This window comes from Collimonas humicola, assembly GCF_018304945.1.
GTDB classification, from domain to species: domain Bacteria; phylum Pseudomonadota; class Gammaproteobacteria; order Burkholderiales; family Burkholderiaceae_D; genus Collimonas; species Collimonas humicola.
Map to the genome: position 1 here is coordinate 288,358 of NZ_JAGQEE010000005.1, position 97,612 is coordinate 385,969.

The following is a 97,612-nucleotide window of genomic DNA, read 5'->3' on the forward strand; positions in this document are numbered from 1 at the left end:
GAAGGGGGGCCATAAGCTTGTCGCGAGAAAGGCCCCATAAAGTTGCGTTGTAAATGAACCGATTGGCGATCTCTGCCATTTTTTGCACCTCTGCTTTCAACTGATCGTTCTCTTCCTGAAGTTTGGCTATTCGTTCCATGGCATCCAGCGTGGTTCGCGGCCGCGTCACTTTGCTGAGCTTGTCCGCTTCAGATCGCAGATGTTTTTTTTTGACCTCGTATGCGTTAACCAATGCTGGCTTTTTGTGTAGTGCCTGCCTGCTAGGCTCGTAACCGAGTATGCTTTGCGCGCCGTTACAAATTGACTCCCACTTAAACGGCTCGCTTTTTGGCCAAGCATGTATCATTTCAACCATTAAACGCACGTCTTTTTCAGTGATTGCTCTAGGCATTCTCAACTCCTCAATTCATCCAGGCACGCCAGTAAATCGGCTCCGTACTCAATAGCCAGTGCTTTTCTGTCCAAGAGCTTGATACCGATCTGTTCCGCCTTTCCGTTTATAAGAGTCTGCTCGTGGTTGAAATCAGTGCCAGTTATCTCGATAGGACTAGCGATCATTGACTAGTACTCTTTTCATTTGGTGTTGGCCACCGCAACAGCAAGTTTTCCGGTTGCGGCGAGGATCTCTTTCGAGGGAAGGGTGGGCCTTTCGGTATCTCCCGCTACCTGTAGCCCAATGCATATCGCCTGCTCCTGAGTGTGGCGGAGGTTATAGATTAGCGCTGATTCTGAACCCTCCGCCCATCCCATCAATATCTCCCGAGATGCCCTCTCTTTTTCCGGCGTCCACTTCGCTTTATCGCACTGCAGTGAGAACCGGTAATTCCAATCGTGCCTGAGCAAATGTGGATGGAGCGTCGCAAAGGCGCAAAACAATTTCCTCAATTCAGTCAGAGCTTGATCAAATGCTGAGATTGATAGGGGGGCGCCTTGACTTCGTTTATTGCGATGGGTCACAAAGATAAAATCTTCCTCATCAAAGCCGACGCGCGGAACATCGGCCCGGTATTCAGCAATGTACTCTGTGAGTTGTCGTTCCAATCCCGCAGTTATTGGCACAATTCGCCCGCGTGTTTTAGGCACCGGCTGATTAACGCGCGTGTCAAAGGAGTCGCCATGATTCCGCTCGATGACCAAGCGTGCTACTTGTCCTCCTGCGGAATCCAACACGTTTTTGAGTTTCAATGAGAGTAATTCGCCGCGCCGCATTCCAGTTTCGTACAGAATTCGGAGCATAACGACTGTGCGCTGTCGCGCGCCGCGATCTGCAGTGCGAAAGAGACCAATAAATGGATCGTTCCATAGCGCGTGCAGCTGTTCCCGCGCGTTTTCGGAGAGGTGCTTTTTCCAGTTTCCTTGATTCTTTGCGGATTTGGAGCCAGCTTTTGACAGAAGCTTTTCTTTCAGCCGTCTATCCTGCGTATCGATCATAGCTCTAACGTCAGGGCGGTTGCCATCTGTAACGAGCTCATCAGCAATCCACTTCAAATACTGGGCCGCATAGCTAATATACGTGTTCCCTTTGGCGGCGCCGATCGTATCTCCTTGCTTTCTGCAGCGTGCGGCGTTGAGGTAACGCGCCAGATCATCAAGTTCGTGCGGTCGTAAAAATTCATGGCGTTGGAATCGAACCTCTAAGCCAATTTTTCCTTCAGCATCCCATTGGCGCTTCCGTTGAGCTTCCCATTCCAACAAACGCTTGATGGCATCCAGGTACACGAGCTGCGTGCTGGGCGTCGTATTTAGTCGTTTGCTTCGTGAAATAAATGCAGTTGGGTAAAATAGCGGGAAGGCTTCCTCGCTCGAAAAAAGCAGGCTGAACCGCTCGCCATTGCTGGATACAAAAGATCTGATTTGGAAGCCCAACAGACGCCCCTTTTTTTCCATTCGTTTACATATTTTGTAACTTGCGAAGAAGCATAAATCGGGCTTACAATTCTTACAAGCATTTTCTACGCAAAAGTATTTGGAATTTGGCCTCTCCCGTGTAACGATTGGGGGCTATGCCCAAAGGTACACAAAAGGAGTTTACGAAGTATGGCTAACAGAATGGTAGTTCTGGATACCGAAACCACCGGCCTCAACCCGCGTACCGGCGACCGCATCATCGAAATCGGCTGCGTCGAATTGCTGAACCGTCGCCTGACCGGCAATAATTTTCATCGTTATATCAATCCCGAGCGCGATTCGGAAGAGGGCGCGCTGGCGGTCCACGGCCTGACCACGGCCTTCCTGAGCGACAAGCCGAAGTTCGCCGAGATTTTCGACGAGCTGCGCGAATACACCCGCGGCGCCCAGGTCATCATCCATAACGCCCCGTTCGACCTGGGTTTCCTCGATGCCGAATACAAGTACCTGGGCAAGGGGCCGTTCTCGGCCGATATTGCCGGCGTCATCGATACGCTGGTGCAAGCCAAGGAAATGTATCCCGGCAAGCGCAACTCGCTGGACGCCCTGTGCGACCGCTACGGCATCTCCAACGCCCATCGTACCTTGCACGGCGCGCTGCTGGATTCGGAGCTGCTGGCCGAGGTATATCTAGCCATGACCCGCGGCCAGAACAGCTTCTGCATCGATGTCGGCGGCGGTCACGGCGATGCCGATGGCGGCGGCGCAGCGCTGGAACTGCTGCCGCTGGCGGAAATCGTGGTGCGCAGCGCCAGCGAGGACGAGCTGGCGGCGCATGAGCTGCTGCTGAACGGCCTGGACAAGGACGCCCGGGGCACCTGCATATGGCGCCAGACGCCAGCGGAGCCGGCGGAAAATGCGCCGCAAAAATAATCTTGTAAAAAATATTCACAAGACACTAGCCACGAATCAAAAATGCCCTTATAATTTCGCTTCTTTAGGCGCGTAGCTCAGCTGGTTAGAGCACTACCTTGACATGGTAGGGGTCGTTGGTTCGAGTCCAATCGTGCCTACCAGTATTCTTGAAGTTGCAGGAATGCTGGGATAGTTCTGGATTAACTCCGGGATTGATCAAAGAAAAATCTGTTGCAAGCAATGCTGAATGGAAGCCCGATACGGCTTCCATTTTTGCTTTCCGGGCGCCGTTTTCTGCGGCGTCAATCTGCTTGGCATAAGCTGTAATGCCAATTTGGCATTTGCATGGCCAAGCCATCGAACAACGCAAGCCGGATTGCGCCGGCCATCTGCGCGGTCTTCTCGCAGCTGCACCGGGTCTGATAAGCACACCAAGCTCGCATTCCTCATTTTTTAAGACATGGTTTCCAATAATGGTCTCGTTGTGACCGCCCATCGTGCCATGGCCTGCCCGTGACCGGGTTTTCAAAGATCTCCGCCACTATGGAAGCGAGCTGGGTAAGCATGGGCAATAGTGACTGGCGCAAATGGCTGAGAGCGGTAGTTGTGCGCCATGTCCATGAAAAAAGGATATCACCGCGCGCTTGTAATTCGTACAGGGTTTATTAGTCTGAACGTGCGTTCATTGAAAGAGGGGTCATCGAAAGATGATTTTATTTTATGGAACTTGGGTGGGTATTGGTTCTGCTGATTCCGTTCTCAATCATCGCAGCCTGGATCGTCGATGAAGTGTATCAAGAGTATGTTCTCCATCATTACTATTGAATACGCGATTGTGATTTCAGATGTTTTCAGAAGTCTGTTCTGGCATGACTGGATGGCCGGAAACGTTGAATTTTCGGCTGCAGTCGCATAAATCGAGGTGCTGCAATCAGCACAAAACGCCTGAGCACGTCTTGTGCCGGATGTCGCTGTCTTGATATGAATTTCCGGCTGGCCACGCAAAATATCACCTGGCATTTCGCTTGCAGGCTTGTACCTTTGCTGTCATTGGCGCTGCATCATTGATGCAGCCGCATGAACGGCAATAGTGAATTTCTATTACCATGGGGGCGGCACGCAAATATATATGGGGAGCAGTCATGGAGATGAAGCGCATCAATGCCGGGAAGCTACGTGCCATTGGATATGAGCCGCGGGAACGTACGCTGCGGGTTGAACTCGACGATGGAAGCGTCATTGATTATTCGGGTGTCGGGAACGAGGTCTGGCGCCGGCTGTCGACCTCGGGGGCGGCATGGAGCTATTACCGCGACAATATAGAAGAGGAATTTTCAAGCCGTCGAGGCGTCGCGCGGACCCAAAAGAAATCTAACCCCCTTGATGAACTGTTCAAAGCCGCCGGCGATGATGCAGGGTCTTAAGCAGCCTCGAGGTCCAGTCTCTGAAATTGTTGAGGGGTTACGCAGTCTCGCAATGCGGGAAGAGGTCGCCAGGCGGTATGCCCGTGTTTCCTTGGCCATGGATTGATTCGCCGTCGCCAAGGCGGATCACCACAGCCAACGAGGAACTCGGCTCCTGTACTGCTCCCACTGACTGCCGTGCATGCGCGACAACCAAGGCTCTTCGCCAAACACCACGCGCAGTTGGAACGCCACGGCTACGACGAGAGCATAGATGAGTAGTCCCAGGGAGCCGAACGTGGCCGCCCAGCCGAGCAATGCCGACGTCACCGCGATATACATGGGGTTGCGCGAGTAACGGTAGGGTCCCGTTTCAACCAAGCAAGCTGGCGGCGCCCAGGGAGCGAGCGTTCCTTTTCCGGAAACATAGAACTCGCATACACACCAAAGCAGAGCCGCAAAGCCAGCTATCAGAGGCACCAGACCCAAAGGGTGTGCAAACATGGTGTGCGCAGTGAACCAGAGCCAAGCCAGCGGGACGAGGATGGCAACCACGCCTGGCAGGGCAAGGAAGGCAATAAGCGCACGGAGGAACATGGGTCCCTGGCAATCTCGATAAAAATGTAATCCGCCGGTCTGCGCGAATGTTGCGAAGCGATCAATCGCATCATAAACTGAAAGTACTCATTCACCCCGGGGGACGCAATGTACAAGCATCTTCTACTACCGATCGATGGCTCTCCATTGTCTGAAATTGCGATTCAAAATACCATGCGGTTCGCCAAAAGCATCAACGCGAAGGTGACCGGTTTTTACGTGAGTCCGCCATACCACGCATTGTCTTTACAGATGGAAATGCTGGCGGAGACAGAAGATGATTTCGCTAAACACAGCCGGGTTCAAGCGGAACGGTTGCTTGGAACCATCGAAGACGCTGCCAGTGTGGCCGGCGTATCTTGCAACACGACTTATGCAATCGGCGCCCATCCTTATGAAGAGATCATCAAGGCTGCCAATGACAACGGATGCGACCTGATCACCATGGCGTCGCATGGCCGAAAAGGAGTGAAAGGCCTGCTCCTCGGCAGCGAAGCGCAGAAAGTTTTAACGCATAGCAAGATACCGGTGCTCGTGTATCGCTAGGGTTTGATGGCGTTGGCGGCGTGAACTGGCTGCGGCATCGGATCTCGCATCCGAGCCGCATTGCCGATCACTTATTTCGTTAAAGTTGGCAGATAGAAACCAGCGAGGCGGCGTATTCCAAAGGCCTTTTGTATTCCGGCAGGCTGTAATGCGTGACGTCGGCCATTTTTGTCAGCCGGCTTTTGAATGCGATGAGATTCGCCGCCGCGTCGGATCTCTGTAAAAAGAAGAAATAGCATGCTTCGCTGATGACGGATTTGATGGATGAATCGACATTTTGTCCGTACAAAGCCAGGACTGCCAATGCTTGAATTTTATGGATGTACTCGTTAATCAATTCTTCTTCGATACGCGCGTCCATAGCGAACTCCCAAAACAAAATTCGTAGAAGAAATGACATGAATTCATCTTAGTAATCGAGATGAAATTTGTCCATGGCCCGGATCGGCTTTAGCCAAATTTATAAATACCGTGCGGCAATGGGCTTCGACTATCCAACGGCTTCGCCCGGCCGCGCGCATGTGTCGATGCGGCGTCGAAATCGGCAATTCAATAGAGTGAATGATGGCCGGATGAGGTGACAATTCTTTGCGGGAATTATTTGAGTGCAGGGTAGTGCTGCGCTTGTCGAAGCAGTTGCGGGGCCTGATTGCGCTGTGATTCCACCTGCGCTAAAACATGCGCTTCCCGCTCGCTGGGAAGCGTATGATAGATGCCCCCTCTCTTTTTTTGTCTACTGGAGATGGGGCTCGCAATATGGCATGTATCAAAGAATATTTTTTTCCAATAACAAGGAGAAGACTATCATGCTGCATTTCCACCATCCCCCTCATTCATCGCAATATCATCATCTTGCATTCAAGCTTGCCGTCGGCGTGGTGCTGGTCGGATTGATTTCCGGCATTCCTCGCGTTGCCGCTGCAGATGAAACTGCGCGTCACTGGCTGATTGCCGATCAATTCAATAATCGTGTCATCGAGGTCGATCCACGTACCCACCAAATTGTCTGGCAGTTCGGTAACGGTGCGGACAAGCCTGGGCCGCAGAGCATCGTCGGCATCAATGATGCCGAACGCGTCGGCGCTTACACCTTGCTATCCGGGACGGGCATTCCGCCCAGCTCCCCGCCGTTGCCGGGCTGCTCCGATCCGGTCAATGGCTGCCCTGATAACCGCGTCATCTTGATTGATCGCAGCGGCGTCATCGTTTGGCAATACGGTCAGAACGGTGGCGTGGCTGGCGCGGGTTTCAATCAGTTGAATACACCGGTGCAAGCGGCGGTGCTGCCGCAGTTCCAGCGCCGCCATGGCCTGCATGTGATCATTGCCGACCAGGCGAACCAGCGCATCATCGTGGTTGATCGCGCTCATCGGCTGGTATGGCAATACGGCAGCACTGGCGTTGCCGGCAACGGCCCGAATCAATTGAACAACCCTAACAGCGCAGAGCAACTGGAAAACGGCAATATCCTGATCGCCGATGAAAACAATAACCGGGCCATCGAAGTCACCACCGGTTTGCAGATCGTCAGGCAATTCACCGCCGGCGGGACGCTGAGCGGGGTCGCCTTCGCCAGCCGGCTGCCTGACGGCCATACCTTGATTACCGATTCCAACAACAACCGCATCGTCGAAGTCGATGGCAACGATGCGATCGTGTGGGAGTACCCTACCAACACACTGGCCGGAAGCAACGCCAATCCCTTGCCCACGCGCGCGGTTCGCCTGGAAAATGGCAACACCTTGATCAGCGATCAATTCAATAATCGCGTCATTGAGGTCACGCCAGCCAAGCAAATCGTGTTGCAGCAGGGAGCGCTCAATGTCGCCGGCAACGGCTTTAACCGCTTGAACGGTCCGTACGACGCAAAAGGGATCGGGGATTTCACCGGATTGACGCCGCCAGGCGACATCGATGGCAGCGAGTGACAGCCGTTTTGCATAAATTTCCAGAGGATGCTGCCGTTCGGCATCCTCTTTTCTTTTGTCACGAGACTCACTATCGGCCAGGTCTTTACCAGGCTTTAGCGCGACGGGTCGGGTGTTGATTTCTGATGCGCTATTACGCCATTCTGGTGATTTGCAAGGGTCGCGCTATTTTCTTGCCGGATGTCGATCCGGTCTTGCGAACGGAACTCCCTCCTCCTGTTCAGGAAGTCGCAACGATCATTGATTTGCGCCAGCATCAGATGCAGTTCTTGATCATGAGTTGAGCGTCGCGCCAAAAGGTGCCAGAGTGCGTTTTCGTTCCATCGATAAAACCGCGTATAAATGCTTTTCGGCTTTCCGAAATGGGGCGGAATATCGGCCCAGGCTTTTCTATTCAGGATTACCCACAATACGGCTTCAACAAACGCACGGTAATCATGTTGAGTTAAATCCAGCCTGGTCGCTCGCGACAGGATGTCCGCAACTTTATTCCATTGATCGTCGCTGAGTGTTCCGGTGTATTTGATCGGTTTCATTGTATCCCTGGAGGTGAGAATTCTTTAATTGACTGAATTTCTTCGCACATCATCATCTGACAAATACGTGAATATCTCGAATGTCAAAACCGTGGCGCATTTAGCGCCGGGAAGATCGCACTTCACAATGTTTTGTAGACTTGCTGCCTGGACCAATTGCTTGCGTCGCCATCAGAGTCGACTCCCCGTACTTGAATGTAGTAGACCGTTTTAGGAGTGAGCGAGGCGATTACGTGTCGATAAGGAGGAAAACTATTCGCACCGGCCAGTGCATCGGTCGGCACCTGCGGGCCGCTGGGATCGCCCTTTCTAACCATGAATTGATAAGCAGTGATCGTTCGATCCATGACGGGAGCTGACCACGCCAGGGTGATGGAGTTATGGCTGACATCAACCGTCCTCACAATAGGTGTCCTGGAAAATTTCATATCCCAATATTCTGCTGTCATGATTTTTCTGTTTCAAAAGTAGATAGGAGAACGCGAGGTCAATGAGACGGGATTTACGGTTATTTTTCAACTGGCAAACGTTACAGTCCTGGCCGTGTTTTTATCAAATTCAATCGATAGCTGATGTGGGAAAGTCCCGCAGCGGGTAACGATATTACTGATAAGGATGAAGCCCGATGGGGGCAGTTTTGCAGCGCCGCAGCGGGGGGGAGGGGGCGCCAGGAACCTGGCGTTCAGGTATGGGCTTATTGTTGGCGGGGTGGGAAACCGCCGGCAGGCAGTCCAGCTTTACCTGGCCCCGCAAGGGGGGGGAAGCCTCAAGGAATTTCTCGCTTTCGAGTATGCCCATACGCGCCAGCGTTGACCTGCGCCGCAGCCTGCCGCTGCGCAGGGCCTAATCCCACAGCCAGTTCCAGAACCCGGGCAGGCGCACGACTTGCGCACTGTCGCGCACGCTTCTTGCCAGGGCCGCGCGTTCCAGTTCGGCCTTGTCGTCGTAAAACGGCTTGCTTGCAGTCGGCAGCTGGACCGCGCTTGCGCAATCCATCAGTATTTGCAGGTATTCCGCCATGTGATCGGCGGTGTAGCTATTTACATCATGAAAACTCACCACCACCGGGATGCTGCCATCGACCGCCGGCAACTCGCCTGCCGCAATCCGCTCGCGCACGTCAGTCAACAGATGCAACATGTTGGAGCGCCTTCTCAGGCTGGCCTTGATGCCATATATCTTGCCGTCGTTCGCGCTCAGATCCGTCAGCAAAACGTGCATGCCTTGCTGCTGGTAAGCGGCAAAAGTACGCTTGTCGTAGTTCCAGAACGGCGGGCGGACCAGTTTCGGCGGACTGCCCTGGATCGAGGTAATGTCCGCGATGCCATCGCTTAGCGATTGCGCGAATTTTTCGGGACTGAGGAAGCGATGGTTTGCGTGATGCGGCGTGGCGGTATGAAAGCCCAGCAAATGCCCTTCATCGGTTTCCTGCCGTATGATGTCGCGCCCAAAGTCCGTCTCGCCAGCGCCAGACGATCGGGTTTGCACAAAAAAGAGGGCTTTGATGCCGGGTTGCAGCGGATTGTGCGCGAGCGTGTTCAGTATGGACAGTGTCGGATTGTCAGTCCTTGGCCTGGCCGGGCCGTCATCGAAAGTCAGCAGGAAGCGGATTGGCGCTTGAGATTTCAAGCGCTCGGCGGTTTGAGGCGACATGGGAACCGGTTCGATAGCGCAGCCGGCGGCGCCGATCGCCACGAAAATCACGATCAGGTTGAAAATGATCTTTTTGACATGTCGCGATGAGATGGAAAGTACCTTGCGTAATGGCACTGGTGGAACGGGAAGCGAAGACATACGGTGACAGACAGTAGGGCAGTGATGGACTTGGGAGGGCATGCAGCGCAAATGATACGCCCTTGGCCTGCGCTGTTCGCCGGCTGTTACAAACAACTACAGTTACGGCGACCGCATAGAGGCGCCTTCAATGCCGATTTCAAGCGATTTTCAGATTTGCTTACGCGCCGCGCCGTTTCACCGCAATTCCGCCTGTGCCTGCTACCTCATGCGCGTTGCCATGCCCGAAAAACCGTAATATCGGCACAGTCATTGCCGTAGTTGTCAGCGCCATGATAAAAAGCATCGTGTATACGGAAGGCGGCAGAATCCCTAGTTTCAAACCAATCGTCAGGACGATAAGCTCCATCAGTCCGCGCGTATTCATCAATGCGCCGATCACGCTGGCGTCGCTATGTCCGACGCCCGATATGCGCGCTCCCAGATAACTGCCGCCGAACTTGCCGGCAATGCCGCCGATAAGGAACAAGCCAAACCACAGCCAGAAATTTGGCAAAGAGACACTTCCCGTGGCGGCCTGGATGCCTGCAAGCGCGAAAAATACCGGCATCAGAATCAACGCTACAAATCCCTCTACCTTGGCGCGCCATTCAATTTCCAGCCCGGGCAGGTCGCGCAGCACCAACCCAGCCATCAGGGCGCCGAATGCGCTGTGGAAGCCGATTTCAGCCGTGATCCAGGAGGATAGCAATACGTAGCAGATCACGGCGGGCAACACGCGCGATGTAACGCCGGACGACGGCTGGCGGGCAATTATCCTGGCCCATAGCGGCCGCGCCATCAGCATGGAGACTGCGGCAAAAATCAGCAGGAGCGTCACATTGCGGGCTATGTGCTGCCATGTAAAGGCGCCGGTCGAGAGCGCCGTGATCACTGCCAGCAGCAGCCAGCCGAGCAGATCCGTCAAGGATGCTGCCGTTAATGCAACTGTCGCCGTGAACCTGCCCTCCATCTGCAAATCCATCACGATGCGCGCCATCACCGGCATGGCGGAAATGGACAATGCAAGGCCGCAAAACAGCACATAGCCGAGAACCGGGACCTCCGGTGCGAGCGCCGTTCTGGATACGACAGCAATCGCGCAGCCGATTGCGAACGGGAAGACGATTCCCGATAGCGCCACCACAACCGGTATGCGCATCGGTACGCGTCCCTGGAGACTTTTCAGGTCCAGGTGCAGCCCAAGCTGGAACATCAGAAAAACCAGGCCGAGTTCGCCGAATTGCGACATCGCCGGCATGACCGCATTGGAGAACACGATGTTATAAAAATCCGTATTGATCGCCCCCAGGACCGCCGGCCCGAGCATCAGGCCTGCAGCGATTTCCCCAACCACCCGGCTTTGTCCCAGTCGTTTGGCCAGGGCGCCGCACAGCACTGTGGCAAGAATGATGATGCAAAGTTGAATCGGCCACATTGCCATGTTGAGTCCTGAAGATGGATTTGCTGAGGCGCCATGTCTGACGCATGCAGAAGCGTTCGAAACGAAAGAGACGCATTCAATGCTGATATCGAATGCGTTGCGGATTTTACACTGCTACGCCCCGCTGACGACCAGCAAGCGGGCGTCGTGTAGATTTTTATATCGTCTTCGAAGGCCGTGCTCCGTGCCGGCGCAAAACGCGGGCGGGGCCCGGATCATGGATATCGCCACATCCGCGCATCATGATGTCTGCTTGACGCCAACCAGCGTGATCTGGCCAGGTCTTTTGGGGTTCGTTTAACGCCGATATCGCCTTGGCGAGTCGGAAAGCTGATCCGGCTGCATGGCGCAGTAGGGCTGCAGGAAGCTGCTCTCAGTTTTGCCGGCTGTATATTTCCAGCCACGCAAGGCTAAGCAGCAGTAAGAGCAAGACCGAAAAATGCGACAGCATGGGATGCGACACGCACCACTTGAAAAAAGCGGGCGATATGGTAAAGATCGCTGGTGCGAATATGAAAAGAAATAAGCCCACCGAGATAGCGATGGTAAGCAATGTTTGCACTTTTCTCATGACGTCATGCCTGTGATTCATCTTGGATTGTTACCTCGTTCAGCTTTCCGGAGCAGTCTCATGTCATATATGTAGTTGACTGGAATTCACGCGGAAATAAATCGAACTGGTCGCAACCAGAGAGAGCGCATAGTCAATGGTCTTCTTATAATCGGGCAAACTCTGGTGTGTGCGGTTGACTACGGCTGTCAGAGCACTTTTGAAAGCCCTCAAATTGGCGTGGAAGTTTCCTTCCTTGATCAAAACCAGATAGTCGCGAACGTCGTTGATCACCATTCTTACGTCGCATCGAACATTCACCCCGTATAAGGTCAGCGTTGCAAGTTTTAAAATCTTGTCGACGCTCTCATTGAGAAATTTATCTTCAATAAAGGTTTCCATTTATGCGTCTCGCAAATAGGGTCGTGAATGACAATAAAAGGCATCCTACTGATCCGCGGACCCTTAGTCCATCGGACTCGGCGTCGTTTAACAATTGTTAATAAATAATAACGAGAATGTGAAATAACCCGTGTTTTTTGACACACAAATAGTTCACCCGAGCATCTGGAAACTATCACGCGACCGCAGGAAAAGGTATTGGCGAACAGCCTGGATATTTTTTGCTTCATGCTTCTTCGATATGGGCGCGCAGATTAATAAGGTCGATAAAAAAGCCGGAGTATCGCTACCCCGGCCTTCTGTCACCTGGTTTTAACGCTACCGGTCCAGACTTGATTCGTAATCCAGTGTTGCGTCATTTGAAGATTTGAGCGCTTCAAATCTGGCGTTCACAATGACATCCATCAGCTGCTCAATGATGTCGCCGAGAGTTGTATCCTGCTGTCTTGCCAGCCGCCTTAGTTTTTTGTGATGCTTTTCGCTGATGGCGGCAATGATCCGCACATCGCCCGCCAGTACAAGTTCATCTCTTGCAAAGCATAACCAGTAGACAGCGACACAAGCGAGAGTACCAAGCACGAAAATCTGAAACTCCGCTGACCGCTTCCAGGTGTCGCGCCACAGCTCAGCGCCGGCCACCAGGCTTGCCAGAAGCACACCAAACCAGACGACCGCGATTAATCGCAGGATGTTTCTTGCTCTCCCAATATCGTCATACAAGAAACGCCTTCGGATGAGTTGCCGGAATTCTTTCATGTCATTCCCCCTTTAGCAGATCAAGCGACCATGGCGTCGAAAGAACGATTCAAGCGGATTTCAAAAGAATTGTCTAACGTGCGCCGCTTCCCCTGAGTGATAAACCTAGTACATTTCGATATGAAAACAATGTTGTATTTTCCATTGTCGCATCCATCATCCCGGCCGCAGCGGCTGCGCTATTGTTCGCTGCGCGCCTCCGCAAGTGCAATCGTCAAGTGCTGCACTTTCTTTTTCAGCTGGTTGCGTTCTTCGGTGAGTGCAACGACCAACAGCATCAAACGATGAATTTCGATTTGTTCAGGCGTGGCGTCGCTCGGCGGTTCCTCCTGTTCAGGCTTGGGCGGCAGCCGGGCTTCGCGCACCTGCCTGGCTGCTTGGCGCAGTTCCTTCTTGCCTCCTGCCACCGCCGCGATCTGCCGTTCGCTAGGCAAAGACGCCACGGCCGCCGCGGCGTTAATGGAAATGATGCCCGACTTTACAGCGCCGACCAGCTCCGGCGCGGCAGTCTTCTGGATTTTCTCGATTTGCCCCAGGGTCGCGCTGCTTACCCGCGCAGCGCGCGCGACGGTTTCCCTGGTCCATGGCGGATCGCCGCCGGACTGGGCGGGGGAAGCCGTCCCGGCTGGCTCTGTGGAAGCCTGCCGGGTTTGCGCTTGCGCCAGCCGCGCCGCGACGATTTCTTTCTTGCGCAAGGCAAGCACGCCGCGCTGGAAATCCGATACGCTGCGCCGCCCGAGGTGGTTGTCGATCATCCACAGGTGTACATCGTCGATGGACTGGAAGGTATCGTTCTGAAGGGTATTGAAAGGGATGCCGTGCTTCTGGCAGATGCCGTAGCGGTTATGTCCGTCCACCAGGAGATCGTCCCACAATACCAGCGCGTCGCGACACCCTTCGGCCAGCAGGCTGCGCTCCAGCGCAGCGAATTCGTCTTCGGTCAGCGGATCGATATAGGCACGGAGCTGTTCGTCAATAGTGATGGTCATGGTTCATGAAAAATCAGGCATAGGGCTGCTAGTGTACGTTGTGCTGCCGCTCTTGCAGTGCACGGCGACCCGGTATTTTAATAAAAGAACGGAATTGACGATTGGCCGCCCGATCGTGCATGCAGATGCAGCGGGGCGCTGAACTGGCGCCAGTGCGAGCTCACGAATTCGTTAATTAACAATTTTTAACGGATGTAATAGGGCGGTCTTAAATGTGATTTATTGCATCATTGATGGTTTCCGAAAAAATTAGCGATATAGTTCGTCATACTAAACAACTGTGTGAGACAAATATGAAACGTATCCTCTGTGCGACCGCACTCATGGCACTGAGCGCGGCAGCTTTCGTGCCGACCCAGGCAATGGCGCAAATTGGCGTGAACATCACGATTGGAACGCCGCCGCCGCCGCCAAGATATGAACTGGTGCCGCCGCCGCGCGTCGGCTACGTGTGGGCGCCCGGCTATTGGAACTGGGATGGCGGCAGGCATGTCTGGGCCGCCGGGCATTGGGAAAGGGCGCGCGCCGGCTATCAGTACGATCGGCCGGAATGGCGCCAGGGAAGCAATGGATGGGAGTTGCGCCGCGGCGGCTGGCGCCAAGGCGAAGAGCGATATGAGCGCCGCCGTGATGACCGTCGCGGCGACGACAGGCGCGATGAGGATAGGCGCGATGACGACGGAGGCCGCTATCATTGCCCGCCAGGACAAGCGAAAAAAGGCAATTGCTAGTTCGTACTGAAGCAGAAGGACAAAAGCCCGCATTTATGCGGGCTTTTGCGTTTTTACCGGTTCCTGGATCCGACGTTATATATGAAGGATGAAGGCATGAAATTTCGTAGCTGATGTTAAATATTCCATATTCTTGATTTTTATTAAAAATTGTAGATATTCATACTAATATGTAGAATTATCTACATGAATAAATATGTTGTGCTCATTACCAGCCTCCCAACGGAAAACGCGACCATTCGCATGCGCGCATGGCGGGCGCTCAAGGCATCCGGCGCCGCCGTGTTGCGCGATGGCGTTTATCTTATGCCGGAGCCCTGCCGCGACGCATTGGAAGCAGTCGCAACTGATGTGCTGTCAGGCGGAGGGTCTGCCATGGTGCTGCGCGTTGAAGAACCTGACGGCATTGATTTCGTCGGACTGTTCGACCGTAGCGAGGGCTACGCAGCATTGCTGGCAGATGCCGCTAAAGTGCGGGAAGCCTTGACGGCCGACACGGCGCCGGATGCGCTGAAGCAGATCCGCAAGTTGCGCAAGACCTTTGCCAGCGTCGCCGATATTGATTTCTTCCCCGGCGAGGCCCTGCGGCAAACCGATGCGGCCTTGCAAGAACTGGCGTTGACGGCGGCGCGTATGCTGGCGCCGGACGAGCCTCATGCGGTCGATGGCACGATCCCCCGCCTGTCCGCGGAACAGTATCGGGGCCGGATTTGGGCAACCCGCCGCCGCCCTTGGGTCGACCGGCTGGCTTGCGCCTGGCTGATCCGGCGCTTTATTGATCCGCAAGCCCGGCTGCTGTGGCTGGCGTCCCCCAGCGACTGTCCCGCCGACGCCCTGGGCTTTGACTTTGATGGCGCGACCTTCAGCCATGTCGGCGGCCGTGTCAGCTTTGAAGTGCTGCTGGCGAGCTTCGACCTTGAACACGCAGCGCTCAAGCGTCTTGGCGCGCTGGTGCATTACCTCGATGTTGGTGGCGTGCAGCCGCCGGAGTCGGCAGGAGTTGAAAGCGTCCTAGCCGGCCTGCGCCAAGCCATCGCCGATGACGATCAATTGCTAGCGACCGCCAGCAACGTGTTCGACGGGCTGCTGACCGCCTTCCAGCAAGAAACCGCGCCGCAACAGGAATCGTAATCATGGATCAAGCGAGCAAACCGACTTACTCCTTGTGGCAACTCATCCTGTACTTTCTGCGACTCGGAACGTTTGGCTTTGGTGGCCCGGTCGCCCTGGTTGGCTACATGCACCGCGACCTGGTCGAACGGCGCGGCTGGATCAGTGAATCGGACTACAAGGAAGGGTTGGCGCTGGCGCAGATCGCGCCTGGCCCGCTGGCCGCGCAGCTGGGGATTTATCTGGGATTCGTGCACTTCCGGCTGCTGGGCGCGACCGTGGCGGGATTTGCTTTCGTACTACCGTCGTTCTTGATGGTGGTGGCCCTGGGCTGGGCCTATGTCTCATTTGGCGGGCTGACCTGGATGCAATCCGTTTTCTACGGCGTGGGCGCTTCCGTGATCGGCATCATGGCTATCAGCGCCCACAAGCTCGCCAGCAAGAACCTGCGGCGCGACAGGCTGCTATGGAGCATCTTTATGTTGCTGGCGGCCGTGACCATTGTCACGCAGTCCGAAATTGCGTTGCTGTTCATTGGCGCGGGCGTACTCGTCTGGGTGATCCGCTGCAAGCCCAGGTTTGGTTCATCGAGCTTGGCCGCGCTGTTGCCGACGCAGTTGCCGAATCTCGCTCTCGCCTCCGTAACCGATGCGAATACGCTGATCCAGATTGCCCTGTTCTTTACCAAGGCCGGCGCTTTTGTGTTCGGCTCGGGCCTGGCCATTGTGCCCTTTCTCTATAGCGGGGTGGTGACGGAGCATCACTGGCTTACTGAAAAGCAGTTTGTCGATGCCGTGGCCGTCGCCATGATTACACCCGGACCGGTGGTGATCACTACCGGCTTCATTGGCTACCTGATCAGCGGCCTGCCCGGTGCTGTCGTGGCGGCCATAGGAACGTTTGTTCCCTGCTACCTGGCGACCGTCATCGCCGCTCCATACTTCAAGAAATACGGCAAGCTGCCGGCGCTGATCGCGTTCGTCGATGGCATTACAGCAGCGGCCATCGGCGCTATCGCGGGTTCAGTGGTGGTCATCGCGCAAAGATCGATCACGGATATTCCGACCGCGCTGCTGGCGCTTGCGACTGCTGCGCTGTTATGGAAATTCAAGAAATTGCCTGAACCCGTCATCGTGATTGGCGCGGCGTTGATCGGGGTGGCGATTTATCCCTTGATGCATCATTGATGCGCGGTCGCGACCGGAATCAGCGCCGATGCCTGGATAAATGCTCGACCACGGCATGGCCATGCCTGGCGCAGATATTGCCAAAAGTTGTCAAAGCGGAGCGCATCGCTGACTGCCCCAAATATGACGTCAACCGTTCTAACAAGACAGTTTACAATTTGGCGTCCTCTATATAGTATACCCCCCTATACTATATAGAGGGGGAAGCATGGGCCATACCGTCAAAGACAAGCAGAAACTCCTGAACCGGGTGCGGCGCATCCGCGGCCAGCTCGATGCCATCGAGCGCGCTCTGGAAGAGGAGCAGGGCTGCATGGATGTGCTCCAGCAGATCACCAGCTGCCGGGGCGCCATGAACGGTTTGCTGGCTGTCGTCCTGGAAGATCATATCCGCACCCACCTGGTCGATGCCGAGGCCCATGAGGGCGAGCAGGAAGACGCCAAGGAGCAGCTTATCAATGTCGTCCACAGCTATTTCAAGTGAGCCTGCCATGAGTGAATTTTACGAAGCGCCATTCAAGGTGGAGCACGACCACGTTTTCCTGGGCGAAGGGCACGACAAGAACGGGCGCAAGACCTGGGCTGTCATCGCGCTCTGCAGTGCGATGATGCTGGCCGAGATTATCGGCGGGCATCTATTCGGGTCGCTGGCGCTGGTGGCGGACGGCATGCACATGTCGACCCACGCCGGCGCCATGCTGATTGCGGCGCTTGCCTATACCTACGCTCGCAAGCACGCGAACGACCCGCGCTTTGTCTTCGGCACCGGCAAGCTGGGCGATCTCGCGGGATTTACCAGCGCCATCATCCTGGCGATGATCGCCATGCTGATCGGCTATGAAGCGATCGGCCGTCTGTTGTCGCCGCTGCCGATACGCTTCGGTGAAGCTATCCCGATTGCCGTGGTCGGCTTGCTGGTCAATATCGCCAGCGCATGGCTGTTGAGCGGTGCGGATCATCATGGGCACAGTCACGGCCACAGTCATGCGCACGGACACGACCAGCACGCCGGGCACGGCCATGACGAGGAAGTGCAGCAGATAGAAACGCCAGCCGGCGTGCTGGCGCTGTCGATTTTCGAGGATGGCGTGCCGCCGGTTTTCCTCATCAGGGCCGAAAGCGCAGCAGCCGGGCTGCCGGCGCAGGATGTGACCGTGACGACGGTGCGGCCTGACGGCGCGCGCCAGGTGTTCACGTTTGCGAGGACTGCCGATTTTCTGCAGTCGACGACGGACATCCCGGAGCCGCATGCCTTCAAGGCAGTGGTGATGCTTGCCGATGGCGAGCACGCGGTCAGCTTCGTCGAACACGATCATGCGGATGACGGGCATGGCGTGGACACGCGCGACCACAACATGCGAGCAGCCTACATCCACGTCATTGCCGACGCCGCCGTCTCGGTGCTGGCGATCATCGGGCTGCTGCTGGCGAAGACCTTTGGCTGGCTCTGGATGGACCCGCTGGCCGGCATCGTCGGCGCCTTGGTGATCGCGAACTGGTCATACGGCCTGATCCGCGATACCGGCGCCAACCTGATGGACATCAGCGCCGACGGCACGATGGCAGGCAAGGTGCGCGCAGTAGTTGAAACTGCGGGAGACAAGCTGGTCGATCTGCACGTATGGCGCCTTGGCCCAGGTCATTTTGCGGCGGTGGTTTCGGTCGTCACCCGGGAATCGACGCGCGGTCCCGATTTCTATCATGGCGCGCTGAGGCGGCTCAAGGGGCTGTCGCACATCACGGTCGAAGTACACGCATGAGTGCTCAAAAAATAATCATTGACCTTCCCACAGGGGGAACGATGATAATGCGCTACATCGCTTGACAAAAAATATCGTCGCTGCTTACTATAAACTAAGCAAAAACTTATAAATCATGAAATTCTTTCGCTCATCCCGCTTAATTACAGCATGCATCGTGCTGGTCAGCATGCTGTTCATGCAGCTTGCCGTGGCGGGATACGCATGTCCGAATTTGAATATCGGGCCGGCCGATGAATCGGTATCGATGTCCATGCCCATGGACGACGATATGGCCATGAGCGGATGCGCCGGCGTCGACAAGGCGCAGCCCAGCCTTTGCCACGCCAATGACCAGGCCGGAAACCAGTCCCTGGACAAGCCGCCGATGCCGCATGTGCAGCCTTTTGTGGCCGCGGCGCTGACGCTGGTGTTCCGCGACGTCGAATTGGTCGACCACGCCGTTGACGCCCAACCGAACTCTCTTCTTCTGGCGCGTACTACCGCGCCGCCGCTGTCCATCCGTAACTGCTGTTTCCGCATTTAACACTCCAGATCGCCTAGCCCGTCGTCGCCGAGCCCTGTGCACGCGCGATGTTGTCTACCGCTGTCTGGAGGTTTCATGCCGTCCCTCGTATTTTCTACATTTTCCGCGCGCCGCACGGTGCGCCATGCGGTTCTTCGCTTATCTGCAAGAATCAGCCTAGCCGTGCTGGCAGGGTCGCTTGCGTTTATCGCCAGCGCCTATGCAGTCGAGGCGCCGCTAACGCTGGCGGAGGCCCAGCGCCGCGCCATCGATCGCTCACGCCAACTGACGGCGCAGGATTTCTCCGTCGCCGCTGCGCGCGACATGGCGGTTGCCGCCGGCCAGCTGCCCGATCCGGTATTGAAGGCGGGCATCGACAACCTGCCGGTCACCGGCCGCGACCGCGGCAGTCTCAACAGCGATTTCATGACCATGCGCAGGATCGGCGTGATGCAGGAGATGACGGGTTCCGACAAGCGCCGCCTGCGTTCTGACCGCTTCCAGCTTGAAGCGCAAAAGACGCTGGCCGAGAAGACTGTGGCAACGGCAGCCATTGAGCGCGATACCGCGTTGGCCTGGCTCGACCGCTACTACGCGGATGCGATGGCCGCGGTTGTCGCGGAACAGGGGGAGCAAGCCAGGCTGGAAATCCAATCGGCCGAAGGCGCCTACCGCGCCGGCCGCGGCAGCCAGGCCGATGTCTTCGCCGCCCAGGGCGCGCTGGCGATGTTTGAAGACCGCGCCAGTGAAATCCGGCGCCGCGTACGCAACGCCAATACGATGCTGGCGCGCTGGATTGGCAATGCCTCGGATCTGGCCTTGGCGGAAAAGCCGGCTACCGACACCGTCCGCCTGGATCCGATGACCCTCGACAGCGCGATTGCGCATCATCCGGAAATCGCCGTCTTGAGCAAGCAGGTCGAAGTCGCCGAGACGGAGGCAAAGCTGGCGAAAGCCAATGAAAAGGCCGACTGGACCGTGGAGGTCGGGTTCCAGCAGCGTAGTGCGGCGTATTCCAACATGGTGTCTGTCGGCCTGTCGATCCCGCTGCAATGGGACCGGAAGAATCGCCAGGACCGCGAGCTGTCTGCCAAGCTGGCAGTGGTGGAGCAAGCCAAGGCCGAGCGTGAAGACATGCTGCGCAGCCATGTGGCGGAGACCAAGAGCATGCTCGAGGAGTGGCAAAACGACCGCGAACGCCAAGCACGTTACGAGAGCGAGCTGATCCCGCTGGCCAATCAGCGCGCTTTGGCGGCGATCGCCGCCTACCGTGGCGGCAAGGCCAGCCTGGCCGATGTGCTGGCGGCGCGCCGCAACGTGATCGATATCCGCATCCAGGCATTGCAGCTGGCGGCAGAAACCGATCGCCTGTGGGCGCAACTGAATTTTCTCTTTCCGACCGATGATGCGATGACGCACGCGGCAATGAACCAGGATACCCAATGAAGAACAAGCAAATATTCGCCGCCGCAGCAATTGCGGCGCTCCTCGGGGCCGGCGGCTACGGCCTGTATTCGGCAGGCATGCACCGTGGCGAGAGGATGGCGGCATCCATGCCGGATGACGCAACTGCGGCGCCGACCGGCGGGCCGAAAGCCGCCGAGGCGGGCAAGAAAGTGCTGTATTGGCATGATCCGATGGTGCCGGGGCAAAAATTCGACAAGCCTGGCAAATCGCCATTCATGGATATGCAGCTGGTGCCCGTCTATGCCGGCGATGCGGGTGACGAAGGCAAGGTCAGCATCAGCCCGCGGGTGCAGCAGAATCTGGGCATCCGTACTGCCGCGGTGATGCGGGGCAAGCTGACATCGGCAGTGACAGCCGTGGGCAGCGTCGCTTATAACGAACGCGATGTCGCGCTGGTGCAGGCACGCAGCAATGGCTTCCTGGAACGGCTGTATGTGCGCGCACCGCTCGATCCGGTGCGCAAAGGGCAGGCGCTGGCTGAATTATATGTGCCTGAATGGGTGGCCGCCCAGGAAGAATACCTGTCAGTCAGGCGCATGCAGGGAAACGGCATGGACAGCCTGCTTGGCGGCGCACGGCAGCGCATGCGTCTGGCCGGCATGGGCGACGAGCAGATTCGCCTGGTGGAAGCCAGCGGCAAGGTACAGGCGCGCCTGACGCTGTTTGCACCGATCAGCGGCGTGGTGTCCGACCTGGCCGTGCGCGAGGGCATGACGGTGATGGCAGGGGCGCCGATGTTCAAAATCAACGGCCTGGCCACGATCTGGGTCAATGCCGATGTGCCGGAGGGACTGGCGGCCCAGGTGCGGCCAGGCAATGCGGTCGAAGCGCGCACGACGGCGCTGCCGGGGACGGTGTTCAAAGGCAAGGTCAGTGCAATCCTGCCGGATGTGAATCCCGCGACGCGCACGCTCAAGGCGCGCATTGAGCTGCCCAACCCGTCCGGCCAGCTGGCGCCAGGCATGTTTGCGACGATAAATTTTTCTTCCGGCGCAGGTAAAGACGTCTTGCTGGTGCCTACCGAAGCGGTGATACGGACCGGAACGCGCAGTGTCGTCATGGTGGCGCAGGGAGAGGGAAAGTTTGCCCCGGCCGGGGTTGAAATCGGCGGCGAGAGCAACGGCCAGACCGAAATCCTTAAAGGACTGGATGTCGGACAAAATGTCGTTGTGTCCGGCCAGTTCCTGATCGATTCCGAAGCCAGCCTGAGCGGAACCGAAATCCGGATGGCAGACGCGGTTGCGCCGGCGGCCAGCCAGGCCAGCACGCCGGTGCATCATGGCGCAGGCAAGGTTGAACGCATCACCAAGGATGAAATCACCATCTCGCATGGACCGATTCCCAGCTTGCAATGGGGCGCCATGACGATGGGATTCAAAGCGCCGGCGGCTGGCCTGCCGGGCAATATCGCGGTTGGCGACAATGTCGTTTTTGAGATCCGCGCCGATAAAGACGGCGCATTCCAGATAGCGGCGATTGCCCCGGCGGCGGCCATGAAAACGCCGGCCGGGCCGGCAGCCAATTTGGCGGGAGCGGCGCCATGATCGCCAGGCTGATCCGCTGGTCCATCGCCAACCGCTTTCTGGTGCTGCTGGCGACGCTGATGGTGACCGCCTGGGGCATGTGGTCGCTGTCGCGCGCGCCGCTCGATGCCATCCCCGATTTGTCGGATGTGCAGGTGATTATCCGTACCAGTTATCCGGGCCAGGCGCCGCAGATCGTCGAAAACCAGGTCACCTATCCGCTCACTACCACCATGTTGTCGGTGCCGGGAGCAAAGACTGTGCGCGGGTATTCCTTTTTCGGCGATTCTTTCGTCTACGTTCTGTTTGAAGACGGCACCGATCCCTACTGGGCGCGTTCACGGGTGCTGGAATACCTCAACCAGGTGCAGTCGCGCCTGCCGCCGCAAGCCAAAACCGCGCTTGGGCCGGATGCCACCGGCGTCGGCTGGGTCTACGAATACGCGCTGGTCGATCGCAGCGGCAAGATGGACCTGTCGCAGTTGCGCGCCTTGCAGGACTGGTTTCTCAAGTACGAGTTGAAGGCGCTGCCGAATGTCTCGGAAGTGGCCAGCATAGGCGGCATGGTGCGGCAGTACCAGATCGTGCTCGATCCGGACCAGATGCGCGCCTATAACATCCCGCAAGCGAAGATCATCGCCGCCGTGCAGAATGCCAACCAGGAAACCGGAGGTTCCGTGCTGGAACTGGGAGAGGCCGAATACATGGTGCGGGCTTCAGGCTATCTGAAGTCGCTGGACGACTTCCGCAAGATTCCCTTGATGACGACAGACGCCGGCGTTTCGGTGCGCCTGGGCGACGTCGCCCGCATCCAGGTCGGCCCCGAAATGCGGCGCGGGATTGCCGAGCTGAATGGCGAGGGCGAGGTTGCCGGCGGGGTGATCATCATGCGCTCCGGCAAGAATGCGCTGGAAACCATCGCTGCGGTGAAGGCCAAGCTGGAAATATTGAAAGCCAGCCTGCCGCCCGGCGTCGAGATCGTCGCGACTTATGACCGCTCAAGCCTGATCAAGCGCGCAGTCAGCAATCTGCAAGAGAAGCTGGTCGAGGAATTCATCGTTGTCGCCGCGGTGTGCGCCATCTTCCTGTTTCATATGCGCTCGGCGCTGGTGGCCATCGTCACGCTGCCGATCGGCATCCTGATCGCCTTTATCGTCATGCACTACCAGGGAGTCAACGCCAATATCATGTCGCTTGGCGGGATCGCGATCGCTGTCGGCGCCATGGTCGATGCCGCCGTGGTGATGATCGAGAACGCTCACAAGCATATTGAAGCCTGGAACCGCGCTCATCCTGGAGAAAAACTGAAAGGCGATGAACATTGGCGCGTCGTCGGCGACGCCGCGGCTGAGGTGGGGCCGGCGTTGTTTTTCTCGCTGCTGATCATCGTGCTCTCGTTCATCCCGGTGTTTACGCTGGAGGCGCAGGAAGGGCGGCTGTTTTCTCCGCTGGCCTTCACCAAGACCTATGCCATGGCTGCCGCGGCCGGACTGGCGGTGACGCTGATTCCGGTCTTGATGGGTTACCTGATTCGGGGCCGGATTCCGGAGGAGCAAAAGAATCCGCTCAATCGCTTCCTGGTTGCACTCTACCGTCCGTTGCTCGATATGGTGTTGCGCTTCCCCAAGCTGACCTTGCTGGCAGCGGCCCTGGCAGCGGCCGTGACGATATGGCCGATGACGCGGCTGGGCGGCGAGTTCATGCCGCCGCTGGATGAGGGCGATGTGCTGTACATGCCGTCGGCGCTGCCAGGTCTTTCGGCCGGCAAGGTGCAGCAATTGCTGCAGCAGACCGACCGCCTGATCAAGACCGTGCCGGAAGTACAGAGCGTGTTCGGCAAGGCCGGCCGCGCCGAGAGCGCTACCGACCCGGCGCCGCTGGAAATGTTTGAAACCATGATCCAGTTCAAGCCGCATGAACAGTGGCGCCCCGGCATGACGCCGGAAAAGCTGATCCAGGAACTGGACCGCATCGTCAAGGTGCCTGGGCTGTCGAACATCTGGGTGCCGCCGATACGCAACCGTATCGACATGCTGGCCACCGGCATCAAGAGTCCGGTCGGGATCAAGGTCGCCGGCGTCAGCCTGCAGGAAATCGACCGCATCACCGGCGAGATCGAACGTGCCGTCAAACATGTGCCGGGAGTATCGTCTGCGCTGGCCGAGCGCCTCAATGGCGGACGCTATGTCGACGTCGATATCGACCGCGACGGCGCCGCCCGCTATGGCTTGAATATCGCCGATGTGCAGAGCGTCGTGGCGGCAGCCATAGGCGGCGATAACATCGGCGAAACCATCGAAGGACTGCAGCGCTTCCCGATCAATGTGCGCTACCCGCGCGAGCTGCGCGATTCGGTCGAAAAACTGCGGCAGCTACCGATATTGACGGAACGCGGCGCGCAAATCCGGCTGGGCGATGTGGCGGCGATCCGCATCGACGACGGCCCGCCGATGCTGAAAAGCGAGAATGCGCGCTTGTCGGGCTGGGTCTACGTCGATATCCGCGATCGCGACCTCAGTTCCACCGTGCACGACATGCAGCAGGCCGTGGCGAAGGAAGTCAAATTGCCCGCGGGGTATTCCATCGCCTGGTCGGGGCAGTTCGAATATCTGGAACGCGCTAGCGCCAAACTCAGCATCGTGGCGCCGGCCACCTTGTTCATCATTTTCGTCCTGCTGTACCTGACCTTCAAGCGCTTTGACGAAGCGTTCCTGATCATGGGAACGCTGCCGTTTGCGCTGGCCGGCGGCATCTGGCTGCTGTGGCTGCTCGATTACCATCTGTCGGTCGCAGGCGGCGTCGGCTTCATTGCCTTGGCCGGCGTATCGGCTGAATTCGGCGTGATCATGCTGCTGTATTTAAAACACGCGTGGGAGGAACGGCTTGTTGCAGGCAAGGACAGCGAAGCCGATCTGCTCGATGCGATACGCGAGGGAGCCGTGCTGCGGGTACGGCCCAAGGCGATGACGGTGGCCGTCATTATCGCCGGACTGGTGCCGATCATGCTGGGGACCGGCACCGGATCGGAAGTCATGCAACGCATCGCTGCGCCCATGGTGGGCGGCATGATCACGGCGCCGCTGCTGTCGATGTTTGTGGTTCCAGCGGTTTATCTGCTGCTGCGCCGGCGCCGGATGCGCGCTGCCGGCATAGCCGCGATGAAAGCCGGAACAGATCGGATGGATGCTTCGCATAAATTCATAACGGCCGTTGAAAAGTAAGGAAGTCGCAGGAAACGCGCGAGAAACCGGACGCGGCGCCCATCCGCTGCATGCCTCTGAAACGGATGGGGGCAATCTGTTTCACACATCTCTCTCAATTTTAAAAGGAAACAAGCATGAAACCTACCGCAGCCCTGTCCCTGTCCCTGATCCTGGCACTGTCCTCATCCGCAGCGGCTTTCGCGCAGTCAGGCGCCGCCAAGAGCATGGAGATGAAAGGCATGGACGCCATGCCGATGGCGAACATGAATTCCGGCTCCGCAGCGAAAACGGCAACCCACCAGGCTACCGGCGTGGTGAAGGCAGTCGACGCGGCGAAGGGCACAGTGACGCTGGCGCATGGACCTGTCAAAAGCCTGAACTGGCCGGCCATGACGATGACTTTCACTGTGAAGGACAAGATGTTTTTCGACAAGCTTGCCGCCGATAAGAAAGTGACCATCGATTTCATCAAGCAGGATGCGGACTATGTCGTTACCAGCGTGAAGTAAGTACTGCCATGGGCGGGCGCATGGTTCCGATCCATGCATGCTGCCGCGCCCTTTGACAATACAGCGAGACTAGCGGCCGATCGGGCGGGTCACTGCGATGATGACGCCGAAGGCGGGAGCGAACAATGGGCCGGCGACCGGGAACAGCCGCGATACCTTGCTATCCAGGTGCAAGGCGTCGGTACACGCCAGTTTATCTCGCAGGAAGCGCGCAAATTCGTAGAAACTGACCGGTGTGCCGCTCAGCGCCAGTACTACCTCATGCGAAGAGCGGATGCACACGGCATTCCGAATGAGCAGATTGACGGACTGAAGAGAAAATTGCGGATTGATATTGCCGTGTTGTATCAGCATCGGGCCCGATTGAGTGGCGAAGCGCACGCTGGATAAAAGTTCCAGCGGACTCGCTTGAAAAGTCTCTATATCAAGGATCTGCGCCTGTTGGTCTTGAACCAGGAAAACGCCTTTAGGCTCAAGATAGAAATTGCCATAGGCATTCTTGCGTGAATTCAGGCGCCGCAAGACATGGCCTTCCTCCACGTACAACCCGAGCGGCCGCAGATTTTCTTCGTAGATGCCGCCGTTGGTGGCGCAAACCAGCGTCTGTTTGCGGGATTGCAGCCAGGAATTGAGTTGATCAAAGTCGCCGAATACCTTGCCTTGATCATCTTTCCAGAACATGCGCAGGGGATCCTGGCGCAAATCGATGCTGCAAACATGGATTACGCCATCATGGAAGGGATATTCCATCAGCTTGGCTGCGTGACTGCCGGCCGCGAGCAGCGCAAGCCACAGCGCAGGCGCGAAGCGGAGGTATTTAAGCGGCAAGAAGGAAAAAAGGGTTTGCACGGCGATGATAACTTGATGGTTGCGTTAATCGGCTGATGTAGATGGTAGCATTGGGTAATGATCATCACTGGAACGATAGAACCCTACGATGCAGATATCGACGGAAGAACATAGCGCATTTTTTTGCAAGGGTTGCATCCGGCTGCAAGCCGCGCCTCCGGTTGTATTTGACTTGCAGTTTCTTCGGGCAAGCAATGGAACTTGATCATACTGTTGCCGCCTTCGATTTCGACGGCACTATCACTACCAGGGACAGTCTGCGGGACTTCGTGCTTTATGCGGTCGGCCGTGGCCGCTTTGCAGCCGGTGTCGTAGGGGCTTCGCCGTGGCTTCTTGGCTTGTTGATCGGCGTATGCGATCGCGGTTCCGCCAAGGCGCGCTTCCTTGCTGCCGCCATGGGCAGCATGGGACAAGTCAGGCTGGAGCAGCTGGCGCGCGATTTTGCCTCTCACCGGCTGCCAGCCATGGTCCGCCCCGAAATGGTGGCCAGAGTCCAGGAGCATAAGCGTCTTGGCCACCGGCTTGTGCTGGTCAGCGCGTCGCCGTCCTTATATCTCAGGCATTGGGCGGCAAGCGCCGGTTTCGACGCTGTGCTGGCGACTGAGCTTGCGTTTCGCGATGGGCGTTTCTCCGGAGCCCTGGCTTCGCCGAATTGCTGGGGACCGCAGAAGGTGCGGCGCTTGCAGCGATGGTTCGATAACTGTCCGCCGCGGACCTTATATGCGTATGGCGACAGCCGGGGCGATCGAGAGATGCTCGCGCTCGCTGATTTTGCATGGCTGCGAGGGGCCGGGGAGATGCCGCGGCTGGACAGCTGGCCAGGTAAAACGACCGCAAGCTGATCCGCCGCTTCATGCTGATCGGCAGACCGCTTCACCGGACGTTTTTCCTTCGTTCTAGGCGCTCGCCGCCTGGCCGCTCCAGCCCGGCAGATGCGCAGCTGCCGGGCTGTGCGATAGCTGCAAGGCTTCCGCCACGGCCTGGCTCGGCTGGTTCTTGATCATCTTGACCGGCACCCGGCGCCGGAAAAAATCCGCCCACAGGAATTCGGCAAACGGCTGCTGGTCTTTCGGAAACCCACCCGCCTGCCGGACCTCGCCGGCCAGGCTGCGATAGGGATCGTCAACCAGCTCGGTGATTTTCTTGGGAATGGCGTCGAAGCTGCAGCGTTTGCCCTTGGCGTCATAGGGGTGGACCCATTGGTTGTGGTCCATGACGACCCAGAATTCATCAATGTTCAGCGCGCTCAGATCCTTGAGCATGATCAGTTTGACTGTCTTTATGTTTTCTTCAATCAGGGACAGGCCCAGATGGTGATGGTCGACGATGTAATAATGATCCTTGGGGCCCAGCACTCCGGGAAAGCAATGGTTTTCCAGGTAGCTCTGGCGATTTTCAGCGTTGAGGTTTTTCCAGGACAGGCGCTTTTGCTCTACCTCGGCAAGGCCCACCGTGAGTTGGGTAGGGCGCAGCGATTTCAACGACACTTCAAGCAGATGCGGATGACGTGTATGCATGATTTTCCCCTTCGAGTAGTTTTAATATGAGACAGCAAGATCAGATTGCCGCCTGTCTGCCGATCAGGATAACGCGGTCTTTCGGCAAAAGGAAGAAATCGCTGACATGCATGGATTTCCTCTCCATCAGTCCGAACATGCTGGCTAGGAAAAAGGCGGAATCGATACAGATGAATGCACCGGCAATAACGCCGCTCTTGAGCAGGCGCCAGCCCCAGATATCACGCATGGCGATGAACAGCAAGCCGGAAGTGAGCAGCATGGTCGCGGCGACGGCAATGCCTTAGGCGAAAGCCAGGTTGTCGGATTTCCGGAAAGCCAGGACCAGGCCGACCGTCACAATCGTCAGCAGCCAGTTTGCGCCGCCGGTTATTCCGAGCACGGTCTTCAGTGTATACAAGGGGCTGGTGCCGATGTCGCCGAAAACAATGCCAAATGCCGAGAGGCCTAATGCAGATACGCAGGCGCGACGAGTCGAGGATATGGAAAGATGCGCTGAAGACGGCCAGAGGCATGGCCGACGGGGCGAAGACAACCGCGTTCGTCTATCTGGGCGCGAAGATCGCCCACGACATCTGCTGGAACGGTTCCATCGGCGGCGCCAGGCAGGATCTGGACCGGAAAGCGCTCGCTATCCGCCAGAATTTCGTTAAAAATGTTCCTATCGACCGGGTGGGGCGTTGTTCTCGTCACCTTGCTGCACCGGCCAGCATCTGCCCGGATTCTTCCCGCGCCGGATTTTATTTTTTCGCGCATATCAAGCGGAAGCCAAGGCGGGTTCGCAAGCCGTCTTGGCGTTCTCCCAGATATCGCTTATTCAACTCTGCAGGACCAAGATCCTTGGTGACGTGCAGCCCCATGCTCTGCAGTTTCTTTTGCAGGGACATCGGATTGAACGATGTTCTCCACGGCTCTCCTTGCTCCTCGACGAGGTTGCTTATGTATTCGCCTAAAGCATAGTCGATGGGGCTGAGCATGGAGGGCAGCACCCTGTAATCGAACGTGATGCCGCTTTCCCTGGGCAACGATGCGACGAATTTCAGCGTGTCGAATATTGCTTCCTCGGACAGGTAGACGGTGACGCCGAGCCAGGAAAAATAGGCCGGCCGGTCCGTGCGGAAGCCGGATTCCTGCAATCTGTCGGCCAGGGTGCTTTTTTCAAAATCGATGGCGACAAAGGTCATCGAATCGGGTATGCCGATGCGGGCCTCTTTCAATATGTCGATCTTCCAGGCCTGGGTCGAGGGGTGATCTACTTCGTAAACATGCAGTCCCTGGTCGCGGTAGCCGTTCCGGAACGCAAAGGTATCCAGGCCCGCGCCCAGGACGACGTATTGTTTTACGCTGGCGTCTACCGCCCGGCGCAATTCATCCTCCGCCAGCAGGCTCCGCGTCGCCAGAGCGGCGCGCAAGTCGCGGGATATGGGGTCGTTGAACTGGGCCGGGTCGCGACGGATATTGGCCTCTCCCGCGGGACCAAGTATGGACAAGGCCATCGGGTCGCTGAATATGACGGGCTCGTCCAGCAATTGGTGGGCGGCCCGCATTGCCGCGACCCAGCGCGCGGTCCAGCTCGGTTTTCCTGCCTGAACGATATTCTCTTGCAGCGGATTCATCCTGCTTCTCCTGTATCTGAACACGACAAGGCGTCGCTTGAGACCGGCACGGGTTTGATTCTGCGCAAGCCGCCAAGGCCAGCCCCGACGCCATGGCAAGACGGCGCTCCGGGAAAGCCTGAAGCTCTTGCGCGATTGCAGGCACTTGCGATCGATGAAAGTAGACTCAATTGATCACTGAAAACGGAAGATAAATGTAGCGGGGAAGAATCGGGTACCCAAAGGTGCTTCTTTCCACGCAGGCTTCAGCGTTGACGGCAAGAAGGGCCTGCCAGTCCTGCTCGGAATATTCCACGCCTGCTCGCGTCTGGTCTGTGATGAGGCGATCTATCGCTCGTGTATTACATTCGAAAAACACTTCTTTTTTTTCCTGGGTAAGCGGAATGGCTAGGTGTGCCGTCATGACACAGGCAAATATTGCACTGACAAATAAAATGCTTACGCGTATTTTTTTCATGTGCCGCTTTCATTGTTCAAGCAGTTTTGATATCGAATTGCAAAGTGCCAGAGAGACGGATCGGCCATTACAGCCGCCGCTCCAATCCCGGCAATGCAAATGCTGCCGATGGCCGGGACTCCGTCTGGGGTTGCTTATTGCTTGAGCCAATATAAATTGAATGAGAGCGGCGCGGAACTGCCGGAACTTACAGGTCGGGGCGGAGCAGCGCTGCCGGCGGCAGCTGCCCGGTAGAACAACCAGTACTGCGTGTGCGGCCGGGCATGCTATTATTTTTTTGAACCCGAAAGGAGCGTCATCATTCACGAGCTTGAATTTCGATATAAGGATTATTTGGTCTCTCCTCGCGCGCGGAAAATATCCCTGCATGGCCTGGAGAGGCTTTGTGCTGAGTTCGTCATAGTTCATCTCGGCGAAGCTTCCCGGGCCGAGATATTCAGCACCGAACAATACTTCGATAGCGAAACCGAGGCATTGGATTGCGCTCGGCAGCGGGCAATTGGCTACATCGATGAGCTGCTTCCCTGATTGGGCTTTCTCATGAGTGGCGTTCATGCCGCAATTTGAAATAAAGCAGCAAGAGGGGCGGCCGCCAGAGGCGGAAAGCATGGCCGGTCGTTTCAGGCGGGCAGCATGCTGCGGCGGCCGCTGTTGGCCGCGCCGTCCGCTATACGGAACGGCGCCTTTGACCGGGCCGGGCCATGTGTTTGGCTGCGGCCCGCCTTGCTTTGTTCAATCGTAGGTGGCGGACAATGTCACACCGCTAAAAGCCTGCCTGGCGTTGAGCAATATGTAATACCAGCGCTTGCCAGCCGGCGCGGCGATCGTGATGCTCTCGCGGTTGCCGGCGCTGTTGCTCGCGGCATCGTAGGAGGCCGAAGTGGGATAGCGATCCAGCGCAACATACAGATCGACGTCGCCGCTGCCGCCGCTGGTCCGCAATTTCAGGTTTTTTGCGCCATCGGGCAGCTGGATATAGGCGTAAGCGCGTTCGGTGGCGGAGAAGCCGTTGATTGCGCAATTTTTCCCCAGGTAGCTGGATGAGGCGCAGCTTGGCAGTTGCGGGCTGTCCGGCAGCGGCGGTTCGCCGCCGGTGCCGGCGCTCATGGCCCAGCTGGCAAACTCGCTGTCGTAGCGGGCGCCGATATACGCCATGGTGTTCTGGTAACCCTCGTAGTCGCCGACGCGGAATTTTCCGGTAATGACATCGACATCATTGCGATGGCGCTCGAACATGAAGCGCGTCGCCATGTATCCCCAGCGGTATGCGCGCACCTGATAATCGTTCATGGCGTAGGTATTGCCAAAAATCTGGCTCAGGCGGTAGGCGCCGCTGCGGCTGCTGTCGATCGCCTCCTGGTCGTCATTTTTCTTGGACAGATATTCCGCCAGGCCTTCAATCCACCAGACGGTCGGCTTGGCGGTGCTGGCGCTGAAATCGCCATACATGTCGAAACGGCCGTCAAGGTAGTGGATATATTCATGTTCCAGATTCCATATCTTGAATACGGGACGCATCCAGGACGCCTCGTGGGCAATGAAGCGGGCCTGGTTGCCGGCGACGTCAGGACTGCCTTCCAGATACATGCCGCCGTTGTTGGTGCTGATGCCGTAGATCGCCGCCGCATATTTGCTGTAATTGGTGTAGTCGTCGAACACCACGACTTCCAGCGATGTATTGTGGTCATTGGCGACCGGCTTGCCGCCGGTTTGCAGCATGTCGTGGAAATACGCTTCTTCCGTCTTCAGCAGTGCACAGGAAGCCTGCATCTGCGCCGGGTTCATCTCCTGGGCGCGGATGCTGATGGATGGACTGCAGATGTATTTGTTTTGCAAGACGGCGTCGGCCAGCCTGGTTTCGAAATTGCAGGTGCCGTATTCGGCGCAATTGGCGTTGTCGTTATATTTAACTGACATCGCCGCAGCCAGCCATAGATCGCTGCTAGCCCCGGTCATGCTGGTGTCGGCCAGGAGCGCCTGGATCATTGCCTTGATGGCGTTTTTCTGGGCCGGATACTGGAAGAAGCGGAAAGCTTCGTTGGCGGCGTCGGTAAGCTGGTAGGCGGTTTCGGTGGGCAGCAGGGCGCTCTTGTTGCTGACGACAAAATTGTTCAGCGCGGCGGCATACGTCGCATCGTTCTGCAGCAGCAACTTGCCTTCGGCTCTGCCGTGGGCATAGAAAATCACCGTCAGCGCGCCGGTAAAGCCGCCGGCTGCGCTCGGCTGGCGCAGTGCCTGCGCGGCATTCGGGTTGCTGACGGTGTTGGTGTAGCGCAGCACCAGGTTCTTCATGCTGGCCAGATAGTATGGTTCGTCCCCCATGTTGGTGATCAGCTTCAGCGTTTCGCTGGCGCTGGTCGGCGCCACGGCGTTTTCCCTGAACAGAAGATCGCCGTCGACCAGTTGCCGGATTGGCGGACGCAGGACGGCAAGCAGCGACGAGGAAGGAGCGGAAATGACGTTGCCGCTGGCAAGATAATAGCCGGCGCGCAGGTAGATCAGCAGATTGACCAGGGCGCGGTTGCTGGCGTTGTAGATACGGGCCTCCTGCGCGAAGCGGTTGGCGACGGCGCTGAAGTTGCCGGGCGAGTATGCTTTGGCAGCCTGGGCGGCGGTCAGCGAGAACAAGCCGTAATGGCATTCGTAGTCAGGCAGGTTGACGATATAGTCGGCCAGGGCATTGCCGTCATATCCCGTCAATACATCCATATCCCGGCAATCCGGCGCGGTGGCCGTGCTTTTGCTGCGGTTGCCGGCGGCTGGCCGGTTCTGCGGCGGCAGCAGGTCGGTCCTTGGCTTTTTGCTGGGAGACAGGTTGAATCGCGACTGTTCCGGCGATGGCGGCAGGGTTTGCCGGGCGTGCGGCATCGGCGCCTGGGTCGCCAGCGCTGGTTCCGGCGCGGCGGCCGGAGCGCCGGCGGCGTAGGACTGCAGGCTGAGCGCCATCAATCCCGCCAGCAGCAATATATTCTTTGGAATTTTCATCTATTTATCGTCCTCATGTGGATTACGGCGGGGTACCTCGCCGGAGGAGGTCAATGGCCGCCGGTCGGATAAAGTACCTCGCCTGGAATGGGGTAAATAGCTGTCAGAGTTTGCAGGTAGGCGACGGCCGGCAGCAGGGCATGGCGACTGGGCAGCAAAAGTGCCGGTGCTTTGCGGTTCCGGGGACTTTCGCGTTTCTGGAATAATTTCGCTAAAGGGGGCTTGAAAATACGGTTGGCGACGCAATATCGGTAAAGTCTCCTCCAACTCTCCCTAAGTTTTGGATTTAACCCGCCGCCGCAAGGCAGGCGGGTTTTTTTTAGATCGACATGCTGCGCAACATCTTCGACGCTTCCCGGTTGGCGACCAGCAGGGTGCCGTCGCGCATCTGGATTTGCAGCTGAGACTGGTCATCCGCCCTCATCGATTCGACAAAATCCAGGTTGATCAAGGTTGAGCGGTGGATGCGGATGAATTTTCCCGGGTCGAGCCGCGTACTCAGTTCCGATAGTCCGATGCGCACCAGGAAGGTTTTTTTCCTGGCTGCGATCACGGTGTATTTTTCTTCCGATTTCAGATATTCGATCTCATCCGTCGCCAGCGGGAAAATATGGCCGCGGTCGCGTACCAGGATCCGCTTCAGCATGGCGGTTTCCTGCTCGGCTGCCTGCTTCAGCGCCAATTGCAGCAGATCCTTGGATGGCACGGCAACCTCCAGCAATCGTTCGACAGCGGCATCAAAGCGCTCGCGCGAGAACGGCTTGAGGAGATAGTCGATCGCGTTCAGCTCGAACGCGATGACCGCATACTGGTCATAGGCGGTGGTAAAGATGAAGTCCGGCGCGTGGGTCAGGCGCTGCAGCACTTCCAGGCCGGTCATTTCCGGCATTTGAATATCCATGAACACGGCATCGGGCGCCAGCTTGTCGATCTGTTTCAGGGCGCTGGCGCCATCGGCGGCTTCGCCGATCAGGCGCAGCTGCGGATGCGCCTGGATCCAGTCGCGCAAGGTTTCCCGGGCGAGCGGTTCATCTTCTGCAATAAAGACGGTTTTCGTTTTCATGGCTCTTTATGAGGTTGGTGAGATGGCGCCCGGGGGACGGGCAGTTCAGGCAGCTTCGAGCGGAATCGACAGGTGTATGGCGCAGCCGGCGCCTGGCGCCGTCCTGATCTCCAGATTGCCGCGCCGGCCGTATTCCAGCTGCAGGCGCCGGGCGACCGTCTTTACGCCTAGCCCGGCTGATTCCTTCATGGCGAGCGCGTCGCAGCCGGGGCCGTCGTCGCTGACCGTGATGTCGATGCCTTTGCTGGCGGTATTGATACGGGCGCTGATAGCCAGTTTTCCCGGCCGGCTGTGCGGATTGAAAGCATGCTTGATGCTGTTTTCCACCAGCGGCTGCACGGTCAGCGCCGGCAGCAGATGGTAGCGGGCGGCATCGTCGATATCCCATTCAACGTGCAGGCGGCTGCCCAGGCGCAGCGCTTCGAGGGCAAGATAGTCGCGCACAAACTTGAGTTCCTCATCCAGCGTCACCATGGTGTCTCCGCTTTTTTCGGTATCGAGAATATAGCGCAGCATGTCCGAGAATTTAAGCAGCGCAGCCTCGGCTGCGCTTGATTCCTTGCGGGTGAGGGCGATGATGGAATGCAGCGTGTTGAACAGGAAGTGAGGATTCAATTTATTGCGCAGCGCCGTCAATTCCGACTTTGCCAGCAAGGCTTCGGCCTGCGCAATCGCGATAGACTGCAAGCGGGTGGTCTCGATGGCGCGGATGGCGTGGAAAATGCCTGCGCTGACCGCATACATCATGAGATAGCCCCAGGATTGCCATATGAGCCATTGCTCTACATCTGATTTGGAAGCCTCCGGGTTGCCATAGTAGAAAACAAAGATGGCTGCCAGAGACATGCACAGCACGGTGAGGAACAGGGCCGATCCGATGTGAATTGCGGCCGACGCAGCCGTACTGCGATTGCTGCGCTTGAGGTACCCGGTCAACGGCCATACCAGGAACAGAAGAGGGATCGCCGGACCAAGGCAGCATGCTGCCGAAAGCAGGCCTTGTCCAACCCGGATATTGCCGTTGAACAGGCCTTCGCCCTGGGTCGCAAGAAAATAAAATAGAAAAACGGGCAACCAGGCAGCCAGATAGAGTAGCCAGATGCGACGACGCATGCTCGGTCCTTGTCAAATCTCCGATGCCTGATTGTCTACCAGAACGCAGCATTTGCGGCATGCCTTGGGCTGAATTGAGGAAATCAGTGGCTGAAATGCGGGAATCGGAGATTTTCGGATTCTTGCCCAGGCCAGGTCGGTACTGCGCTAACCGGCCATTATTCCCGATTTTATCTCTCGGTCAGCGCCAGCTTCACCGCCAGCGCGCCGAACGCGGTTGCAAAGCTGCGGCGCATCCATGTCATCACGCTTGGCCGCGTTATCACATGGTCGCGCATGACGGCGGCAAAGATGCCGTAGAGGGAAAAAATCACGAACGTGGCAAGCATGAAGGCGCCGGACAGCTCGAGCATGCGGAATAGCGGATGGCTTTCTTGCGGGCTGACGAATTGCGGCAGGAAGGCGACAAAGAAGATGGACAGCTTGGGATTGAGGATGTTGATGAGGATGCCGTCGATGATCACGCGCAGGTCGGAGCGCTGGTCGACGGCGCCCTCCACGCGCAACGCGCCTTTTTCGCGGAGCGAATTCCAGGCCATGAACAGCAGGTAGGCGATGCCGGCATATTTGATGGCATTGAAGGCTATGGCGCTCGAATGCAGTACCGCCGCCAGCCCCAGCATTGCGGCGGCAAGATGCGGCAGGATCCCAAGGGTACAGCTGAAGGCCGCCAGTACGCTGGCTTTGGTGCCGCGCGACAAGCCGGCGGAAAGCGTATAGATGACGCCGGTGCCGGGCGAGGCGACGATGATCAAGGTGGTCAGCAAAAATCCCAGCGTCATGAGCTTGTCTCCACGATTCAACTTGCGCGCCCGATGCGGCTGCGCGGTTTCAAAGTCTATCATTGAAAGCAAGCGGAGATTGCCCGAGAGCAGGAATTTGCTGAAGAAGGGAGCCGGGATTCAAGGCAAGGGGAATTTCAAGAACGGCGGCCTTGCCGCGGTCCGCTGAAAAGACTGAAAAGAAAATGGGAGCACAGTGCGGCTCCCATTTTTTGATTCTTAGATCGCTTGCGACAATGCCCTCCGGACAGGACTGGCAATGGCAACAGACTCAAGGTCCTGGCGAGTCTTTGAATAAGCTGGTTTTCCTGCCTGACGGACGAAGAATTTCCAGTTTTCTCCGTTCGCTATTTCACATCAAGGAGCTTTGATATTGGATGCTTGCTTGCCCTTAGGGCCCTGGGTGACATCAAATTGCACTTTTTGACCTTCTTTGAGTGTCTTGAAGCCATCCATGGTAATTGCGGAAAAGTGCGCAAACAAATCTTCGCCGCCATCGTCCGGGGTAATGAAGCCGAAACCCTTGGAATCATTGAACCACTTAACAGTACCTGTTGCCATGATAATCTCTCAATTAATTACACATCGTATTAGTGCTAAAGCGCTTGGCTTTTCACTAACTAATTTACACACGATCAAACTTTGAAGTGTGGCCACGCACTCAGACTAATGGTGCCAAGAGGTCGCTTCTGTACGCTAACCAACTTAAGACGGTTCGTCAATAGCGAATATGCATGGGCAGTGTTGTTTTCGTGCCAATCCTCTATTTTGTCATCTTGTTCACTGTCAGCGGACCGCCGTCAGCGTCTGCAGAAACTGCCTGCACCACCAATGCACATCGTATTTGCGAACATTCGCCAGCAGCGCCGCATGGCGCGCCTGGCGTTCGGCCAGCGGCATTTGCAAGGCGCGCTGGATTGCCTGCGCGGTGCCTGGGATGTCATAGGGATTGACCAGCAGCGCTTGCTTGAGCTGTTCGGCGGCGCCTGCGAAGCGGGACAGCACCAGCACGCCCGGATCGGCTTCATCTTGCGCCGCAATAAATTCTTTGGCGACCAGGTTCATGCCGTCGCGCAGCGGTGTCACCAGGGCCACGTCGCAAGCCCGGTACAGGCCGGGCAGCCGTTTGCGCGCCACAGTGCGGTGGATGTAGCGGATCGGCATCCAGTCGAAATCGCCGTAGTTGCCGTTGATGGCGCCGCACAGGCTTTCCAGTTCGTGCTGGATGTCGGCATAGGCGTCGACGTCTTCGCGGCTGGGCGAGGCTACCTGCAGCAGGGTGGCGCTGTGCTGGTTCTCCGGATATTCGCGCAGCAGTTCGTTAAAGGCGCGTATGCGCTGCGGCAAGCCTTTCGAATAATCCAGGCGGTCGACGCCGACCAGCAAGCGCCGCCGTGAATATTCAGTGCGCGTGCTCTCGTAGGTGTCGATTGCTTCGCGCGCGCGCCCCAGCAGCTGGAATTCGTCTACGTCTATGCCGATCGGGAAGGCGCCGGCTTGCACGGTGCTGTTGAAGGCGCGGAACTGGCCGGCGCCTATGGTTTCGGCGGTGGCTTCGGCTTTCACGTAATGCGAGAAATTCAGCAGGTCGGCTTCGCTCTGGAAGCCCACCAGGTCGTAAGCGAAGAGGGCGCGCATCAGCCATTCGTGCGATGGAATCGCCGCCAGTATCTGCTGCGGGGGCAGCGGGATGTGGAGGAAGAAACCGATGCGGTTGTCGCAGCCCATGGCGCGCAATTCCGCAGCCAGCGGAATCAGGTGGTAATCGTGGATCCAGATCATGTCGTCCGGCTTGAGCAGCGGCATCAGCTTGCGCGCGAACAGATGGTTGACGCGCCGATAGCCGCTCAGGTAGCCGGACTCCAGGTTGGCCAGGTCGAGCCGGTAATGGAATACCGGCCACAGCACGCCGTTGGCGTAACCGCGGTAATAGGCATCATGGTCTTCCTGGCTCAGATCTATTTCGGCCAGCGTCACCGGCCCGGCCTGATGCACGTGCAGTTCACCCTCTCCGGGAGCGCCGTCCTTGACTGTCGTGCCGCTCCAGCCGAACCACAGTCCGCCGGTGTTTTTCAGGGTTTCGCCGAGCGCTACCGCCAGACCTCCCGCCGCCGGTTTGCGCGGATCGGCAAGTCGGTTGGATACGACTACCAGGCGTGACATGGGCGCTTCCTTTCTTGGTTTAATACATGGGATGGAAGGAGCTGCGGTCGGGATTCAGATGGCGCTCTCCCAGGCGGCCGACAAGCGCATCGCACAGTTGATGATGCCGACCATGGAATAGGTCTGCGGGAAATTTCCCCACATTTCGCCGGTGACCGGATGGGTGTCTTCCGACAGCAGGCCGACATGGTTGCGGGCCGCCAGCATGGCTTCGAAGATCTCGCGTGCCTGTTGTTTGCGGCCGATGCGCGCCAGCGCGTCGATGCGCCAGAAGGTGCAGATATTGAAAGCGGTTTCCGGCCGGCCGAAATCGTCAGGCGCTTCGTAGCGCCGCATGTAGGGACCGTCGCACAGGTATTTTTCGAGCGTATCGACGGTAGCGATAAAGCGCTCGTCGGTCGGCGCCACGAGGCCGACTTCCACCATCAGCAAGACGCTGGCGTCGAGATCGCGGCCGCCGAAACTTTCAGCATAGGCTTGCCGTTCTTCATTCCATGATTCGCTCAGGATGCGCTGTCCGATGACTGTTGCGCGCTCATGCCAGTAGCCGGCGCGTTCGCTCAGTTCCAGTTTGCCGGCGATCTTGGCCAGGCGGTCGCAGGCGGCCCAGCTCATCAGCGCCGACGAAGTATGGATGCGCGAACGGGTGCGCAGCTCCCACATGCCGGCGTCCGGCTGGTCATACAGCGCGAACGCGCGTTCACCCACCGCTTCCAGATGCCGGAACTGCTCGACGCCGGAGCGATGCAGCAGGCGTTCGTCGTGAAACGATTGCGCCGCGCCGAGGATGATATTGCCGTAGACATCGTGCTGGAAATGCTCGTAAGCCTGGTTGCCGACCCGGACCGGCGCATGATGGCGGTAGCCGGGCAAGTGGTCGAGGGTCAGTTCCGGCAAGGCTTCTTCCAGGCCGATGCCGTACAAGGGCTGCACATGGCCGCCGGCGCTGCGCACCACGACATTGCCGAGCCAGCGCAGATAGTCTTCCATGGTGCCAAGTTCCGACAGGCTGTTGAGCGCGCGCACCACGAAAAAGGCGTCGCGCAGCCAGCAATAGCGATAGTCCCAGTTGCGCGCGCTGCCGGGCGCTTCCGGCACGCTGGTGGTCATGGCGGCGATGATCGCGCCGGTGTCTTCATACAGCGACAGCTTGAGCGTGATGGCGGCGCGGATCACCGCCGCCTGCCATTCCAGCGGCGTCGCCAGGGCCCGGCTCCAGCCGCGCCAGTAGGCCAGCGTTTCCTGTTCCAGGCGACGCGCGGTATCGCCGATGCCTTCGCTCATGGTCTCGTCCGGCCCCAGGATGAAATTCAGGGGGCGGCTGACGACGAACGACGTCTCGGCCAGCAGATAGCTGAGCGGAGCGTCGGTATTGAGGCGCAAGGTTTGCGCTGCGCCGATATAGCGGATGTGATTGCTGCCGCGGCTGATCGCCGGCGCCTCGCGGCCCCAGTCGAAACGCGGACGCAGCATGACGCGCAGGCGTGGCGCGCCGCTCAGCGGCTGGATGCGGCGGACGATCGTCAGCGGCCGGAAGAAGCGCCCGCGGCTGGCAAAGCGCGGCGCGAAATCGGTGATTTCCACACTCTGGCCCAAGGTATCGTGCAAGCGTGTATGCAGTACCGCGGTATTGGCTTCATACCACTGCTCGCTATGCGAAAAATTCTCTAGCTGGAAACTCCACAGGCTGCCGCTGTCGTTGGGATCGAGCAGGGCGTTGAACACCGGATCGCCATCGAAGCGAGGCAGGCAGCACCACACGATGCGCCCCAGTTTGTCGATCAGCGCGTTGAAGGAACAATTGCCGATAACGCCAAGATCGAGCGACGAGGTGGAGGGAATGGCCGCATCGGCGACAACCGAGGCGGCGGCCGACGTTTCCGTGGGGAGCGTGGTCATGGTTTCTTCCTTCACATTGGTTATTGCAGAACCCGGGCCAGCATGGCGCGCACCGCGGCGGCGCTGGCGATGCGCGCGTGCGCCAGGCTGTCGCCGGGGCCGACCTTGATGCCGAGGCCGCCGCCTGACTGCACCCAGGCGAAGCCGGCCTCGTCGGTGATGTCGTCGCCGATGAAAACCGGGCGCCTGCCGATGAACGGCGGCTCCTGCATGAAGGCCGCAATCGCGCTGCCTTTGTCGGCATCCGCAGCCTTGGCTTCCACCACCATCTTGCCGCGCAGCAGAGCAAATCCGGCTTCATGGCGCAGCGCCGCCGTCATTGCCTTCACGCAGGCCTGTTCAAGTTCCGGCGCGCGGCGGTAGTGCAGCGCCAGGGCGCCGCGCTTGACTTCCAGCAGCAGGCCGGCGTGCTGCGCCACCAGTGGATTGAGATGCGCCAGCAGGCGCTCGATCGAGGGCACCGGAAGCTGCGTCATGCGGCCATCGGCGCTGCGCCGCTCGACGCCGTGGACGCCGGCCGCAGGCAAACGCAAGGGCGCGAGGAAGTAATCGATCTGTTCCAGCGGACGGCCGCTGACGATGGCAAGGGCGCCGTGGGCCGCTCGTTGCAGCCGTTGCAAGCTTGTTATCAGGCTTGGCGGCACCAATACGCTCTCCGGGCGGGGAGCAAGATCGACCAGGGTATTGTCGAAGTCCAGGAACAGCGCATCGACGCTAAAGTCGTAAGCATGGTTTGATAGGGACATGCTATGTATGGCGGATCCAGCAAGGATTAGTTCCCGTGATAAATACGAGGCATGCCAGTTTGATATCAACGCGAAGGCTGGCTTGCGGCAGGGTGGGCCGCAAGCCAGCGTTTTAGAATCCCTGCGCTTTCATCGCCTCGAATTCCATGGCGGCGTTGCGTTCTTCGCTGGCTTCAATCGGCTCCATCGCGTCATCGACAAAGGTGGCGGCGCGTTCGGCTGCGCACTTTGCCGAATCCAGGTTGAGGGCTGATTCTTCCTCATCTTCGCCGGGCGGTTCCAGCATGTCCCTCAGCATGGCGTTCAGTTCCGGCGTATCCCACGGCTCGCCATGGCGCTTCTTGACGTTGATGTAATGGCGGATTTCCGCATCTTGCTCTGGCGTCAACGGCAGCCCGCGAAAACTGCTTTTCGGATCAATCTCGGTCATGATGCCTCTCCCGATCTGCACTGCTTGAACTTTGAGTGTAGACCTATTGTGGCCGCTAGTGGCGGCCCGGGAGAATTTTATGCCGATTTTTTTTCATGATTTTTATCCGCTGCCCGGCTGGCGCCCTACAGCTTGGGGATGCGGATGCGGCTCACCATCAAGGCGCCCGACACCGCAAACATCAGCGCCATGGGATGAAACTGGAAGCCGCCGACATACACCACGCCCAGCCACAGCTGTGCGCCGAGAGCGTCATTCCAGGCGGCAGCGGCCAGCACCAGCACCAGCAGCATGGAAGTCGGGATCGGTGTGCCTTCGAAATATTTCACCTTGCCCTCGCCGTCGGACAGCTTTTCCGAGGTGACGTTGTAGCGCGCCAGGCGCGATACCCCGCAGGCGACGAAAAATACCAGGATGATGCGATCCACCAGTCCCTGCATGCCGCAGCCGTAGGCGATGATCGCCGGCGCCACGCCAAATGAAATCACGTCGGCCAGCGAATCCAGTTCGCGCCCCATGGCAGAGCTTTGCGCGCGCCAGCGGGCGATGCGGCCGTCGAGAATATCGAATACCAGCGCCGCCGGAATCAGGGCGCAGGCGATGAGCAGATGCAGTACTTCGCGCGTCTGCAGATAGGTCATGACGGAAAACAGGGAGCCGACGCCGCAAAATGCGTTGCTCAGGGTGAACCAGTCGGCGAGATGGAACTCGCGTATCATCGAAAACGGCTTTGGTTTGGTCATTGCTTTAATCCGGGAGCTTATAGTGATAAGAGGGGTGGAAAAATCTCAGCCCTGAATTTATCACATAGAGTATGCACGCCGGTAACTGCCGCTCTCTGTCACCGGACAGCGCGGATGACAGAGAATGCGTTAAAAAGCCGGGAACCGCCCGGCTGGGGCCGCCAGGCGTCAGCGGCTGTCGGCCTTGGCCAGCACCGGCTGGGCCCGGTACATGTCGGGGAACAGGCGCTTGAGATCGTCGATCTTGGGTAAATCGTTGACGACAATGTAGGGATAGCTCGGATTGCGCGTCAGGAAGTTCTGGTGGTAAGACTCGGCGGGATAGAAGCCGCGCAGCGCTTCCACCTTGGTGGCCAGCGCATTGCTGAACACTTTGGCGTGGTCGATCTGCGCCACATAAGCTTGCGCAACCTTGCGCTGCATGTCGTTGGCCGGGAACACCGCGGAGCGGTATTGGCTGCCGGTATCCGGCCCCTGCCGATTCAGCTCGGTGGGATCGTGCGCCACCGAGAAAAATATCTGCAGCAGCTTGCCGTAGGTGACCTGGGTCGGGTCATAGGTGATCTGCACCGATTCCGCGTGGCCGGTATCGCCTTCGCTGACCCGGTTGTACTGGGCGGTGTCGCGGTTGCCTCCGGCGTAGCCCGAGACCACATTGCTGACGCCGCGCACGTGCTGGAACACGCCTTGCACGCCCCAGAAGCAGCCGCCGGCAAACACTGCTGTCTCCGAATGTTCAGTCGCGACGACCGCTTCGTCGCTGACAGGGGCGGGAACCATCTTTGCGGATTCTGACGAAAAGGCGAGATTCTGGCTAAACAGCAATGCCGCGCCGAGCGCGCAGGCGGCCAGCACGCCTCCGGTCCAGGGCAAGGCGGCGCCCGCTGGTTTTGTCTTTGTTGGCAATTTGTCCATGATGGTCATCCTCTTGGTTGTGATAAGTAAGGCAGCACTGGTACTTGGTCGGCAGCGGGGAGATTTCCTTACGGACGATCTGTTACGTTTCCGTGTATCGCTTGAGCTGATGTTGCTTTGCCAATTCGCCCGTGGCAACATGCCATGGCCGCTTGCGGCTGCTTTAACTTACCTGCGAGAGAGAGTGTATGACGGTTTCATTAAGGTTGCCGGTGGCTGCGGATTACGCCGTAATCGCAGGGTGGATTGCCGATGCGGCAGCCTGTGCCCGCTGGGCCGGTCCGCAGCTGGCCTATCCCTTCGACCCGGCACAGCTGCCGCGGCTGCTGCAGGTGCAGGCTGGCGCCAGCTACGTGCTGCGCCAGGGAGATGCCGACATCCTCGGTTTTGGCCAGTACCGCCTGCGCCAGCCTGGCGTTGCTCATCTGTGCCGCATCGTCATTGCGCCGCAAGCGCGCGGCAGAGGCCTGGGCAAGATCTTGTGCAGCTTGCTGCTGGAAGAAGCGGTTCGAGCCTATAGCGTCAACGCCGCGACCTTGCGTGTATACCGCGACAATCCTGCGGCGCGCGCGATTTACGCCGGGCTCGGGTTTGCCGAGGTCGAAGCGGAATCGACTCCCGAAGTGCTATGGATGCAGGCGCAGATCAGCCGCGCTGGCCAAGCGACGCCGCCGCTGGCCGCGGACGCAGCAAAGCCTGCCTGAGCCAGGCGTTCACCGGCTCCGAATAGAAGCGTGCGATCAGGCCGGCAGCCAGGGCGGAGACCAACAGGAACAATGCCAGCACCGGCAGCTTCCAGGCATAGGGCATGGCGCCTTTCGGCACCACGCTGCGCATCAGTCCGAGGATGACGATATGGAACAGGTACAGCTCATAGCTGTGCCGTCCCAACCAACGGATTGCGGCCAGCAGGCGGCTGCCTTGCAGCCAGGCCGGCACCTTTTCATTACGCGCGCCCAGCAGCAGCACCGAGGTGCCGGCGGCGATCAGGCTGAAGCCGAAGATCTCATGGCCATCGATGCCGCGAAGGTAAATGCTCGCCACCAGGCACGCGGCGGCGACCTGGGCCAGGCGCCAGAGCCAGCCCCGCAGGCGCACCTTGCCGGCAAACAGCGCGGCAAGGCAGCCGAAGGCGACCGCATCGAAACAGGCGGCGTAGCCGTACATGAAATAGATTTCGTCAGCGGTATGGAAACTGCGGTAAATCGGCCCCACGGCAATCGCCACGACCCACACTGCGGCGATGGCCCACTCGCGCTTCAGGCCGAAGCAGAGCAAGGGAAACAGCAGGTAAAAAACCTCTTCCACTGACAGCGACCAGTAGATATTCATCGCGTAATTGAAATACCAGGCATGCTGCATCAAAACGTTGTGCCAGAAGGTCAGCACCGACAGCACCGCCAGCGGCATGCCGACGGCCGGCCAGCCTGGCTTGGCGACGTTCATGAATGCCGGCAGGCCGAGCAGGCCGAGTATGGCGATGATGGCCAGCACCGCCAGCAGGCAGGGGAAGATGCGCGCCATGCGGAAGACATAGAAGCGCGCAATATCGACCTGGGCCAGGCCGCCGTAGCGCTGGATGGTGGTGGCGGTGATCAGGTAGCCGGAAATCGCGAAGAACATGGTGACGCCGTAGTTGCCGTTGAGCGTCAGCGCGCGGATGGCTTCCTTGGAGAGCAGATAGCGCAGCGGGCTGTCGGTCAGCGAATAGGACAGCTGATAATGCAGCAGCAGGACCAGGCAGATTGAAATCCCTCTGAGTAAATCTATTCTGAAGTTACGGTCGACATGAAGCGTCATCGGATTTTCTGGTGGGTTCCTGATAGGGCAGATTCTACTTTTTATTCGCGCACGGCTGCAGGCAGAAATGCGCTTTTTTCTCACCCGGACTAATTCACGCCGGTAGCGGCCGGCAGCAGATGCAGCTGCGCGTACTGCAGCAGCATGATGGTTTTGCCGTCGGCGATTTCGCCGCTGGCGACCATCTGCATGGCGCGTTCCAGCGTCAGTTCCAGCACCTGGATATCCTCGCCTTCGGCCTGCAGGCCGCCGCCGTCGCCGATGCGCGCATCCGGCGCGTATTCAGCGACGAAGAAATAAAGTTTTTCCGTCACCGATCCCGGGCTCATGAAGGCTTCGAACACCTTGCGCACCTCGCTGACGCTGTAGCCGGTTTCTTCTTCGACTTCCGCTCGGATGCGCTGCTCCGGGCTGGCGTGGTCGAGCAAGCCGGCGGCGGTCTCGATCAGGAAGCCGTCATGGCCATTGCCGAAAGTGGGAAAGCGGAACTGGCGGATCAGGATGACGCTGCAGCGTTCGCGGTTGTAGAGCAGGATGGTGGCGCCGTTGCCGCGGTCGTAGGTTTCGCGCGTCAGGGTTTGCCAGCTGCCGTCGCCGCGGCGATAGTCGAAGGTGGTTTTTTTCAGCAGATACCAGTCGTCCGACAATACTTCAACCTTGCGGATCTTGACTCTGTCGTCGTGCATGCGGTGCTCCCGATAATGTTTGGATGGACTTACGTCGTGAACTTACGTCGTGGACTTGCGCCAATGAAATTTATCATGCAATATCGTGAAATATCAAGAAAAAACGTGCAAATCAAATTATGCTAACCCTGCAACGCAAACAGCATTTGCTGGAAATCCTGGAGCGCGACGGCCAGATCGTCGCCAAAGCGCTGAGCGAACAACTGGGCCTGTCAGAGGACACCATCCGGCGCGACCTGCGCCAGCTGGCGCAAGAAGGCCTGCTGCAACGCGTGCACGGCGGCGCCTTGCCGGCATCGCCGGCGCTGGCCGGTTTTGCCGAACGCCAGCAGATTTCGGCCGACGCCAAGCCCGCCATCGGCCGCGCCGCCGCAGCCATGATCCAGCCCGGCCAGATCGTGTTCGTCGACGGCGGCACGACTGCGCTGCAATTGGTGCGGCAACTGGCCCTGACCTTGCGGGCGACAGTGGTGACGCATAGTCCGTCCATCGCCATCGAACTGGTGTCGCATCCGCATATCGAAGTGATCATGATAGGCGGCCGCCTGTTCAAGCATTCGATCGTGGGGGTAGGGGCGGCTGCGCTGGAAGCGATAGGGCGGATTCGCGCCGACCTGTATTTCATGGGAGTGTGCAGCTTGCATCCGCAGGCCGGCATCAGCACGGGCGATTTTGAAGAGGCCGGCGTCAAGCGCGCACTCAGCGATGCGGCGGCCAGGACGGTGGTGCTGGCCTCGCCGGAGAAACTGGACACAGCCTCGCCATTCCAGATCGCGCCGCTGAGCCAGGTCAGCGACATTGTGGTCAATGCCGGGGTGGAGGAAGCCCTGGTTGCGCCTTATCGCAAGATGGGGATTGCAATTACCTTGGCTTAGCCGGCTTTGACATCAGGGCATGTTCCACGCTTCTTAGGTGACCGGTTCGACCTGTCGGGCGAACCGGATCTATAAAACCACTGCCTGAAAATCAGAACGAGATTTTCAGAATCTGCGCGCCGGTGCCACGGGTATCAACAAATAGATTTCCACTACTGTCAGCGACCATCGAGGTTATAAATCCAGAGCTTATGCCGGTGGTAAATGTCGTGACATTACCCTTGGCGTCCAGGCGGATTATGTTTGAGACGCCGTCAGTGGTATAAATGTTTCCGGATGGGCTGACGGCAATCGCGGTGCCCAGCGTTCCCAAAGTAGCTATGGTGCTGACTGCGCCGTTCGCCGTGATTTTTCGAATGGTCGATTTTTGCGGATTGGATGATGAGTCGATAAAATAGAGATTGCCGTTGGTATCGATCGCCAGGTCCAACGGATTATTCAGCGTTGCGGCCGTACCCGTGCCGTCACTATTTCCACTGCTGCCGTTACCGGCAAGTATCGACATGACACCGTTAGCCGTGAATTTCACTATGCGATTATTTGGTCCGTCAGCCAGATACAGATTTCCGCTGCCGTCAATTGCCAGTCCTCCAATAGAAATTGCATTGAAATTTGTGGTGACATTCCAATTTTCCGCGAAGCTTTTGACGACCCCTGTCGTGCTTAATTCATTGATCGATGATCCCCATGTAGCTGGTTGCATCGACAATATTCCTGAACTGCCGTCCCCGAAGACGTTTCCGTTGCCATCGACCGCGATTCCCTCCCAGTTGGCGGGTTGACCAGTCGGAGCAAGGGTTGTTACGGCGCCGGCTTGGGTTACAGTGCGTACTACGTTGCGATCCGAAACGATGATGTTTCCGCTGGGAGCTAGCGCTATATGACCACCGCCCCAAAAAACAGCTGCAGCGCCGACACCGTCGACCGGAGTCTGATTGGTGGTCGCCGAACCTGCAATCGCGGTGACCGTAATGGCAGACGTGGCAACCGCACCGCTAGGTGCTTGCCCGGTCGATACAAGATTGTTAGCCGGGCCGGCAGCATTGGCCGGCACACTGACCGTCGCGCCAACTTGGGTGTAGATGGTATTGGATGTGCCATTGATAGTGACGACACTGCCGTTGGGCGAAGTCACGGTAGTACCCGCCGGCACCAGTACGGAATTGTATTGCGTCATGGTCACGGTGCTGCCATTTGGCACGACTGCCGGCGTGGTCGCCGCGGTAGTCGTTGTGTTGGCGGGCGCCGCCGTACCACCTGAATCACCGCCGCCGCCGCACGCCGTCAATATTGAAATTAGTGCGAGTACCAGCGTTGACCGAATATAGGGACGCATGCATTTGCCTCATTGTTGTTAGTTATATAGGAGATTCCAATTTGCGTTGAGGAGTATAAATTGACATTTTTTCTATTTGGAAACAAAGTTGTTTCCAAATGTTTCGGTGCGGATTGTTTTGGTGACGCATACCGACTGGAGCCGCAGCCGCGACATCAACGGTAAAGAGACGGTGGTTAACAAGCCGCTTTCCTTCCCCTGGGCCGCCGGAAAAACCTGCGAAGTGCAATATACGGAACAGCATCCGAACAAGATGCACCGGTTCGAACAATGGAATAACAAATTCACCGTAGTCGGATTTGAAACGATCGAAGTGCCTGCCGGGAAATTTAAGGCTATCAAGGTCGATGAAGAAGGCCGCTGGATGGCAGCATGAACGCTGACCGGCATCGTGGCGGGCGGAGCTGGCGTCATGTTTCTTTGCGCTATGATGAAGCGGTCCACCCACTTCATTCCGGTTAGCCATGCAACACATCAATCCGCCAGAACTGCAGAACGATCTTGTTCGTCTGCGCCCGCTAAACCGCGCCGACGCACCCGCCTGGCATGCCTATCTGACCATGCCGCATGTGCTCGAACACACCAGCTGGCAGCTGCTTTCCATCGACGATCTGCTGCAAAAATTCGACGCCCTGGAGTCTTCGGATCCGGCTTCGGAACTGCGTTTTGCCATCGTGCTGCGCAGTTCCGGCAAACTGGTTGGCACCATCGGTTTTCACAGCCTGTCGCCGCTGAACAAGACTGCGGAGATTGCCTATGACCTGGCGCCCGGCGTCTGGGGCATGGGCATTGCGCCGTCTGCCTGCGCGGCGATGGTGGATTGGGCTTTCAACCATCTTGACGTGGTGCGGATCCAGGCCACCGCGCTTGACTCCAATATTCGCACGGTGAGGGTCCTGGAAAAATGCAGCTTCCAGCGCGAGGGCCTGCTGCGCAACTTCAGGATGGTGCGTGGCCAACCTCGGGATTTCTGGGTGTACGCGCGCATCGGTGGCATCAAGCCGGTTTGACAACGCCTGATTCGGCGAGGCCCGCCTCGGAGCGGTCGCCCAGCAGGTAGCGCGGGCCGCTGCCGCGCCGTTGCGCCGTATCCTCAGGATTGTAGAGTGCGCACTTCTTGAGCGACAGGCAGCCGCAGCCTATGCACGAGGTGAGCTGGTCGCGCAGCGCGGTCAATGTGTCGATGCGCTGCTGCAGCAACGGTTGCCACGAGCGCGACAGGCGTTCCCAGTCCTGCTTGGTCGGGGTGCGCTGCAATGGCAGGGCAGACAAGGCCAGCCTGATTTCGTCCAGGCTTAGCCCTACCGTTTGCGCGACGCGGATGAAGGCGACCCGGCGCAGCACGTCGCGCGCGAACTGCCGTTGCCTGCCTGCTTCGCGCTTGCTGCCGATCAGGCCCTGCTCTTCATAGAAACGCAGTGCGCTGGCGGCGACGCCGGAGCGCTTGGCCAGCTCGCCGATGGTGATCAATTGATCGCTCATGATGTCCCTCGAAATTCATGTTGACTTCAAGTTTACTTTAACTTTGATAATCGGGTCGTCATATTAATTTCGAGGCTACGCAATGAGCGAACTGATCCAAGACCTTGCACTCCAGCAGCTGCTCGACGCCAACGGCCGTTTTGCGCTGAACGGCAAAGGCACCACCAATCATTGCCCGATGGCGCTATGCGCGCTTGCCGCCATGGGGGCGCCGCCGGCGCGCCTGCATGAATTCTTCGAGCAGTGGGAGCGTCGTTTTGCGCTGCCGGAGGCGCCGTCCGGCTTGCGCATCGCACGCGAATCGTGGCCGGCATATATCAGCCAGGCTGACGCGTTCGCCGCCTTGCGCCTGTGTTTCCAGGAGTGGATGATGGAAGAAGGGCCGGATGCGGTGATCGGGCAGGTTTTCAGCCGGCTGCCGTTTGCGCCGGCCAGCGGCGCATTTCACGCGGTAATCCGGCTTGCCTATGGATTGGAAGCGATGCACGACGGTGAAATCGCTGCCGGCCTGGCCGCGCTGGTCAGCGGCAATCTGCCGATCGAGATCGCCGTTGACGAGCATCGCGTGGCAGCCTCCGTCGGCGCCGGCCTTGCCAGCCTGTCGGCAGCCTTGCAGGGCGCCGTATTCAAAGGCGACATGATTACCGCCCGCCTGCGCGCGGTGGCGCTGGATCCGCTGTTCCGCTCGGCGCTGCCGGCGCCGCCCAGGCTGACGCCGCTCAGCACCATGCTGCTGGACGATATGGCGCGCGTGGCGATCCAGTTGTATTGGCAAACAAATAATTTCACCGCCATGCATATGGTGACCGGCCTGCACGCGGTACGCCGCGTTTTCAGCCATTTGCCGGAACAGCTCGCAGAGGGTCTGCTGCCGGACTTGTGGCAGGCCTTCTGCGCCGCCTATGTATCGATCGGGGCGCCGCCGCTTGCAGAGGGCAAGGGCCATGCCCTGGCGGACGGCGCCGATCCCTGGCCGCAGCTGTTCAGGCTGGCGCTGTCATCCGATGACGATCATGACATCAAGACCGTGTACACCTGCTACTGCGAAAACCTGCGGGCGCCGTCGCTCCTGTATTCGGCCGCCGCGGCGCGAAGGGTGCGGCATCTGAGTTGATTTGCGACGGCGGATTCATGGTAAATTCGACCTGAATTCTTTAACCGGCTGCCGTGCCCAGCTTTGGATCCGCCGCAATGATCGACGCCATACAATCAGTTGAATCCCATGACCTTGAGCAGCTGCGCCAGTTCACGGAAAGCATCATCGTCGCCGAGAAGCTCGCCAGCGATCCCGTCCTGCAAGCGGAGCTGATCCATAACGTCCATCAGAACCTCGACTGGTGGCTGGCGAACCAAGAGCATTGCTGCCATCTCAAATACACCCGCGACGGCCGGATAGTCGCCGTGGTGCTGGTCAAGAATTTCTGGAATCTGTGTAGCTTGTTCGTCACGCCCGAGCTGCAACGCCAGGGCATAGGCCGCGCATTGACGCTGGCGGCGATCCAGCAATGCCGCGCCTTGAGCGAACGGCCTGCGATCCGCCTCAACTCGGCCCCCAATGCCGTGGCCTTCTATGCGGCCCTGGGATTCCTGCCGGCGGAAAGCAGCAGAACGCTGCCGCCCGGATTCCGCGCCATGGCGTTGCGATTGTGAGCGGCCTCTGATCCCTGCATCATGCTCATTGCCGAACTAAACCGAGAGGAGTGCTGAGTTGAGCGAAAAACCGACGTCAAAGAATGCCGAGGGCGTATTCGAACCCTTCCATGTCAGCCGCGTGCCCTGGGTGGAATTCTCACGCGGCGAGCGCTTCGGCCTGCGTTACAAGCACCTCAGCTCGTTTGGCGGCGCCTCGCAGATTGGCGTTTCGATGGAGGTGCTGGAACCTGGCAGGCAAGCCAACCAGTCGCACTACCATTTGCTGGAAGAGGAGCATGTCTTCGTCCTGGAGGGCAGTTTGACGCTAGAACTGGGCGCCCAGGTTTATGAACTCTCTGCCGGGCATTACGTTTGTTTCCCCGCCGGCCAGAAAGTCGGCCATGCCATGATCAATCGCAGCCCGGCGCCATGCCGCTACCTGGTGTTCGGCAATTCTCATGCGGGCGATGTAGCGGTATTTCCCGAGACCGGGCGGGTGGACGTGAAGCTGATGGGAGAAGGCTATCGCAAGTCAGCCGTGATTGCGTACTGGGAAGGCGTCGATGTCGGGCAGCAGGCGCGGCCCGACGAAACCGCTTAGAACGTCAGCATTTCGCAAAGAACATCTTGGTCTTTGCATCCTTGCGTTCCTTGTCTATCCATTCCTTGGTCTGCACCGGGCTTTGCTGCAAGCCGGCATGGCCTTTGCGCGCCACCCGTTCGTCATCCATGCGGTCGAGTTCCTGCACGCGTTCTTGCAAGCGCCGGCATTCTTCGCTGGCGCCGGGTTTTGCATTGTCCAGCGAGGCGCGCGCACCGTTATCCTGGGCATGGGCGACGGAAAGGCCGGCTGAAGCCAGCAGCATGGCGATGGCGAAGGATTTTTTAATTGTCATGTCTGTCCTTGAGTCCTGTATATATTGAAATTGAAGGGCAGCCGGCCTGGTGCGTCAGCCTTGCCGGGTTGCCGGAAAAAATCAGCGATGGCGGTGATCGTTGCCGCGCCGATGATCGCGCCGCTGGTCATGGCGTCTGCCATGATGACCGCCGCCGTGCTGCCAGCCGCCGCGATGCAGTTCCCAGCCGTTGCGGCCGTGCTGCCATTGCGGCCGGTCGTAGCGATAGCCGTTGCGCGCCCTTTCCCAGTGTCCGCCAGCCCAGACATGGCGCCGGCCATCCCAGTTCCAATAGCCTGGCGCCCACAGGTAGCCGACGCGCGGCGGCGGCACGCGCTCATAGCGCGGCGGCGGTGGCGGCGTGCCGATGATGATGTTGACGCCGATTTGCGCCATTGCCTGGGCCGGCAGCAGAGCGGCCGCGCCGACCGCGGCTAGCGCGAGTGCGCAGAGAATACGTTTCATAGTCATTTTCCCGTATTGTTCGATCGAGGGTCACTATACCTGGGATTGTTTAAGCGCCAAGTAATGATGCAATTAATTACATTCAAGTCTGTTCCGATGGCGCATCTGTCGATGCCTGGCGCCGGGCGCAAAAGGCTTGGCGCGCCTGGCCTATCTGGGTAACATGGTCGGCGCCGGCAGCTCCCTGCCTGCCGCAGCGCTGCTGGTCTGCGCCGGATCGTTTCGCTCTGGCAGCCGGCTCCAGCATCGTTTGCGCCACTGCGCTCATACGAAAGACCGCCATGCTGCATAGCTGCATTGACCACCTTGTGATCACCGCGCCTTCATTGGCGGAAGGAACTGCATACGTACAGCAGGTGCTCGGCGTCGCGCTTCAGGCCGGCGGCGAACATCCGCGCATGGGCACCCATAATGCTCTGCTGCGGCTGGGCGAAGGGCTGTTTCTGGAAGTGATTGCGGTGAACCCGGAGGCGCCGCCGCCGGCGCGGCCGCGCTGGTTCCAGCTTGACCGGATCACGCCCGAAGCCCGGCCGCGCCTGGCGACCTGGGTCGCGCGCACCAGCGACATTGCTGCCGCATCCGCTGCATCCGCCGTCGCGCTGGGGCCGATTGTGCCGATGACGCGCGGCCAGCTGCATTGGCTGATCACGATTCCTGACGACGGCAGCCTGCCGATGCAGGGCATCGCCCCGACGCTGATCGAATGGCAAGCCCAGCCGCATCCGGCCAGCAGGCTGCCTGACCTGGGTTGTTCCTTGCTGGGCCTGGAGGCCGACCTGGCGCCTGCCGATGCGGAGCAGCTCAGCAACATGCTGGCGCTGAACGCTTTCCACGGAGTGTTTTCCGTGAACCTTATCGGTCCAGGCATGGCGCCTCGCCTGACGGCGTATATCCAGACGCCAGCCGGGGTGCGCCGGCTTGGTCCTCCCGCAAGTGTCATCCCTGTGTAATTTTCCCCGTGTATATTCCTTGTTTTGTTGTAATGATAATAATTTATTCATACGGCAAAGCGTCGCTTCACATGTCAGTCTGAGGGTATTCCTGGCCTGTCAGGATTTTGTCAGCTTCCATTCAGGCTTTTGACAGGATAGCTCTGTAGCCTGTAGCAGTCCCAGTTTGGGGCCACGTGCAGAGCGCGGTAAAAGGCGTTCGCATGTGTCAGGTTTTCCGCGAACTGCTGGTTGGCGGCTGATTGAGATCAACGGGTATTCACTGGCGCTGCTTCGATGTTTAAAAATTCTCTATTGCTAAGGCGCCAGGCCCCTGTGCTTTCAATGCTGTCGGCGCCGCTGGCCGGGCAGCTTGCGGCGCATCTGCTTGGCCTGCTTGAAAAGAGCGGCTGCGCTGACGTGCCGAAATTCTCTTTGGTCAAGACTCCCGCAGATCCCAGTCCCTGATATTCCCGGTCCGGAACGCCGGCACTGCGCGCTGTACATGTTGCCGGCGCGGTTTGCCTGCCGCGCCGGATTAAGCCGGATCCGCCAGCGCTGGCCGCATCCGTTGCCAATAAATAGTATCCCGCCTTTGCAAAAGCTCAGCTTGCGGGATGACGTGAAAACCGATCTTCCAATACGAGCATCATCATGAAAAATAATCTCTTGCAACGCCAGCCCCTTGCGATCGTTGCCGTCGCCACGCTGATTGCCGGCGCCATCGCTTTCGTCGCCTTCGGCCATCAGGGCAAGGCCGCTGCCGCTGAAGCCGGCGCTGCCGCCGACCCTAATTTCATCAGGCAGGGCGCGCGCATCACGATTCCGGAACATTCGCCGCTGCGCTCGCGCGTGGCCGTGCAAACCGTCGCCTCGCTGGATGCCACCCATGCGCTGGAACTGCCGGCGCAGGTGGAAGCCGATCCTGGCCGCACCATCAATATCCTGCCGCCGGTGGCCGGCAAGGTGCTGGAACTGAAGGTCGGCCTGGGCGATCATGTGCGCAAAGGGCAGTTGCTGCTGGTGATGACCTCGGGGGATTTTGCCCAGGCTACGTCCGACCTGCAAAAGGCACGCGATACGCTGCAGCTCACCAAACGCGTGCTGGACCGCCAGCGTGGCGTGCAGCAGGCCGGGGCCGGGGCCGCCAAGGACCTGGAGCAATCGGAAAGCACCTATGTGCAGGCGCAGGCTGAATTCGCCCGCGCCGATACCCGTCTCAAATCGCTCAGCGCCAGCGGCGCCAGCGCCGCCGACAGCGGCGGCCAGCGTCTCAACCTGGTAGCGCCAAGCTCCGGCAGCATCACGGTGCTGTCGATAGGCGCCGGGCAGTCGGCCAACGATCCGAATGCGGTCCTGATGACCATCGCCAACCTGGACAATGTCTGGATCACCGCCAGCGTGCCGGAAAACATGCTGTCCGCAGTCAAGAAGGGACAGGCGGTGAACATCAGCCTGCCAGCCTATCCGGGTGAGAAGTTCCGCGGCAACGTGTCGTTTGTCAGCGATGTACTGCAGCCGGATACGCGGCGGGCGCTGGTGCGCATCAGCGTGCCGAACGGCGACGGCAAGTTCAAGCCCAATATGTTCGCCAACGCCTCGTTTGCGGTGGCGCAGTCCGCGGCGCCGGTGGTGCCGCCATCGGCCTTGCTGATGAATAATGAAAACACCACGGTGTTCGTCGAGGTGGCGCCATGGACCTTCGAACGGCGCACCATCGAAACCGGCAACCAGGAAGACGGCAGCGTGCGGATCCAGAAGGGTCTGCTGGTCGGCGATCGCGTAGTGATCAAGGGCGGAGTGCTGCTCAATGATTAACAAGATCGTTCGTTATTGCCTGCAAAAGCGTTATGCGGTGATCCTGGTGGTGCTGATGGTGACCCTGTTCGGCTATTACTCGTGGACGCGGATGGCGGTGGAAGCCTATCCTGAACTGTCCGACGTCACCGCCCAGGTCACGACCCAGGCGCCCGGCCTCGCAGCCGAAGAAGTGGAGCAGCAGATCACCATCCCTCTGGAGCGCCAGCTGAGCGGTACGCCTGGCCTGGTGCACATGCGCTCGTCCAGCACTTTCGGCTTGTCGCTGATTACCTTGACGTTCAAGGATGGCGCCGAGGATTACTGGGAGCGCCAGCGCGTCACCGAACGCATGACCCAGGCCGCGCTGCCGGCCGGCATCACGCCCAGCCTGGATTCGGTGACCAGCGCCGCCGGAGAAATTTACCGCTATACCCTGGAATCCGACAGCAAGAACCTGATGGAGCTGTCCGAGATCCAGCGCTGGATCGTGATCCCGGAATTGCAGCAGGTTCCGGGCATTGCCGAAGTCGGCAATTTCGGCGGCCTGACCATGGAATACCAGCTGGAAGTAGACCAGCAGCAGCTGCAGCGCTTCGGCGTTTCGCTGTCAGATGTCACCACCGCGATCAACAGCAATAACGCCAACGCCGGTGGCAGCCGCATTACCCGCGGCGAGCAGGGCTATGTGGTGCGCGGCATCGGCCTGATGCGCAGCCTGACCGATCTCGGCAACGTGGTGGTCAAGCAGTCCGGCGGCGTGCCGGTGCTGGTGCGCGATCTCGGCAAGCTGCAGTACAGCCACCAGGAGCGGCAGGGCATCCTGGGCAAGGACCGCAATCCCGACACCATCGAAGGCATCGTCAAGCTGCTGAAATACCAGAACGCTTCGGAAGTGATCAAGGACGTGCACGCCAAGGTCGCGCAGCTGCAAAAGCAGCTGGCGCCGATGGGCGTCAAGATCGTGCCCTACATCGACCGCGACGACCTGATTGAGCTGACCATCCACAAGGTCGGCCATACCGTGCTCGAAGGCATCGGCCTGGTGTGCATCGTCCTTATCCTCTTTCTCGGCAGCCCGCGCAGCGCGCTGGTGGCGGCGGTGACGATTCCGCTGGCGTTGGTGGCGGTGTTCATCATGATGTACCTGACCAAGATGCCGGCCAACCTGTTCTCGCTGGGCGCGATCGACTTCGGCATCATTGTCGACGGCGCCATCGTGGTCACCGAAGCGGTCCTGCGGCGGCGCGAAGCCAAGCCTGAGGCGGAGCTGAGCGAGACCGATGTGCGCGACGCCACCACCGAGGTGATACGGCCGATTTTCTTCGCCACCCTGATCATCATCGTCGCCTATCTGCCGCTGTTCGCTTTCGAGCGCGCCGAAGGCAAGCTGCTGTCGCCGATGGCGTTTACCGTCAGCTACGCGCTGATCGGCGCGCTGGTGTGCAGCATCGTGCTGGTACCCGGCCTGGCTTACATGGCCTTGCACAAACCGCGCCGGATTTTCCATAACAAGCCGCTGGAGTGGCTCAGCGCCGGCTATCGCAAGACCCTGGGGCGGCTGCTGGCCAATCCCGCGGTGTCATACGGCCTCGGCGCGCTGGCGCTGGCCGGCGTGATCGTCCTGGGCGCGGCTACCGGCAGGGAGTTCATGCCGAACATGGATGAAGGCACCCTGTGGCTGCAAGTGCAGATGCCGTCCGGCCTGTCGCTGGAAAAGGGCAGCGAGATGGCCAGCGAGCTGCGCCGCACCTTGCTGGAATTCCCGGAGGTGTCGTATGCCGTGACCCAGCTCGGCCGCAGCGACGACGGCACCGATCCCTGGACCCCTTCGCACATGGAAGTGCCGGTCGGGCTGAAGCCGTACAGTACATGGGCCAACGGCGAGACCAAGGAACAGTTCGTGCACAAGTTGAACCAGCGCCTGTCTCAACTTCCAGGCTTTTCGATCGGCATCAGCCAGCCGATCAGCGACGGCGTCAACGATGCAGTCGGCGGCGCCCACAGTCCGCTGGTGATCCGCGTGTACGGCGACGATTTCAAGGAATTGCGCCGCATCGGCGAACAGATCGTCACGGTGCTCAAGCAGGTCAGGGGCACGGCCGACGTAGCCATCTTCCAGGAGCCGCCGGTGCCGCAGGTGGCGATCGATATCGATCGCGCCGCCGCCGCGCGGCTGGGGATCAATGTCGCCGATATCGCCGCCCTGATCCAGACCGGCATCGGCGGCGCTCCGGTCACGCAGCTGTATGTGGCGGACCGGGTGCACAACGTCACGGTGCGCTTCGCCAAGAACAGCCGCAATAGTCCGGAGGCGCTCGGCAACCTGTTGCTGACCACGGCCAGTGGCGCGCGTATTCCGCTGTCGCAGGTGACCCATATCCGCACCACCACCGGCGAGAGCACGATCGCCCATGAAAACACGCACCGCCAGCTGACCGTGCGCCTGGATTACGCCGATCGCGACCTGCTTTCCTATTACCAGGAAGCGCAGGTCCAGGTGGCGCAGAAAGTGAATTTCGACAAAGCCAGCTATCGCCTCGAATGGGCCGGTCAGTTCGAGAACCAGGAGCGCGCGCAGTCGCGCCTGATCCTGGTGTTCGGCCTGGTGCTGGGCCTGATGGCGGTGATCCTGTACGCCGGCTTCGGCAAGTTGCGGCAAGCGCTGCTGATACTGGGCGTGGTGCCGCTGGCGGCGCTGGGCGGCCTGATTGCGCTGCGTGTCACCAACGGCACCATCAACGTCGCCACCGGGGTCGGTTTCATCGCCTTGTTCGGGGTGGCGGTGCAGAACGGCATTATCATGGTTTCCAACATCAACCGCGTGCGGCGCCAGGGCATGGCCTTGCGGGATGCCGTGCTGGCAGGGGCGTTCGAGCGATTCCGGCCGGTGCTGATGACGGCTACGGTCGCTTCGGTCGGCATGCTGCCGGCGGCGTTGGCGACCGGGGTCGGCACCGACGTCCAGCGCGGCTTGGCGACGGTGGTGGTGGGCGGGCTGGTGGTCGCCACCATGCTGACCCTGTTCATCCTTCCCGCTTTCTATTATTCGCTGGAAAACTGGATTGAACGCCGCCGCGGCATCAGTAAAGAGCGTGACGGACGCTAAGGCGCGGGATAAAAAACGAGCAGGTAAAAATATGAATACAACGAAATTGCATTTCAATCGGCCGCTGAGAATCTCCGTGATGGCAGTAGCGCTGGCGCTGGCCGGTTGCGCCGCCGGACCGGATTTCAAGCAGCCGGATGCGCCACAGGTCAAGGGGTACACGAAAGAGCCGCTGCAGACAAGAACCTCGTCCGCAGAGACCGTCGGCGGCGCTGCCCAGCAGTTCGTCGAAGGCATGGATATTCCCGCCCAGTGGTGGACTCTGTTCAATTCGCCGGCATTGAATGCCGTCATCGAACAGGCGCTCAAGGCCAATCCGGATCTGCAATCGGCGCAGGCGGCGCTGCGTGCCGCCCAGGAACAGGTGTCGGCGCAGCAGGGCGCGTTCCTGCCGAGCGTCAACGCCAGCCTGGCGCCGACCCGGCAGAAGCAGCCGGTGTCGGCGGGACAGGGCACATCGCCGTTCAACCTGCACACCGCCCAGGTCAGCGTTTCCTACACGCTGGACGCGTTCGGCGGCAACCGCCGCCAGGTGGAAGCTTTGCAAGCCCAGGCCGAGCAGCAGAAATACCTGCTGGAAGCGGCTTACCTGACGCTGACCTCGAACGTGGTCGCGGCCGCCGTGCAGGAAGCCGCACTGCGGGCGCAGATCGCGGCGACACAGGAAGTGCTCAAGGTGCAGGGCGAATTGCTGACGCTGCTGCAGCGCCAGTACCAGCTGGGCGATGTGGCCCAGGCCGACGTCCTGGCGCAGCAGGCGGCCCTGGCGCAGACCCAGGCCAGCCTGCCGCCTCTGCTGAAATCGCTGGCGCTGCAGCGCGACCTGCTGACGGTATTGGCAGGGCGTTTCCCGAGCGAAGAGCTGGAGCAGAAATTCGATCTGGCCAGCCTCAGCCTGCCGCAGCAACTGCCGCTCAGCCTGCCTTCAAGCCTGGTGCAGCAGCGCCCTGACATCCGTTCGGCGGAAGCGCAGCTGCATGCCGCCAGCGCCGCTGTCGGTGTGGCTACCGCCAATATGCTGCCGCAGATTACCCTGAGCGCCAATATCGGCAGCGCCGCCGCGCAGATGGGGGATTTGTTCACCTCGGGCACCGGCCTGTGGAGCCTGGTCGGCGGCCTGACCCAGCCCCTGTTCGCCGGCGGCGCATTGCTGCACAAGAAGCGTGCCTCGGAAGCCTTGCTGGAACAAGCCGCGGCACAGTATCAAAGCACGGTGATACACGCCTTCCAGAACGTCGCCGACAGCCTGCGCGCCTTGCAGTACGATGCCGACGCCCTGCAGGCGCAGTATCTGGCCGAGCGCGCTGCTGCGCGCAGCCTGGAGATTTCGCGCAAATCGGTGCAGCTTGGCGCGGCCACGCCGCAGACCTTGCTGACGGCGCAGCAAACCTATCAGCAGGCGGTAATCAGCCTGGCGCAGGCGCAGGCGGCGCGCTTTGCCGATACGGCGGCGCTGTTCCAGGCGCTGGGCGGGGGCTGGTGGAATCGCGGCGAGCCGTTGGCGGCCGCAACAGCGCGGTAAATGCGCCGTTCAGCCGGAAATTGGGCGGCGCTTTAGGCAGATTAGCAACAGCGCATGTTGCGCGCTTGCCATGCAGCATAAATTTTCTGGTATGATCGGAAGCATCCTGTTGTCGTCATTCCCGGCGGCGCAGCTGTAATGAATTCAACATCTGTAAGAGCGAGAAAGGCATCCCGGTTATGACACCGCGAACTACCACCACAATCTGTGAGCGACGCTAGTCGAGGCCTTTTTCTACCTGCAAGATGAAAAAAGCGCGGCTGGTCCGCGTTTTTTTTCGTCCGCGTTTTTGTAAAGCAACCGTTCAACTTAATTCAATCCGGCGTCGTTCCAAGTGAGCGCCGATATGAGGCCCAAAATGATAGCAGTCAAACTTCCCGATGGTTCACAGCGTCAATTCGAAGCGCCGCTGACTGTGGCGCAGGTCGCCGCCAGCATCGGCGCCGGCCTGGCCAAGGCGGCTTTGGCCGGCAAGGTCGACGGCAAGCTGGTCGACACTTCTTTCCTGATCGAGCGCGATGTCGAGCTGGCGATCGTGACCGACAAGGATGCCGACGGCCTGGAAGTGATACGCCATTCGACAGCGCATTTGCTGGCCTACGCGGTCAAGGAGCTGTTTCCTGACGCGCAGGTGACGATCGGACCGGTGATCGAAAACGGCTTTTACTACGATTTCGCCTACAAGCGTCCGTTTACGCCGGAAGACTTGCTGGAAATCGAAAAGAAGATGGCCGAGCTGGCCAAGAAGGATGAGCCCGTCACGCGCAAGGTGGTGGCGCGCGATGAAGCGATTGCCTATTTTGAATCGATCGGCGAAGCTTACAAGGCGGAGCTGATCGGCTCGATCCCGCAAGACCAGGAAGTCTCGCTCTACACAGAAGGCAAGTTCACCGACCTGTGCCGCGGCCCGCACGTGCCGTCGACCGGCAAGCTGAAGGTATTCAAGCTGATGAAGCTGGCCGGCGCATACTGGCGCGGCGACGCCAAGAATGAAATGCTGCAGCGGGTGTACGGCACTGCCTGGGCCAAGAAGGATGAGCAGGAAGCCTATCTGCACATGCTGGAAGAGGCGGAAAAGCGCGATCACCGCAAGCTGGGCCGCGCACTCGACCTGTTCCACTTCCAGGACGAAGCGCCGGGCCTGATTTTCTGGCACGCCAAGGGCTGGACGATCTGGCAGCAGGTCGAACAGTTCATGCGCCGTGTCTATAACGACAATGGTTATCAGGAAGTCAAGGCGCCGCAGATCCTCGACCGTTCCTTGTGGGAAAGGACCGGCCACTGGGAAAATTATCGCGAAAGCATGTTCACCACCGAATCGGAAAACCGCAGCTATGCGCTGAAGCCGATGAACTGCCCTGGCCATATCCAGATTTTCAATTCCAGCCTGCACAGCTATCGCGACCTGCCTTTGCGTTTCGGCGAATTCGGCCAGTGCCATCGCAACGAGCCGTCCGGCGCCTTGCACGGCATGATGCGGGTGCGCGGCTTTACCCAGGATGACGGCCATATTTTCTGTACAGAAGAGCAGATACAGGAAGAGGTTGCCGTCTTCGACAAGCTGGTGCGCAAGGTCTATCTCGATTTCGGCTTTAGTGAAGTGGCGGTCAAGCTGGCCCTGCGTCCTGAAAAGCGGGTCGGCGAGGAAGAGGTCTGGGACAAGGCGGAAAGCGCCTTGCGCGAAGCCATCCGTGCTTCCGGCGCCGAGTGGGAAGAATTGCCGGGCGAGGGCGCCTTCTATGGCCCGAAGATCGAGTACCACCTGAAGGATTCGATCGGCCGTTCCTGGCAGTGCGGCACCATGCAGGTCGATTTTTCCATGCCGGGCCGCCTCGGTTCGGAATATGTCACTGAAGATAATGGCCGCAAAGTACCGGTCATGCTGCATCGTGCTATTGTCGGCTCGCTGGAGCGTTTTATCGGGATGCTGATCGAAAATCACGCCGGCGCCATGCCCTTGTGGCTTGCGCCAGTGCAAGTTGTTGTTTTGAATATCTCCGACGCCCAGTCGGAATATGTCCAAAATGTTGCACAAACGCTGAAAAAACAAGGGTTTAGGGTAGAGACGGATTTGCGTAATGAGAAGATTACCTATAAAATACGGCAGCATTCTTTGCAGAAGCCGCCTTATATACTGGTTGTCGGTGATAAAGAGCGGGATGCAAACACAGTGGCCGTGCGAGCGCGGGGCAATGTCGATCTGGGTGTGATGCCTATCGACGTACTGGTGGAGCGCCTCAGGAACGAGGTCGAGACCAAAGCCTGAACGGGATGACCCAAGCGCAAGAGCACGGCTTAATTATTTGATTTTTAAAGGAAACTGCAATAGCTACGGACAAGTCACATCGCATCAACGGCGAAATTACGGCGCCAGAATTGCGCTTATCCGGTGTCGAGAACGAAGCACTCGGTATCGTCAGTCTGGCTGAGGCTTTCCGCCTGGCGGAAGAGGCAAACGTTGATCTGGTGGAAATCGCACCGACAGCCCAGCCGCCGGTAGCCCGTTTGATGGACTACGGCAAGTTCAAGTACCAGGAACAGAAGAAGGCGCACGAGGCCAAGTTGAAGCAGAAGGTCATCCTGGTGAAGGAAGTCAAATTCCGCCCGGGTACCGATGATGGTGATTACAACATCAAACTGCGCAACCTGACCCGCTTCCTGGACGAAGACGGCGACAAGGTCAAGATCACGCTGCGTTTCCGCGGTCGTGAAATGGCTCACCAGGACATCGGTATGCGCATGCTGGAACGTCTGAAAGCAGACCTGGAGCCGTACGGACAGGTCGAGCAGTGGCCGAAGATGGAAGGGCGCCAGATGATCATGATCATTGGCCCGAAGAAGAAAAAGTAATTTGGGTTTAGGCGACTTGGATGAGCAATTGTCCAGATCGCCCAAAAGCAGCAGGCGAGATCCTGCTGCGAAATCCAGCTGTGGCAGTCGTGCAGCTGGGTTTAAACAAGTGAGAGCAGGCATCCAAGCGTAACGATATTGTTGCCACCTGCAATCATGTTAAAAAAGGAGCTGTCCCTAGAGGACAGATAGTGTCATGCCTAAAATGAAAACGAAGAGCAGCGCCAAAAAGCGCTTCCGCGTCCGTCCAGGTGGTACCGTTAAACGCGGCCAAGCGTTCAAACGTCACATCCTGACCAAGAAAACCACCAAGAACAAACGTCAATTGCGCGGTTCCGTCGGTGTCCATGATACAAACATGGCTTCCGTTACCCGCATGATGCCAACCGCTTAACCTCATACTAAGGAGTTATTATGCCTAGAGTAAAACGTGGGGTTACAGCTCGTGCCCGTCATAAAAAAGTTCTCAACCTTGCCAAGGGTTACCGCGGTCGCCGCAGCAGAGTCTACCGTGTAGCCAAGCAAGCAGTCATGCGCGCTGGTCAATACGCATACCGTGACCGCCGCAACAAGAAGCGCGTATTCCGTGCATTGTGGATCGCCCGTATCAACGCCGCTTCCCGTGAGCATGGCATGACATACAGCGTATTCATGAACGGTCTGAAGCGTGCTTCGATCGAACTGGACCGCAAGGTTCTGGCTGATATGGCAGTGATGGACAAGCCAGCGTTTGCTGCGATTGTCAATCAAGTCAAAGCCAACATCGCTGCGTAAGTTTCTTATGTAGTTTTGCCAATGCCGCGCAGTTCTGCGGCGTGGCAATCCCGAGCGGGGCAGAGGTCAACACCTTGTGCCCCGTTTGTGTTTTTAACCGCCACTTTTCGTGTTTGCGGAAGAGTTCAAGAGGCGCCTGGCCTGTCCCGTGGCGCATTGCTCTGTCCCTGACTGGATAGATGGATGTATTTCGGCTTCAATGGAGCAGGAAAACTGCATGAACTCCCTAGAACAACTAGTAACGCAAGCCCAGGCTGATTTCATCGCCGCCGTCGACGCCGCCGCGCTGGAAAACGCGAAAGCCAAATATCTCGGCAAGACCGGCCAGATCACCGAGCAGATGAAGGGGCTGGGCAAGCTGGCGCCGGACGAGCGTAAAGTCCAGGGCGCAGTCATCAATAACGCCAAAGAGCAGATCGAAGCCGCGCTGACCGCACGCCGCGATGGCTTGGCCAATGCGCAGATGCAAGAGCGCCTGAACGCGGAAGCAATCGACGTCACCTTGCCGGGCCGCGGCCGCGGCGTCGGCGGCATCCATCCTGTGATGCGTTCCTGGCAGCGCATCGAAGAAATTTTCCGTTCGATCGGTTTCGATGTGGCCGACGGCCCCGAAATCGAAACCGACTGGACCAACTTTACCGCCCTGAACAGCCCGGAAAACCATCCGGCGCGTTCGATGCAGGATACCTTCTACATCGAAGGCAACGACACTGAAGGCAAGCCGCTGCTGCTGCGCACCCACACCAGCCCGATGCAGGTGCGTTACGCGCGCATGAACAAGCCGCCGATCAAGGTCATCGCTCCGGGCCGCACCTATCGCGTCGACAGCGACGCCACCCATTCGCCGATGTTCCATCAGGTCGAAGGCTTGTGGATTGCCGAAGACATCAGCTTTGCCGACCTCAAGGGCGTCTACCTGAATTTCGTCAAGGCCTTCTTTGAAACCGACGATCTGCAAGTGCGTTTCCGCCCGTCCTATTTCCCGTTCACCGAGCCTTCGGCCGAGATCGACATTGCCTTCGGCAGCGGTCCGCTGAAAGGGCGCTGGCTGGAAGTGTCGGGCGCAGGCCAGGTGCATCCTAACGTGGTGCGCAACATGGGCCTGGATCCGGAACAGTTCATCGGTTTTGCGTTCGGCTCCGGCATCGAACGCCTGACCATGCTCCGTTACGGCATCAACGATCTGCGCCTGTTCTACGAAGGCGATCTGCGTTTCCTGAAACAATTTAATTAAACTGGCGAGCTTTGGTGCTGGCACGAACACTACACCGTCATCCCCGCGAACGCAGGGATCCAGGTTACGAGCAAAATGGATTCCCGCGTTCGCGGGAATGACGCCAAGGGTGATTTTCTGCAGGCGCCGAATAGTCACCTAAAATCCTGATACAGGTTTTTGAAGGTTTTACCTATGCAATTCTCTGAAAGCTGGCTGCGTTCCATGGTCGATCCGAAGATGACTTCGGACGAATTGTCCCATCTGCTGACCATGTCCGGTCTCGAAGTGGAAGAGGTCGAGCCGGTCGCGCCGCCCTTTACCAATATCGTGGTGGGCCTGGTGGTCGAGACCGCCAAGCATCCGAATGCCGATCGCCTGAATGTCTGCCAGGTCGATGTCGGCGCCGGCGCCATGCTCAATATCGTGTGCGGCGCGCCTAATGTGCGCCCTGGCCTCAAGGTGCCTTGCGCCATGGTCGGCGCCATCCTGCCGCCGGGCGCGGACGGCAAGCCGTTCGAGATCAAGCTGGGCCAGCTGCGCGGCGTCGAGTCGCAAGGCATGCTGTGTTCGGCGCGCGAACTGAAGCTGTCGGAAGACCACGGCGGCTTGCTGGAACTGCCGGACGATGCGCCGGTCGGCCAGAATTTCCGCGATTACTTCGAACTGAACGACCTCAAGTTCACCATCAAGCTGACGCCGAACAAGGCGGATTGCCTGTCGGTGCTGGGCGTGGCGCGCGAAGTGTCAGCCTTGACCGGCACCCCGCTGAAGCAGCCGGTGTTCAAGGCTGTCAGCGCCAACATTACTGAAACGCTGCCGGTCAAGATTTCGGCGCCCGATCTGTGCGGCCGTTTCTCCGGCCGCGTGATCCGCGGCCTCAACGCCAAGGCGCCGACGCCGCAATGGATGAAGCAGCGCCTGGAGCGCAGCGGCCAGCGCCCGATCTCGGCGCTGGTGGACATTTCCAACTACGTAATGCTGGAGCTGGGCCGCCCTAGCCACGTGTTCGACCTCGACAAGATCCACGGCGGCCTCGATGTCCGCTGGGGCAAGGCCGGCGAATCGCTCAAGCTGTTGAACGGCAATACCGTCAGCGTTGACGAATGGATCGGCGTGATCGCCGACGACCGGCAGATCGAATCGCTGGCCGGCATCATGGGCGGCGACGCCACGGCAGTTTCGCTGGAAACGCAAAACATCTACCTGGAAGCCGCCTTCTGGTGGCCGCAAGCGATCCAGGGCCGCGCCCGCCGCTTCAATTTCTCGACCGATGCCGGCCATCGCTTCGAGCGCGGCGTCGATTTCGCCTCCACCGTGGAACATATCGAGCGGATTACCGCCTTGCTGGTCGAAATCTGCGGTACGCCTGCGACCCAGATCGGCCCGATCGACGATCAAAGCGTCAATCTGCCGAAGCGCGATCCTGTCAAGGTGCGCACTTCGCGCGCGATCCGCGTCATCGGCGTGCCTTTGTCGGATAGCCAGATCGCCGATATCTTCACGCGCCTGGGCCTGGCGTTCACGCAAGAGAACGGCGTGTTCTCGGTGACGCCGCCGTCCTACCGTTTCGATATCGAGATCGAGGAAGACCTGATCGAGGAAATCGCCCGCGTCTACGGCTTTGAAAATATCCCGGCCTTGCCGCCGGTAGCGCCGAACGCCATGTACATCGCGCCGGAGAATCAGCGCTCGCTGTTTACCACGCGACGGCAGCTGGCGGACCTGGATTACCAGGAGGTGATCAACTTCAGCTTCGTCGAAGCCGCATGGGAAGCCGATTTCGCCGGCAACCTGGCGCCGATCAAGGTGCTCAATCCGATCGCCAGCCAGATGGGCGTGATGCGCTCGACCCTGATCGGAAGCCTGATCGCCAACGTCAAATACAATCTGAACCGCAAGCTGAACCGGGTGCGGATTTTTGAAACCGGCGCGGTCTACATGCGCGACCAGCAAGTCGAGAACGGTCCGCTGTCGGTAGCCGGCTACGCGCAGCCGAAGCGGGTCGCTGCCCTGGCCTACGGCCCGCAAGCAGACGAACAGTGGGGCCAGGCCAGCCGCACCGTCGATTTCTTCGACGTCAAGGCTGATCTGGAAGCCCTGTTTGCGCCGGTGGTTTTGCGTTTCGCTAAACTTGAACATCCGGCGCTGCATCCCGGCCGTTCGGCGCAAGTGCTGCTGGGCGATAAAGTCGTCGGTTTCATCGGCGAGCTGCACCCGCGCCTGCAACAGAAATATGAGCTGCCTTTGGCGCCGGTTGTGTTCGAAGTCGACGGCTTGGCGTTGCAGCAAAGGCAAGTGCCGGCTTACGTCGAAATTTCGAAATTCCCGGCGGTGGTGCGCGATCTTGCAGTGGTGGTGAAACAAGCGGTTTATGCGCAGGATTTACTGGACGTTTTTGCTGCTGAGCAGCAAGGAAATCCAGCATGCCGGATTCTGCAAGCCATTGTTTTATTTGATGAATATCATGGCAAAGGGTTGGAAAATGACGAAAAAAGTCTTGCTTTCCGTTTTACCTTGCAAGATACTGAAAACACCCTCCAAGATGACACCGTAGAAGCCGCCATGGCTGCTTTGATCGCTGCTGTCAACAAGGTGCCAACAGCAAGATTACGCGCCTGATTTGCCCTCGGACAGCGTAATCTAATGATAAAACCTGCAGCAAAAAAAGCCGGATGCACGCGTTTGTAGAAGCACGCGTGGCGCCGGCGGCAGCAATCCAGAAGACAGGGGCGTAACAACAGAATGAACAATATGCAGACAGTAGAATTTGAATCCGTTCTGGACGCCGATCTGAACCGGGCGATGCGTGAAGCGCAAGCCCGCTCGCAGGCAGAAAAGAATTTGCCGACACTGACCAAGGCGGAGCTGGCTGAACTTTTGTTTGAACAGGTTGGCCTCAACAAGCGTGAAGCCAAAGACATGGTGGAAACATTTTTCGATGAAATCCGCGATGCCCTGGAGCGTGGCGAGTCGGTGAAGTTGTCCGGCTTCGGCAATTTCCAGCTGCGCGACAAGCCGCAGCGTCCGGGCCGCAATCCGAAAACCGGGGAAGAGATTCCCATCACTGCCCGTCGCGTGGTGACTTTCCACGCCAGTCAGAAACTCAAGGGCATGGTTGAAGCCGCAAGCCTGCAACCCATCCAGCCTATCCAACAGTTTGCCGCCGCTCTCCCAGCTAATTCATGAACGATCGCATTAGTAAATCCGAGCTTGTCGTATTGCCGCCGATTCCGGCCAAGCGTTATTTCACCATAGGCGAAGTCAGCGACCTGTGCGGCGTCAAGCCGCATGTGCTGCGCTATTGGGAACAGGAATTCACCCAGCTGAAGCCGGTCAAGCGGCGCGGCAACCGCCGTTATTACCAGCATCACGAAGTGTTGTTGATCCGTCGCATCCGCGAGCTGCTGTACGAACATGGCTTCACCATCAGCGGCGCGCGCAACAAGCTTGACGGCCGCCTGGGCGCCGCCGCGGAAGCCGAGCAGGCTGTTGAAGCCAAGCAGAACGAGGTGAATCTGGTCGAGGTGCGCCACGAGCTTGAGCAGATACTTGAACTGCTGATACCTAAAACCGAGCCAGCCGTAGAATAACTACTGAACACAGAGGGGAGAGAAATCTCTCCTTTTTTTATATACGGCCGGGCCTTATTTTTTCTTTATTCGTCTACGTTATCTATCATGCTCAGCGACCCACGTTTCCCCAATCTTCTCATCCTCAACCATCCGCTGATCCAGCACAAGCTGACGCATATGCGCAGCAAGGAAACCTCAACCCGCACTTTCCGCCAGCTGCTGCGGGAAATTACCTTGTTGATGGGTTATGAAATCACGCGCGACCTGCCTCTGACAACCCAGCTGATCGAGACGCCGATGCAGAGCATGGAGGCGCCGGTGATTGCCGGGCGCAAGCTGGCGGTGGTGCCGGTGCTGCGGGCGGGCATAGGCATGAGCGACGGTTTGCTGGACCTGGTGCCATCGGCGCGGGTGGGGCATATCGGGGTGTACCGCGATCCGGATACGCATCAGCCGGTGGAGTATCTGGTGCGTTTGCCGGATCTGGCGGAGCGCATCTTCATCGTCTGCGATCCGATGGTGGCGACCGGCAATTCGGCGGTGCATGCGGTGGATGTGCTGAAGAAGCGCGGCGTCAGCGATGACCAGATTATCTTCCTGGCGCTGGTGGCTGCGCCTGAGGGGGTGCAGGTGTTCCAGGATGCGCATCCTGGCGTCAAGCTGTATGTGGCGAGCCTGGATTCGCACCTGGATGCGCATGCCTACATCGTGCCGGGCCTGGGCGATGCCGGCGACCGCATATTCGGCACCAAATAAGCCGTAGCAGTCAAATGGGGGCAGAGTTTTTTTTCGCGGCCTTTTGCGAAAATTACTCTGCCCCCATTTAACGGACCACGGAGTACATCAGGCCGTGATCGATGCCTTACCAGCTACAACCTTAAGCCAGCATTTTCAGCACCAGCTCCGCCACCGCAACCGAAGAAGCAGGATTCTGTCCGGTAACCAGGTTGCCGTCGGCTACCGCATAACTACCCCAGTCCTCTCCCTTGCTGTAGTTGCCGCCGAGGCGTTTCAGTTCGGCTTCCACCAGGAAGGGCACGATATCGGTCAGCTGCACTGCGGCTTCTTCACTGTCTGAAAAGCCGGTGACCTTCTTACCCTTGACCAGCGGCGTGCCGTCTGCAGCGCGGACGTGGCGCAGTACGCCGGGGGCGTGGCAAACCGCGGAGACCGGCTTGCCGGCGGCATGCATGGTTTCGATCAGTGCGATCGAGTCCTTGTCTTCCGCCAGGTCCCACAGAGGACCGTGACCGCCCGGATAAAACACGGCGTCATAATCTTTCGCCTGAGCCGAAGACAGCTTGATGGTCGAGGCCAGTGCGGCTTGCGCGGCGCTGTCTTTGCGGAAGCGCTCGGTGGCTTCGGTCTGCGCGTCCGGTTCGTCGCTTTTCGGATCCAGCGGCGGCTGGCCGCCATGCGGCGAGGCCAGGGTCAGCTTGGCGCCGGCGTCCAGGAAAGCGTAGTAGGGGGCGGCGAATTCTTCCAGCCAGAAGCCGGTCTTCTTGCCTGTGTCGCCCAGTTTGTCGTGCGAGGTCAGTACCATTAATATGTTCATATGAATTCCTTTTGTGCGGTGTCGGCCGGGATGCTTATTCGTCGCCGGCGCGTATCACCAGCTTGCCGAAGTTCTTGCCTTCCAGCAGACCTATGAAGGCTTGTGGCGCGTTCTCCAGCCCTTCAACGATATCTTCCCGGTACTTGATCTTGCCGGCGGCGACCCAGCCGCCCATCTCTTTGAAAAATTCCATGTAGCGCGGCTGGTAGTCAAAGATGATGAAGCCTTGCATCTTGATGCGGCGTACCAGCAGGCTGCTCATTAGTGCAGGCAGATGGTCCGGTCCTTGCGGCTTTCCGGTGGCGTTATAGTTGGCGATCAGGCCGCATACCGGCACCCGGGCGTGCAGGTTCAGTAGGGGCAGCACGGCGTCGAATACGGCCCCGCCGACATTTTCAAAATAGACGTCGATGCCCTTGCCGCAGGCGGCCGCCAGCTGCTGCGGGAAGTCGGCGGCGCGATGGTCGATGCAGGCGTCGAAGCCCAGCTCTTCCACTGCGTATTTGCATTTGTCGGCGCCGCCGGCAATGCCGACTACGCGGCAGCCCTTGAGCTTGGCGATTTGTCCGACCAGCGAACCGACCGCGCCGGTGGCGGCAGCCACCACCACGGTTTCGCCGGCTTGCGGCTGGCCGATGTCGAGCAAGCCCATATAGGCCGTGAAGCCGGGCATGCCGAGCAGGCCCAGTGCAAAGGATGGCTTGCCCAGTTTCGGATCCAGTTTGGTCAAATCTTTGCCGTTGGATAGCGCATAGTCTTGCCAACCGCTGTAGCTCAGCACCAGGTCGCCGACATTGAAAGCGGTATTTTCCGACGCCTCAACCCGCGCTACCGTGCCGCCGACCATGACTTCGCCGACTTCGACCGGCGCCGCATAAGAAGGTGCATCGCTCATGCGGCCGCGCATGTACGGATCAAGCGAGAGATAAACCGTGCGCAGCAAGACCTGGCCGGCAGCAGGCGCGGGCAGCGGGCTTTGGTCGAGCTTGAAATTTGCGGCCGTCGGCGCGCCGTGCGGACGCGAGGCCAGCAGAATGCGGCGGTTGATGGTTTTGCTTTGTGACATGTTCGCTACTCCTTGAGTGGAATGAATGCCGGCACTGTTTTGCCGGCGCGTGCAGAATCAGTTAAGCGTCGATCTCACAACGCCGCTTCGAGGATCTTGCGGCTGACTGCGAGGGTGTGGTCCTGGTGTTCGCCGAGCCTGGTCATGCCGTGCTGTTCGAGTTGCAGCAGCACTGTTTCGACCGCAGCCTGGCCCAGCTCATAGTCCGACAAGCGGGTCTTGATGCCGATGCTTTCAAAGAAATCGCGGGTGCGTTCGATGGCGAGGTCGATGCGGGCATCTTCGCTGCCTTCGGTAATCTGCCAGACGCGTTCGGCGTATTGCAGCAGTTTGGCATGCTTGCTGTGACGGCGCACCGTCAGCAGGGAAGGCAGGACGATGGCCAGGGTGCGCGCATGGTCGATATCGTATTGCGCGGTCAGTTCATGGCCGAGCATATGGGTAGCCCAGTCTTGCGGCACGCCGGCGCCGATCAGGCCGTTGAGCGCCAGTGTCGCCACCCACATCAGGTTGGCGCGGGCATCGTAGTCGTCCGGTTCGGCCAGTACTTTGGGGCCGGTTTCGATCAGGCTCAGCAGCAAGCCTTCGGCGAAACGGTCTTGCACCTGACCTTGCACCGGATAGGTCAGGTACTGCTCGATGGTGTGCACGAAAGCGTCGACCACGCCGTTGGCGATCTGCCGCGGCGGCAGGGTGAAGGTTTTGCTCGGATCGAGGATCGAGAATTGCGGAAACACCAATGGGCTGTGGAAGGCCAGCTTGGCCTGTATCGATTTGCGGGTGACAACGCCGCCGTTGTTCATTTCCGACCCGGTGGCCGGCAAGGTCAGCACGCTGCCGAAGGGCAGGGCGCTGGTGATGTTGGCGCCGCGCTTGACGGCGATATCCCAGGCTTCGCCTTCGAAATGCGCAGCGGCGGCGACAAACTTGGTGCCGTCGATGACCGAGCCGCCGCCTACCGCCAGCAGGAAATCGATCTTTTGCGCGCGCACCTGCTCAACTGCCTGCATCAGCGTTTCATAACTCGGATTCGGTTCGATGCCGGCGAATTCATAGACTTCGCGCTCGCCGAGCGCTGCCTTGACTTCGGCCAGGGTGCCGGTTTTCTGGGCGCTGGAACCGCCGTACAGGACCAGCACGCGGGCCTTCGCCGGCACCAGCTGGGACAGCTTGGCGATGGTGTCGCGGCCGAAGACGATTTTGGTGGGGTTGTAGAATTCAAAATTCAGCATGGGGATTTCCTTTGGCAAGTAGGCCGCTCAACCAGCCGAGCGGCAAAAAAATAAATGCGCTTGCAAGTAACAGGAAATAAGCAAGCGCGCGTAGCGATGTGCGGTTTGATCAGGGCGAGGCCAGGACGCTCAAGGTGATTTCCATAGCGTTTTCGAGCGGGCTGCGGTCGCGCTGGAGTTTGGCCAGCAGGCTTGCGCCCAGCCAAAGCTGATAGAGCATCTGCGCGGTTTTCTGCGGCTCCAGGCCGACCTGCAAGGAACCGTCGGCGATGCCTTCTGCGATGCAGTCGGCCAGCCGCGCCATCACCTGCTGGGTGCCTGCGCACAAGGCCAGCCGCATATCGTCCGACAGATCGGCCACTTCAGCGCTGAGCTTGACCACCAGGCACTTGTCCATGGCTTCGCCGCCGGCCTGGGTCTCGCGCCAGTTGCTCCAGTAGCGCAGCAAGCGCTCGCGCGCCGGTTCGGCGGCAGGTGGGCGGGCGCCGATCTGCAAGACCTGGTCGAGCGCCTGCAGGTAGTCTTCCACGTATTGTTCCATCAGCGCCCGGCCGTACTGCTCTTTCGAGCCGAAGTAGTGATAGAAGGAGCCCTTGGGTATCGCCGCCGCGCTCAGGATCTCGCTCAGCCCGACTCCGGAGAAGCCTTTGACTGCGATGATTTTCTGTCCTGCGTCGAGGATGTGGCGCTTGGTGGTGTCGTAAGTGGTTCGCATGATGGATCGATTCTACATCAAAATTAGACCGGTCGTCTAATTGAGCCGAAACTGACAATTTTTAATCAAATTTCGACAGAATCAGGTTGATTCGATACTTTAGCGTTATCCAGTCATGCTTTACCGGCGACTATTCATGTTTACGCATATCCGTTATGCTGGTGGGGTTGATTATGCAATTTTCATATCTATCCGAAAGTTGACAGTTCCCCACCTTTTTTAGCGGCGCCCATGACATCCCGTACCAACCACCATCTTGATACCTACCTGCTGCGTGTGCTGCACACCTTGCTGGTGGAAAAAAGTGTCTCGCGCACTGCCATCAAGCTGGGGCAGTCGCAGCCGACGATCAGCAATACGCTCAAGCGTTTGCGCGAGCTGACCGGCGATGCGATCCTGGTGCGCGGCAAGACCGGCATGGTGCCGACCGAACGCGGGCAGGAGCTGCTGGCGCTGGCCAAGCAGGGCCTGGAAGTGATTGAAAAAATCGCCGCGCCGGTAGCGGCCTTTGAAGCGGACAGCACCTCGCGCGTGTTCCACATCGGCACGCCGGATTACCTGAACATGCTGCTGATCCCATCGATCATCGAGCAGCTGCGCAAACGCGCGCCGGGCGCCAGCCTGATGGTGCACGCGCTGGACGCCAACCTGGATTACGCCAGCGCGCTGGAAACCGGCCGTTTCGACATGGTGATCGGCAACTGGCCGGACCCGCCCGAGCATCTGCACCTGGCGCAACTGTTCGACGACGATGTGGTGTGCATGATGCACCGCGACCATCCGGTGGCGAAAAAGGGCCTGACCCTGAAATATTACCTGGAGATGCCGCACCTGGCGCCGACGCCATACATAGAAGGGCACCGCAGCGGCATCGACGCCGCGCTGGCCGAGCAAGGCTTGAAGCGCAACGTGCAGGTGACGATTCCGTATTTCGCGCTGGTGCCGCACGTGCTGTCGAAATCCGACCTGATCTTCACCACCGGCCGCCAGTTCGCCGAGCACATCATCGAAGACTGGCCGATCGGCATGTTCACCCTGCCGTTCGACATGCCGAAGATGCGTTTCTACATGCTGTGGCATGCGCGTTCGCATGTTGCGCCGGACGTGGTCTGGCTGCGGCGCCTGATCGCCGAAGTGGCGGCCGGGCTCGGCAAGGCGCCGGCCAGGCAGCCGGTGCAGCAGACCCCGTAATCATCCGCCGCACCTTTTTTCACACAGTTCCTGCTTTACTTTTCGCTGTAATCCACATTCGGCCGCTGCGGCGATTTGCGTGAAGTCGCGCGCATGTATTGCGGCGCCCACGAAGTAACATCGTGCAGGGCATCGGCCGCATGCAGCGGCCAGTAAGGGTCGCGCAGCAGTTCGCGCGCCATCAGCACCAGGTCGGCCTGCTCGGTGCGCAGGATATGTTCGGCCTGGCCAGGATCGGTAATCATGCCGACCGTGCCGCTGGCGATGCCGGCTTCGTGCTTGACCCGCGCCGCAAACTTGGTCTGGTAGCCCGGGCCGACCGGAATGCTGGCGCTGGCGATGTTGCCGCCGCTGGAGACGTCCACGAGGTCGACCTCAGCCTCGCGCAACAGGCGGCTCAAAGCCACGGTTTCATCGGCGTTCCAGCCGCCTTCGATCCAGTCGGTGGCTGACAGCCGCACCAGCAGCGGCAAATCCTGCGGCCAGACCTGGCGCACCGCGGCCACTACTTCCAGCACCAGCCGCACGCGGTTTTCAAACGCGCCGCCATACTGGTCGGTACGTTGATTGCTGATCGGCGACAGGAACTGATGCAGCAGATAGCCGTGCGCGGCGTGGATTTCCACCAGCTTGAAACCGGCCTTGCGGGCGCGCACCGCCGCATCGGCAAAGGCCTGGATCACGTCCCTGATGCCTTCGATGCTTAGCGTGCTCGGCGTGGTGTAGCTAGGGTCGAAGGCAAGCGCCGACGGCGCGTCGGTGCGCCAGCCGCCTTGTTCCGGCTCCACCCGGCCTTGCTGTTCTTCCCACGGACGCCAGACGCTGGCTTTACGTCCAGCGTGCGCCAGTTGGATGCCGGCCACCACGCCCTGTTGTTCGATAAAGCGGGTGATGCGGCTCAGCGGCGCGATATGCTCGTCTTTCCAGATCCCCAGGTCCTGAGGCGAGATGCGGCCTTGCGGCAGCACCGCGCTGGCTTCGAAGATGATCAGGCCGGCGCCGCCGACTGCGCGGCTGCCCAGGTGCACCAGGTGCCAATCGTTGGCGAAGCCGTCTTCGGCCGAGTACTGGCACATGGGCGCCACCGCAATGCGGTTGGCCAGCGTTACGCCGCGCAGCTTCAATGGTGAAAACAAGATGCTCATATCTTTTCCTGTCGGTTGGTCATAGTAAATTCCGCACGGCCTGCTGTCGCCCGCCTCAGGCCTCGCTCACGATATTGAACTGCAGCGCTGCCAGGCTTGCGTACAAGCCGTTGTGCGCCACCAGTTCGGCATGGCTGCCGGTTTCGACCACGTGGCCGTGTTCCAGCACGATGATGCGATCGGCCCGCTGCACGGTCGCCAGGCGGTGCGCGATCACCAACGTGGTGCGGCCGACCATCGCTGCTTCCAGCGCACCTTGCACGGCGCGTTCGGATTCGGCGTCGAGCGCGCTGGTGGCTTCGTCCAGCAGCAGCAGCGGCGGATTCTTCAGCAGGGCGCGGGCAATCGCGATGCGCTGGCGCTGGCCGCCGGACAGGCGTACGCCGCGCTCGCCGAGGAAGGATTGATAGCCTTCCGGCAGGCGTTCGATGAATTCGTGGGCGGCCGCCATCTTGGCAGCGGCGATCACTTCGGCATCGCTGGCGCCGACGCGACCGTAGCGGATGTTGTCCATCGCGTTGGCGGAGAAGATGATGGTGTCCTGCGGCACGATGCCGATGGCGTTGCGCAAGGTATGCAGGTCGAGATATTTGATGTCGACGCCATCGAGCTTGATGCTGCCTTGCTGCGGATCGTAGAAGCGCAGCAGCAGCTGGAACAGGGTGGTCTTGCCGGCGCCGGAAGGGCCGACCACGGCCACCGTTTCACCCGGGCGGATATCCAGCGACAAGCCGTGCAGGGCTGCGCTCTCAGGCCGCGAGGGATAGCGGAAGCCGATGTTTTCCAGCGTCAGCGCTGCGCCCTGCGCGGTGCGCGGCGGCAGCGAATCGGGCAGCAGCACCGATTGCACCGGCGATTGCGCCGCCAGCAGTTCCAGCAGGCGTTCGGTGGCGCCGGCGGCGCGCTGGGCGTCGCCCATTACTTCCGCCAGGGCGCCGATGGAACCGGCCAGCAGGGCCGCATACAGGATGAACTGGCCCAGTTCGCCGCCTGTCATGCGGCCCTGGACCACGGCGTGCGCGCCCAGCCACAGCACGAACACGATGGCGCCGAACACCAGCAGGATCGCCATCATGGTCAGCAGCGAACGCGCGCGTATCCGTTCCATTGCAGTGCTGAAGGCATTCTCGATCGAGATGTCGAAGCGCTGCGCTTCGATGGTTTCATGGGTGAAGGCTTGCACGGTCGGCATGGCGTTGAGGATTTCGCCGGCCATGGCCGAGGCATCGGCGACGCGGTCCTGCGAATCGCGCGACAGCTTGCGCACGCGCCGGCCGTACCAGACGATGGGCAGCACCACCAGCGCCAGCATGACCAGGATGATCGCGCTCAGCTTGACGCTGGTAATGAACAGCATGACCATGCCGCCGGCAAACAGCAAGGCATTGCGCAGCGCCATCGAGATGCTGGTGCCGACCAGCGCCTGGATCAGGGTGGTGTCGGTGGTGATGCGCGACAGCACCTCGCCGGTCTTGGTGGTTTCAAAGAACTGCGGGCTCTGCGTCACCACATGCGAATACACCGCGCTGCGCAGGTCGGCCGTGACTCTCTCGCCAAGCCAGGACACCATGTAGAAGCGCGCAGCCGTCGCCACGCCCAGCACGCAGGCGACGCCGAACAGCGCCAGGAAGTACAGGTCGATGTGGTTAGCGCCCTGGATGCCGCCGGTGCTGAAGCCGAGGTCGATCATCTGCCGGAACGCATACGGAATCGCCAAGGTAGCGCCGGCCGCCACCAGCAGCGCGATGCTGGCCATGGCAAACTGGCGTTTATAGGGAGCCAGGAAAGGGAATAAGCCGACGAGTGTGCCCAGACTGCGTTTTTGAGGTTCTTTGGAAGTGATGGTTGTCATGTTGGATTCTGTGTGGGCGCCGTTGGACCTGGCCCTGCGGTTTGCTCTGCATTAAGCTGCAATGGCAGGGCGCGTCGTGGATTCATATTGCCATCCGTTAAGAGAGCGAACGCGCTATGCCATCTATTCAAAGGGAACTTCAACCAATTGCGGATTATCGATATACTTACTGCATTGCCTGGCAGTTTGCTAGTGTAGTGGATGTTGCGCGATAGCGCAGGATCTCGCTGCGAAGGACGTGATTTTTTGTAGCTGAACAAGCAACTAAATGTGTCGTTCCACTGATATCCACTGATAGCTACCTCAGGAGAATCCTTTGGCTCAACTGCAGCAACCGGCGCATCCGGAAAACTGCGTAGCGCAAGACGAGGTTCAAGATCAGCTGGTAGCCGGCCTGCTGGCGCCCCATGCCCACGTCTCTCCCAAATATCTATACGATGTGCTCGGCTCGCGCCTGTTTGCCGCGATCTGCGAACTGCCAGAATACTATCCGACCCGTACCGAAGCGGCGATCTTCGAACAGCACGCCGGCGCGATCGCGGCAGCGCTCGGCGCCGATGCGACGCTGATCGACCTCGGCGCCGGCAATTGCAGCAAGGCGGCGCGCCTGTTTCCCAGCTTGCGGCCGAAGCAGTATATAGCGATCGATATCTCGGAAAAATTCCTGCGGGAAGCGGTGGCCGCATTGCAGCAGCAGTTCCCGAAAATTAAGATGACTTGCCTGGGCATGGATTTTTCCTCCGAGCTGGAGCTGCCGGCTACGCTGGGAGCGCAGCGCCGCCAGTTTTTCTATCCAGGTTCGTCGATTGGCAATTTTGCGCCGCTGGAGTCCCTTAAGTTCTTGCACGATATCCGCAAGGCCATCAACGGCAGCGACGGCGGCCTGCTGATCGGCGTCGACCTGGTCAAGGACAAGCCGATCCTGGATGCGGCCTACGACGATGCGCTGGGCGTCACCGCGGCCTTCAACCTGAACCTGCTGAATCATGTGAATCGTTTGCTGGCGGCGGATTTCCAGCCGCAGCAATGGCGCCATCGGGCCTTTTACAATGAGGGCCTGCATCGCATAGAAATGCATCTGGAAGCGCGTCGGGATCTCACCGTCCACTGGCAGGACGGCGGCATGCGGCGCTTCTCCCAAGGCGAAAGCATCCATACCGAGAGCAGCTACAAATACACCGAGCAGGGATTTATCGACCTGCTGCAGCAAGCCGGTTTCGGCAAGGTCCAGACCTGGAGCGATGAGCGCAACTGGTTCATGGTGTGCCACGCCCGCATCGCTTGAGCGTCACAAGAAAACGAACTACTGAACGGGACTACCATGGATACGGCGACAAGACAGAGGCTGGCTCCCGCGCCTGCCGGCCAGGCGATGCATCACTTGGCCGAAGCCTTCGCACGCGTGCGCGCACGGAGCTGCCAGCTGGTGCAGCCCCTGTCGGCGGAAGATTGCTGCGTGCAATCGATGCCGGACGCCAGCCCCGCCAAATGGCATCTGGCGCACACCACCTGGTTTTTCGAGACCTTCATCCTGGAACGGTTCGAAGCCTGTTTCCAGCCGTTCCATCCGGCCTTCCGGGTGCTCTTCAATTCCTATTACGAAGGCGTCGGCGAACAGCATCCGCGCGCCCAGCGCGGCCTGATGACGCGGCCGGCGCTGGCGGAAGTGCTGGCCTACCGGCAGAACGTCGATCAGCGCCTGCAGGCGCTGCTGGCGCAAGTACAGGCGCCGGACATTGCCGGCGAACTGGCGATGCTGGTCGAACTGGGTTTGCAGCACGAGCAGCAGCATCAGGAACTGCTGCTCACCGATATCAAGCATTTGCTGTCGATGAATCCCTTGCTGCCGCCCTACCTTGGGTCTGATGCCATGGCCGATGCGGGACAAGGGCAGGCCGGCGCGCGTGCGATGCAGTGGCAGCCGTTTGCAGCCGGCATCGTGGAAGTCGGGCACGACGGGCCGGGATTTTTCTTCGATAATGAAACGCCGCGGCACCGCCAGTTTGTCGAGCCGTTCTGCATGGCTTCGCGGCTGGTCAGCAATGGCGAGTACCTGGCGTTCGTTGAGGATGGCGGCTACAGCAATCCCTTGCTGTGGCTGGCTGCCGGCTGGGAATGGGTGGTGCAGCAGAAAATCACGCGGCCGCTGTACTGGCAACAGGCGCAGGCGCAATTCGATTCAGCCTGGCGCGAATTCACCCTGCACGGCTTGCAGCCGCTGGCCATGCACGAGGCGGTCACCCATCTGTCCTTTTTCGAAGCGGAAGCCTATGCGCGCTGGGCCGGCGCCCGTTTGCCGACCGAAGCGGAATGGGAGACCGCCGCCGCGGCGCAAGGCGAGGATTATTTCGGCGTCGCCTGGCAGTGGACCACCAGCAGCTATGCGCCATATCCCGGCTACGTCGCCTTGCCCGGCGCCGTCGGCGAGTACAACGGCAAGTTCATGGTCAACCAGTACGTGTTGCGCGGTTCTTCGGCGGCGACGCCGCATGGCCATGCGCGCCTGAGCTACCGCAACTTCTTTCCAGCCACCGCGCGCTGGCAATTGAGCGGCATCCGGCTGGCGCGTTCCTGAATTTTTTTTGGCGCGTCATTTCGGGCAGCGGTCGATAGGGAATTGCATCTTGCTGAGATGTTCGATCAGGAAATCGACGAACACCCGCACCGCCGGCAGCAAGCCTCTCTGGGTCGGATACACCACTTGCACATGTCCGGCCGGCGTGGTCCAGCCGGGCAGCACATGGATCAGCCGGCCTTGCGCCAGCTCTTCGCTGCAATACTCGGTAGGGAGCATGGTCAGGCCGAGGTGCCGCAGCGCCGCCCGCTTGCGCAAGGGAAAATCCTCTACCGCCAGGCGCGCTTCCGTCACCAGCTCGTAACGTTCATCGCCCGGGCCGTCGAGCAGCTGGTGGATGCGGCGATCACGTTCAACCGCGCCGAGGAAGGGCAGTTTTGCCAGTTCGCGCGGGTGGCTAAGCGCACCATATCTGGCCAGCAGCTCCGGCGTCGCCACCAGCACGCCGGAGGCGGAACGCAAACGCCGCGTAGCAAGGTTGGGATCTTCATCATCGGTAGCGCGCACCCGCACTGCGACATCCACCCCTTCCTCCAGCAGGTTGATGCGGCGGTTGGTGAACATCAGGTCGATATTCACCTTCGGGTAGCGCTCCAGGAAAGCCGGCAGCGCAAACGCCACTTCTGTCTGCGCAATCGCCACCACGCAGCTGACCCGCACCGTGCCGCTCGGTTCCGCCAGCGAACTGGTGACGGCCAGTTCGGCCGCGTCGGCGGCGGCAATCACCACCTGGCAGTGCTGATAGTAGCGGTTGCCGAGATCGGTGAGGGCGATGCCGCGGGTGTTGCGCTGTAGCAGGCGTGCGCCCAGACGGGTTTCCAGCTCGGAAATCCGGCGCGACAAGCGCGATTTCGGGATGCCCAGGCTGCGGCCGGCGGCCGTGAAACCGCCTTCCTGCACCACGTTGGCAAAGAAATAGAGGTCATTCAAGTCTTGCATGATTGTCATCCACTGTTCTGTATATAGAACAATATATCTTATTTTTGATGACTAGTTCTATTGTTGATGCAAAGGTAGGATGTCCCCAATGGTTCAACAACCAGCCAATCAAACTCTCTGGCATCGAGAAATGTGTTCTCCGGATTGCTATGGATTTTGATCCACTCATCATTTGATAGAACGGAATACATCATGAAACTCTTGCAAATCGACTCCAGCATTCTCGGCGACGCTTCGGCTTCGCGCCAACTCACACGCGAAGTAGTGGCCACCCTGATGGCCGCCGACAGCGATATCGACCTGAGCTATCGCGACCTGAGCAAAGATGTGACCGCCCATCTGTCCGGCGCCACCTTTGCCGCCAAGGGTACGCCTGCTGAAAAGCGCAACCTGGCGCAAAAACTGGAAGTGGAACTGAACGAAGCCATCCTCAATGAATTCCTGGCAGCGGACGTGATCGTGGTTGGCGCGCCGATGTACAACTTCAGCGTGCCGACCCAGCTCAAGGCATGGATCGACCAGATCAGCGTCGCCGGCGTTACTTTCCGCTATACCGAAAAAGGCCCGGAAGGCCTGGCCAAAGGCAAGCGCGTGGTGATCGTGTCGACTTCCGGCGGCAAGCATGCAGGCGGCCCTACTGGCGTGGCGCATGAAGACTACTTGAAGCTGGTGTTCGGCTTCCTCGGGATTACCGATATCGACGTGGTCCGCGCCGACGGCCTGGCCTACAGTCCTGAAGCGAAAGAAGCCGGCTTTGCGACAGCCCGCGCGCGCATCAATGATCTGACCAGCGCAGTGGCGATGGCCTGATCGACAGGGGTGAAATAAAAAAACCGCTATCCGTAGCGGTTTTTTTACGTCGACTGCTTTTATTCCGCGTAAAAGAAGTAATAGCGCGGCGGGTCGTCACTGGTAACTGACGCCCGGCCGCGCTGATGAAAGCATGTAGTACGGTAATACCCAGCCTGCACGATGCCAGCCTGCCGCGTGATCGCCGCGGCAAGCGGATAAAAACGGCTCTTTACGCCGCAGCGGCGCTGCTGCCGATCTCCTGGTTGGCGGCCTGGCCGGCGATTTCAATCTGTCGGTTGACCGCACTCAGGATCGCCTTGAACGAGGCGGTCAGGGTATTGGCGTCGATGCCGACGCCGAAGCCGGTAGGGGCGTCGTTCAGGCGCAGCTCGATATAGCTGGCGGCCTGGGCGTCGGCGCCGGCGCTGATCGCATGCTCATGGAAATCCATCAGCTTGATGTCCAGTCCCAATGCATTGACGAAAGCATCGATCGGACCATTGCCGTGGCCGCTGCTGGTGTGCGCCTGGCCGTCGCGGACGATGTCGATTTCAATCCTGACCGGCTGCGCCTGGCTTGAATCCTCGCTCATGCGGTGGCCGCGATACACATACGGCGTTTGCTTGTCCAGGTATTCCTGCTTGAAGATGCTGTAGATGTCGCTGGCGGCGATTTCCTTGCCGCTCGCGTCCGCGGCTTTCTGGATCGCGCGGCTGAATTCGATCTGCAGGCGGCGCGGCATCGCCAGGCCGTATTCCTGTTCCAGCAGGTAAGCCATGCCGCCCTTGCCGGACTGGCTGTTGACGCGGATCACGGCATCGTAGCTGCGGCCGAGATCGGCCGGGTCGATCGGCAAGTAGGGAATTTCCCAGATGGCGTCGGCCTTCTGTGCGGCGAAACCTTTTTTGATCGCATCCTGGTGCGAGCCGGAGAAGGCGGTAAACACCAGGTCGCCGACATACGGGTGGCGCGGATGGACCGGAATCTGGTTGCAATCCTCGACGCATTGGCGCACTTCGTCGATGTCGGAGAAGTCCAGGCCGGGATTGACCCCCTGGGTGTACAAGTTCAAGGCCAGGGTTACCAGGTCGACATTGCCGGTGCGCTCGCCGTTGCCGAACAGGCAGCCTTCGACGCGGTCGGCGCCGGCCATCACGGCCAGTTCGGCGGCGGCGACGCCGGTGCCGCGGTCATTGTGCGGATGGACGCTGATGATGGCAGCGTCGCGGCGCGCCAGGTTGCGGTGCATCCATTCGATCTGGTCGGCGAACACGTTCGGCGTGCTGCACTCGACCGTGGTCGGCAGGTTGAGGATGACTTTGCGGGCCGGCGTGGCTTGCCAGGCGTCGACCACGGCATCGCAGACTTCCTTGGAAAAATCCAGTTCCGCCATGCTGAAGGTTTCCGGCGAATATTCATAGCGCCACTGGGTTTCCGGACGGGCGTCGGTCAGTTCCTTGATCAGGCGCGTGCCGGAGACGGCGATTTCCTTGACTTCATCGCGGCTCTTGTCGAATACGATACGGCGCCAGGCCGGGGCGATAGGGTTGTACAGGTGGACGATGGCTTGTTTCGCATCTTTGAGCGAGTCGACCGTGCGGCGGATCAAGTCTTCGCGCGACTGGGTCAAGACGATGATGGTGACGTCGTCGGGAATATGCTTTTCCTCGATCAGCTTGCGGACAAAATCGAAGTCGGTCTGTGAACCGGATGGAAAACCGACTTCGATTTCCTTGAGGCCGATTTTCACCAGCAGCTTGAAGAAACGCAGCTTGCGCTCGGCGTCCATCGGCTCGATCAACGCCTGGTTGCCGTCGCGCAGATCGGTGCTCATCCAGATTGGCGGCGCGCTGATGACTTGATTGGGCCATGTGCGATCGCTCAGCGGGATGGGCGGAAATGGGCGGTATTTGACAGCGGGGTTTTGCAACATCATGGGAAGCCTCTCTGGGAGCTGGTTAAGTGTGCTGGATACGTTTGCTAGATACGTGTGCCGACGAAACAGGGAAACGGACAGGTCGGTGGCGGCGCGGTTGCCTGGCTGCCACTCGAAAAAATCAACGCGAGGCCAGGCAACCGATCGGTAGCTTTAGCAGGGATAGCGATAGTGCGCAGATGCATGCCGCAGCGGTGGCGGCAAATGTGCTGGCGATGCTGGAGAGCGAAGGGTGGCGCTGAGTGCGGTACATGGAATCGGGCTCTTTAAAATTGAAACGCCTGGTCGGAATTTCAGTTTTACTACTGTGATTTCTTGGTTTGGCGGTGCTGCTGCCAGGATGCCCCCCGTCAGAACGGGGTCGAGATCATAGTGCGCGTAGTAGCGATAGCGCTAGTAGCGGCACTAGCAGCATTGCCGGCAGTAAGCCAGGATGCTGTAGTAGGGAGCGGGATTGGATGCGTGGGGAAGACATGGGCTTAATGTATGAGATAAAGTCGGGGCTTGTCAAGCGTGACTTGGCATCCGGCCAAAAATAGCCGGGAATCAGCACTGTTCGCGACGCCGTTCCCGCAAATATTGCATTTTGGCGGATGAGACATGACACGATGCTCGTGCCGCAAGGCATTCAGCGGGTGCCGAACAGGCCAATCAGGCCGATGACGATCAGGTACAGCGCGATGATGTAGTTCAGCAGCCGCGGGATTGCCAGGATCAGCACGCCGGCGATCAGCGAAACGACAGGGGTCAAGTGCAGGGCGGTAATCATATGCATTCCTTTTTCGAGCCGCGCAGCGGCATCTGACTCGATGATACGTCGCCGGCCGCCTTTCCAATGTAGGAGAAGGCCGCCATCGGCTGTAGGAAGGCATGGAAGACGGCAAAAAAACGGCTTGGCTGACCACCGTGGCAGGAGGAGAAACCGCCACGGTGTTGGCTAATGCCGATAAGGACACACACACCGTCAATTGCACGCATTGAAACTTGGCGGTCGGCGTCAGCAACGGGCAGGTCGTCGGCGCTAACCATTTCAGAGCGGGCAGGAGACGGATTTACTCCCTTCCCGGGGAATACATTAGCGCTGCGGTGGTCGCCGCCGCGCTTGGTTCAGGCAGAGCCTCAGGCTCTTTGATCATTTACAGCGCCCTGGTGCCTGAAATCAGGCGGGTGATAAAGGCCGAGCGCTCGTTTTTCTGTTTAGGCAACGCTCGTTCAATCATTGCGGTCCATTGCTCCGACAGCTGCTGGCAAGTGGCGCGCAGCACCGGCGCCAGTTCCGGCCAGTCGGACAGGGTGCGCAGGTGCCGTTCAATGGTGCGCGCCGACTGCACGCAGGCGCCGGTCGCCAGGTTATGCATATTGTATTGCGATATCAAGTGCAAGACCGCTGATATCAGGAGCTCTGGCGGGGTACGATAGTTGTCGGCCGGGCCGTCTGCTGCATCGCGCGTACTAGTCATCAAATACTCCTTGGTCGCTTGACTTTAAATAGTAATGATTCTCATTTAAATTATTATCCAAGGCAGGCTCGAATGCAAGCACTTTGCGATTTTTTTCATGAGGGATGAAGTGCGGTGCCGCGGCCGAGGCAAGGACGCCTAGGCAGCGGGACAGGACATCAGCCATGCCACGCCGTCCCGGCCGACCTCTTTGAAGCCAGCCGCTTCGTACAGTTTTTTCGCCGGGTTGCCGTCCAATACGCTTAAGGTCGTCGGCAACTGCTCGCGGCGGGCCTGGGCTAGCACTTTGTCGACCAGGATGCGGCCCAGTCCTTGCCCCTGGAACTCGGGTGCAATCTGGATCTGGGCAATATGCCACTGACCGGGCTCGCGATACGCTTTCAGCAGCCCGACCGGCTTGCCCGCAATGGAGACGATCTGAGCGTGCTCAAACCGGAACAGGATGCGCGCCAGCTGTGCGGCGTCGTCGCGCGCTGCATTCACGCGCGCCAGGTGCTCGCTCATGGTGGCATGGCGCAAGGCTGTCAGGAACGGCAGGTCGGCGCTGGTTGCCGGCCTGAATTCGAGCTGTATTTCCGCTGCCATGCTTTTCCTTTTCTATTTGTTCACCAGATGTTTCGGCACCGACAGCGTCAGCACCGCGCCCAGCAGCAGCGACGCTGCCAGCACGTACATGCCGCTGTTGGTGCTGTGGGTCTGGTCTTTCAGCCAGCCAACCAGGTAGGGACTGACGAAGCCGGCCAGGTTGCCGAGCGAGTTGATCAGGGCAATCCCGGCCGCGGCTGCGACGCCGCCGAGAAACGCGGTCGGCAAGCTCCAGAACAGCGGCAGCACCGTAATGATGCCGACCGTGGCCAGCGTCAGCGCCGACATCGCCAGCAGGGTATTGTGGTCATACACGGTGCTGAAAATCAGGCCGATGCAGCCCAGCGCCGCCGGAATTGCCACATGCCAGCGCCGCTCGCGCCGCTTGTCGGCGCTGTGGCCGATCAGGATCATGGCGATCGCCGCCGTGGCGTAGGGAATCGCGGTCAGCAAGCCGATGTCGAAGGTATCGGTGACGCCGGTGGTCTTGATGATGGTCGGCAGCCAGAAGCTGACGCCGTACAAACCCATGACGAAGCAGAAATAGATCAGCGCCATCAGCCAGACGCGCGGATTGGCGAACATCCGGCCTAGCGACACTTCTTGCTTGTGGCTGGTTTCAGCCTGGATCTGCGACTCCAGCAACTGCTTTTCCTGCTCGCTCAGCCAGGCGGCGCCGCGGATCCGGTCCTGCAGGTAAAAGATCACCACGACGCCCAGCAGCAGGGATGGAATCGCCTCCAGGATGAACATCCATTGCCAGCCCGCCAGCCCATGCACGCCAGGCAAGGCCTTCATGATCCAGCCCGACAGCGGGCCGCCGATGACGCCGGAGACCGGCACTCCGGTCATGAACAGCGCCGTCATCTTGCCGCGCCGGTGCGCCGGGTACCAGTAGGTCAGGTAGAGGATGACGCCGGGGAAGAAGCCGGCTTCGGCCACGCCCAGCAGGAAACGCATGGCGTAGAAGCTGGTCGGGCTGTCGACGAAGATCATGGCGCCGGAGATGATGCCCCAGGTGATCATGATGCGGGCGATCCAGAGCCGGGCGCCGACCCGGTGCAGCATCATGTTGCTGGGGATTTCAAAGATGAAGTAGCCGAGGAAGAAAATCCCGGCGCCAAGGCCGTAGACGGTTTCGCTGAACTTGAGGTCGTTGAGCATCTGCAGCTTGGCGAAGCCGACGTTGACGCGATCGAGATAGGAGGCGACGTAACAGAGGAACAGCATCGGCAGCAGGCGCCAGGTGACCTTGGCGTAGGTGGCGGCTTCGAAGGCGCTGCCGGCGGCAGCGTTGGCTGGGCTTGAAGGTTCGGACATGTCTCTCTGCCTTATAGTTATAAGAAGCGACGTTGGAATTTCAGCTTGGCGATGATTTTGTGAGATGCATTGTAGCCGGAGCCCAGTGTCGTGTCATGGCTATGCGGCGATTTCAGGGCGGCGAGGGCGAACTCGTTTACACTATTCGTGGCTGTTCAGCCTATCAACATACTTCACCGGGGTCCGCGTTTTATGGAGTTGCGTCAACTGCGCTATTTTGTCGCCATCGTCGATCACGGATCGCTGTCGCGCGCCGCCCGCGTCCTGCACATCGCCCAGCCGGCGCTGACCCAGCAGATCAAGCAGCTGGAAGACGAGCTGTCGGCGCAGCTCTTGCATCGCTCGGCGCAGGGCGTGATCGCCACCGACGCCGGCAAGATTTTCTATGAGCATGCGCAAGCCATCCTCAAGCAGGTGATCGACGCCAGGTCGGCTGTTGCGCAGTCGACCGACAAGCCGACTGGCACGGTTGCGCTGGGCATACCGCAAAGCGTTTCCGGCATCCTGGCCCTGCCTTTGCTGACGGCGATGCGCGCCCGCTATCCGGATATTTCGCTGCAGCTGACGGAAGAGCTGACCGGCAACCTGATCGAGCAGCTGAAGACCGGCCGCATCAACCTGGCGGTGCTGTTCGACGACGGCCAGCTGGGTTCGTTTGCCGTCACGCCGCTGGCGGAAGAGGAAATGATGTTCATCACGCGCAGCGGTTCGCAATATGCGACGGCGCGCCGCTCGGTGACTTTTGCCCGCGCGGCCAAGGCCAAGCTGATCCTGCCGGGCATGCAGCACGGCGTGCGCCCGCGCATAGAAAGCGTCGCCCGGGCGGCGGGGATAGCGCTGGAAAACGTGATCGAGATCAGTTCGGTGACGATCATGAAATCAGCCATCCTGGCCGATATCGGCGCCACCATCCTGCCGGTGGCGCCCTTGCTGCCGGAGATCAAGCGCGGCGAGATGACCGCCTATTCGATCAGCGGCGAAAAAATGTCGCGCACGCTGGCGCTGTGCGCTTCCAGGAATATTCCGCTGACCACCGCGGCGGCGGCAGTCGAGCGGCTGGTGCTGGATGTGACCGACGAATTGTGCCGCAGCGGCGCATGGCTGCATGCACGGATCCTGGCGCGGCCTGAAGCGTAGGGTTTGGCCGGCAGGAAACTGGCTATCGTTTTTCCTTATACCCATATCCAGAATCGGTATTTCCTGTCCGCGGCCGTGCTCCCTTAGACTTCAGTCACAGCAGAGTCAAACGCGTGCTGCGAGGGCCGCCACCATGGCCGCATCGTCTGTCAGCCGGATGCTTTACCGAGTATCCATAAGGCAGATTTTTCCCGGACCATCCTTCCGAGAATGCTTTGAAAACCGCATGCGCCGTACTGTTTGCTGGCATCCCGGGAATCTGTGCTGCGGCTCCGCCCTGATCAAGCGGAGCGAGCCGGTAGCCGATTAGTGCTGGCTGGTCTCGGACTGGGCAAGGCGATCATGCTCGGCAAATACCTCCTTGGCCGCAAACATGCCGTTCAATGCCGCCGGAAAGCCGGCATACAAGGCCATCTGCATGATGGTTTCAGTGATTTCCAGGCGCGACAGGCCGACATTCAGGGCCGCCGCCAGATGCACCTTCAGCTGCGGCTGCGCCGTCCCCATCGCGGTCAGCGCCGCTACCGTCGCCAGCTCGCGCTGTTGCAGGGTCAGTCCGGGACGCGAGTAAATTTCGCCGAAACCGAATTCGATGACATAGCGTCCCAGGTCTGGTGAGATATCGGCCAGGCTGTCGATGACCTTTTCGCCGGCGATGTCGTCCACTTCCTTCAAGCGTTGCAGACCTTTTTCGTATGTGCTTTGTTGCATGTGATGCTCCCAATGATTATGTGTCGACGAGGGCTTTCAGCTGTTCTTCCTGGCTGGCGTAGATGGCGATTTTTCCGCGCAACATGGCCAGGGTGTCTTGCAGCACCAAAAGATCGGCTTCCAGCGTTGCGGCATGCTGTTCCAGCAATGCCTTGCGTTCTGACACACTTCCAAGGCGCTCCCCCAGCCTGCGCAGCTTCGCATAACGCAGCATCTGCTGTATCGACATGCCGGTAGCGCGCAGCCTGAGCAGGAATTCAATCCAGCGCAGGTCTTCCTGGCGGTACCGGCGATGCCGGCTGCTTTGCCTCGGGACAGGGTCTATCAAGCCTATCTTTTCGTAATAGCGCAAAGTATGGACGCTGAGTCCGGTTGCTGCTGCTGTCTGTTGGATCGTGATGGAAGTGGCCATGGGATAAAGTGTAGAAGTTAGAGTGTACTCTAGGTCAAGCACTATTATCACAGCAGTTTGCCGGCTGCGGCAGTCTGCCGATCAACGCAAATGCATGCCGACCGATTAAAATTGACACCGGGTTATCAAGGCTTGCAATAACAATAATGTTCCGCCGCCTGGTCCTGGCCAGGTGCGAGTGTGGAAGCGGTAAAGGATTCAATGCATATTCTTTTGGTAGAAGACGATTCGGTGCTGGCGGACGGCATCCTGCGCATCTTCAAGGGCCACGGCATGGTGGTCGACGTGGTGCAGAACGGTAACGACGCCGATGCGCTGCTGCAGCGCACGGAAATCTCCGTGGTGGTGCTCGATATCGGCTTGCCCGGGATCGACGGTTTTGAGGTGATCCGGCGCCTGCGGGCGCGCGGCAGCCATGTGCCGGTGCTGTTGCTGACGGCGCGCGATTCGGTGCAGGACCGGGTCTACGGACTGGAACTGGGCGCCGACGACTATCTGGTCAAGCCGTTCGCGACCCAGGAGCTGGTGGCGCGGGTGCGCGCGCTCTTGCGCCGCAGCGCGCCGCAGCCGCTGGAGATGCATCTGGGCGGGCTGTCGCTGAATACTTCGTCGCGCCGGGCCAAGATCAACGGCAAGACGATCGACCTGTCGGTGCGCGAGTGGGCGGTGCTGGAGTACCTGCTGCAGCAGGCTTCGCGGGTGGTGTCGCGGCAGCAGATCATCGATGCCATCCTGCCGTGGGGCGCGGAACTGACCTTGAACGCCGTCGAAGTATACATCTCGCGCATCCGTTTGAAGATTGCCGATGCGGGGATTGAAATCCGCACCATACGCGGCTTTGGCTACATGCTGGAAAAAACCGATCCATGAAGATGCCCAGCATCCGCGTCAGCCTGCTCAAGTGGCTGGTCGTGCCGCTGCTGACCGTGAATATCATCGGCGCCGGCGTGACTTACTGGCTGGCCTGGGTCCCGGCCCAGATTGCGTTCGACCAGAGCCTGGCGGACGCCGGCTGGGCCATGATTCCGCGCCTGCATGAGAATGGCGCGCAAGTCGAGATCGATTTGTCGAAGCAGGCCGAGCAGGTGCTGCGGGTCGATCACTTCGACGCCATCTTCCTGGTGGTGCGCGACCAGCAGGGCAAGCTGCTGGCGGGGGATGCCGATTTTCCGCTGCTGCCGGAACGCGAAGAGCTGAACGAGCCGACTCCTTACGACGGTTTCATGCGCGGCGAACCGGTGCGCATCGTGGCCTTGAAAACCATGATAGGCAAGCAGCCGGTGCATATCGGCGTCGCCGAAACCCTGCGCAAGCGCACCCATATCCGTTCCGTGATATTCCTGGCGCTGCTGCTGCTGGAAGGGGTATTGGCGCTGGTGCTGATTGCCGTGATATGGCTAGCGATCAGCCAGGGTTTGCTGCCGCTGAAGAAAATGAAGGCGGAGCTCAATGCGCGCAGCCGGGACGATCTGTCGGCGCTGGATGAGAAGCCGGTGCCGTCCGAGCTCAGTCCGCTGGTCAAGGCCATCAACGGCTTGCTGGAGCGGGTGCAGATGGACGCCAAGGCACAGCAGAATTTCCTGGCAAACGTGGCGCATCAGTTGCGTACGCCGCTGGCCGGCTTCAGGACGCAGCTGGAATGGCTGCTGCACAAATATGCGGATGAACCCGAGAGCGCCCATTCGATCGTGCTGATGACCTCATCCACCGAACGCATGATCCGCCAGACCAACCAGCTGCTGACGCTGGCGCGCGCCGAGCCGGCCAAGTTTGAAAAGGAGCGGCTGCGGGTGGTGGAAATGAACAAGCTGGTCGAGGGCTCGGTCCAGCATTTTGTCGAGGAAGCGCACAAGAAGAATATCGATCTCGGCTTCAACCTGCAGCCGACGCGGGTGATGGGCGACCATTTCCTGCTGCGCGACCTGATCGATAACCTGATTGACAACGCCATCCGCTACTCGCCGCGCAATGGCACGGTGACCGTCAGCACCCTGCAAGGCAAGGATGGCGGGATTTTTTCGGTGGAAGATTCCGGTCCGGGCATCGCCCCTTCGGAACAGGAGTCGATTTTCAAGCGTTCGCACCGGCTGGACGACAGCGTCGCCGGCAACGGCCTCGGCCTGGCCATCGTGCGCGATATCGCCAAGGATCATGGCGCCAGGATCACGGTGGAGCCCGGCGTCACCGGCGGCACGATCTTTTCGGTGCATTTCCCCTTCCCAATTTTGGGCACGCCTTCAAAACTGCCCGCTTAAGGCTCACTTAAACGCTTTGGCGGCGCAGCAAATTCCTCCGTAAACCCTTGCCGGTCCGGGCTGGCGGCATGAACTGCCGTTTATTGTATAAACAATAATTTCAATCCGAGCGTTGCCGGCCGGGGACAATAATATGCACTAATTGGTTCCCAATTGGTACAACTTTTACGCTTGTTACTTTTTAGAGCGTTGAGTTGTTGTATGCCGATTACGCCAGCCCACTTCAGTTTCCAAAACCGATTTCTTTACGGTAATTTAAATGTCGAGCGATCGCTCATCCGCATGGTGCACTGCAGCTGGTGAATCGGGCGGACAGGCATGGTCTCAGTGTTGAAAGTTTTGTGGCACGTATGTTGCTTTGCTTGTGTTTGTACGGAAATATTTTGTCGTAATACGCAATCTGTAGCGCGAGAAAAGACCTTCGTAAGAAATGACATTGCTGCAAAAGAAACCTGCTTCTTGGTTGTTAGAGCACGGTTTCCGCTGCATCGCCCACAAGGCGATTAACAAATCTGTTTGATTTTTACAAAACTTAAAATTTCTACTCTGAAACTTACCCATAGGGAGTTTGTAATGATAAAAGAAAGAAAGTTGCCTCACGCGCTGCGACTGATGTTTTCAGGCAGCGTAGCGGTGGTAGGGCTGGGATTGCTGGCGCATTCCGTGCAGGCACAGGAGACAAAGACGGACGATTCACCGCAGCAGATGCAAAGGGTTGAGATCACCGGTTCATCCATCAAACGTATCACCAAGGAAGGCGCGCTGCCAGTGCAGACGCTGACCCAGGACGATATTGCGAAGAGCGGCGCTAACAGCGTTGCCGACCTGATCCAGGCATTGCCTGCGATGCAAGGGTTCATTCCCGCATCGAGTTCAGTCAACGGCGGCGGCGCCGGCGTAGAAACAGCGTCGATTCACGGCATCGGTTCCGGCTATACCCTGGTGCTGCTGAACGGACGGCGCATCGCCAAATCGGCGATTGCCAACAACGATTATGCGGTCAACCTGGCAAGCATTCCACTGGCCGCGGTTGAGCGGGTTGAAATTCTCACGGACGGCGCCTCCGCGCTGTATGGATCGGATGCGATTGCCGGCGTCGTCAACTTCATCCTCAAGAAAAACTCGACCGAAGCCACTATCACCGCCACCTACAATGCGCCGACCAAAGCGGGCGGCAAGAGCTTTAACGTAGGGCTGTCAAAAGGCTTTGGCGATCTGGATAAAGACGGCTACAACGTGCTGCTGGCATACAGCCATGACGAACAGAAAAACCTGGTTGCCGGCCAGCGCGGCTTTGCCGACACAGGCGTGGTGCCGTTCACTGTCGACGGGCAACGATATGCGCTTTACCAGTTGAGCAGCAACACGGCTCCTGCCGGCGTGACCTTGCGCAACAACGACGGTTCCACAGTGCAGTTTTCGCCAGACCTGCTAAAGAACGGCAAGTGCGGTCCAAATACTTTTCAGTCAGGGCAGTATTGCAAGTTCGACTATGCCTCCACCGTGGAGCTGATCCCGGAGTCGACCCGCGACAGCTTCGTCGTGTCCGGCAACTGGAAGCTCAACAGCGACACTACGCTGTTCGGCGAAGCCGTTGCATCGCGCTACCAGATCAAGCCGCAATATGCGCCGCCGGCGCAACCGCTGGCCCTGTCGCTGAGCAGTCCGCTGTACGCCAAGTACGTGACGCCTTACCTGAGCCAGCTGGGCGTAGATCCTGCCAATGTCGCCAGCGCGGTGATGGGCTTGCGCTTGTTTGACACAGGCGGCCGTCGCGACAATTACCAGACCGACGCCATCCACGTAGCCTTCGGCATCGACGGCAACCTCTTGGGCTGGGACTACAACGCGTCCTACACCCATTCGCAGAATCATTTCTACGACAAGGCCCTGGGCGGCTATGCCAGCAACAATGCGTTTTCAAACATTGTCGCTTCAGGCGCTTTCGATCCCTTCCAGCCAGCAGGATCGTCAGTAGCCATATTGGCGCCGGCCGTGCTGCATCAAACGCTCGACCAGTCCATCTCGAAGCTCGATATCCTTAACATGCACGTGTCCCACGACCTGTTCAAGGCTCCAGGCGGCATGTCCCAGATCGGCATCGGCGTGGAAGCGACCAAGGAACAGCACTCCGATAGCCCGAGTGCGATCCTGCAAAGCACCAACGCGCTGCAGCCGAACTACACCGACGCCATTCTTGGCGGCGGCTCCGGTTCGCTGCCGTTCTCGGCAAGCCGGATGAACTACGGTACGTTCGCTGAAATGCTGGTGCCTGTGACCAAGACCTTTGATCTGACAGGTGCATTGCGCTACGACAGCTACGACGCGGCAAAAAATGACTCTAACTTCGACCTGGCGGGCAATCCTATCGGCTCGGCGACGCAAGGCAACTCCGCCAGCAAAGCCACGTATAAGATTTCTGCGCGCTGGCAACCGGTCGAATCATTCCTGCTGCGCGGTTCTTACGGCACCGGCTTCAAGGCCCCGACATTGGCGCAGATCACTTCGCCGGTAACCTTTGTCGGAAATACCGCGCAACAGCACCCGTGCCCGGTCTCGGCGCCTGATCCACGGGCAGCCGGATGCCAGGGTACGACCCAGTACGATTTGCTGCAAGGCGGTAACCAGCTCAGCGGTTCAAGCGGCCTGAAGCCGGAAACATCGAAACAAAGCACTATCGGCTTCCGTCTTGAGCCGATCCGCAATGTCTCGATCGGCTTCGATCTGTGGACGGTGCGCATCAAGGACCAGATCAGCGTCTTGCAGGAAAACCTGGCCTTCGGCAATCCGGTACTGTATTCCAACCTGTTCAAGCTGTTCAACGATCCGATCCAGGGTTCGCAAACCATCGCCTTCCTGCAGACACCGGTCAACCTGGCCAGCGCCAAGTATCAGGGCATCGACTGGGATCATAGTTTCCGGACCAAAACGCCGATCGGCGACATGAGCCTGCAATGGACCGGCACCTACATGCTGAAAGCCGAGCAGGACTTCCCAGGCAGCGGCACCCAAAGCAGCCTGGGCAAGTATGGCGCGGACCAGAACGTGGTGTTCCGCGTCATTTCCCGCCTGGCCGGTTCCTGGAAGCAGTCGGATATGTGGACCCACACGCTGGCGGCCAACTATCGTTCCGGTTACCACGATCAAACCTATACCGCCGACGACGCCACTGTGCGTATCGTCAATCCTGACGGTTCCTACGGTGCGTTCGTGGCCATGCCTAACCATAACGTGGCGTCGTACACCACGTTTGACTGGCAGACCAAGCTGACGGTGAAAAAGGGCCTGGAATTCACGGCCGGCATCAAGAATCTGTTTGCCCGCACTCCGCCACTTTCGCTGGTCACTGCCGGCGGCGGCAACCAGGTTGGTTACGATGCACGTTACACCGATCCGCTGGGACGTCAGTTCTACCTCACAGGTACTTACAAGTTCTAACCATAGGCGGCCGCCGGCTTTCTTTTTAAGCTGGCGTTGCTGAACTGGCCGGACGCGAAGTTTGCGTCCGGCTTTTTTATGCCTGCTGCAAAAGCCGCCCGAATTCAGGCCTTGGATTTTCGGCAGCAAAATGTTTCAGTAAAGAACTGATAAGATAGGCCGATCGTCTGATGTGAAACTGGCAGCGTGACGGCTGCCGCCTTTCTGACAGGAAGATCTGCCCATGAACTTAGCTAGCCGTCCAGCGGTGCTGGACTTGATTGGCAATACCCCGTTGATAGAAGTCACGCGGCTCGATACCGGCTGCTGCCAGCTGTTCCTGAAGCTGGAATCGCAAAATCCCGGCGGCTCCATCAAAGACCGCATCGGGCTCTCGATGATCGATGCGGCCGAGAAGGACGGCCGCCTGCAACCCGGCGGCACCGTCATCGAAGCGACCGCCGGCAACACCGGCCTGGGCCTGGCGCTGGTGGCCTGCGCCAAAGGCTATCGCGTGATCCTGGTGGTGCCGGACAAGATGTCGGTGGAGAAAATCCAGCATCTGAAAGCGCTGGGTGCGCAAGTCCATATCACCCGTTCCGATGTCGGCAAAGGCCATCCCGAGTATTACCAGGACGTCGCCGCGCGCCTGGCGCGCGAGACGCCGGGTGCTTTCTTTGCCGACCAGTTCAACAATCCGCACAACCCGCTGGCACACGAGCAAAGCACCGGCCCCGAGATCTGGCGGCAATGCGGACAGCGGCTGGATGCGGTTGTCTGCGGCGTCGGTTCCGCCGGTACGCTGACCGGCCTGACGCGCTTCTTCCGCGGCGTGCAGCCGCAACTGGAGTTCGTGCTGGCCGATCCGCAAGGTTCGATCCTGGCAGAATACGTGAATACCGGCGAGATAACATCGACGCCGGGCTCCTGGGCGGTCGAAGGCATCGGCGAAGACTTCATCCCGTCGATTGCCGACCTGTCGGCCGTGAAACATACCTATACCATCAGCGACGAAGAAAGCTTCCGCAGCGCGCGCGAGCTGGTGCGGGCCGAAGGCATCCTTGGCGGTTCGTCCACCGGCACCTTGCTGGCGGCGGCCTTGCGCTATTGCCGCGAGCAGACGGTGCCCAAGCGCGTGGTCACCATCGTCTGCGATACCGGCACCCGCTACCTGTCGAAGGTGTACAACGACAACTGGATGCGCGACCAAGGCTTGCTCAAGCGCGAAATACTGGGCGACCTGCGCGACATCATCGGCCGCCGCTACACCGACGGCGGCGTCGTCAGCGTCGCCGCCGACGATACCCTGATGACCGCCTTCAACCGCATGCGCAGCGCCGACGTCTCGCAGCTGCCGGTGCTGGCGCAGCAGGGCAGGCAGGTGGTCGGGATCATCGATGAATCCGACCTGCTGCTCAAGGTGGCGGCCGATCCTGCCCATTTCAGCGACCCGGTCAGCAGCACCATGACCAGCGCCATAGAAACGCTGGCGCCCGACGCCGGCTTGCCGGCCTTGCGCAGCACGCTGGCGCGCGGCCTGGTCGCCATCATTGCCGACGACCAGCAATTCCATGGCCTGATCACCCGTTTCGATCTACTCAATCATCTTCGAAGGAGTCTGTTATGAACAACGATAAAGAGGGCGGCCACACCGCCGGCATGCATTTCGCCACGCGCGTGATTCACGCCGGCCAGGCGCCCGATCCGTCTACCGGCGCCATCATGCCGCCGATCTACGCCACCTCCACCTTCGTGCAGCAAAGCCCGGGCGTGAACAAGGGCCTGGATTACGGCCGTTCCCACAATCCGACGCGCTGGGCGCTGGAGCGCTGCGTCGCCGACCTGGAACAGGGCGCGCAAGGCTTCGCCTTCGCTTCCGGCATGGCCGCCGCCGCCAATGTGCTGGAGCTGCTGGACGCCGGCGCCCATGTGATCGCCGGCGACGATCTGTACGGCGGCACCTACCGCCTGTTCGACAAGGTGCGGCGGCGCAGCGCCGGCCTCTCGTTCAGCTATGTCAACCTGGTCGATCCGCAAAACCTGCTGGACGCCATCCGGCCGGAAACCAAGATGGTATGGGTGGAAACGCCGACCAATCCGATGCTGAAGCTGGCTGACCTGGAAGCGATCGCCAAGATCTGCCGCGAACGCGGCATCATCGCCGTCGCCGACAATACCTTCGCCAGCCCGATGGTGCAGCAGCCGCTGACCCTGGGCTTCGATGTCGTGCTGCATTCCACTACCAAATACCTGAACGGCCACTCCGATATCATCGGCGGCATCGCCGTGGTCGGCCGCGAAGCGCGCCAGGCGGAATGGCTGGAACGGCTGGGGTTCCTGCAGAACGCAGTGGGCGCCATCGCCGGCCCGTTCGACAGTTTCCTGGCGCTGCGCGGCATCAAGACGCTGGCGCTGCGGGTCGAGCGCCATTGCCAGAACGGACTGGAGCTGGCCGGCTGGCTGGAAAGCCTGCCCGAGGTGGCGCGTGTCCATTATCCGGGCTTGCGCTCGCATCCCCAGCATGAGCTGGCGAAGCGCCAGATGCAAGGCTACGGCGGCATCATCTCGGTCGACCTGAAAACCGACCTGGCCGGTGCCCGGCGCTTCCTGGAGCGTTGCGAAATTTTCGCCCTGGCGGAAAGCCTGGGCGGCGTCGAAAGCCTGATCGAGCATCCTGCCATCATGACGCATGCGACGATTCCGGCGGCCCATCGGGCGACGCTGGGAATTACCGATTCGCTGGTCCGGCTGTCGGTCGGAGTCGAGAATGTTGCCGACCTGAAGAAGGATTTGCAAAACGCCTTTAGCGCGATGCAAGCATGAGCGAGACCTTGCAAGACTGGGAGGCGCGGGTAGCAGCGTTGTGGCGGCAGCTCGATGCCATCACGCCGGAACAACTGGTGGCGCAAGCCGACGCGCTGGCTGCCGAGCGGCCGGCGGACGACGCTCTGGGGCTGTTCGAGCGCGCTTGCGCGCGCGACACCGCCGGCCTGGAAGCGGAGGCGGAGCCGTTGTACCGGGCAGCGCTGGCCAGCGGACGGCTGGATCCATACCGCCAGGCGCGGGCATCGATACAGCTTGCCAGCACTTTGCGTTTGCTCGGGCGGCTGGAGGAAAGCGAAAGCCTGGTCAGCGTCCAGCTGCGGCGCTATGACGAGCCAGCCTACGGCAAGGCCTTGTACGACGAAACCCGCGCCACGCTGGCGCTCACCTACCTGGTGCAGGGCAGGGCGGTGGAAGCGGCCTGCCTGGCGCTTACCACGCTGGCGCCGCATTTGTCGCGCTATAACCGTTCGGTGGCGGGCAACGCCGCGGAAATTCTCAAGAACGCCGCGCTGGCGTCGAGCTGGTCTTGATGGACGGCTGAAGTTGCTTCGCCTCCGTAGCAAGCAAAAGCCCGGTCCGCCTGCGCAAGC

General features: G+C 59.4%; 97 protein-coding genes, 1 tRNA gene and 1 pseudogene (1 of these 99 cut by a window edge). 49 read left to right on the forward strand and 50 right to left on the reverse strand.

The genetic code is table 11. The annotated features are described in order from the left end of the window. Nucleotides 1-391, reverse strand: the 5' portion of a protein-coding gene (locus tag KHU30_RS16970) for a hypothetical protein (RefSeq protein ID WP_211443801.1). Its footprint begins 32 nt before the window's first position; only the first 391 of its 423 coding nucleotides appear in the window; it begins with the start codon at nucleotides 389-391; its stop codon lies beyond the left edge, outside the window. A gap of 182 nt (nucleotides 392-573) precedes the next feature. After that, nucleotides 574-1,887, reverse strand: coding sequence for a site-specific integrase (locus KHU30_RS16975; RefSeq protein ID WP_211443802.1), 1,314 nt, complete (start codon nucleotides 1,885-1,887; stop codon nucleotides 574-576). 150 nt (nucleotides 1,888-2,037) lie between these two features. On the opposite strand from KHU30_RS16975, the gene dnaQ reads away from it, so the two are divergent. The 3 genes from dnaQ to KHU30_RS16990 all read left to right on the forward strand — a co-directional run bounded on the left by dnaQ (nucleotide 2,038) and on the right by KHU30_RS16990 (nucleotide 4,187). Beyond that, nucleotides 2,038-2,781, forward strand: coding sequence for a DNA polymerase III subunit epsilon (dnaQ, locus tag KHU30_RS16980; RefSeq protein ID WP_211443803.1), 744 nt, complete (start codon nucleotides 2,038-2,040; stop codon nucleotides 2,779-2,781). Between the two features lie 66 nt (nucleotides 2,782-2,847). Further along, nucleotides 2,848-2,924, forward strand: a tRNA-Val gene (locus KHU30_RS16985). A 981-nt stretch (nucleotides 2,925-3,905) separates the two neighbouring features. Beyond that, complete coding sequence (locus tag KHU30_RS16990) at nucleotides 3,906-4,187, forward strand: KTSC domain-containing protein (RefSeq protein WP_211443804.1); 282 nt, start codon at nucleotides 3,906-3,908, stop codon at nucleotides 4,185-4,187. Between the two features lie 126 nt (nucleotides 4,188-4,313). Here KHU30_RS16990 and KHU30_RS25770 read toward each other — a convergent pair whose 3' ends face one another. Next, the gene (locus KHU30_RS25770) at nucleotides 4,314-4,763 is read right to left on the reverse strand and encodes a methyltransferase family protein (RefSeq protein ID WP_211443805.1); all 450 of its coding nucleotides are present in this window, start codon (nucleotides 4,761-4,763) and stop codon (nucleotides 4,314-4,316) included. 108 nt (nucleotides 4,764-4,871) lie between these two features. On the opposite strand from KHU30_RS25770, the gene KHU30_RS17000 reads away from it, so the two are divergent. Continuing rightward, nucleotides 4,872-5,309 (forward strand): universal stress protein, encoded by a 438-nt coding sequence (locus tag KHU30_RS17000; protein ID WP_098493032.1) that lies wholly within the window; start codon nucleotides 4,872-4,874, stop codon nucleotides 5,307-5,309. A 79-nt stretch (nucleotides 5,310-5,388) separates the two neighbouring features. Here KHU30_RS17000 and KHU30_RS17005 read toward each other — a convergent pair whose 3' ends face one another. Further along, on the reverse strand, nucleotides 5,389-5,670 hold the full coding sequence (locus KHU30_RS17005; RefSeq protein WP_211443806.1) for a hypothetical protein: 282 nt from the start codon (nucleotides 5,668-5,670) through the stop codon (nucleotides 5,389-5,391). Between the two features lie 445 nt (nucleotides 5,671-6,115). Between KHU30_RS17005 and KHU30_RS17010 the strand changes: the two genes are divergently transcribed. Beyond that, nucleotides 6,116-7,237, forward strand: coding sequence for an NHL repeat-containing protein (locus tag KHU30_RS17010; RefSeq protein WP_211443807.1), 1,122 nt, complete (start codon nucleotides 6,116-6,118; stop codon nucleotides 7,235-7,237). Between the two features lie 95 nt (nucleotides 7,238-7,332). Here KHU30_RS17010 and KHU30_RS17015 read toward each other — a convergent pair whose 3' ends face one another. The 7 genes from KHU30_RS17015 to KHU30_RS17045 form a co-directional block, all read right to left on the reverse strand. Beyond that, nucleotides 7,333-7,773, reverse strand: a complete 441-nt coding sequence (locus tag KHU30_RS17015) for a transposase (protein WP_211443808.1) — start codon at nucleotides 7,771-7,773, stop codon at nucleotides 7,333-7,335. Nucleotides 7,774-7,895: 122 nt separating this feature from the next. After that, nucleotides 7,896-8,222, reverse strand: a complete 327-nt coding sequence (locus tag KHU30_RS17020; RefSeq protein ID WP_211443809.1) for a fibronectin type III domain-containing protein — start codon at nucleotides 8,220-8,222, stop codon at nucleotides 7,896-7,898. Between the two features lie 394 nt (nucleotides 8,223-8,616). Continuing rightward, a complete protein-coding gene (locus KHU30_RS17025) occupies nucleotides 8,617-9,543 on the reverse strand; it encodes a polysaccharide deacetylase family protein (protein ID WP_329956690.1) in 927 nt (308 codons plus the stop codon). 184 nt (nucleotides 9,544-9,727) lie between these two features. Continuing rightward, nucleotides 9,728-10,990, reverse strand: a complete 1,263-nt coding sequence (locus KHU30_RS17030; RefSeq protein WP_211443811.1) for a cation:proton antiporter — start codon at nucleotides 10,988-10,990, stop codon at nucleotides 9,728-9,730. Nucleotides 10,991-11,624: 634 nt separating this feature from the next. After that, complete coding sequence (locus KHU30_RS17035) at nucleotides 11,625-11,942, reverse strand: hypothetical protein (protein ID WP_211443812.1); 318 nt, start codon at nucleotides 11,940-11,942, stop codon at nucleotides 11,625-11,627. A 318-nt stretch (nucleotides 11,943-12,260) separates the two neighbouring features. Next, on the reverse strand, nucleotides 12,261-12,698 hold the full coding sequence (locus KHU30_RS17040; protein WP_211443813.1) for a hypothetical protein: 438 nt from the start codon (nucleotides 12,696-12,698) through the stop codon (nucleotides 12,261-12,263). A gap of 179 nt (nucleotides 12,699-12,877) precedes the next feature. Then, nucleotides 12,878-13,687: a ParB N-terminal domain-containing protein gene (locus KHU30_RS17045; RefSeq protein ID WP_211443814.1), complete on the reverse strand. Its 810-nt coding sequence runs from the start codon at nucleotides 13,685-13,687 to the stop codon at nucleotides 12,878-12,880. 293 nt (nucleotides 13,688-13,980) lie between these two features. Between KHU30_RS17045 and KHU30_RS17050 the strand changes: the two genes are divergently transcribed. The 10 genes from KHU30_RS17050 to KHU30_RS17095 all read left to right on the forward strand — a co-directional run bounded on the left by KHU30_RS17050 (nucleotide 13,981) and on the right by KHU30_RS17095 (nucleotide 25,682). Beyond that, on the forward strand, nucleotides 13,981-14,418 hold the full coding sequence (locus KHU30_RS17050) for a YXWGXW repeat-containing protein (RefSeq protein ID WP_211443815.1): 438 nt from the start codon (nucleotides 13,981-13,983) through the stop codon (nucleotides 14,416-14,418). A gap of 186 nt (nucleotides 14,419-14,604) precedes the next feature. Next, nucleotides 14,605-15,549: a chromate resistance protein ChrB domain-containing protein gene (locus KHU30_RS17055; protein WP_211443816.1), complete on the forward strand. Its 945-nt coding sequence runs from the start codon at nucleotides 14,605-14,607 to the stop codon at nucleotides 15,547-15,549. Nucleotides 15,550-15,551: 2 nt separating this feature from the next. Continuing rightward, a complete protein-coding gene (locus KHU30_RS17060) occupies nucleotides 15,552-16,715 on the forward strand; it encodes a chromate transporter (protein WP_211443817.1) in 1,164 nt (387 codons plus the stop codon). Between the two features lie 208 nt (nucleotides 16,716-16,923). Continuing rightward, on the forward strand, nucleotides 16,924-17,199 hold the full coding sequence (locus KHU30_RS17065; RefSeq protein WP_211443818.1) for a metal/formaldehyde-sensitive transcriptional repressor: 276 nt from the start codon (nucleotides 16,924-16,926) through the stop codon (nucleotides 17,197-17,199). A 7-nt stretch (nucleotides 17,200-17,206) separates the two neighbouring features. Continuing rightward, nucleotides 17,207-18,475 (forward strand): CDF family Co(II)/Ni(II) efflux transporter DmeF, encoded by a 1,269-nt coding sequence (gene dmeF, locus KHU30_RS17070; protein ID WP_211443819.1) that lies wholly within the window; start codon nucleotides 17,207-17,209, stop codon nucleotides 18,473-18,475. Between the two features lie 115 nt (nucleotides 18,476-18,590). Further along, on the forward strand, nucleotides 18,591-19,001 hold the full coding sequence (locus KHU30_RS17075; RefSeq protein ID WP_211443820.1) for a hypothetical protein: 411 nt from the start codon (nucleotides 18,591-18,593) through the stop codon (nucleotides 18,999-19,001). Between the two features lie 75 nt (nucleotides 19,002-19,076). Then, the gene (locus KHU30_RS17080; protein ID WP_211443821.1) at nucleotides 19,077-20,426 is read left to right on the forward strand and encodes a TolC family protein; all 1,350 of its coding nucleotides are present in this window, start codon (nucleotides 19,077-19,079) and stop codon (nucleotides 20,424-20,426) included. Beyond that, a complete protein-coding gene (locus KHU30_RS17085; protein ID WP_211443822.1) occupies nucleotides 20,423-21,991 on the forward strand; it encodes an efflux RND transporter periplasmic adaptor subunit in 1,569 nt (522 codons plus the stop codon). Before KHU30_RS17080 ends, KHU30_RS17085 begins: the two co-directional genes overlap by 4 nt. After that, entirely contained in the window at nucleotides 21,988-25,191 is a 3,204-nt protein-coding gene (locus tag KHU30_RS17090) for an efflux RND transporter permease subunit (RefSeq protein ID WP_211443823.1), read from the forward strand. The genes KHU30_RS17085 and KHU30_RS17090 overlap by 4 nt, the downstream gene beginning before the upstream one ends. Nucleotides 25,192-25,307: 116 nt before the next feature. Continuing rightward, nucleotides 25,308-25,682 carry a copper-binding protein gene (locus KHU30_RS17095; protein ID WP_211443824.1) on the forward strand — a complete coding sequence of 125 codons (375 nt, stop codon included), beginning with the start codon at nucleotides 25,308-25,310 and terminating at the stop codon, nucleotides 25,680-25,682. Nucleotides 25,683-25,751: 69 nt separating this feature from the next. Here the strand turns inward: KHU30_RS17095 and KHU30_RS17100 are convergent, their stop codons facing one another. Beyond that, on the reverse strand, nucleotides 25,752-26,363 hold the full coding sequence (locus tag KHU30_RS17100; RefSeq protein WP_230427436.1) for a phosphodiester glycosidase family protein: 612 nt from the start codon (nucleotides 26,361-26,363) through the stop codon (nucleotides 25,752-25,754). Between KHU30_RS17100 and KHU30_RS17105 the strand changes: the two genes are divergently transcribed. Together KHU30_RS17105 and KHU30_RS17110 are read left to right on the forward strand one after the other, a co-directional pair. After that, entirely contained in the window at nucleotides 26,343-26,567 is a 225-nt protein-coding gene (locus tag KHU30_RS17105; protein ID WP_211443911.1) for a hypothetical protein, read from the forward strand. The genes KHU30_RS17100 and KHU30_RS17105 overlap by 21 nt on opposite strands. A 158-nt stretch (nucleotides 26,568-26,725) precedes the next feature. Further along, nucleotides 26,726-27,373, forward strand: a complete 648-nt coding sequence (locus tag KHU30_RS17110; RefSeq protein WP_211443826.1) for an HAD family hydrolase — start codon at nucleotides 26,726-26,728, stop codon at nucleotides 27,371-27,373. A 54-nt stretch (nucleotides 27,374-27,427) separates the two neighbouring features. On the opposite strand, the gene KHU30_RS17115 is transcribed toward KHU30_RS17110, so the two are convergent. Genes KHU30_RS17115 through KHU30_RS25850 form a run of 3 tightly spaced genes read right to left on the reverse strand, consistent with a single transcriptional unit; the run spans nucleotide 27,428 to nucleotide 28,583 of the window. After that, nucleotides 27,428-28,048 carry a ParB-like protein gene (locus KHU30_RS17115; RefSeq protein ID WP_211443827.1) on the reverse strand — a complete coding sequence of 207 codons (621 nt, stop codon included), beginning with the start codon at nucleotides 28,046-28,048 and terminating at the stop codon, nucleotides 27,428-27,430. A gap of 40 nt (nucleotides 28,049-28,088) precedes the next feature. Beyond that, nucleotides 28,089-28,328 carry a KUP/HAK/KT family potassium transporter gene (locus tag KHU30_RS17120; protein ID WP_329956692.1) on the reverse strand — a complete coding sequence of 80 codons (240 nt, stop codon included), beginning with the start codon at nucleotides 28,326-28,328 and terminating at the stop codon, nucleotides 28,089-28,091. 3 nt (nucleotides 28,329-28,331) lie between these two features. Further along, nucleotides 28,332-28,583, reverse strand: coding sequence for a KUP/HAK/KT family potassium transporter (locus tag KHU30_RS25850; protein WP_211443829.1), 252 nt, complete (start codon nucleotides 28,581-28,583; stop codon nucleotides 28,332-28,334). Here KHU30_RS25850 and KHU30_RS17130 point away from each other — a divergent pair. Then, nucleotides 28,532-28,687 (forward strand): annotated as a pseudogene (locus KHU30_RS17130) (bifunctional NADH-specific enoyl-ACP reductase/trans-2-enoyl-CoA reductase); the annotation flags it as partial. The gene KHU30_RS25850 and the pseudogene KHU30_RS17130 sit on opposite strands and share 52 nt — an antisense overlap. A 101-nt stretch (nucleotides 28,688-28,788) precedes the next feature. Here KHU30_RS17130 and KHU30_RS17135 read toward each other — a convergent pair. The 14 genes from KHU30_RS17135 to msrA all read right to left on the reverse strand — a co-directional run bounded on the left by KHU30_RS17135 (nucleotide 28,789) and on the right by msrA (nucleotide 42,969). Next, nucleotides 28,789-29,664: a class I SAM-dependent methyltransferase gene (locus KHU30_RS17135; RefSeq protein ID WP_211443830.1), complete on the reverse strand. Its 876-nt coding sequence runs from the start codon at nucleotides 29,662-29,664 to the stop codon at nucleotides 28,789-28,791. A gap of 166 nt (nucleotides 29,665-29,830) precedes the next feature. Next, the gene (locus KHU30_RS17140; RefSeq protein WP_211443831.1) at nucleotides 29,831-30,121 is read right to left on the reverse strand and encodes a hypothetical protein; all 291 of its coding nucleotides are present in this window, start codon (nucleotides 30,119-30,121) and stop codon (nucleotides 29,831-29,833) included. 9 nt (nucleotides 30,122-30,130) lie between these two features. Continuing rightward, entirely contained in the window at nucleotides 30,131-30,730 is a 600-nt protein-coding gene (locus KHU30_RS17145) for a hypothetical protein (protein ID WP_211443832.1), read from the reverse strand. A 123-nt stretch (nucleotides 30,731-30,853) separates the two neighbouring features. Then, nucleotides 30,854-33,106: a M9 family metallopeptidase gene (locus tag KHU30_RS17150; protein ID WP_211443833.1), complete on the reverse strand. Its 2,253-nt coding sequence runs from the start codon at nucleotides 33,104-33,106 to the stop codon at nucleotides 30,854-30,856. Between the two features lie 319 nt (nucleotides 33,107-33,425). Beyond that, on the reverse strand, nucleotides 33,426-34,169 hold the full coding sequence (locus KHU30_RS17155) for a LytR/AlgR family response regulator transcription factor (protein WP_211443834.1): 744 nt from the start codon (nucleotides 34,167-34,169) through the stop codon (nucleotides 33,426-33,428). A gap of 45 nt (nucleotides 34,170-34,214) precedes the next feature. Further along, the gene (locus KHU30_RS17160) at nucleotides 34,215-35,282 is read right to left on the reverse strand and encodes a sensor histidine kinase (RefSeq protein WP_211443835.1); all 1,068 of its coding nucleotides are present in this window, start codon (nucleotides 35,280-35,282) and stop codon (nucleotides 34,215-34,217) included. 170 nt (nucleotides 35,283-35,452) lie between these two features. Further along, the gene (locus KHU30_RS17165) at nucleotides 35,453-36,064 is read right to left on the reverse strand and encodes a LysE family translocator (RefSeq protein WP_211443836.1); all 612 of its coding nucleotides are present in this window, start codon (nucleotides 36,062-36,064) and stop codon (nucleotides 35,453-35,455) included. Nucleotides 36,065-36,421: 357 nt separating this feature from the next. Beyond that, entirely contained in the window at nucleotides 36,422-36,625 is a 204-nt protein-coding gene (gene cspE / locus KHU30_RS17170; protein WP_098492995.1) for a transcription antiterminator/RNA stability regulator CspE, read from the reverse strand. A 225-nt stretch (nucleotides 36,626-36,850) separates the two neighbouring features. Beyond that, nucleotides 36,851-38,227 (reverse strand): alpha,alpha-trehalose-phosphate synthase (UDP-forming), encoded by a 1,377-nt coding sequence (gene otsA, locus KHU30_RS17175; RefSeq protein ID WP_211443837.1) that lies wholly within the window; start codon nucleotides 38,225-38,227, stop codon nucleotides 36,851-36,853. Nucleotides 38,228-38,281: 54 nt separating this feature from the next. Next, nucleotides 38,282-40,126 carry a glycoside hydrolase family 15 protein gene (locus KHU30_RS17180; protein ID WP_211443838.1) on the reverse strand — a complete coding sequence of 615 codons (1,845 nt, stop codon included), beginning with the start codon at nucleotides 40,124-40,126 and terminating at the stop codon, nucleotides 38,282-38,284. Nucleotides 40,127-40,146: 20 nt separating this feature from the next. After that, nucleotides 40,147-40,872 carry a trehalose-phosphatase gene (gene otsB, locus KHU30_RS17185; RefSeq protein ID WP_211443839.1) on the reverse strand — a complete coding sequence of 242 codons (726 nt, stop codon included), beginning with the start codon at nucleotides 40,870-40,872 and terminating at the stop codon, nucleotides 40,147-40,149. 112 nt (nucleotides 40,873-40,984) lie between these two features. Beyond that, nucleotides 40,985-41,302 carry a hypothetical protein gene (locus KHU30_RS17190; RefSeq protein ID WP_211443840.1) on the reverse strand — a complete coding sequence of 106 codons (318 nt, stop codon included), beginning with the start codon at nucleotides 41,300-41,302 and terminating at the stop codon, nucleotides 40,985-40,987. Between the two features lie 125 nt (nucleotides 41,303-41,427). Then, on the reverse strand, nucleotides 41,428-42,045 hold the full coding sequence (gene pssA / locus KHU30_RS17195) for a CDP-diacylglycerol--serine O-phosphatidyltransferase (RefSeq protein WP_211443841.1): 618 nt from the start codon (nucleotides 42,043-42,045) through the stop codon (nucleotides 41,428-41,430). 168 nt (nucleotides 42,046-42,213) lie between these two features. After that, nucleotides 42,214-42,969: a peptide-methionine (S)-S-oxide reductase MsrA gene (gene msrA / locus KHU30_RS17200; protein ID WP_407928096.1), complete on the reverse strand. Its 756-nt coding sequence runs from the start codon at nucleotides 42,967-42,969 to the stop codon at nucleotides 42,214-42,216. A 179-nt stretch (nucleotides 42,970-43,148) separates the two neighbouring features. On the opposite strand from msrA, the gene KHU30_RS17205 reads away from it, so the two are divergent. Next, nucleotides 43,149-43,664, forward strand: coding sequence for a GNAT family N-acetyltransferase (locus tag KHU30_RS17205; RefSeq protein WP_211443843.1), 516 nt, complete (start codon nucleotides 43,149-43,151; stop codon nucleotides 43,662-43,664). On the opposite strand, the gene KHU30_RS17210 is transcribed toward KHU30_RS17205, so the two are convergent. Then, the gene (locus KHU30_RS17210) at nucleotides 43,606-44,760 is read right to left on the reverse strand and encodes an acyltransferase family protein (RefSeq protein WP_211443844.1); all 1,155 of its coding nucleotides are present in this window, start codon (nucleotides 44,758-44,760) and stop codon (nucleotides 43,606-43,608) included. The genes KHU30_RS17205 and KHU30_RS17210 overlap by 59 nt on opposite strands. 89 nt (nucleotides 44,761-44,849) lie before the next feature. After that, nucleotides 44,850-45,446 (reverse strand): NUDIX domain-containing protein, encoded by a 597-nt coding sequence (locus tag KHU30_RS17215; RefSeq protein WP_211443845.1) that lies wholly within the window; start codon nucleotides 45,444-45,446, stop codon nucleotides 44,850-44,852. A 119-nt stretch (nucleotides 45,447-45,565) separates the two neighbouring features. On the opposite strand from KHU30_RS17215, the gene KHU30_RS17220 reads away from it, so the two are divergent. Further along, nucleotides 45,566-46,321, forward strand: coding sequence for a DeoR/GlpR family DNA-binding transcription regulator (locus KHU30_RS17220; RefSeq protein ID WP_211443846.1), 756 nt, complete (start codon nucleotides 45,566-45,568; stop codon nucleotides 46,319-46,321). A gap of 91 nt (nucleotides 46,322-46,412) precedes the next feature. Here KHU30_RS17220 and KHU30_RS17225 read toward each other — a convergent pair whose 3' ends face one another. Beyond that, entirely contained in the window at nucleotides 46,413-47,657 is a 1,245-nt protein-coding gene (locus KHU30_RS17225) for an NHL repeat-containing protein (RefSeq protein WP_211443847.1), read from the reverse strand. A gap of 88 nt (nucleotides 47,658-47,745) precedes the next feature. Here KHU30_RS17225 and KHU30_RS17230 point away from each other — a divergent pair, with 88 nt between their 5' ends. Then, nucleotides 47,746-48,033, forward strand: coding sequence for a hypothetical protein (locus KHU30_RS17230; RefSeq protein ID WP_211443848.1), 288 nt, complete (start codon nucleotides 47,746-47,748; stop codon nucleotides 48,031-48,033). An 88-nt stretch (nucleotides 48,034-48,121) separates the two neighbouring features. Next, a complete protein-coding gene (locus KHU30_RS17235; RefSeq protein WP_211443849.1) occupies nucleotides 48,122-48,667 on the forward strand; it encodes a GNAT family N-acetyltransferase in 546 nt (181 codons plus the stop codon). Here KHU30_RS17235 and soxR read toward each other — a convergent pair. Further along, complete coding sequence (gene soxR, locus KHU30_RS17240) at nucleotides 48,654-49,139, reverse strand: redox-sensitive transcriptional activator SoxR (RefSeq protein ID WP_211443850.1); 486 nt, start codon at nucleotides 49,137-49,139, stop codon at nucleotides 48,654-48,656. The two genes, KHU30_RS17235 and soxR, sit on opposite strands and share 14 nt — an antisense overlap. An 82-nt stretch (nucleotides 49,140-49,221) precedes the next feature. Between soxR and KHU30_RS17245 the strand changes: the two genes are divergently transcribed. From KHU30_RS17245 to KHU30_RS17255, 3 genes are all read left to right on the forward strand, one after another. Continuing rightward, nucleotides 49,222-50,253, forward strand: coding sequence for a questin oxidase family protein (locus KHU30_RS17245; protein ID WP_211443851.1), 1,032 nt, complete (start codon nucleotides 49,222-49,224; stop codon nucleotides 50,251-50,253). Between the two features lie 77 nt (nucleotides 50,254-50,330). Beyond that, complete coding sequence (locus tag KHU30_RS17250; RefSeq protein ID WP_211443852.1) at nucleotides 50,331-50,789, forward strand: GNAT family N-acetyltransferase; 459 nt, start codon at nucleotides 50,331-50,333, stop codon at nucleotides 50,787-50,789. Nucleotides 50,790-50,847: 58 nt separating this feature from the next. Continuing rightward, nucleotides 50,848-51,372: a cupin domain-containing protein gene (locus KHU30_RS17255; RefSeq protein WP_211443853.1), complete on the forward strand. Its 525-nt coding sequence runs from the start codon at nucleotides 50,848-50,850 to the stop codon at nucleotides 51,370-51,372. A gap of 4 nt (nucleotides 51,373-51,376) precedes the next feature. On the opposite strand, the gene KHU30_RS17260 is transcribed toward KHU30_RS17255, so the two are convergent. The 3 genes from KHU30_RS17260 to KHU30_RS17270 form a co-directional block, all read right to left on the reverse strand. Further along, nucleotides 51,377-51,667: a hypothetical protein gene (locus KHU30_RS17260; RefSeq protein WP_211443854.1), complete on the reverse strand. Its 291-nt coding sequence runs from the start codon at nucleotides 51,665-51,667 to the stop codon at nucleotides 51,377-51,379. Nucleotides 51,668-51,748: 81 nt separating this feature from the next. Next, nucleotides 51,749-52,132 (reverse strand): YXWGXW repeat-containing protein, encoded by a 384-nt coding sequence (locus KHU30_RS17265; protein WP_211443855.1) that lies wholly within the window; start codon nucleotides 52,130-52,132, stop codon nucleotides 51,749-51,751. A gap of 82 nt (nucleotides 52,133-52,214) precedes the next feature. After that, nucleotides 52,215-52,415: a hypothetical protein gene (locus tag KHU30_RS17270; protein WP_211443856.1), complete on the reverse strand. Its 201-nt coding sequence runs from the start codon at nucleotides 52,413-52,415 to the stop codon at nucleotides 52,215-52,217. On the opposite strand from KHU30_RS17270, the gene KHU30_RS17275 reads away from it, so the two are divergent. The 13 genes from KHU30_RS17275 to upp all read left to right on the forward strand — a co-directional run bounded on the left by KHU30_RS17275 (nucleotide 52,414) and on the right by upp (nucleotide 68,657). Further along, on the forward strand, nucleotides 52,414-53,082 hold the full coding sequence (locus tag KHU30_RS17275; protein WP_211443857.1) for a VOC family protein: 669 nt from the start codon (nucleotides 52,414-52,416) through the stop codon (nucleotides 53,080-53,082). The genes KHU30_RS17270 and KHU30_RS17275 overlap by 2 nt on opposite strands. A 633-nt stretch (nucleotides 53,083-53,715) precedes the next feature. Beyond that, on the forward strand, nucleotides 53,716-54,879 hold the full coding sequence (locus KHU30_RS17280; protein WP_211443858.1) for an efflux RND transporter periplasmic adaptor subunit: 1,164 nt from the start codon (nucleotides 53,716-53,718) through the stop codon (nucleotides 54,877-54,879). Continuing rightward, nucleotides 54,872-57,967: an efflux RND transporter permease subunit gene (locus KHU30_RS17285; RefSeq protein ID WP_211443859.1), complete on the forward strand. Its 3,096-nt coding sequence runs from the start codon at nucleotides 54,872-54,874 to the stop codon at nucleotides 57,965-57,967. The genes KHU30_RS17280 and KHU30_RS17285 overlap by 8 nt, the downstream gene beginning before the upstream one ends. A gap of 31 nt (nucleotides 57,968-57,998) precedes the next feature. Next, a complete protein-coding gene (locus tag KHU30_RS17290) occupies nucleotides 57,999-59,489 on the forward strand; it encodes an efflux transporter outer membrane subunit (protein ID WP_211443860.1) in 1,491 nt (496 codons plus the stop codon). A 358-nt stretch (nucleotides 59,490-59,847) separates the two neighbouring features. Next, entirely contained in the window at nucleotides 59,848-61,755 is a 1,908-nt protein-coding gene (gene thrS, locus KHU30_RS17295; RefSeq protein WP_211443861.1) for a threonine--tRNA ligase, read from the forward strand. Between the two features lie 59 nt (nucleotides 61,756-61,814). Further along, entirely contained in the window at nucleotides 61,815-62,339 is a 525-nt protein-coding gene (infC, locus tag KHU30_RS17300; RefSeq protein WP_081992442.1) for a translation initiation factor IF-3, read from the forward strand. 196 nt (nucleotides 62,340-62,535) lie between these two features. Continuing rightward, nucleotides 62,536-62,733, forward strand: a complete 198-nt coding sequence (rpmI, locus tag KHU30_RS17305; RefSeq protein WP_153233211.1) for a 50S ribosomal protein L35 — start codon at nucleotides 62,536-62,538, stop codon at nucleotides 62,731-62,733. Nucleotides 62,734-62,753: 20 nt separating this feature from the next. Continuing rightward, nucleotides 62,754-63,113, forward strand: coding sequence for a 50S ribosomal protein L20 (rplT, locus tag KHU30_RS17310; RefSeq protein WP_211443862.1), 360 nt, complete (start codon nucleotides 62,754-62,756; stop codon nucleotides 63,111-63,113). 217 nt (nucleotides 63,114-63,330) lie between these two features. Then, nucleotides 63,331-64,347 carry a phenylalanine--tRNA ligase subunit alpha gene (gene pheS, locus KHU30_RS17315; RefSeq protein WP_098492970.1) on the forward strand — a complete coding sequence of 339 codons (1,017 nt, stop codon included), beginning with the start codon at nucleotides 63,331-63,333 and terminating at the stop codon, nucleotides 64,345-64,347. Between the two features lie 174 nt (nucleotides 64,348-64,521). Further along, the gene (gene pheT, locus KHU30_RS17320) at nucleotides 64,522-66,948 is read left to right on the forward strand and encodes a phenylalanine--tRNA ligase subunit beta (RefSeq protein WP_211443863.1); all 2,427 of its coding nucleotides are present in this window, start codon (nucleotides 64,522-64,524) and stop codon (nucleotides 66,946-66,948) included. 123 nt (nucleotides 66,949-67,071) lie between these two features. Then, entirely contained in the window at nucleotides 67,072-67,515 is a 444-nt protein-coding gene (locus KHU30_RS17325) for an integration host factor subunit alpha (RefSeq protein WP_014005494.1), read from the forward strand. Next, the gene (locus tag KHU30_RS17330; protein ID WP_211443864.1) at nucleotides 67,512-67,919 is read left to right on the forward strand and encodes a MerR family transcriptional regulator; all 408 of its coding nucleotides are present in this window, start codon (nucleotides 67,512-67,514) and stop codon (nucleotides 67,917-67,919) included. Before KHU30_RS17325 ends, KHU30_RS17330 begins: the two co-directional genes overlap by 4 nt. Before the next feature lie 87 nt (nucleotides 67,920-68,006). After that, on the forward strand, nucleotides 68,007-68,657 hold the full coding sequence (gene upp, locus KHU30_RS17335; protein WP_211443865.1) for a uracil phosphoribosyltransferase: 651 nt from the start codon (nucleotides 68,007-68,009) through the stop codon (nucleotides 68,655-68,657). 121 nt (nucleotides 68,658-68,778) lie between these two features. On the opposite strand, the gene KHU30_RS17340 is transcribed toward upp, so the two are convergent. The 4 genes from KHU30_RS17340 to KHU30_RS17355 form a co-directional block, all read right to left on the reverse strand. Then, nucleotides 68,779-69,456: a type 1 glutamine amidotransferase domain-containing protein gene (locus KHU30_RS17340; protein WP_211443866.1), complete on the reverse strand. Its 678-nt coding sequence runs from the start codon at nucleotides 69,454-69,456 to the stop codon at nucleotides 68,779-68,781. A gap of 34 nt (nucleotides 69,457-69,490) precedes the next feature. Beyond that, nucleotides 69,491-70,522, reverse strand: coding sequence for an NADP-dependent oxidoreductase (locus KHU30_RS17345; RefSeq protein WP_211443867.1), 1,032 nt, complete (start codon nucleotides 70,520-70,522; stop codon nucleotides 69,491-69,493). Nucleotides 70,523-70,596: 74 nt separating this feature from the next. Further along, a complete protein-coding gene (locus KHU30_RS17350) occupies nucleotides 70,597-71,754 on the reverse strand; it encodes an iron-containing alcohol dehydrogenase (RefSeq protein ID WP_211443868.1) in 1,158 nt (385 codons plus the stop codon). A 109-nt stretch (nucleotides 71,755-71,863) separates the two neighbouring features. Further along, nucleotides 71,864-72,469 carry a TetR/AcrR family transcriptional regulator gene (locus KHU30_RS17355; protein ID WP_211443869.1) on the reverse strand — a complete coding sequence of 202 codons (606 nt, stop codon included), beginning with the start codon at nucleotides 72,467-72,469 and terminating at the stop codon, nucleotides 71,864-71,866. A gap of 231 nt (nucleotides 72,470-72,700) precedes the next feature. On the opposite strand from KHU30_RS17355, the gene KHU30_RS17360 reads away from it, so the two are divergent. Continuing rightward, a complete protein-coding gene (locus KHU30_RS17360) occupies nucleotides 72,701-73,660 on the forward strand; it encodes a LysR family transcriptional regulator (protein WP_211443870.1) in 960 nt (319 codons plus the stop codon). A 35-nt stretch (nucleotides 73,661-73,695) separates the two neighbouring features. On the opposite strand, the gene KHU30_RS17365 is transcribed toward KHU30_RS17360, so the two are convergent. Together KHU30_RS17365 and KHU30_RS17370 are read right to left on the reverse strand one after the other, a co-directional pair. Then, on the reverse strand, nucleotides 73,696-74,805 hold the full coding sequence (locus KHU30_RS17365) for an NADH:flavin oxidoreductase/NADH oxidase (RefSeq protein ID WP_211443871.1): 1,110 nt from the start codon (nucleotides 74,803-74,805) through the stop codon (nucleotides 73,696-73,698). Nucleotides 74,806-74,860: 55 nt separating this feature from the next. After that, complete coding sequence (locus KHU30_RS17370) at nucleotides 74,861-76,657, reverse strand: ABC transporter transmembrane domain-containing protein (RefSeq protein WP_211443872.1); 1,797 nt, start codon at nucleotides 76,655-76,657, stop codon at nucleotides 74,861-74,863. A 316-nt stretch (nucleotides 76,658-76,973) separates the two neighbouring features. Between KHU30_RS17370 and egtD the strand changes: the two genes are divergently transcribed. Together egtD and egtB are read left to right on the forward strand one after the other, a co-directional pair. Next, nucleotides 76,974-77,942, forward strand: coding sequence for an L-histidine N(alpha)-methyltransferase (gene egtD, locus KHU30_RS17375; protein ID WP_211443873.1), 969 nt, complete (start codon nucleotides 76,974-76,976; stop codon nucleotides 77,940-77,942). Between the two features lie 87 nt (nucleotides 77,943-78,029). After that, the gene (gene egtB / locus KHU30_RS17380) at nucleotides 78,030-79,232 is read left to right on the forward strand and encodes an ergothioneine biosynthesis protein EgtB (RefSeq protein ID WP_211443874.1); all 1,203 of its coding nucleotides are present in this window, start codon (nucleotides 78,030-78,032) and stop codon (nucleotides 79,230-79,232) included. Between the two features lie 15 nt (nucleotides 79,233-79,247). Here the strand turns inward: egtB and KHU30_RS17385 are convergent, their stop codons facing one another. Next, nucleotides 79,248-80,171, reverse strand: a complete 924-nt coding sequence (locus KHU30_RS17385; RefSeq protein ID WP_230411078.1) for a LysR substrate-binding domain-containing protein — start codon at nucleotides 80,169-80,171, stop codon at nucleotides 79,248-79,250. A gap of 192 nt (nucleotides 80,172-80,363) precedes the next feature. Here KHU30_RS17385 and KHU30_RS17390 point away from each other — a divergent pair, with 192 nt between their 5' ends. Continuing rightward, entirely contained in the window at nucleotides 80,364-80,981 is a 618-nt protein-coding gene (locus KHU30_RS17390) for an FMN-dependent NADH-azoreductase (protein WP_211443876.1), read from the forward strand. A gap of 211 nt (nucleotides 80,982-81,192) precedes the next feature. On the opposite strand, the gene leuA is transcribed toward KHU30_RS17390, so the two are convergent. From leuA to KHU30_RS17415, 5 genes are all read right to left on the reverse strand, one after another. Beyond that, a complete protein-coding gene (leuA, locus tag KHU30_RS17395; RefSeq protein WP_211443877.1) occupies nucleotides 81,193-82,899 on the reverse strand; it encodes a 2-isopropylmalate synthase in 1,707 nt (568 codons plus the stop codon). Nucleotides 82,900-83,527: 628 nt separating this feature from the next. Then, nucleotides 83,528-83,668 carry a DUF3096 domain-containing protein gene (locus tag KHU30_RS17400; protein ID WP_407928097.1) on the reverse strand — a complete coding sequence of 47 codons (141 nt, stop codon included), beginning with the start codon at nucleotides 83,666-83,668 and terminating at the stop codon, nucleotides 83,528-83,530. A gap of 367 nt (nucleotides 83,669-84,035) precedes the next feature. Then, complete coding sequence (locus tag KHU30_RS17405) at nucleotides 84,036-84,359, reverse strand: hypothetical protein (RefSeq protein WP_211443879.1); 324 nt, start codon at nucleotides 84,357-84,359, stop codon at nucleotides 84,036-84,038. A 138-nt stretch (nucleotides 84,360-84,497) separates the two neighbouring features. Further along, on the reverse strand, nucleotides 84,498-84,944 hold the full coding sequence (locus KHU30_RS17410; protein ID WP_230411079.1) for a GNAT family N-acetyltransferase: 447 nt from the start codon (nucleotides 84,942-84,944) through the stop codon (nucleotides 84,498-84,500). A 12-nt stretch (nucleotides 84,945-84,956) separates the two neighbouring features. Then, nucleotides 84,957-86,264, reverse strand: coding sequence for an MFS transporter (locus KHU30_RS17415; protein ID WP_211443880.1), 1,308 nt, complete (start codon nucleotides 86,262-86,264; stop codon nucleotides 84,957-84,959). A gap of 192 nt (nucleotides 86,265-86,456) precedes the next feature. Here KHU30_RS17415 and KHU30_RS17420 point away from each other — a divergent pair, with 192 nt between their 5' ends. Next, on the forward strand, nucleotides 86,457-87,401 hold the full coding sequence (locus KHU30_RS17420; RefSeq protein ID WP_211443881.1) for a LysR substrate-binding domain-containing protein: 945 nt from the start codon (nucleotides 86,457-86,459) through the stop codon (nucleotides 87,399-87,401). A 306-nt stretch (nucleotides 87,402-87,707) separates the two neighbouring features. On the opposite strand, the gene KHU30_RS17425 is transcribed toward KHU30_RS17420, so the two are convergent. Continuing rightward, nucleotides 87,708-88,112, reverse strand: a complete 405-nt coding sequence (locus tag KHU30_RS17425) for a carboxymuconolactone decarboxylase family protein (protein WP_211443882.1) — start codon at nucleotides 88,110-88,112, stop codon at nucleotides 87,708-87,710. Nucleotides 88,113-88,128: 16 nt separating this feature from the next. Beyond that, nucleotides 88,129-88,524, reverse strand: coding sequence for a MerR family transcriptional regulator (locus tag KHU30_RS17430; protein WP_211443883.1), 396 nt, complete (start codon nucleotides 88,522-88,524; stop codon nucleotides 88,129-88,131). A 201-nt stretch (nucleotides 88,525-88,725) separates the two neighbouring features. Here KHU30_RS17430 and KHU30_RS17435 point away from each other — a divergent pair, with 201 nt between their 5' ends. The 6 genes from KHU30_RS17435 to KHU30_RS17460 all read left to right on the forward strand — a co-directional run bounded on the left by KHU30_RS17435 (nucleotide 88,726) and on the right by KHU30_RS17460 (nucleotide 97,552). Continuing rightward, the gene (locus KHU30_RS17435) at nucleotides 88,726-89,394 is read left to right on the forward strand and encodes a response regulator transcription factor (RefSeq protein WP_211443884.1); all 669 of its coding nucleotides are present in this window, start codon (nucleotides 88,726-88,728) and stop codon (nucleotides 89,392-89,394) included. After that, nucleotides 89,391-90,779 carry a sensor histidine kinase gene (locus KHU30_RS17440; protein ID WP_329956691.1) on the forward strand — a complete coding sequence of 463 codons (1,389 nt, stop codon included), beginning with the start codon at nucleotides 89,391-89,393 and terminating at the stop codon, nucleotides 90,777-90,779. The genes KHU30_RS17435 and KHU30_RS17440 overlap by 4 nt, the downstream gene beginning before the upstream one ends. A 573-nt stretch (nucleotides 90,780-91,352) precedes the next feature. Beyond that, a complete protein-coding gene (locus KHU30_RS17445) occupies nucleotides 91,353-94,217 on the forward strand; it encodes a TonB-dependent receptor domain-containing protein (protein WP_211443885.1) in 2,865 nt (954 codons plus the stop codon). Nucleotides 94,218-94,440: 223 nt separating this feature from the next. Next, nucleotides 94,441-95,823 carry a pyridoxal-phosphate dependent enzyme gene (locus KHU30_RS17450; RefSeq protein WP_211443886.1) on the forward strand — a complete coding sequence of 461 codons (1,383 nt, stop codon included), beginning with the start codon at nucleotides 94,441-94,443 and terminating at the stop codon, nucleotides 95,821-95,823. Further along, nucleotides 95,820-97,019: a trans-sulfuration enzyme family protein gene (locus tag KHU30_RS17455; RefSeq protein ID WP_211443887.1), complete on the forward strand. Its 1,200-nt coding sequence runs from the start codon at nucleotides 95,820-95,822 to the stop codon at nucleotides 97,017-97,019. The genes KHU30_RS17450 and KHU30_RS17455 overlap by 4 nt, the downstream gene beginning before the upstream one ends. After that, a complete protein-coding gene (locus tag KHU30_RS17460) occupies nucleotides 97,016-97,552 on the forward strand; it encodes a tetratricopeptide repeat protein (RefSeq protein ID WP_211443888.1) in 537 nt (178 codons plus the stop codon). Before KHU30_RS17455 ends, KHU30_RS17460 begins: the two co-directional genes overlap by 4 nt. Nucleotides 97,553-97,612: the final 60 nt, after the last annotated feature.

Excerpts from the sequence above, each read along its gene's own strand:
- KHU30_RS16975 (WP_211443802.1), bottom strand. The coding sequence starts at position 1,887 with ATGGAAAAAAAGGGGCGTCTGTTGGGCTTCCAAATCAGATCTTTTGTA.
- dnaQ (WP_211443803.1), top strand. The coding sequence starts at position 2,038 with ATGGCTAACAGAATGGTAGTTCTGGATACCGAAACCACCGGCCTCAAC.
- KHU30_RS16990 (WP_211443804.1), top strand. The coding sequence starts at position 3,906 with ATGGAGATGAAGCGCATCAATGCCGGGAAGCTACGTGCCATTGGATAT.
- KHU30_RS25770 (WP_211443805.1), bottom strand. The coding sequence starts at position 4,763 with ATGTTCCTCCGTGCGCTTATTGCCTTCCTTGCCCTGCCAGGCGTGGTT.
- KHU30_RS17000 (WP_098493032.1), top strand. The coding sequence starts at position 4,872 with ATGTACAAGCATCTTCTACTACCGATCGATGGCTCTCCATTGTCTGAA.
- KHU30_RS17005 (WP_211443806.1), bottom strand. The coding sequence starts at position 5,670 with ATGGACGCGCGTATCGAAGAAGAATTGATTAACGAGTACATCCATAAA.
- KHU30_RS17010 (WP_211443807.1), top strand. The coding sequence starts at position 6,116 with ATGCTGCATTTCCACCATCCCCCTCATTCATCGCAATATCATCATCTT.
- KHU30_RS17015 (WP_211443808.1), bottom strand. The coding sequence starts at position 7,773 with ATGAAACCGATCAAATACACCGGAACACTCAGCGACGATCAATGGAAT.
- KHU30_RS17020 (WP_211443809.1), bottom strand. The coding sequence starts at position 8,222 with ATGACAGCAGAATATTGGGATATGAAATTTTCCAGGACACCTATTGTG.
- KHU30_RS17030 (WP_211443811.1), bottom strand. The coding sequence starts at position 10,990 with ATGGCAATGTGGCCGATTCAACTTTGCATCATCATTCTTGCCACAGTG.
- KHU30_RS17035 (WP_211443812.1), bottom strand. The coding sequence starts at position 11,942 with ATGGAAACCTTTATTGAAGATAAATTTCTCAATGAGAGCGTCGACAAG.
- KHU30_RS17040 (WP_211443813.1), bottom strand. The coding sequence starts at position 12,698 with ATGAAAGAATTCCGGCAACTCATCCGAAGGCGTTTCTTGTATGACGAT.
- KHU30_RS17045 (WP_211443814.1), bottom strand. The coding sequence starts at position 13,687 with ATGACCATCACTATTGACGAACAGCTCCGTGCCTATATCGATCCGCTG.
- KHU30_RS17050 (WP_211443815.1), top strand. The coding sequence starts at position 13,981 with ATGAAACGTATCCTCTGTGCGACCGCACTCATGGCACTGAGCGCGGCA.
- KHU30_RS17055 (WP_211443816.1), top strand. The coding sequence starts at position 14,605 with ATGAATAAATATGTTGTGCTCATTACCAGCCTCCCAACGGAAAACGCG.
- KHU30_RS17060 (WP_211443817.1), top strand. The coding sequence starts at position 15,552 with ATGGATCAAGCGAGCAAACCGACTTACTCCTTGTGGCAACTCATCCTG.
- KHU30_RS17065 (WP_211443818.1), top strand. The coding sequence starts at position 16,924 with ATGGGCCATACCGTCAAAGACAAGCAGAAACTCCTGAACCGGGTGCGG.
- dmeF (WP_211443819.1), top strand. The coding sequence starts at position 17,207 with ATGAGTGAATTTTACGAAGCGCCATTCAAGGTGGAGCACGACCACGTT.
- KHU30_RS17075 (WP_211443820.1), top strand. The coding sequence starts at position 18,591 with ATGAAATTCTTTCGCTCATCCCGCTTAATTACAGCATGCATCGTGCTG.
- KHU30_RS17080 (WP_211443821.1), top strand. The coding sequence starts at position 19,077 with ATGCCGTCCCTCGTATTTTCTACATTTTCCGCGCGCCGCACGGTGCGC.
- KHU30_RS17085 (WP_211443822.1), top strand. The coding sequence starts at position 20,423 with ATGAAGAACAAGCAAATATTCGCCGCCGCAGCAATTGCGGCGCTCCTC.
- KHU30_RS17090 (WP_211443823.1), top strand. The coding sequence starts at position 21,988 with ATGATCGCCAGGCTGATCCGCTGGTCCATCGCCAACCGCTTTCTGGTG.
- KHU30_RS17095 (WP_211443824.1), top strand. The coding sequence starts at position 25,308 with ATGAAACCTACCGCAGCCCTGTCCCTGTCCCTGATCCTGGCACTGTCC.
- KHU30_RS17100 (WP_230427436.1), bottom strand. The coding sequence starts at position 26,363 with ATGTTCTGGAAAGATGATCAAGGCAAGGTATTCGGCGACTTTGATCAA.
- KHU30_RS17110 (WP_211443826.1), top strand. The coding sequence starts at position 26,726 with ATGGAACTTGATCATACTGTTGCCGCCTTCGATTTCGACGGCACTATC.
- KHU30_RS17115 (WP_211443827.1), bottom strand. The coding sequence starts at position 28,048 with ATGCATACACGTCATCCGCATCTGCTTGAAGTGTCGTTGAAATCGCTG.
- KHU30_RS17135 (WP_211443830.1), bottom strand. The coding sequence starts at position 29,664 with ATGAATCCGCTGCAAGAGAATATCGTTCAGGCAGGAAAACCGAGCTGG.
- KHU30_RS17140 (WP_211443831.1), bottom strand. The coding sequence starts at position 30,121 with ATGAAAAAAATACGCGTAAGCATTTTATTTGTCAGTGCAATATTTGCC.
- KHU30_RS17145 (WP_211443832.1), bottom strand. The coding sequence starts at position 30,730 with ATGCTTTCCGCCTCTGGCGGCCGCCCCTCTTGCTGCTTTATTTCAAAT.
- KHU30_RS17150 (WP_211443833.1), bottom strand. The coding sequence starts at position 33,106 with ATGAAAATTCCAAAGAATATATTGCTGCTGGCGGGATTGATGGCGCTC.
- KHU30_RS17155 (WP_211443834.1), bottom strand. The coding sequence starts at position 34,169 with ATGAAAACGAAAACCGTCTTTATTGCAGAAGATGAACCGCTCGCCCGG.
- KHU30_RS17160 (WP_211443835.1), bottom strand. The coding sequence starts at position 35,282 with ATGCGTCGTCGCATCTGGCTACTCTATCTGGCTGCCTGGTTGCCCGTT.
- KHU30_RS17165 (WP_211443836.1), bottom strand. The coding sequence starts at position 36,064 with ATGACGCTGGGATTTTTGCTGACCACCTTGATCATCGTCGCCTCGCCC.
- cspE (WP_098492995.1), bottom strand. The coding sequence starts at position 36,625 with ATGGCAACAGGTACTGTTAAGTGGTTCAATGATTCCAAGGGTTTCGGC.
- otsA (WP_211443837.1), bottom strand. The coding sequence starts at position 38,227 with ATGTCACGCCTGGTAGTCGTATCCAACCGACTTGCCGATCCGCGCAAA.
- KHU30_RS17180 (WP_211443838.1), bottom strand. The coding sequence starts at position 40,126 with ATGACCACGCTCCCCACGGAAACGTCGGCCGCCGCCTCGGTTGTCGCC.
- otsB (WP_211443839.1), bottom strand. The coding sequence starts at position 40,872 with ATGTCCCTATCAAACCATGCTTACGACTTTAGCGTCGATGCGCTGTTC.
- KHU30_RS17190 (WP_211443840.1), bottom strand. The coding sequence starts at position 41,302 with ATGACCGAGATTGATCCGAAAAGCAGTTTTCGCGGGCTGCCGTTGACG.
- pssA (WP_211443841.1), bottom strand. The coding sequence starts at position 42,045 with ATGACCAAACCAAAGCCGTTTTCGATGATACGCGAGTTCCATCTCGCC.
- msrA (WP_407928096.1), bottom strand. The coding sequence starts at position 42,969 with ATGACCATCATGGACAAATTGCCAACAAAGACAAAACCAGCGGGCGCC.
- KHU30_RS17205 (WP_211443843.1), top strand. The coding sequence starts at position 43,149 with ATGACGGTTTCATTAAGGTTGCCGGTGGCTGCGGATTACGCCGTAATC.
- KHU30_RS17210 (WP_211443844.1), bottom strand. The coding sequence starts at position 44,760 with ATGACGCTTCATGTCGACCGTAACTTCAGAATAGATTTACTCAGAGGG.
- KHU30_RS17215 (WP_211443845.1), bottom strand. The coding sequence starts at position 45,446 with ATGCACGACGACAGAGTCAAGATCCGCAAGGTTGAAGTATTGTCGGAC.
- KHU30_RS17220 (WP_211443846.1), top strand. The coding sequence starts at position 45,566 with ATGCTAACCCTGCAACGCAAACAGCATTTGCTGGAAATCCTGGAGCGC.
- KHU30_RS17225 (WP_211443847.1), bottom strand. The coding sequence starts at position 47,657 with ATGCGTCCCTATATTCGGTCAACGCTGGTACTCGCACTAATTTCAATA.
- KHU30_RS17235 (WP_211443849.1), top strand. The coding sequence starts at position 48,122 with ATGCAACACATCAATCCGCCAGAACTGCAGAACGATCTTGTTCGTCTG.
- soxR (WP_211443850.1), bottom strand. The coding sequence starts at position 49,139 with ATGAGCGATCAATTGATCACCATCGGCGAGCTGGCCAAGCGCTCCGGC.
- KHU30_RS17245 (WP_211443851.1), top strand. The coding sequence starts at position 49,222 with ATGAGCGAACTGATCCAAGACCTTGCACTCCAGCAGCTGCTCGACGCC.
- KHU30_RS17250 (WP_211443852.1), top strand. The coding sequence starts at position 50,331 with ATGATCGACGCCATACAATCAGTTGAATCCCATGACCTTGAGCAGCTG.
- KHU30_RS17260 (WP_211443854.1), bottom strand. The coding sequence starts at position 51,667 with ATGACAATTAAAAAATCCTTCGCCATCGCCATGCTGCTGGCTTCAGCC.
- KHU30_RS17265 (WP_211443855.1), bottom strand. The coding sequence starts at position 52,132 with ATGAAACGTATTCTCTGCGCACTCGCGCTAGCCGCGGTCGGCGCGGCC.
- KHU30_RS17275 (WP_211443857.1), top strand. The coding sequence starts at position 52,414 with ATGCTGCATAGCTGCATTGACCACCTTGTGATCACCGCGCCTTCATTG.
- KHU30_RS17270 (WP_211443856.1), bottom strand. The coding sequence starts at position 52,415 with ATGGCGGTCTTTCGTATGAGCGCAGTGGCGCAAACGATGCTGGAGCCG.
- KHU30_RS17280 (WP_211443858.1), top strand. The coding sequence starts at position 53,716 with ATGAAAAATAATCTCTTGCAACGCCAGCCCCTTGCGATCGTTGCCGTC.
- KHU30_RS17285 (WP_211443859.1), top strand. The coding sequence starts at position 54,872 with ATGATTAACAAGATCGTTCGTTATTGCCTGCAAAAGCGTTATGCGGTG.
- KHU30_RS17290 (WP_211443860.1), top strand. The coding sequence starts at position 57,999 with ATGAATACAACGAAATTGCATTTCAATCGGCCGCTGAGAATCTCCGTG.
- thrS (WP_211443861.1), top strand. The coding sequence starts at position 59,848 with ATGATAGCAGTCAAACTTCCCGATGGTTCACAGCGTCAATTCGAAGCG.
- rpmI (WP_153233211.1), top strand. The coding sequence starts at position 62,536 with ATGCCTAAAATGAAAACGAAGAGCAGCGCCAAAAAGCGCTTCCGCGTC.
- rplT (WP_211443862.1), top strand. The coding sequence starts at position 62,754 with ATGCCTAGAGTAAAACGTGGGGTTACAGCTCGTGCCCGTCATAAAAAA.
- pheS (WP_098492970.1), top strand. The coding sequence starts at position 63,331 with ATGAACTCCCTAGAACAACTAGTAACGCAAGCCCAGGCTGATTTCATC.
- pheT (WP_211443863.1), top strand. The coding sequence starts at position 64,522 with ATGCAATTCTCTGAAAGCTGGCTGCGTTCCATGGTCGATCCGAAGATG.
- KHU30_RS17325 (WP_014005494.1), top strand. The coding sequence starts at position 67,072 with ATGAACAATATGCAGACAGTAGAATTTGAATCCGTTCTGGACGCCGAT.
- KHU30_RS17330 (WP_211443864.1), top strand. The coding sequence starts at position 67,512 with ATGAACGATCGCATTAGTAAATCCGAGCTTGTCGTATTGCCGCCGATT.
- upp (WP_211443865.1), top strand. The coding sequence starts at position 68,007 with ATGCTCAGCGACCCACGTTTCCCCAATCTTCTCATCCTCAACCATCCG.
- KHU30_RS17340 (WP_211443866.1), bottom strand. The coding sequence starts at position 69,456 with ATGAACATATTAATGGTACTGACCTCGCACGACAAACTGGGCGACACA.
- KHU30_RS17345 (WP_211443867.1), bottom strand. The coding sequence starts at position 70,522 with ATGTCACAAAGCAAAACCATCAACCGCCGCATTCTGCTGGCCTCGCGT.
- KHU30_RS17350 (WP_211443868.1), bottom strand. The coding sequence starts at position 71,754 with ATGCTGAATTTTGAATTCTACAACCCCACCAAAATCGTCTTCGGCCGC.
- KHU30_RS17355 (WP_211443869.1), bottom strand. The coding sequence starts at position 72,469 with ATGCGAACCACTTACGACACCACCAAGCGCCACATCCTCGACGCAGGA.
- KHU30_RS17360 (WP_211443870.1), top strand. The coding sequence starts at position 72,701 with ATGACATCCCGTACCAACCACCATCTTGATACCTACCTGCTGCGTGTG.
- KHU30_RS17365 (WP_211443871.1), bottom strand. The coding sequence starts at position 74,805 with ATGAGCATCTTGTTTTCACCATTGAAGCTGCGCGGCGTAACGCTGGCC.
- KHU30_RS17370 (WP_211443872.1), bottom strand. The coding sequence starts at position 76,657 with ATGACAACCATCACTTCCAAAGAACCTCAAAAACGCAGTCTGGGCACA.
- egtB (WP_211443874.1), top strand. The coding sequence starts at position 78,030 with ATGCATCACTTGGCCGAAGCCTTCGCACGCGTGCGCGCACGGAGCTGC.
- KHU30_RS17385 (WP_230411078.1), bottom strand. The coding sequence starts at position 80,171 with ATGCAAGACTTGAATGACCTCTATTTCTTTGCCAACGTGGTGCAGGAA.
- KHU30_RS17390 (WP_211443876.1), top strand. The coding sequence starts at position 80,364 with ATGAAACTCTTGCAAATCGACTCCAGCATTCTCGGCGACGCTTCGGCT.
- leuA (WP_211443877.1), bottom strand. The coding sequence starts at position 82,899 with ATGATGTTGCAAAACCCCGCTGTCAAATACCGCCCATTTCCGCCCATC.
- KHU30_RS17400 (WP_407928097.1), bottom strand. The coding sequence starts at position 83,668 with ATGATTACCGCCCTGCACTTGACCCCTGTCGTTTCGCTGATCGCCGGC.
- KHU30_RS17405 (WP_211443879.1), bottom strand. The coding sequence starts at position 84,359 with ATGACTAGTACGCGCGATGCAGCAGACGGCCCGGCCGACAACTATCGT.
- KHU30_RS17410 (WP_230411079.1), bottom strand. The coding sequence starts at position 84,944 with ATGGCAGCGGAAATACAGCTCGAATTCAGGCCGGCAACCAGCGCCGAC.
- KHU30_RS17415 (WP_211443880.1), bottom strand. The coding sequence starts at position 86,264 with ATGTCCGAACCTTCAAGCCCAGCCAACGCTGCCGCCGGCAGCGCCTTC.
- KHU30_RS17420 (WP_211443881.1), top strand. The coding sequence starts at position 86,457 with ATGGAGTTGCGTCAACTGCGCTATTTTGTCGCCATCGTCGATCACGGA.
- KHU30_RS17425 (WP_211443882.1), bottom strand. The coding sequence starts at position 88,112 with ATGCAACAAAGCACATACGAAAAAGGTCTGCAACGCTTGAAGGAAGTG.
- KHU30_RS17430 (WP_211443883.1), bottom strand. The coding sequence starts at position 88,524 with ATGGCCACTTCCATCACGATCCAACAGACAGCAGCAGCAACCGGACTC.
- KHU30_RS17435 (WP_211443884.1), top strand. The coding sequence starts at position 88,726 with ATGCATATTCTTTTGGTAGAAGACGATTCGGTGCTGGCGGACGGCATC.
- KHU30_RS17440 (WP_329956691.1), top strand. The coding sequence starts at position 89,391 with ATGAAGATGCCCAGCATCCGCGTCAGCCTGCTCAAGTGGCTGGTCGTG.
- KHU30_RS17445 (WP_211443885.1), top strand. The coding sequence starts at position 91,353 with ATGATAAAAGAAAGAAAGTTGCCTCACGCGCTGCGACTGATGTTTTCA.
- KHU30_RS17450 (WP_211443886.1), top strand. The coding sequence starts at position 94,441 with ATGAACTTAGCTAGCCGTCCAGCGGTGCTGGACTTGATTGGCAATACC.
- KHU30_RS17455 (WP_211443887.1), top strand. The coding sequence starts at position 95,820 with ATGAACAACGATAAAGAGGGCGGCCACACCGCCGGCATGCATTTCGCC.
- KHU30_RS17460 (WP_211443888.1), top strand. The coding sequence starts at position 97,016 with ATGAGCGAGACCTTGCAAGACTGGGAGGCGCGGGTAGCAGCGTTGTGG.